Raw genomic sequence first — 114,191 nt, forward strand, 5'->3', positions numbered from 1 at the left:
GGGCGTGGCATCGCAGACCAGCCAGCCATTCGCTGCCAGCTCCTCCTCGAGCTGCCCCGGCCCCCAGCCAGCATAGCCCAGCATCGCCATCCAGTGGCCGGTCCGTCGCCCCTCGCGATGGTCTCGAGCACGTCCAGCGTGCCGGTCATCGAGAAGCCGTCATTGACCTGCAGCGTGGTCAGCCCGGACATGTAGTCGGGCGAGTGCAGCACGAAGCCGCGCCCCATCTCCACCGGGCCGCCGAAATGCACCTGGCGCGGCCCGAGCCCCGGCGAGGGGGTGATCGAGAGCTGTTCGAGCAGCGCCGCCATGCTCACATCCGCCGAGGGCTTGTTCACGATCAGCCCCATCGCCCCTTCCTCGGAATGGGCGCAGAGATAGATCACCGAATGCTCGAAGCGCGGATCCCCCATGCCAGGCATGGCGATGAGGATCTTACCGGTGAGATCGGTCGGCTCAGAGGCGCTGTCCATGAGAGGGGCTTTCCGTGCAGTGTCTGCACTCAACATGGCCCCCGCCCCCGCGCGAGGCAAGGGAGGAGGTGCAACAGATCGAAACGGACACGGTAGGCTCGACTCAATGTGACTTGGCATTTCAGTCCGGACTCGCCATGTGATTTAGCATGTTGCGCCGCCTGACCTCAGCCCTTGCCACCTGTCTGGCCCTCGCCCTGCCCACCGCCCCTGCCCTCGCGCAGGAGCCGGTTGAGGCACAGTTGCTGCCCGGTTGGCGGCTGGCCAATGGCGACCACGTGGCGGCACTGCATCTTGCGCTTGCGCCGGGCTGGAAGACCTACTGGCGCGCCCCGGGCGATGCCGGCATCCCGCCGTCCTTCGACTGGGCCGGCTCCGAGAATGCCGGGCGGATCGATGTGCTCTGGCCGACCCCGCACGTGTTCTGGCAATCCGGCATGCGCTCGGTCGGCTACAAGGACGAGCTCGTGCTGCCGCTGCGCATCACGCCGCGCGGCGACGGCCAGATCGCGCTGAAAACCGAGATGCAGCTTGGCCTGTGCAAGGACATCTGCCTGCCGCACACGCTCAAGATCGACGCCACGCTGCCTGCGGGTGGCAAGCCCGACCCCCGCATCGCCGCCGCAATGGCCTCGGCGCCCTTCTCCGAGGCCGAGGCCTCGGTCCGCGGGGTGCGCTGCACCGTCAGCCCCGCCAAGCGCGGCCTCAAGCTGCGCGCCGAGATCGACATGCCCGGTGCGGGCGGTCGCGAAGAGGCGGTGGTCGAGAGCGGTCAGCCGACGGTCTGGGCCGCCGAGCCAGAGACCCATCGCGAGGGCGGCACGCTGGTCACCGAGACCAAGCTCATGCACATGGACGGCAAGCCCTTCATGCTCGACCGCTCGCGCCTGCGCATCACCGTGCTGGGCAAGAGCCACGCGGTCGATATCCAGGGCTGCGACAGCTGAGACGCCGCGCGCCGGTCCGCGGCTGACGCCTTGCGCGCCCGGCCTCAGGCCGACCCGGAGCGCCGGCTGAGCGCGAAGGCCAGCGCGGCGATGGCCCAGATCACAAGCACCGCCGCGCCGACACCGCCCGCGAAGAGCAGGAACCCCGCCATCATCGGTGAGAGCATCTCCAGCGCCGGCAGCGCCAGTGGCCTCCAGAGCGCCCCGTTGACCGCGACATAACCCATGGTGGCGACAAGCCAGCCCAGAACACCCGCGAACGCCATCAGCATCAGGGCGCGCACCCGCGCGTGGCGGAAGCGCAGGCCGCGACGGAAGGCGGCGACATGGCGCGCGATATCGTGTTGCACGGCGATCAGAGCCGGCACCACCAGCAGCACCAGCACCATGCCGAAGCCCAGCCCGTAGCACAGCGTGATCACCGTGGGCTTGAGGAACTGCGCGTCGGCCGAGCGCTCGTAGAGCAGAGGCGCAAGGCCGAGCACGGTGGTGGCGGTGGTCAGGAACACCGGACGCAGACGGTCGGCGGCGCCATCGATGATGGCCTGAAGGATGCCGCGGTCGGGCGCGTATTCGTCGATCTGCGTCACCAGCACGATGGAGTCGTTGATGATGATGCCGGTCATGCCCAGCAGGCCGACCACCGTGAACATCGACAGAGGCACATCCCACGCGGCGTGGCCGTAGATCGTTCCGACCAGCCCGAAGGGAATGATCGACATAACCACCAGCGGTCGTGTCCAGCTGGCAAAAACCCATGACAGCACGAGGTAGATCCCCAGCAACACCAGCACCAGCCCGGTCAAGGCGTCGGAAAGGAAAGCGTCTTCCTGCTCGGAGAGCCCCGCAAGCCGCCATTCCACCTGCCGGGTGGCGGCGATCTCGGGCAGGATCTCCTGCTCGAGCGCCTGCATTACCTCGGTGGCGCGCGCCGGATCGTCCTCGGAGATATCGCCTGTGACCGAGATCACCCGCAATCCGTTCTCGCGCCGGACCGTGGAGAAACCCGTGGTGCGCGAGACGCTGACGATATCGGCCAGCGGCACGTAGGCCCCGTCGGGGGTGCGCATCTGCATCCGCTCGAGGAAATCCGCGGTCTGCTCGCCCTCAGGCAGTTCGACCCGGATCGCGGCGCTGCGCGGACCGTCGGGATAGGTCGCCGCCTCGATACCGGCCACGCGGTTTCGCAGCACCCGGCCCAGCGCGTCGATGGTGAAACCGAGCGCCTTGCCTTGCGGCGTCAGTTCGAGCACCAGCTCGTCCATGTCGTAGGACAGGTTGTCCTCGACCGCCGAGACCTCGGGGAAGCGCAGAAGCTCCTCCTGCAGGTCCAGAGAGGCCCCCTTGAGCGTGTCGGAGTCGGCGCCGAAGAACTGCACGTCGAGCGCATCGCCGCCAGGGCCCGAGCGCCAGCCGCGGAAGCTGACCACCTCGAGCAGCGGGTGTCGCTCGACCCGCTCCTGCAGCTCGCCCACGAAGGCAAAGCTGGAATAGGGGCGCAGGTCGGCGTCGATCAGCTCGATCGAGATCGCCCCGAGCTGATCCTCGTCCTTGCTTTCGGTTCCGGCAAGGCCGCGCCCGGCGCTGCCGCCGATCTCGGCGATCATGTAGTCGATCGGGTCGAGCCCGTAGCGCTCCTCGTACTCCCGTCCCAGCGCCTCGGCGCTTTGTTGCAGCAGACGCATCTGGGCCAGCGTGTCCTCGCGCGTGGCGCCGGGCGCCATGGCGTAGTTGCCGGTGACCGAGGGCTGCTCGGGCGAGTTGAAGAAGCGCCACTGCACGTCGCCTCGGATGAACAGCGCCGCCTGCGAGGCGAAGGCCAGCACCGCGAGCGCCAGCACCACGTAGCGCCCCCGGATCACCCCCGCCATGAGCGGCCGGAACAGCCGCTCGCGCACCCAGCGGAAGCCGCGGTTCACCAGCCGCGAGGGCAGGTCGTACCAGTGCTCCTTCTTGGCCGAGGCGATGGCATGGGCCATGTGGTTGGGCAGGATCAGGAAGCACTCCACCAACGAGGCGATCAGCACCATGATGACGGTGAAGGGAATGTCCTGGATCATGTCGCCGAAGCGCCCGCCAATCGCGGTCAGGCCGAAGAAGGCGATGATCGTGGTGAGCGTCGAGGAGAACACCGGCAGCGCCATGCGCTGCGCCGCGGTCTCGGCCGCCTGCACCGGGCCCAGCCCGTGCCGCGACATGTGATCGGCGTGCTCGCCCACCACGATGGCGTCGTCGACCACGATGCCCAGCGTGATGATCAGCGCGAAGAGCGAGATCATGTTGATCGTCAGGCCCGAGGCATACATCAGCGCCAGCGCTGCCAGCATGGCGGTGGGAATGCCCGCCGCCACCCAGATCGCGATGCGCGCGTTCAGGAACAGGAACAGCAGCACCACCACCAGCACCAGCCCCATGGCGCCGTTGTCGAGCAGGATGTTGAGCCGCCCGGAGATCGCCTCGGCGCGGGTGCGGATCAGGTCGACCCGCGTGCCCTCGGGCAGCGAGGCCTGGAACGCGCGCGCGACCTCTTCGACCTGGCGCTGGATCTCGATAGCATCGCCCTGCGCCGAGCGGTCGACCCGCACCGAGATCGCCGGGTTGTCGCCGACGAAATAGGTCCGCGCCCGGTCGATCCCCTCGCGCCGCACGTGCGCCACGTCGCCCACGGTGAGCTTGGTGCCATCGGCCTCCGAGCGCAGCACGATCGCCTCGATGGCCTCGGCGCTGCGTGTCTCGACCCCGGTGCGCACGCGGGCATTGGCACCGCTCACGTCACCGGCCGGGTTGGCGTTGACCTCGCCGGCAATAGCGTCCGAGATCTCCTGCATGGTCACGTCATGACCGATGAGATTCCGGGACGGCACCTCGACGATAACCTGCGGCGCGGCGACGCCGCGGATCGTGGTGCGGGTGACGCCCTCGGCAAAGAGGCGGATCACGAACTCGTCGGCAAAGCGGCCGAGTTGATCGACCGCCACCGGCCCGGTGATCACCACGTCGGTCACCCGGTCGCGCCAGCCGCCGCTGCGGATCGTCGGGTCGTCGGCATCTTCGGGCAGGTCGGTGACCGTGTCGATGGCGGTCTCGACATCGTCTACCGCCTTCATCATGTCGTAGCCCGGCTCGAACTCGAGGTCGATCCGGGCGCTGCCCTCACGCGACAGGCTGGTGGTGTCGACCACCCCCTCGACTGCCAGCAGCGTCGGCTCGAGCAACTGCACGATGCCGGAATCCACATCCTCGGCCCCGGCTCCGTCCCAGCTCACGTTCACCGTGACATCGTCGTCGATCACATCGGGAAAGAACTGCGCCCGCATGTTCGGACCGGCAAGCAGCCCGGCAGCCACGAGGATCACCAGAAGCAGGTTCGCGACGGTCGGGTGGCGGGTGAAATAACTGAGGATGCCGCTGGCCTGTCCGGGGATCTGGCGCATCGGTCAGCCTCCCATCCGGGCTTCGATGCGCTGCACCACCTGCGCCGGAACCCGGTCCTGCGACAGCTGGGCAAGGATGCGCTCCTTGTCACCGTCCGGCATGCCGTTCGCCCCCTCGACAAAGGCCATGAGGCGCGCCCGCCGATCATCGGTCAGCTCGAGCATCTCGGCCTGCGACGGCGGCGCTTCGGGTGCCGCGGCGCCGCGCAACGGCCGGACCTTGATGCCGGCGCCCAGAAGCGGCGTGCGCTGCATCACCACGTCGCGCCCCTCGAGCGCCTCGCCGCGCAGGAGCACGTCGTCCCCCTGACGCCGCACCAGCGTGACCTGCACGCTCTCGAGCCGCTCGTCTTCTCCGACCACCAGCACCGCGCCCGCCGGGTCGAGTGCCGTTGCAGGCAGCCGCGCCACCCGCTCGAGCGCCGGCTCGGTCACGTCGACAGTGACGAAATCACCGGGCTTGAACCCCGCCGCCTGATCCAGCGTGGCATAGAGCACCCGGCCGGTCTGGCCCTCGCCCACCGCCGCGCCCTCGCGCGAGAGCGTGCCCGTGGCCACGAGATTGCCGCCGTAGAGCTCCAGCCGTGCCGTCACCGGCACCCGCCGCAGCCGTCCGCTGTCGTCCAGCAGCCGCGCATATTGCAGGGTCGAGACCCGGAAGGCGACCTCGAGCGCGTCGGGGTCGATCATCACCGCGAGCTGCTCGTTGGCCGAGACCCGCCGCCCGGCCACCACCGCCACGTCGCTGAGCTGGGCCGCGAACTCGGCGCGGATCTCGGTCTCGTCGACCCGGCGTTGGGCGTCGTCCCGGGCGATCCGTGCACGGGTCAGGCTGGTTTGCGCCTGATCCACCCGCGCCTCGGCCAGCGCCAGAGACTGCCGCGCCGTGACCACCGCCTGCCGCGCCGACGAGGCTGTGAGTTCCGCCTCTTCGACCGCCGCGGCTGTGCCCACGTCGCGCGCCGCGAGATCGGTCTGGCGCTCGAAGGCGCGTTGCCGCAGCGCTGCCTGCTCCCGGGCCGCCGTCAGCGCATCCTGCTCGAGCGCCACCGCCCGGCGCGCCTCGCGCAGCTCGGCCTCGGCATCGACCACGGCGCTCTCGGTGCGCGCCAGCTCGGCTTCCATGTCGGCCGGATCGATGCGCGCCAGCACCTCGCCCGCCTCGACACGGCCGCCTTCGACGAAATCCGGGGCCAGATCGATCAGCGTGCCCTCGATGGCGCTGCGCAGCTCCAGCGTGCGGCGGCTCTGGACCTCGCCAAAGGCGGTCAGAACCGGCGTCACCGTCTCGAAGCGCGCCGGTGTGACGTTGACCGCGAACACCCGCTCGCGCGCCTCTGGCACGCGCGGTTCGTCGTTCAGCCGCGCCTCGACCGCATCACGCACCAGCGCCCCGGCATAGACCAGGAGGCCGAGCGTGAGAGAGAGCAGAAAGAGCCCGACGAGGCTCTGACGAAGGAAACGCATGCCGTAACTTCCCGTTGTGTCGGGTTCTGAAGACCCTTTCAGGATATCATATGTGTGCGGTCGCAGCCGCGCGCCACCGTATTCATACGCGCCAGATGATCACTTCCGTCGCTGATGTTCGTCGAGACGAGGAAAAATCTCGACAAAATTGCAGGGCCGATGCCGGTAATCGAGCTGGAAGGCGAGGATCTCATCCCAGGCATCCTTGCAGGCGCCGGTGCTGCCGGGCAGCGCAAAGAGATAGGTGCCGCCCGCCACGCCACCGGTGGCGCGGCTCTGCACCGCGCTGGTGCCGATCTTCTTCATCGACACGATGGTGAAGACCGTCCCGAAGGCCTCGATCTCCTTCTCATAGACATCGCGATGCGCCTCGACGGTCACGTCGCGCCCGGTGAGCCCGGTGCCGCCGGTCGACAGGATCACGTCGATCTCGCCGTCGGCGACCCAGGCGCGCAGCTGCGCGGCGATCTTGTCGCGGTCGTCGGTACAGATCGCCCGCGCCGCCAGGTCGTGCCCGGCCTCGGTCAGCCGCTGCACCAGCGTGTCGCCGGAGCGGTCCTCGGCAAGCGAGCGGCTGTCGCTGACGGTGAGCACGGCGATGCGGACGGGGATGAATTGCTTGGTTTCGTCGATACGGGACATTCCGGGCTTCCGAAGACTTCTCAGTGGCAAGGGGCGGTCACGGGCAGGCGCGGCATCTCGAAGATCTTGCCGAAGCGCCGCAGGGACGGATCCTCGGCTATATGCGCGGCAAATGCCAGCGGCGCGGCGTCGCGGGCAGCACACGAGAGCGCGAGCTTGGAGCGTTCGCGCGCCAACGCCGCCTGCATCGCGCGGCGGGCCTGCGCCTGATCCATCGCCGGAACCGTGTTGGCGGCAAAGAATGCCACCCCGCGCAGGAGCTGCCCCGCCACCCGGTCGCGCTGCCGTTCCGAGAACAGGTCCGGGCAGCTCAGCACCGCCGCCGCGGCCGTCACCAGTCGCCCGAGGGCGCAGCCTGCCGGGCCCCAGCCGCTCTGGTCGGTGGCGCGCACCCGCGCCCCGCGCCGCTCGACGATCACCGGCCCCGGCAACTCCAGATATTCCGTCCCCGGCGACGGGCGCTGCACCGCGTCAGCCTCGCGCGCGAAGAGCCGGTCGTAGTCGATGGTGAAGCCCGGCGCCTCGGCAAGGGCCGGGCCGGACGCAAGCGCCACCGCAAGACACACGGCGCAAAGCCGGCTCACGCTCCGGCCCGGAGCTTTGCCTTGAGCTCCAGCAGGTCGGCCCAGGCCTCGCGCTTCATCTGCGGCTGGCGCAGCAGGTAGGCGGGATGGAACATCGGCAGCGCCGGCAGGCCCTGCGCCTCGGCCCATTTGCCGCGCAGCCGGGTGATGCCGCGCCGGCCAAGAAGTGCATCGCAGGAGATGTTGCCCATCACCACCAGCACCTCTGGCGCGACCAGCGCGATGTGCCGGGCCAGGAACGGCGTCAGCATGGCGATCTCGTCGGGCTTGGGGTCGCGGTTCTGCGGCGGGCGCCAGGGCAGCACGTTGGTGATATAGACGTTCTCCGCCCGCGACAGGCCGATGGCCCCGAGCATGCGGTCGAGCAACTGCCCGGCCCGGCCCACGAAGGGCTTGCCCTGCAGGTCCTCGTCGCGCCCGGGCGCTTCGCCCACGATCATCACCCGCGCCTGCGCCACGCCGTCGCTGAACACGAGGTTGCGGGCACCGCGCCTGAGCTCGCAATGCTCGAACGCCGCCATCGCCTCGCGCAGATCGTCGAGCGTGGCCGCCGCCGCCGCGGCCTGCTGCGCCACGGCCACCGGGTCCGGCCCCTCGTCGATCTTCGGTGGCGGCATCGCGCCGCCCCTGGCCGGAGCCTGCGCCACGGCGGCGGCTTCCCGAGCCGCCTGCAGCTCGATCTCCGCGGCAAAGCGGTCGACCGCCGTGTCGCCGATCGCCTCGTCGGCGCCCAGCTCAAGCTGCCACTCCAGCGCCGCGCGGGCGTAATGCCAGTCCAGTCCCGAATCCATGCGGGCGATCTTAGAGCCAGCGCGCGACGACGGAAATCCCTGCCGTCTTCTCCATGTTTCAAATACTCACGATCCGGCCTCCGCCACGAGGCGCACCGCCGTCCCGCATCCCGGGCGCACGGGGTGGGTGGGCGGGAGTGTGCCCGGGATGCGGGGCTGCCACTTGTCGCGCCCCCTCACGGTTCTTATACACGCAGGCAATCTTTCACGGAGCTTCGCCATGCGTTTCGACCAGCGTCACCTTCTGGGCATCGAGCCCCTGCGCCCCGACGAAATCACCACGTTGCTCGACCTCGCCGAACAGTACGTGACCCTGTCGCGGCGGCGCGAGAAGCACTCCAACGTGCTCTCCGGCCTGACCCAGATCAACATGTTCTTCGAGAACTCCACCCGCACGCAGGCCAGCTTCGAGATCGCCGGCCAGCGCCTCGGCGCGGACGTGATGAACATGGCGATGCAGGCCAGCTCGATCAAGAAGGGCGAGACCCTGATCGACACCGCGCTGACGCTGAACGCCATGCATCCCGACCTGCTGGTGGTGCGCCACCCGCATTCCGGCGCCGTCGATCTGCTGGCCCAGAAGGTCAACTGCGCCGTGCTCAACGCCGGCGACGGCCGCCATGAGCACCCGACCCAGGCGCTGCTCGACGCGCTCACCATCCGCCGCGCCAAGGGCCGCCTGCACCGGCTCAACATCGCGATCTGCGGCGACATCGCCCATTCCCGCGTGGCGCGCTCCAACATCCTGCTGCTGCAGAAGATGGAAAACCGCGTCCGCCTCGTCGGACCCTCGACCCTGATCCCCGCCGGCATGTCCGAGTTCGGCGTCGAGATCTACGACGACATGCGCAAGGGGCTCGAGGATGTCGACGTGGTGATGATGCTGCGGCTGCAGAAGGAGCGCATGGATGGCGGCTTCATCCCCTCCGAACGCGAATACTACCACCGCTGGGGGCTCGACGCCGACAAGCTCTCCCATGCCAAGCCCGACGCCATCGTCATGCACCCGGGCCCGATGAACCGCGGCGTCGAGATCGACGGCACCATCGCCGACGACATCAACCGCTCGGTGATCCAGGAGCAGGTCGAGATGGGCGTCGCGGTGCGCATGGCGGCGATGGACCTTCTGGCGCGCAATCTCCGCGCCCGGCCCACGGAACTCTCCGCATGACGAAGATGCAGATCAACGGTTCCGAAACCGGGACCGTGCGCCTCTTCCATCTCGACCTGCCGCCAGAGGCGATCGAGCGCTACACCACGCAGGCCGGCACCGGCGAGTACCCCCTGCAATACGGGCTCGGGGCCGAGCGCCTGCGCCCTGCCTTCGTCGACGTGGTGGCGATCCGCGATCTCGGCGACATGAGCCTGTCGGCCTATCTCGCCGAGGCCTACCAGCTCGCGGGGGCCGATTTCCGCGAGATGCGCCCGCGCATCGACGCGCTGAAAGGCCACGTGGTCGTGCTGCCCAACCAGGCCTTCGACCATGTCACGCAGGATCTGACCGTGGCCAGCCCGCTGCGCTGGGTCGGCACCTTCCGCGAAGAGGCCGCCCGCGGCCGCGGCCCCACGCCCCGCAGCAAGGCCGCGCGCAGCCGCCCCGCCGGAGACACCGCCGGCACGGCACCGGCAGCGGGACGGATGCCGCGGCTCGCGATGATCGGGCTCGGCGTGCTGGCGGCGCTGGTGCTCGGCTGGCTCGCTCTGGGGCTGACATGACCGGCGGCGGCGCCCCCGCGGCCCGCTTCGCGCCCGATCGCGCCACCTATGTACAAAGCCACGTGACGCTGGCGGTGCTCGCCATGCCCGCCGCGATGATCCTGCTCTGGCTCACCGGCACGCCGCATGTCTGGACCGGCGCGCTGGCCGCGGTGGCGGCGCGGGGCTGGTACCTGATGTCCGAAGAACTGGGGCACGTCTGGGAGATGACCGGCGACGCCCTGCACGGCCCGGCGCAGCGCCACGTGGCGCTTGCCGATCTTTCCAAGGTCCGCAGGATCGGCTCGGCCGTGCAGCTCATCACCCGAACGGGCGACAAGCACCTGATCAAGTTCCAGCCCGAGCCGGCGGCGGTAGTGGCGCGGATCGAGGCCGCACGGCCCCGCGCGGAGACCGTATGACCCTTTCCCTTTCGCCGCTCTTGCACTACTCCACCCCTGCGCGGGCAGACGCCGCCAACCGCAGAGACTGACCGGGAACCGCATCGCATGACCGCAACGCTCCTCACCAATGCCCGCCTGATCGACCCGGCCGCCGATACCGTCACCGACGGCGCCGTGCTGCTGCGCGACGGCTTCATCGCCGAGATCTTCGACCAGCCCGACCCGCAGGTCGCCGATGCCGACCGCATCGACGCGGGCGGCGCCTTCCTCGCGCCGGGCATCGTCGATATCGGCGTCAAGGTCGGCGAACCGGGCGACCGGCACAAGGAAAGCTACAAGACCGCCGGGCTCGCGGCAGCGGCCGGTGGCGTCACCACGATCGTCACCCGCCCCGACACTGGCCCGGCGATCGACACCCCCGAGGTGCTCGAGTTCATCCGCGACCGCGCCGAAGACGACGCCCCGGTCAATGTGCTGCCCATGGCGGCGCTGACCAAGGGCCGGGCCGGGCGCGAGATGACCGAGCTCGGTTTCCTGCTCGATGCCGGCGCCGTGGCCTTCACCGATTGCGACCACGTGGCCACCGACACCAAGGTGCTGTCGCGCGCCCTGACCTATGCCCGCTCGCTCGGCGCATTGGTGATCTGCCACCCGCAGGAACCCGGCCTGTCGAAGGGCGGCGCCGCCACCTCCGGCAAGTTCGCCTCGCTGCGCGGCCTGCCCGCGGTCTCGTCCATGGCCGAGCGCATGGGGCTCGACCGCGACATCGCGCTCGTCGAGATGACCGGCGTGCGCTACCACGCCGACCAGATCACCACCGCCCGCGCCCTTCCGGCGCTGGAGCGCGCCAAGAGGAACGGCTTCGACGTCACCGCCGGCACCTCGATGCACCACCTGACGCTCAACGAGCTCGACGTCTCCGACTACCGCACCTTCTTCAAGGTCAAGCCGCCGTTGCGCTCCGAGGAGGACCGGCAGGCCACGGTCGAGGCGGTGCGCTCGGGGCTGATCGACATCATCGGCAGCTTCCACACGCCGCAGGACGAAGAGTCCAAGCGCCTGCCCTTCGAGGAGGCGGCGTCGGGCGCGGTCGGGCTCGAGACCATGCTGCCGGTGCTGCTTCGGCTCTACCATTCCGGCGAGCTCGAGCTGCCGACGCTGTTCCGCGCGCTGTCGCTCAACCCGGCCAAGCGGCTTGGCCTCGCCTCGGGCCGCATGGCCAAGGGCGCGCCAGCCGATCTGGTGCTGTTCGACGCCGACAAGCCCTTCGTGCTCGACCGCTTCAAGCTGCAGTCGAAGTCGAAGAATACACCGTTTGATGGCGCCCGGCTTCAGGGTAAGGTCCTCGCGACCTTCGTCGCCGGAACCGCCGTCTACCGGAGCGCCTGATGCTGCCCGACCTCACCACCGACCCGTTCCCGCTGCTGCTCTGGGCCGTCATCGGCTACCTGCTCGGCTCGATCCCGTTCGGCATGCTGCTCACCCGCGCCATGAAGCTCGGCGACCTGCGCAGCATCGGCTCGGGCAATATCGGCGCCACCAACGTGCTGCGCACCGGCAACAAGGCCGCCGCCGCGGGCACGCTGCTGCTTGATGGCGGCAAGGGTGCCGTGGCGGTGCTTCTGGCCCGCTGGCTTGCCGGAGAGGACGCGACGCAGCTCGCCGGTCTTGCCGCCTTCCTTGGCCATTGCTACCCGGTCTGGCTGCGCTTCAAGGGCGGCAAGGGGGTTGCCACATTCCTCGGCCTGATGCTGGCGCTGAGCTGGCCGGTGGGCCTGATGTGCTGCGCCACCTGGCTCGCGGCGGCGGCGCTGTCGAGCATTTCCAGCGTCGGCGCGCTGGTCGCGGCGCTGATGTCGACCGCGTGGATGGTCCTGATGCGCGAATACGAGCTGACCGCGCTGACCGTGGCGCTGACCATCGTGATCTTCTGGCGCCACCGCAGCAACATCGCCCGCCTGCGCACCGGCACCGAGCCGCGCATCGGCAAGAAGAAGACCGGCTGAATCGCACTCGCCGTTTCCGGACCTCATTGCCGGCGCAGGCTCGCTCCGGGCCGGCCATCGCGCTATGCTTGGCCCATGCTGGATTTCGACACATGCAACGCCGCAAGGCTGCGCCGCGACCCCGCCTATGACGGCGCGTTCTTCACCGCCGTGCGCACCACCGGCATCTATTGTCGCCCGGTCTGCCCGGTGCGCCCGCCGCTGACCAAGAACGTCTCCTTCTTCCCCAGCGCCGCCAGCGCCGAGCGCTCCGGCTATCGTCCCTGCCTGCGCTGCCGCCCCGAGACAGCGCCGTTCTCGCCGGCGTGGAACGGCACCCGCACCACCGTCGCCCGCGCCCTGCGGCTGATCGAGGACGGCGCCCTCGACACCGGCACCGTGACGGAGCTCGCTGCCCGGCTCGGCATCGGCCCGCGCCACCTTGCCCGGCTTTTCGCCGAGCAGGTCGGCGCCTCGCCCCTGCAGGTGGCCCAGACCCGGCGCGTGCAGCACGCCAAGCGGCTGCTGAACGACAGCGACCTGCCGATGACCGAGATCGCCTCCCGCGCGGGCTTCGGCAGCTTGCGCCGCTTCAACGCCGCGGTCTCGGCGCTCTACGGGCGCCCGCCCTCCTCGCTGCGAAAGCCCGCCCCATGAGCTTGCGCTACTGCCACCATGACAGCCCCGTCGGACCGCTGCTCCTGGCGGGCGACGGCAAGGCGCTACGTCTGCTGAGCTTCCCCTCGGGCCACAAGGCCGTTGCGCCACAGGAGGACTGGCAGCCCGATCCCACCGCGTTCGACGCGGTGCGCCACCAGCTTGACGCGTATTTTTGCGGAGATCTTCGCGCATTCAGCGTTCCGCTCGACATCCATGGTACGGAGTTTCAAAAGAAAATTTGGGCTCTGCTCACCGCCATTCCCTATGCCGAAACCCGCAGCTACGGCGAGATCGCCCGGACCCTCGGCAGCCCTGGCGCAAGCCGCGCGGTGGGCGCCGCGAATGGTGCGAACCCGCTTCCAATTATCCTTCCATGTCATCGGGTTATCGGGAAAAGCGGCGCGCTCACCGGGTTTGGTGGCGGGCTCGATACCAAGACCTGGCTGCTGCAGCACGAGGCCACCATCGCCGGTGTGGCCGGGCGGCAACTTTCGCTGTTCTGATTCGCCCCCGAGCCCCTCTCAGGCTAGAGCCGGCAGGGAACTTTCTCTACGACACGGGATTGGCTTACAAAGCAAAAGGAGCCACCCCCGATGAGCGCGATCGTCACCATTCTTCTCATGGCAGCCTGTGTCGCAGGACTGTTTGCCCTGAACGGCGTGGCGATCTGGTGGTTCGGACGGCTCCCCGTGGCCGAGAAGCCGGTCACGCCGTCGGTCGGCCTGAACAAGCAGGCCTGACCACTCCCACGCAAGCAATCAGAGGCGAGCGTTCAGAGCTTGCCCGAGAGATGCAGGTCGAGATCCTCGAGCCGATCCTGCCCCCAGAACATCGCACCGTCGTCGAGCACGTAGAACGGCGCGCCGAAAACCCCCGCATTGACCGCGTCCTCGAGATTGGCCGCATAGATCTCCGCCCCGGTCAGCATGCCGCTGAAGGTCAGCGACGGATCGAAGCCCGCCGCTGTCAGGCACTCCTGCACCACCGCATCCTCGGCGATGTCCTTGTCCTCGACCCAGACCGCGCGCAGGATCGACTGCACCAGCCCGCCAAGATCGCCGCCGCCCGCCTTCTGCGCCGCGATGATCGCATAGGAAGCCGGGGCCTGGTTGGTCGGCCAATGCGCCGGCTTGAAGTTCAGCTCCATCCCGGCCTTCTTCGCCTGCCGCGGCAGTTCCTGCGCCCTGTAGGCGAGGCGCGACGGGTGCCGGTCCTTCGGCGCGGCGCCGCCGGTGCGCGGGAACAGGGCCATGATGTCGAGCGGCTTGTAGGTCACGCTGACGCCGTGGCGCGCAACAATCTCTTCCAACCGGTTCCCGGCCAGGTAGGCATAAGGGGAAAGAACGGTAAAATAGTAATCCAGATGCGCCATGTCGTCCCTCGTTACGGAGTGCGTCTTTGCGCCACGCTACCTGCATGCTAAGCGACCGGCAACGTCACGAATCTGTCATTCTGCTGCCGGAGCCGCCTCCCATGCCCACCGTCATCGAGCCCAAGCTTATCGCGGGCAATGCCAACAAACCGCTGGCCACTGCCATCGCCCGCCGGATGTCCCTCTATCGCGGCATGTCCGTAGGGCTCGTCGATGCGCGCGTCGAGCGCTTCAACGACCAGGAGATCTTCGTCGAGGTCTACGAGAACGTCCGCGGCGAGGACATGTTCATCCTGCAGTCGACCTCCCGCCCGGCGAACGACAACCTGATGGAGCTGCTGATCATGGCCGACGCGCTGCGCCGCTCCTCGGCCGCTCGCATCACCGCCGTGATCCCCTATTTCGGCTATGCCCGCCAGGATCGCCGCACCAAGGCCCGGACCCCGATCACCGCCAAGCTGGTGGCCAACATGATCGCCGAGGCCGGCATCGAGCGGGTGCTGACCATGGATCTGCACGCCACCCAGATCCAGGGCTTCTTCGACATCCCCGTGGACAACCTCTACGCCTCGCCGGTCTTCGCGCTCGACATCATGAAGCATTTCGAGGGCGAGCTCGAGGACGTGATGGTTGTGTCGCCCGACGTCGGCGGCGTGGCCCGCGCCCGCGAGCTGGCCAAGCGCATCAACGCCCCGCTCTCGATCGTCGACAAGCGTCGCGAGAAGCCCGGCGAGATCGCCGAGATGACCGTGATCGGTGACGTCACCGGCAAGAAGTGCATCATCGTCGATGACATCTGCGACACTGCCGGTACGCTGTGCAAGGCGGCCGAGATCCTGATGAACCACGGCGCAACCGAGGTGCATGCCTACATCACCCACGGCGTGCTCTCCGGCCCCGCGGTCGAGCGCGTGACCAACTCGGTGATGAAGTCGCTGGTGATCACCGACTCGATCGCCGCCACCGACGCCGTTGCCGCCGCGCCGAACATCCGCGTGGTGCCGACCGCCCCGATGTTCGCCCAGGCGATCCTCAACATCTGGAACGGCACCTCGGTGTCCTCGCTGTTCGAGACCGACACGCTCGGCCCGATCTACGAAGGCATCCTTTGAGACCAGATCCGGAGAAGGGCGCACCCCCGCCCTTCTCTGGTTCGAAAATACCTCGGGGGTGAATTGGCCGCAGGCCAAGAGGGGGCAGCGCCCCCTTTTTCTTGCCGGGGGGCAAGACACAGTCCGGCGCTACGGCGCCTCACGACGTCGGGCGCCCTTCCTCAGTAGAGCTGCCAGTCATCCTCGCTGGTGACCTCGCCGATCGCCAGCCACGACATGCGCACCCGCGCGACCCGCGTGTCGGACCAGGTCCGGAACACCAGTTCGAACCCGGTCTCGGTGATGTTCTCCGCCAGCAGATCGGCGCGGACATTGGCGCCCTGATCCATGTCCCACAAGGACAGCGACACCTGGACCGTGGGAGGGGCCCGGAACGGTTCCGAGAAGCGGATCTCCTTGCGACGCTCGCGCGCACCGCGGCCGGTCCACATGTCGCCGCCATTGGCGAACTCGGAAAACACTTCCACATTGCCCTGATCGATGCCGATCAGGCTGGCATTCAGTCGACGCATTCTGTCCTCATTCGTCCCCGTCGGCATCATCCGCCAAGTTTCGCGGGTTGGAAAGGGCCTGAAATCAACCACAAAGCGCAGCGTTGCGCATTGGCGTCACGTTTGTTGCGCCCCGCCCAAACGCAAGAAACCCCGCCAAGGGCGGGGTTTCCGTTCTGTCTTGCGATGTGGCCTGCGTCAGAAGTTCGGCTGCTTCGGGTCGAGGCCGATGTGACCACCGACGGCAACCATGTCCTGCAGAAGCTTGGCCGCGTCGTCGACCGGGCCCGGCTCGTTCTCGGTCTCTTCGACGACCTTCTTGTAGTAGGCCTGCGCCTCACGCACGAGATCCTCATAGGTCTCCTGCGTCATGTCGGCGTAGGGAACGGCACGCTCGGCAAGCACGCTCATGGTGGTGCCGATCTCGGCGAAACCACCGGTGACCACGAATTCCTCGGTGCCCGTCTCGGTCTCGACCTTGAGGATGCCGGGGCGCAGCGTGGTGATCACCGCGGCGTGGCCGGGGCCTGCCGTCATGTCACCGTCGGTGCCCGGAATCGACACGGTCTTGGCCTGAGTCGACAGAAGGCTCCGCTCGGGGCTCACCAGATCGAATTGCATCGTATCAGCCATTAGGGCCTCCGGTTGGTAATGGGGGGCACAAAGGCCCCCCGGCAGTCATCAGGCAGCTTCCGCGGCCAGCTTCTCGGCCTTGGCCTTCACTTCCTCGATGCCGCCGACCATGTAGAAGGCTGCCTCGGGGAAGTGGTCGTACTCGCCGTTCACCACTGCCTTGAAGGAGGAGATGGTGTCCTCGAGCGGAACCTGCACACCGTCGGAGCCGGTGAAGACCTTCGCCACGTCGAACGGCTGCGACAGGAAGCGCTGGATCTTCCGGGCACGCTGAACGGTCAGCTTGTCCTCTTCCGACAGTTCGTCCATGCCGAGGATCGCGATGATGTCCTGAAGCGACTTGTAGCGCTGCAGGATGCCCTGCACTTCGCGCGCCACATCGTAATGCTCCTGGCCCACGACCTGCGGGTCGAGGATCCGGCTGTTCGAGTCGAGCGGGTCCACGGCCGGGTAGATGCCGAGCTCCGAGATCGCACGGTTGAGAACCGTGGTCGCATCGAGGTGGGCGAAGGTCGTGGCGGGCGCCGGGTCGGTGAGGTCGTCCGCGGGAACGTAGACGGCCTGGATCGAGGTGATCGAGCCGTTCTTGGTCGAGGTAATCCGCTCCTGCATCGCGCCCATGTCGGTGGCCAGCGTCGGCTGGTACCCCACGGCGGACGGGATACGGCCGAGAAGTGCGGACACCTCGGAACCGGCCTGCGTGAAGCGGAAGATGTTGTCGACGAAGAACAGAACGTCGGTGCCGGACTGGTCACGGAACTGCTCGGCCAGGGTCAGGCCGGTCAGCGCGACGCGGGCACGGGCGCCCGGCGGTTCGTTCATCTGGCCGTAGACCAGAGCCACCTGCGAGTCCGACAGGTTGTCGGGCTTGATGACGTTGGATTCGATCATCTCGTGGTAGAGGTCGTTGCCCTCACGGGTCCGCTCGCCAACACCGGCGAACACGGAGAAGCCCGAGTGCACCTTTGCGATGTTGTTGATCAGTTCCATGATGAGAACGGTCTTGCCCACGCCGGCGCCGCCGAACAGGCCGATCTTGCCGCCCTTGGAGTAGGGCGCGAGAAGGTCGATGACCTTGATGCCGGTCACGAGGATCTCGGTGTCGGTCGCCTGCTCGTCGAACTCGGGAGCGGGCTGGTGGATCGCGCGGTACTCTTCCGCCTCGACCGGGCCCTGCTCGTCGACGGGCTCGCCCACGACGTTGAGGATGCGGCCCAGGGTGGCGTTGCCCACCGGGACCGAGATCGGCTTGTCGGTGTCGACCACTTCCTGGCCCCGGACCAGACCTTCGGTCGAGTCCATCGCGATGGTGCGGACGGTGCTCTCACCGAGGTGCTGTGCAACTTCAAGAACCAGGGTCTTGCCGTCGTTGGTGGTGGTCAGCGCGTTCAGGATCTCGGGCAGGTGGTCGTCGAACTGCACGTCGACCACGGCGCCGATGACCTGGGTCACTTTGCCTTTTGCGTTTGCCATTTATCGTCTCCGGTTCTTAGAGCGCCTCGGCGCCCGAGATGATTTCGATCAGTTCGTTGGTGATGACCGCCTGACGCGAGCGGTTGTACTCGATGGTCAGCTTGTCGATCATCTCGCCCGCGTTGCGCGTGGCGTTGTCCATGGCGCTCATCCGAGCCCCCTGTTCCGAGGCGGCGTTCTCCAGCAGAGCCGAGAAGATCTGGGTAGAGACACCCCGGGGAAGGAGATCGGCAAGGATGGCTTCCTCGCCGGGCTCGTATTCATAGAGCGGGGACGCACCGGCGTCGTCACCTTCGGCCGCGTCGAACTGGGCCGGGATGATCTGCTGGGCGGTCGGGACCTGCGAAATCACGGTCTCGAACTTCGCATAGAAGATGGTCGCCACGTCGAACTCGCCCTCGTCGAAACGGTTGAGCAAGTCCTTGGCGATCGACTGCGCATCCGCATAGCCGATCTTCTTGACCTCGCTGAGGTCCACGTGACCCACGAACAGCGACCCGTGCTCACGGGAAAGCTGTTCACGGCCCTTCTTCCCGACGGTGAGGATCTTCACCGTCTTGCCCTCGGCCTTCAGCTTGGCGATCGCGGTCCGCGCCGCCTTCACGATGGAGCTGTTGAAGCCCCCGCAAAGGCCGCGCTCGGCGGTCATCACGACGAGCATATGCACGTCGTCCTTGCCGGTGCCGGACAGCAGCTTCGGCGCGGTCGGGCTGCCGCCCACCGACGCCGCCAGCGATCCGAGCACCGCATTGAAGCGCTCGGAATACGGGCGTGCCATCTCGGCCGCGTCCTGTGCCCGCCGCAGTTTCGCGGCGGCCACCATCTGCATGGCCTTGGTGATCTTCCGGGTCGACTTGACCGAGGAGATCCTGGTCTTGAGGTCCTTGAGGCTAGGCATAATCCTGTCCTTTCAGGGCGCTCAGGCGTAGGTCGCGGCGAATTCGTCGAGCGCAGCCTTCAGCTTGTCAGCGGGTTCACCCTTGATCTTCGGGTCTTCGCTCTCGATCCACTCGAGGATGTCCTTGCGCTGGCCGCGCAGGAAGGACAGCAGGGCGGATTCGAACTTGCCCACTTCACGGACCGGGACATCGTCCAGGTAGCCGTTGGTGCCGGCGAAGATGATGCACACGATCTCGGCGTTGGTGAGCGGCGAATACTGCGGCTGCTTCATCAGCTCGGTCAGACGCGCACCGCGGTTCAGCAGCTTCTGAGTCGCGGCGTCGAGGTCCGAGCCGAACTGGGCGAAGGCCGCCATTTCACGATACTGGGCCAGCGACAGCTTCACCGGGCCGGCAACCGAGGACATCGCCTTGGTCTGGGCCGAGGAGCCGACGCGCGACACCGACAGACCGGTGTTCACGGCGGGGCGGATGCCCTGGAAGAACAGCTCGGTCTCGAGGAAGATCTGGCCGTCGGTGATCGAGATCACGTTGGTCGGGATGAAGGCCGACACGTCGCCGCCCTGGGTCTCGATGATCGGCAGCGCGGTCAGCGAACCGGCACCGTGATCCTCGTTCAGCTTGGCCGAACGCTCGAGCAGGCGCGAGTGAAGGTAGAACACGTCGCCCGGGTAGGCTTCGCGGCCCGGCGGACGGCGCAGCAGCAGCGACATCTGGCGGTAGGACACGGCCTGCTTGGACAGGTCATCGTAGATGATCAGCGCGTGCTTGCCGTTGTCGCGGAAGTGCTCGGCCATCGCGGTCGCGGCGTAGGGCGCGAGGAACTGCATCGGCGCCGGGTCGGACGCGGTGGCGGCCACGACGATGGAGTAGTCGATGGCGCCGGAGGCTTCGAGGCGCTTCACCAGCTGCGCCACGGTCGAGCGCTTCTGGCCGACGGCCACGTAGACGCAGTACAGCTTCTTGCTGTCGTCGTCGCCGGCGGCGTCGTTGTAGGATTTCTGGTTCAGGATCGCGTCGAGAGCGATGGCGGTCTTGCCGGTCTGACGGTCGCCAATGATCAGCTCACGCTGGCCACGGCCGATCGGGATCATCGCGTCGACCGACTTGAGGCCGGTTGCCATCGGCTCGTGCACCGATTTACGCGGGATGATGCCCGGTGCCTTCACGTCGGCGACGCGGCGCTCCGCGGCCTCGATCGGGCCCTTGCCGTCGATCGGGTTGCCGAGCGCGTCGACCACGCGGCCAAGCAGGCCGGGGCCCGCGGGCACGTCCACGATCGAGTTGGTGCGCTTGACGACGTCACCTTCCTTGATGTCGCGGTCGGAGCCGAAGATCACGATACCGACGTTGTCGCGCTCGAGGTTCAGCGCCATCCCCATGATGCCGCCCGGGAACTCGACCATTTCGCCGGCCTTCACGGAGTCGAGGCCGTGCACGCGGGCAATACCGTCGCCGACGGAGAGCACGCGACCCACTTCGGCGACTTCGGCCTCCTGACCGAAGTTCTTGATCTGGTCCTTTAGGATCGCAGAAATCTCGGCTGCTTGGATACCCATTTATCCGACCTCTTTCATTGCATTCTGGAGGGAGTTGAGCTTGGCACGGACCGACGTGTCGATCATCTTCGAGCCCACCTTAACGACGAGACCACCGATGAGGGATTCATCAACGGTCGACTTGATCTTCACGTCCTTGCCGACGCTGCTTTTCAGTGTCTCGGCCAGCTTGCTGGCCTGCGCATCGCTGAGTGCGGTCGCCGAGGTCACCTCGGCAGTCACTTCACCCTTCTCGACAGCGATCATCTCGCGCAGCTGCGCCACCAGGTGGGGCAGCACGAACAGGCGGCGCTTTTCGGCCATCAGGCCAAGCGCGTTGTGCAGTGCCTTGTCGAGGCCCATCTTCGAAGACACGGCAAGGATGCCGTCCTTCTGTGCCTGGCGCGGATAGACCGGCGAGGAGATCATGTCGCGCAGGTCGGGGCTGTCAGCCAGCGCTTGAGCGAGGTCGTCGGTATCGCTCTCGAGCTTTCCGACGGAGTTGTTCTCTTTGGCGATGTCGAAGATCGCCGTGGCATAGCGTGCCGCGATGCCGCTGGAGATCGAAGCTGGTTCTGACACGTCCACCCTTCCGATATGAGGCCCCCGCGACACACGGGTGTCTCCCGGTGTCCGGAGGCGTTGTCCCTGCCCCGGGAGGTCCCGTGGCGTCGAAATCAGCGCGGATGTAGCAGAGCCTCCCCGCCCTCGCAACATGCTTAGGCGGCTTTGGGACGGACTGGAACCCGCCTTTTTCCAAGTACTTGCGCATTTTCGTGAGGCGAGAACACGGCAGGCTTTTGGAAACAGTGGATTTTTCATTAATCCGGTCGTGCCGGAGGGTCGCTCCTTCAAACTTCGAAGCTGCTGGAAGCGATAGCGCAAACGCGGAAAAACCGTTGCCGCGCTGCAGCGCAACCACCTGTCGCGACCGACAAAAGTCGGAGCTTCGGCGTTCCTCAGGCGGACGGTGTTATCGCAACCGGCGACACGGTCAAGACGGAGCGAGTCACGTCCCGGTGACCGATTCTTCGCCCGGGTCGGGCCACTGCCCCTCTGGCTCAGCCCAGGTCAGATCGCCTTCGGCTCCTTCTTCGGAGACGGTGTCAGCACGTCGAGCGGGTTCGGCACCCGCACCTTGTCGCCCAGCCCGGTGCGCTTCGGAGGGTAGCGCTTCGACGCCCGCACGATCAGCACCCCTCCGGCCACCAGAGCCGGAATCGCCCGGCCGATGCGCTCCCACGCCGGGCCGGTGCGCATCCAGAAGCGCCGGCTCGACGGCGGCTGGTACAGCACCGAGACATGGCTCTGCCGGATGAAGTCGTGGCGCTTGAGCTGGCTGTCGAGCTGGCTCAGAGAGTAGGGACGGCCGTAGCCGAAAGGCGTGGCATCCGAGCGCGCCCAGAGACCCGAGCGGTTGGGCACGATGAAAAGCGCCTCGCCACCCGGCCCCAGCACCCGGTAGCATTCGTCGAGCAGCTCGGACGGGCTGTCGGAGGTCTCGAGCCCGTGCATCATCACCAGCCGGTCGACATGGCCGGTCTCGAGCGGCCAGAGCGTCTCTTCGCAGAGCACGGTGACATTGAGCTGCCCCTGCGGCCAGGGCAGCACGCCCTGCGGGCCGGGCATGAGCCCGATCACCCGGCGGGCATCGGGCAGGTAGGGACGCAGCAGGGGCACGGCAAAGCCGTAGCCCACCATGGTATGGCCCTTGCCCGTGGGCCAATAGCGCTGCACCTGATCGCGCACGGCCCGTTGCGCTGCACGCCCCAGCGCGCTGCGGTAATAGAAGTCCCTCAGATTATGCACATCAAGGTGCATTGCGGCGCTCTCGTTGATCCTCCAAGTTGGGGGCCACTCTGGCAAAGCCGATAAGGAAAGACCATGGAGATCGTCACCGTTCCCTGCCTCAGCGACAATTACGCCTATCTGGTGAAGGCGCCCGATGGCGTCTGTCTGATCGACGCCCCCGAGGCGGGTCCGATCATCGAGGCGCTCGAAAGCCGCGGCTGGGAGCTCGATACGCTGCTCATCACCCATCACCACCATGACCATGTCGGCGGCGTCGCCGAACTGCGCGAGAGATACGGCTGCACCGTCGTCGGACCCAAGGCCGAGGAGGCCAAGCTCCCGCCGCTCGACACCGCGGTCGACGGGGGCGACACGCTGCAGGTCGCCGGCACCCCGGTCGAGGTGATCTTCGTGCCCGGCCACACGCTGGGCCATGTCGCCTTCCATTTCCCCGACGCACAGGCCGTGTTCACCGCCGACAGCCTGATGGCGCTTGGCTGCGGCCGTATCTTCGAGGGCACGCCCGACATGATGTGGGAGAGCCTGTCGAAACTGATTGCGCTACCGCCCGAAACCCTGGTTTGCTCGGGTCACGAGTACACAAGCGCGAACGCCCGCTTCGCCTTGACTATTGAACCCGGCAACGAGGCGCTTAAATTGAGATCTGACGCCATTGCCAAAGCCCGGACAGAGGGGCGCGCCACTGCCACCTGCAAGCTGTCCGAGGAACTGGCCACGAACCCTTTCCTGCGTCCCGCATCCCCCGAGATCCGCGATCGACTGGGCATGAATGACGCACCCGACGCGGCGGTTTTCGCCGAGGTTCGGGCCCGAAAGGACAGTTTCTGACCCGCCGCTTTTCACGCCGCATTGCAGGGATCACTTCAATTGTGAGCGCTGCGGGTCGAGAATTCTCTTGAAGCGTGGTCGGTATCGACCAAACTTTAAACTGTAGAAGGCAAAGTCGGGTCCCGAGCCCGACGCAGACAAAGAGGAGCGCCGCCGTGCCGTCTTTCTCGAATACCCTGGAACAGGCCATCCACGCAGCTCTGGCGCTCGCGAACTCGCGCAGCCATGAATTCGCGACGCTGGAACATCTCCTGCTCGCCCTGATTGACGAACCCGATGCTGCCCGCGTGATGAAGGCCTGCTCCGTGGACACCGAGGAGCTGCGGACCACCCTGGTGGAGTTCATCGACGAAGACCTCTCGAATCTCGTCACCGATATCGAGGGCTCCGAGGCGGTGCCGACCGCAGCATTCCAGCGCGTGATCCAGCGCGCCGCAATCCACGTGCAGTCCTCGGGCCGCACCGAGGTGACCGGCGCCAACGTGCTCGTGGCGATCTTCGCCGAGCGCGAGTCGAACGCGGCCTATTTCCTGCAGGAGCAGGACATGACCCGTTACGACGCGGTGAACTTCATCGCGCATGGCGTGGCCAAGAACCCCGCCTACGGCGAATCGCGCCCCGTTCAGGGCGCAACCGAGGCTGAGGAAGAGGCCAAGGCGCAAACGCAGGAGCCTGCCGGCGACAACAAGGAATCGGCACTTGGCAAGTATTGCGTCGATCTCAACGCCAAGTCCCGCAAGGGCGATGTCGATCCGCTGATCGGCCGCGAGCACGAGGTCGAGCGCGCCATCCAGGTTCTGTGCCGGCGGCGCAAGAACAACCCGCTGCTGGTCGGTGATCCCGGCGTCGGCAAGACCGCCATCGCCGAAGGCCTGGCGCGCAAGATCGTCAACGGCGATACCCCGGAGGTGCTGTCGAATACCACGATCTACTCGCTCGACATGGGCGCGCTGCTGGCCGGCACCCGCTACCGCGGCGATTTCGAAGAGCGGCTCAAGGCCGTCGTGACCGAGCTCGAGGAACATCCCGACGCGGTGCTGTTCATCGACGAGATCCACACCGTGATCGGCGCCGGCGCCACCTCGGGCGGCGCAATGGATGCCTCGAACCTCCTGAAGCCCGCGCTTCAGGGCGGCAAGCTGCGGACCATGGGCTCCACCACCTACAAGGAGTTCCGCCAGCACTTCGAGAAGGACCGCGCGCTCAGCCGCCGGTTCCAGAAGATCGACGTGAGCGAGCCCTCGGTCGACGACACGGTCAAGATCCTCAAGGGCCTCAAGCCCTATTTCGAGGAGCACCACTCGATCAAGTACACGGCCGACGCCATCAAGTCGGCGGTCGAGCTCTCGGCGCGCTACATCAATGACCGCAAGCTGCCCGACAAGGCGATCGACGTGATCGACGAGGCCGGCGCAGCACAGCACCTGGTGGCCGAATCCAAGCGTCGCAAGACCATCGGCGCCAAGGAGATCGAGGCCGTGGTGGCCAAGATCGCGCGCATCCCGCCGAAGAACGTCTCCAAGGACGATGCCGAGGTGCTCAAGGATCTCGAAAAGACCCTCAAGCGTGTCGTGTTCGGTCAGGACACCGCGATCGAGGCGCTCAGCTCGGCGATCAAGCTGGCCCGTGCCGGCCTGCGCGAACCGGAAAAGCCGATCGGCAACTACCTCTTCGCCGGCCCCACCGGCGTCGGCAAGACCGAGGTGGCCAAGCAGCTCGCCAGCACGCTGGGCGTCGAACTGTTGCGCTTCGACATGTCCGAGTACATGGAGAAACACGCGGTCTCGCGCCTGATCGGGGCACCTCCGGGTTATGTCGGCTTCGACCAGGGTGGCCAGCTCACCGACGGCGTGGACCAGCACCCGCATTGCGTGCTCCTGCTCGACGAGATCGAGAAGGCGCACCCGGATGTCTACAACATCCTGCTGCAGGTGATGGACCACGGCTCGCTGACCGACCACAACGGCCGGACGGTGGATTTCCGCAACGTGATCCTGATCATGACCTCGAACGCCGGCGCCGCCGAGCAGGCCAAGGCGGCCATCGGTTTCGGTCGCGACCGCCGCGAGGGCGAGGACACCGCCGCCATCGAGCGCACCTTCACGCCGGAGTTCCGCAACCGTCTCGACGCGGTCATCAGCTTCCAGCCGCTGCCCAAGGAGGTCATCCTGTCGGTGGTCGAGAAGTTCGTGCTGCAGCTCGAAGCCCAGCTCATGGACCGCAACGTCACCATCGAGCTCACCAAGCCGGCGGCCGAATGGCTGGCCGACAAGGGCTACGACGACCGCATGGGCGCGCGCCCGCTGGGCCGCGTGATCCAAGAGAACCTCAAGAAGCCGCTCGCCGAGGAGCTGCTCTTCGGCAAGCTCACCAAGGGCGGCGTGGTCAAGGTTGGCGTCAAGGACGACAAGCTCTCGCTGTCGATCGAGGGGCCGGACAAGCTGCGCCTGTCCTCGAAGAAGCCGCCGCTTCTCACTGCTGACTGAGCCTGAGGGCTGCACCCTCGCAAGCATACTCCGCCGCGCCCCGCGCGGCGGAGTTTTTTTCATCCCTTTCGCGCCAAGACCCGCGCCGCGGCGCTGGCCCATGGCACCCTGCCAGCGTAAGGATGACACGATCCCCCGCGCCGACCTGCCCGCCGGCCGGCGACAGGATCCCGGAGGAGCTCGTGCCGCAACGATCCAAGAAATTCCCGCCCCGACGCTCGCGCCCGGTGCAGCTTGCCGACACGATCAAGGAATGGGTCGTCGAGCACCAGCTCAAGGCTGGTGACCGCCTGCCGGGAGAGGCCGAGCTGATCGAAAGCCATGGCCGATCCAAGGGCACGGTGCGCGAGGCGATGCGCATTCTCGAGGCTCAGGGCCTGGTCGAGACCCGCACCGGCCCCGGCGGCGGCAGTTTCGTGGCCGAGGTCTCGCCCGACCGCGCGCAGTCGCTGCTGGCGAATTTCTTCTATTTCCGCGACCTGTCGATCAAGGACATCTATCAGATCCGCAAGCTGCTCGAGCCCGAAGTCGCCGCCACCCTCGCCGGCAAGCTCAGCGACGAACAGCTCGCCGCGCTCGAGGCGGTGGTGGCGGAATATTCCGCGCCTGCGGAGACCGTCGAGGAAGAGCGCGCGCAGCACGTCTCGTCGCTGCAGTTCCACGCCTTGCTCGCCTCCTATTCCGACAACGACCTGCTGGCCTTCCTGGTGCGGTTCATGGCGCGCATGCTGACCGAGCTGACCGTCTGGCGCCGGCTCTACGAGCCGCCCAATCCCACGCTCTGGGAGGCTGGGCGCCGGCACCAGCTGCAGTTGATCGAGGCGCTGCGCGCGGGGGACGCCGAGACCGCGCGCCGGGTGATGCGCGACCACATGGAAGGCGCCGAGACACAGATGCAGGCGCAGGAGGCCGAGGTGCTGCGCCGCTTCATCGCGGAGTGAGCGACGCGCGACCTCAGACGTCCGGTGCCTTTTCCGGCGCGCGGGTGCGATCCACCGCCACCGGCACCACGTCGAGCCAGTCGGCATAAGGCGCGCCGGTGGCCCGCGCGAGCAACGCCTCGAGCGCGTCGAGCGGCGCCTCGGCATAATCGATGCGCAAGGTCAGCGGCGGAGCTTCGGGGTTCAGCACCAGAAGCGCCGCCGATTGCAGTCCGCGCCTGTCGGACGCATCCGCATCCGCTGCGCGCAGCGCCGCGAGCAGCCGCTCGGCCATGCCGCCCGTCGCATCGAGATACCCCTGCCGCAGCGCCGGCAGCACCCGCTCCCCGCCCAGCATGTTGCCCGCCACCACAAGCCCCGGTTCGGCGATGTGGCTGGCATGGGGGACACTCGCATCGCCGGTGAACCCCGCACTCTGCCCCGCGAGATCGAGCGCGCTCAGCTGGCGATGCCCACGCCCCGGATCGGCGCCGGTGATCTCGGCCACCGCCTGTTCAGCGGTGAACCCATCGCGCATGGCGCGCAGCACATCCTCGCCCCAGAAGGTGGAAGGCGCGGTCCCCTGACTGGCAGAGAGACCCGAATCGAGCCCGCCGCGCAGCACCCAGCCGCCAACACAGAGGCTGCCCGTCGCCGCCGCGCCGCCATATGTGCCGGTTTCGTGGTCATGAGCGAGAAGCGAGAAGGTCATGGGAGACTCCGTCGAAATTCATCGTTGAATTTATCACGATAATTTGGCCTGCTTCAATTGATCATGATAAATTGCCGCACAGAGCCAACGGAGAGGATGAAAAAATGCACTTGCTGACCTGGACCCGCAGAGGCCTGCTGGCCACCGGCACCGCGCTTGCCCTGAGTTTCGGCCTTGGCCTGCCCGCCACCGCGCAGACCCCGCCCGGCGTGCTGATCGTCGGCCAGATCGCCGAGCCCAAGGCGCTCGACCCGGCGGCGGTGACCGCGGTGAACGATTTCCGCATCCTGATGAACGTCTATGACGGGCTGGTGCGCTACAAGTCCGGCACGCTCGAGGTCGAACCGGCGCTCGCCACCGCGTGGGAGATCAGCGAGGACGGCACGGAATACACCTTCACCCTGCGCGAGGGCGTCACCTTCCACGACGGCAGCCCGTTCAATGCCGAGGCGGTGGTGTTCAACTTCGAGCGCATGCTGAACGAGGATCACTCCTATCACGACACCGGCCCGTTCCCGCTGGCCTTCTTCTTTTCCTCGGTCTCCAGCGTCGAGGCGGTGGACGACCTGACGGTGAAATTCACCCTGTCGGAGCCCTACGCGCCGTTCCTGTCGAACCTCGCCTACCCGACCGGGCTGATCGTCTCGCCGGCAGCGGTCGAGCAGCACGGCGCCGATTTCGGCCGCAACCCCTCGGGGACCGGCGCGTTCACCTTCGCCGAGTGGCGCAGCAACGAGGCTGTGGTGGTCGAAGCCAACCCCGATTACTGGGACGGCGCACCGGAGCTGCAGGCGGTGGTCTTCCGCCCGATCACCGACGCCAACACCCGCACAGCCGAGATGCTGGCGGGCGGCATCGACATGATGGTCGAGGTGCCCCCGGTGGCGCTGTCGCAGTTCCAGGACGACGCCTTCCAGGTCTTCGAACAGGCCGGGCCGCATGTCTGGTTCCTGATCCTCAACGCCAAGGAAGGCCCCTTCGCAGACAAGCGCGTGCGGCAGGCGGCGAACTACGCCATCAACAAGGAGGCGCTGGTCAACGACGTGCTCGAGGGCACCGCCGAGGTCGCCGCGGGCCCCACCCCGCCGGCCTTTGCCTGGGCCTATAACGAGGCGCTCGAGCCCTACCCCTACGACCCGGAGAAGGCGAAAGAGCTGATCGCCGAGGCCGGCGCCGAGGGCGCGGAGCTGACCTTCTACGTGACCGAGGGCGGCTCGGGGATGCTCGACCCGGTGGCCATGGGCACCGCGATCCAGGCCGATCTCAACGCCGTGGGGCTCGACACGACGATCGAGACCTACGAGTGGAACACCTTCCTCGGGCAGGTGAACCCCGGGCTCGAGGGCAAGGCGGACATGGCCGAGATGGCCTGGATGACCAACGATCCCGACACCCTGCCCTTCCTCGCCCTGCGCACCGATGCCTGGCCCGACAAGGGCGGCTTCAACTCGGGCTACTATTCCAACCCGGAGGTCGATGAGCTGCTCGAGAAGGCCCGCGTGGCGACCGATCAGGACGAGCGCGCGGCGCTCTACAAGCAGATGCAGGAGATCGTGCAAGAGGACGCGCCCTGGGTCTTCGTGGCGAACTGGAAACAGAACGCGGTGACGAATGACCGCGTCGAGGGGTTCGAGCTGCAGCCGTCGTTCTTCCTGCTGCTGGACGATGTGAGCAAGGACTGAGCCTGTTCCGAGGGGTTTCGGACCGGGCGTTGCCCGGTCCGACCGGCGCGGGCCTGCGGCCCGCGAGACGAAGGGGCGCTGCCCCTCTGCGCTTGCGCGCATTCACCCCGGAGTATTTGGGACGTAGAGAAGATGCAGGGTCGCGCGGAGAGGATGGGCCGCGCAGGGTCAGGAAGGAGGCCGTTTGGGTCGCTATATTCTGAAACGGCTGGTCTCGGCGGTGCCGGTGCTTCTGGGCATCACGGTGATCGTCTTCGCCATCATGGCGATGATCCCCGGCGATCCGGCGACCGCGATCCTCGGCAGCTATGCCACGCCGGAGAATGTCGAAAAGCTGAACCGGGATCTCGGGCTCGATAAGCCGGCAGTGCAGCGCTATTTCATCTGGCTGTGGAACATGGTGCAGGGCGATTTCGGACGCTCGTTCTCGCTCAACCGTCCGGTGCTCGAAGAGGTGCTCGACCGGTTCGGGGCCACGCTGGTGCTGGCGGGCACGTCCTTCGTGCTGTGCTCGGTGATCGGCGTGGCGGCGGGCGTGGTCTCGGCGGCGCGGCAATACGGGCTCGCCGACAAGGCGATCACCTTCGCGGTGCTGCTGGGGATCTCGATCCCGTCCTTCTTTCTCGGCATGATGATGATCCTGATCTTCGCCGTGCAGCTGCGCTGGTTCCCGGCCTCGGGCATGTGGCCGATCTATGGCGACCGGACGCTGCCGGTGCTGGTGACGCATCTCACGATGCCGGCGCTGGCGCTCGCCGTGGTGGCCACCGGGGTGGTGGCGCGGCTGTCGCGCTCGGCCATGCTCGAGGTGCTGCGGCAGGACTACATCCGCACCGCCCGCGCCAAGGGCGTGCCCGAGCGCGGGGTGATCTGGCGCCACGCCCTGCGCGCGGCGATGGTCAGCATCCTGCCGGTGCTGGGCATCCAGGCGGGCTTCGTGCTGTCGGGCGCGGTCTATATCGAGATGGTGTTCCAGTGGCCCGGCGTCGGGCGGATGCTGGTCGACGCCATCCTCAAGCGCGACATCCTTCTGGTGCAGGGCGGCGTGGTGCTGGTGGCGGCCTGCTACGTGATGTTCAACATCGTGGTGGACGTCGCCCAGAGCCTGCTCGACCCGAGGATCAAGACATGAGCACGCTGGCCCTTCTCGCCCGCAACCGGCTGGCGCTGGCCGGGCTGATCGTCATGGGACTGGTGGTGCTGCTGGCGCTGGTCACGCCGTTGCTGCCGCTGCCCGATCCGGACGTCACCGACACCGGCAACCGCTTCCTGCCACCGTTCTCCGAGGGCGCGCTTCTGGGCACAGACCATCTTGGCCGGGACCAGCTGTCGCGGCTGCTCTGGGGCACGCGGCTGAGCCTCGCGGTGGGCTTTGCCGCCGCGACGATCGCCGCGGTTCTGGGCGCGGCGGTGGGGATCATCGCGGGCTATTACGGCGGCCGGGTCGACAACCTGATCATGCGCGGCGTCGACATGCTGATGGCGTTTCCCTACATCCTGCTGGCGCTGGCCATCGTGGCAGCCCTCGGGCCCGGCCTGCTCAACGCGCTGATCGCGGTGGCCGCCGTCAACATCCCGTTCTTCGCCCGCAACATCCGCGGCATCACCGTGGGCATCGCCAACAGGGAATTCATCGATGCCGCCCGGCTGGCCGGCATGAATGATGCGCGCATCATCCTGAGCGAGGTGCTGCCCAACGTGATCCCGGTGATCGTCATCGCCATGTCGACCACCGTGGGGTGGATGATCCTCGAGACCGCCGGGCTGTCGTTCCTTGGGCTGGGCAGCCAGCCGCCGCAGGCCGATCTCGGCTCGATGCTGGGCGAGGCGCGGGCGGCGCTGATCACCAGCCCGCACACCTCGGTGGTGCCCGGCGCGATGATCCTGATCATCGTCATGGCGATCAACCTGCTGGGCGACGGCGTGCGCGACGCGCTCGACCCGCGGCTGCGCTCGGGGGCGCTGACCCGGCCGATGGCGGCGACGCTGGTGCGGCGCGAGGACCCGGCGCCCGAGCCGCAGGGCGACGACGTTCTGAGCCTGTGCGATCTGCAGACACAGTTCCACGTGAAGCACCGCGTCTACCGCGCTGTGGGCGGGGTGAGCCTTGGCGTAAAGCCCGGCGAATGCCTCGGCATCATCGGCGAGAGCGGCTCGGGCAAGTCGGTGACGGCGCTGTCGGTGATGGGGCTAGTCGCCTCGCCGCCCGGCGTGATCACCGGCGGGGCCGTGCATTACAAGGGCGAGGATCTCGTGGGCGCGCCCTATGGCCGGCTGCGCGATCTGCGCGGGCGCGAGGTGGCCTATATCTTCCAGGATCCGCTGGCGACGCTGCACCCGCTTTACAAGGTCGGCGACCAGCTGGTCGAGGCGATCCGGGTGCACCACGCCCTCTCCGACAGCGAGGCGCGGGCACGCGCGCTCGGCCTGCTGCGCGACGTGCGCATCCCCAATGCCGAGAGCCGGCTCGACAGTTTCCCGCACGAGCTTTCCGGGGGGATGCGCCAGCGGGTGGGCATCGCCATGGCGCTGGCCAACGATCCCGAGGTGATCATCGCCGATGAGCCGACCACGGCGCTCGACGTCACGGTGCAGGCGCAGATCCTGTCGCTGCTCGACACGCTGCGGCGCGAGAAGGGGCTGGCCATCGTCTTCATCACCCACGATTTCGGCGTGGTGGCGCAGCTCTGCGACCGGGTGGCGGTGATGTATGCCGGGCGCATCGTCGAGGAAGGCCCGACCCGCGCCCTGCTCGAGGCACCGGCGCACCCCTACACGAGGCGGCTGATCGCCTGCGTGCCCGAGCTTGGCGAGGGCAAGCGTAGGCTGCACGCCATCCCCGGCCTGCCGCCGGCGGTCAATGACCTGCCGTCGGGCTGCGCCTTCGCGCCGCGCTGCGACAAGGCGCAACCGGCCTGCCGGCAGGGTGAGATCGCGCTCGACGCCTACGGCCCGCGCAGGCTGCGCTGCCTCTATCCCGAGACCGAGCTGGAGGGCACCGCATGAGCCTCGCATTGCGGCTTGAGAACCTGTCGAAGAGTTTTGCCGTGGGCAAGCGGCTGTTCGGCGCGCCCAAGGGGCATGTGCACGCGGTGCACCCGGTGACGCTGGACGTGCCCGAGGGCGAGACGCTGGGCATCGTCGGCGAGTCGGGCTGCGGCAAGTCCACGCTGGCGCGGATGCTGGTCGGTCTGCTCGCCCCCTCGGGCGGCCATATCGAGATCGAGGGGCAGCCGCTCGACAACGCTGACCCGGCGCAGTTCGGCAAGCGCATCCAGTACGTCTTTCAGGACCCGATCAGCTCACTCAACCCGCGCAAGACCATCCGGCAGATCATGGAGGCGCCGCTGAAGCGCCTGCACGGCATGGCGCGCGCGGCACGGGACAAGCGCATTTCGGAGATCTTCGCCCAGGTGAACCTGCGCGAGGAGTTCCTCGAGCGCTACCCGCACGAATTCTCCGGCGGGCAGGCCCAGCGCATCGGCATCGCGCGGGCACTGGCGGCGGAGGCCCGGATCCTGATCCTCGACGAGCCGGTCTCGGCGCTCGACGTGTCGGTGCAGGCGCAGGTGCTGAACCTGCTGGCGGATCTGAAGGCGCGGCTGGGGCTGACCTACCTGTTTATCTCGCACGATCTGGCGGTGGTCGAGGCGGTGAGCGACCGCGTGGCGGTGCTCTATTTCGGCTCGGTGGTCGAGGTCGGACGCGCCGAGGACGTGTTCTCGGCGCCCCGCCATCCCTACACCAAGCTGCTGGCCGACAGCGCGCCGGTGGTGGGCCGGGCGCTGAGCCCTCCCGAGAGCCGCGAGACCGAGCTGCCCGATCCGTTGAACCCGCCCAAGGGCTGCGCCTTCCGCGCCCGGTGCCCCAATGCGGGCCCGCGCTGCGCCGAAGAGGTGCCGCAGCTCGAAGGCGAGACAGGGCAGGTCGCCTGCTTCCACCCGTTGCGCTAGGGCTGGCTTCAAGTCGGCGTGATGGGCCCCGACTGCCCGGCAAGCACGGCCTTTGTTTTTTTCGCCGAATCCTGTATAGGGGCGTCTTCTTCAGACAGAGGATGACCGAGATGGCCGCAGATGCGCCGATCACGCAGGACGTGATGACGATCCCCCGCAAGCTGCCCGAGAGCGGCAAGCTGAACCTCGTGGGCCTCACCCGCGAGGCGCTTCGTGCTGCCCTGATCGAGATGGGCACGCCCGAAAAGCAGGCCAAGATGCGCGTCAACCAGATCTGGCAGTGGGTCTATCACTGGGGCGTGCGCGACTTTGCCGAGATGACCAATCTCGCCAAGGAATACCGCGCCAAGCTCGACGCCCATTTCGAGATCCTCCTGCCCGAGATCGTCTCGAAGAACGTCTCGGTCGATGGCACCCGCAAGTACCTTGTCCGCATCGCCGGCGGCCACGAGGTCGAGGTTGTCTACATCCCCGAGGAAGGCCGCGGCACGCTTTGCATCTCGAGCCAGGTCGGCTGCACGCTGACCTGTTCGTTCTGCCACACCGGCACCCAGAAGCTGGTCCGCAACCTGACCGCGGGCGAGATCGTCGGCCAGATCATGCTGGCCCGCGACGATCTCGACGAGTGGCCCGAGCCCGGAACCGGCACCGGCGAGGGCGGCCCCCGCCTGCTGTCGAACATCGTGCTGATGGGCATGGGCGAACCGCTCTACAATTTCGACAACGTGCGCGACGCGATGAAGATCGCCATGGACGGCGAGGGCATCGCCCTGTCGCGCCGGCGCATCACGCTGTCGACCTCGGGTGTGGTGCCCGAGATCGCTAAATGCGCCAAGGAGATCGGCTGCCTGATGGCGGTGAGCTTCCACGCCACCACCGACGAGGTGCGCAACAAGCTGGTGCCGATCAACAAGCGCTGGAACATCGAGACGCTGCTGAACGCGCTGCGCGAATACCCGCGCCTGTCGAACTCCGAGCGCATCACCTTTGAATACGTGATGCTCAAGGACGTGAACGACAGCGACGCCGATGCCCGCCGTCTGGTCAACCTGATCAAGGGCATCCCGGCCAAGATCAACCTGATCCCGTTCAACGAATGGCCCGGCGCCCCCTACCAGCGCTCGGACTGGGAGCGGATCGAGCGCTTTGCCGATATCGTCTACAAGGCCGGCTACGCCTCGCCGATCCGCACCCCGCGCGGCGAGGACATCATGGCCGCTTGCGGTCAGCTCAAATCCGCCACCGAGCGCGCCCGCAAGTCGCGCGCCCAGATCGCCGCCGAAACCGGGGCGAGCGGCGCCGCTTGACTTACCCGACATAAACGGTCAGGATTAACTCACCCAGCCAGCCCGCCTCCGGGCAGCCCGGACGCGCGACGCCACTGGCTGGGAGAGTTTCCATGCGACATGAACGGTTCGACCGGGTCGACCTGCGGCCCGCCGAGCGCTGGCTCATCGAGCTTCTGCGCCTCTGGCGCGACGATGACGAGGCCGCAGCACAGCTCTTGCTGCGCGATGCGCTCGGCTTCACCCGCGCCCGCGCCTGCCTCCGCGCCTTTGGCCAGCTGGCTGAGCTACTCACCCGGCACGGCTGGCACAGCCCGCTGATCCTGCAGCAAGGGGCCGCCAGCAGCAGCGAGGACGAGCGCGCCATCGCCCGCTTTGTGCTGACCGCCACCGAGCAGGATCGCGAACAGGCGCTTCTCGAAGCCACCATGCTGGTCACCCCGGTTCATGTGCTGACGCTGGTCAATACCGCCGAGCGCGTCGGGCTGCCGCTGCTTTGCGGTGAATGCCGGTTGCGCCAGCGCTGCGTGCTGAACTGACGCAAGCCGCTGCGCGGGCCTTGACCTTCCAGTAACTGGAAGCACTATATCCCGGTCCAGACCAGACGAAAGGAGTCTGTCATGGCCGTGGAACCCATCCGTTTCGAAGTCACCAAGCTGAATTGCGGCGGCTGTGCCGGGCGTGCGCAGAAGGCGCTCTCCGGCGTGCCCGGCGTCGAGGAGGCGAGCGTCAACCTCGCCAACCGCATGGCGACGGTCGAGGGCTCGGCGGGCGTGCAGGCGCTGCGCGAGGCGCTGTCCTCGGCCGGATACCCGGCCCGAGAGACGCAGGTGAAGCTCGCCATCGAGGGCATGAGCTGCGCCTCCTGCGTGAACCGGGTCGAGGCGGCGCTGCGCGAGGTGCCGGGCGTGCTCTCGGCCAGCGTCAACCTCGCCAGCGAGACTGCCGACGTGACCCTGCTTGCCGGCAGCGCCGACAGCGCCGATCTCGCGCGGGTCGTCTCGGAGGCGGGCTATGCCGCGCGCCCCGCCGGGGACGACAGCGCCGCTCATGAGGCGCGCAAGGCGGCGGAGCATCGGGCGCTCAAGCGCGACCTGATCGTGGCCGCGGCCCTCACCCTGCCGGTCTTCGTCATCGAGATGGGCGGCCACCTGATCCCCGGCTTCCACGCGCTGGTGATGAACAGCATCGGCATGCAGGCCTCGTGGCTGCTGCAATTCGTGCTGATCACCGCCGTGCTGGCGGTCCCCGGTCGCCGTTTCTACCGCGTCGGGCTGCCGCTGCTGGCCAAGGGCGCGCCCGACATGAATTCGCTGGTGGCGCTCGGCACGCTGGCGGCCTGGGGCTATTCCACCGTGGCGCTGTTCCTGCCGGGTCTCCTGCCCGAGGCCAGCCGCGCGGTCTATTTCGAGGCCGCCGGCGTCATCGTCACGCTGATCCTGCTGGGCCGCTTCCTCGAGGCGCGCGCCAAGGGCCGCACAGGTGCCGCAATCAAGCGACTGGTCGGTTTGCGCCCCGCCACCGCGCGGGTCGAGCGCGAGGGCCGGATCACCGAAATCGCCATCGACGAGGTGCAGCTCGGCGACGAGGTGCACGTGCGCCCCGGCGAGCGCATCGCGGTGGACGGGACCCTGATCACCGGCAGCAGCTATATCGACGAGAGCATGATCACCGGCGAACCGGTCCCGGTCGGCAAGGGCCCCGGCGACACGGTCGTGGGCGGCACGGTGAACGGCGCGAGCGCGCTGAGCTTCAAAGCCACCGCCGTGGGACGCGACACCATGCTGGCGCGGATCATCGCCATGGTCGAGGACGCGCAGGGCGCCAAGCTGCCGATCCAGGCGCTGGCCGACAAGGTGGTGATCTGGTTCGTGCCGGCGGTGATCGCCGCCGCCGCGCTGACCTTCCTCGCGTGGATGCTCTTCGGCCCCTCCCCGGCGCTGACCTACGCGCTGGTGGCCGGGGTCTCGGTGCTGATCATCGCCTGCCCCTGTGCCATGGGGCTTGCCACACCGACCTCGATCATGGTCGGCACCGGCCGCGCCGCCGAGCTTGGCGTGTTGTTCCGCAAGGGCGACGCGCTGCAGACGGTGGAGGGCAGCCGCGTGGTGGCCTTCGACAAGACCGGCACCCTGACCGAGGGCAAGCCGGCGCTGGTGCGCTCGGAGGCCGCTCCGGGGGTCGCGCCCGCCGAGGTGCTGCGACTCGCCGCGAGCGCCGAGCAAGGCTCGGAGCACCCGATTGCCCGCGCGCTGGAAACCGCCGCTCAAGGCGCGCTGAGCCAGCCCGAGGACAGCGAGGCGATTGCCGGCCACGGCCTGTCCGCCACGGTCGAGGGGCGCGCACTGCTGGTGGGGGCAAAGCGTCTGATGACGCGCGAGGGCATCGCGCTCGGACCGCTGGAAGCCACCCATGACGACATCGCCGCCGCCGGGCAGACGCCGGTTCTGGTCGCCGTGGATGGTGCCATTGCCGGGGTCTTCGCGGTGGCGGACCGGGTCAAGCCCGGCGCAAGGGCAGCGGTCGAGGCGTTGCACGCACAGGGCATCAAGGTGGCGATGATCACCGGCGACACGCGCGCCACGGCGCAGGCCATCGCGGGCGAGCTGGGCATCGACCACGTCGAGGCCGAGGTGCTGCCCGAGGGCAAGCTTGCCGCGGTCAAGGCGCTGCGCGAGCGCTTTGGCCCCGTCGCCTTTGTCGGCGACGGCATCAACGACGCCCCGGCGCTGGCCGAGGCCGAGGTCGGCATCGCCATCGGCACCGGCACCGACGTGGCGATCGAGAGCGCCGACATCGTGCTGGTCTCGGGCGAGCTTGCGGGCGTGGTCGAGGCGTTCCACGTCAGCGGCGCGGTGCTGCGCAACATCCGGCAGAACCTGTTCTGGGCCTTCGGCTACAACGTGGCGCTGATCCCGGTGGTGGCGGGCGTGCTCTATCCGGCCTTCGGATTGCTGCTGTCGCCGATGCTGGCGGCAGGCGCCATGGCGCTGTCCTCGGTCTTCGTGCTGAGCAACGCGCTGCGCCTGCGGCGTCTGGCACCGGTGATGTCCCCGGCGCGCGAGCGGACGCAGACCAAACCCATGACACTGGAGGCGGCGGAATGAACATCGGTCAGGTGGCAGAGCGGGCGGGCCTTCCCGCCAAGACGATCCGCTATTACGAGGATATCGGGCTGGTGCGGCCGCAACGCTCCGAAAACGGCTACCGCGCCTTCTCGGAGCAGGACCTGCACAAGCTCGCCTTCCTCGCCCGGGCCCGGGCTCTGGGCTTCACCATCGAGGATTGCCGCACCCTGCTGGGGCTCTACGAGGACGAGGCGCGCGAGAGCGCCGACGTCAAGGCGCTCGCCACCGAGCATCTCGACCAGATCGAGGAAAAGATCGCCCAGCTGCGTGAAATGCACGCCACGCTGGCAAAGCTGGTCGAGGCCTGCCACGGCGATCATCGGCCCGATTGCCCGATCCTGCAGGGGTTGGCGGAAGAGGGCTGACGGCGGGACGGCTCAGCCGTCGCGGCGGCCGAGCCAGATCTTGTATTGCAGCCGCGCCCCGTCGCCCTGCGCCTTGCGCAGCTTTGCGCGGAACAGGCGGAACGCGCGTTCGGGATCCCGGTGATCGTCCCAGTTCTCGCCGGGGCTGTCGGCGCCGATGATCTCCCACGCCACGTCGCGGGGCGGCTCGTGCAGCATCAGCGAAGCGGCCTCCATCATCCGCAGCCCTTCACCGTGATAAAGCCCGTAGCGCACCAGCGCCTCGGCGAGATCCACGGGCAGCCACGGGCTGCCGGCACCGGTATGGGCCGCCGCGCGCCAGTCTTCCAGATCCGCCGGGGTCGGGAGCTGGTGCGGCGCGGGGAGAGGCCCCCCGCGCCTGCGTCCTGTCGTCATACGCTGAGGCAGACGTATTTCATCTCGAGGTAATCCTCGATGCCGTGATGCGAGCCCTCGCGGCCGAGGCCGGACTGCTTCACGCCGCCGAACGGGGCCACCTCGGTCGAGATGATGCCGGTGTTGACGCCGACGATGCCGTATTCCAGCGCCTCGGCGACCTTGTACACGCGGCTCAGGTCCTTGGCGTAGAAATACGAGGCGAGCCCGAAGATGGTGTCGTTGGCCATCTCGATCACGTCGTCCTCGTTCTCGAACTTGAACAGCGGTGCCAGCGGGCCGAAGGTCTCGTCGGTGGAGAACTTCATATCGCGGGAGGCACCGGTGACGATGGTGGGCTCGATGAAGTAGCCCGGCCCCTGCAGCGTCTCGCCGCCGCCGAGGATGACCTCGGCGCCCTTCGACTTGGCGTCGGCGATGTGGTCCTGAACCTTCTCGATGGCCTTCGCGGTGATCAGCGGGCCAAGGTCGGTGCCGTCCTCGAGGCCGTCGCCGACCTTCATGTTGGCGACCGCGTCCTTGAGCTTGGCGGCGAAGGCATCATAGACGCCGGCCTGCACGTAGATGCGGTTGGCGCAGACGCAGGTCTGGCCGTTGTTGCGGAACTTGCACATGATCGCGCCCTGCACCGCCGCGTCGAGATCGGCGTCGTCGAACACGATGAACGGCGCGTTGCCGCCCAGCTCCATCGAGCATTTCATCACCTGGTCGGCGGCCTGTCCGAGCAGGATGCGGCCCACCTGGGTGGAGCCGGTGAAGGTCAGCTTGCGCACCTTGGGGTTCTCGCAGAACTCCTTGCCGACCTCGGAGGCACTGTCCGAGGGCAGCACGTTGAGCACGCCCGCCGGGATGCCTGCGCGCTCGGCCAGCACCGCCAGCGCCAGCGCCGAAAGCGGCGTCTCGGAGGCAGGGCGGGCGACGAAGGAACAGCCCGCGGCCAGCGCCGGGGCGACCTTGCGGGTGATCATCGCGTTGGGGAAGTTCCACGGCGTGATCGAGGCGGCCACGCCGATCGGCTGCTTCATCACCATGATGCGCTTGTCGCGCTGGTGGCCGGGGATGGTCTCGCCGTAGATGCGCTTGGCCTCCTCGGCGTAGAACTCGATGAAGCTGGCACCATAGGCGATCTCGCCCGCAGCCTCGGTGACCGGCTTGCCCATCTCGGCGGTGAGGATGGTGGCGAGGTCCTTCTGGTTCGCCATGATCAGGTCGAACCACTTGCGCATCACGGTCGAGCGCTCCTTGGCGGTCCATGCCGCCCAGTCCTTCTGCGCCAGATAGGCGCCGTCGATGGCACCCGCGACCTGCGCGCGGCTGAGATTGGCAACCTTGGCGATGACGTCGCCGCGGGCCGGGTTGGTGACCTCGAACTCGCCCTCGGCGCCGGTGATCCACTCACCGTTGACGTACGCCTTGGTCTGCAGGAGGCTCGGATCGTCGAGAAGCGAGGGGAGATTGGTTGCGGTCTGATCCAGCATGGTATCCTCCTTGGGGATGGTCTTACGTTGCGGCATGGCAGAGCATCTGCTTGCATGAAAGTCTAGTCTAAGCCGGGAGAAAAACCATGGACCTGAGCGACGCCTATGCCAACGGGCCATATATTGCGCAGGCCGAGGACTACCCTCCGCGCTGGAACACGGCGGCCGCTGCGTTCCGCGCCGAGATGGCCGCCGAAGACCGGCTGAAAGCGGGGCTGACCTACGGAGACGGTCCCCGCGAGGCGCTCGACCTGATCCTGCCCGAGGGCGCACCGCAGGGGCTCGTGGTCTTCGTGCATGGCGGCTACTGGATGGCCTTCGGGCGCGAGACGTGGTCGCATCTGGCGGCGGGCGCGGTGGCGCGAGGCTGGGCGGTGGCGCTGCCGTCCTACGATCTCTGCCCCAGGGTGCGGATCTCCGACATCACCCGGCAGATCGCCGCCGCCGTGACCCGCGCCGCGGGCGAGGTCGACGGGCCGATCCGGCTTGCCGGGCACTCGGCGGGCGGGCACCTCGTCGCGCGGATGCTGGCGCCGGCGATGCTGCCCGAGGAAGTGGCTGCGCGGATTGCGCACGTCATGCCGATCTCGCCGCTCTCGGACCTGCGGCCGCTGATGCAGACCGGCATGAACGAGAGGCTGCAGCTCGACGCCGACGAGGCCTGGGCCGAGAGCCCGGTCGCCATGGCGCCGCCGCAGGTGCCGGTGACGGTCTGGGTCGGCGCGGCGGAGCGGCCGGTGTTTCTCGAGCAGGCGCGCTGGCTGGGCGAGGCGTGGTCCTGCCCGGTGGTGGTGGATGACGAAAAGCATCATTTCGACGTTATCGACGGACTGGCCGAGCCCGACGCTGCGATCACCGCGCACTTGCTCGGCTAGCGCCTCGGCGGCCCCTCGCGGGGCGCGTCTCGGGCCGTATTCCCCTGCGTTTCGCAAATCCGTAACCGTCCTGTCACGCTGCCGTTACGCGGCGGGCGCATGGCGTTGCCGGACCAAGACAGGGGACCCTCCATGTATTTCCGCACGCTCTGCCTCACCTCGGTGATCGCGCTGACGGCAACCGCTGCCGCCGCCGAGATGACCTTCAACCGCATCGCCTCCTTCGCCACGCCGGACAACATGGCCGAGGGCGAGGACCGGTCGCAGGTCACCTCGGCCGAGATCATCTATGCCACCGAAGACGGCAACACGCTGGTCTATACCGACAGTCCGCTGGGCGTGATCGGCCGCATCGACATCACCGAGCCCTCGAACCCGCAGCCGCTGGGCAACGTGTCGGTCGATGGCGAGCCGACCTCGGTCTACGTGCATGGCAACACCATCTTCGCTGGCGTCAACACCTCCGAGAGCTACACCGATCCGTCGGGCAAGCTGGCGATGATAGACGCGACCTCGGGCGAGCTTCTGGGCGAATGCGATCTTGGCGGCCAGCCCGACAGCACCGCCATGGCGCAGGATGGCAGCTTCGTCACCGTGGCCATCGAGAACGAGCGTGACGAGGATCTGGGCAACGGCCGCGTGCCGCAGATGCCCGCGGGCTATGTGGCGATCCTCGACGTGGTGGATGGCATGGCCGACTGCGACAGTCTGGTGAAAGCCGACGTGACCGGCCTTGCCGAGATCGCGCCGGAAGATCCCGAACCCGAGTTCGTCGACGTGAACGGCGCCGGCGAGATCGTCGTGACGCTGCAGGAAAACAACCACATCGTGGTTCTGAACAAGTCGGGCGAGGTGCTGTCGCACTTCTCTGCCGGCGCGGTCGACCTGACCGGCATCGACGCCACCGACGAGCGCGGCGCGCTGCTCTTCACCGAAAGCCAGGAAGGCCGCGTGCGCGAGCCCGACGGCGTGCAGTGGATCGACGACGAGCATTTCGCCATCGCCAACGAGGGCGACATGGATGGCGGCTCGCGCGGGTTCACCGTGTTCCACAAGGACGGCACCGAGGTCTTCGAGAGCGGCACCGCCTTCGAGCAGGCGGTGATCCGGGCCGGCCACTACCCGGACAAGCGCTCGGACGCCAAGGGCGTGGAGCCCGAGGGCATGGAATTTGCCAGCTTCGGCGACACGCCGTATCTCTTCCTGCTGGCCGAGCGCGCCTCGATGGTCGGGGTCTACGACATGACCGACCCGGCCGCGCCGGTTCTGAAGCAGCTGCTGCCGTCGGGCATCGCCCCCGAGGGCGCCGTCGCGATCCCGCAGCGCAACCTCTTCGTCACCGCCAACGAGGAAGACCTCGTCGAGGATGGCGGCGTGCGCGCGCATGTGATGATCTACGAATATGCCGAAGGCGAGGCGCAGTACCCGACGCTGACCTCGGAGGGCGCCGACGAGCTGATCGGCTGGGGTGCGATCTCGGGCATGGTGGCCGGTGAGGACGGCATGATCCACGCCGTCAACGACAGCTTCTACGGCTACCAGCCGCGCATCTTCACCATCGACCCGTCGCAGAGCCCGGCGCGCATCGTCGCGGCGACCGACGTGACCCGGAAGGGCCGCAATGCCCAGAAGCTTGACCTCGAGGGCATCACAACCGATGGCGAGGGCGGCTTCTGGCTGGCCTCCGAGGGCCGCACCGACCGGCTCGTGCCGCATGCGCTCTACCACGTGAATGCCGAGGGCGAGATCGAGGACGAGGTCTCGCTGCCGGCCGAGCTTCTGGCGGTCGAGAAGCGTTTCGGCTTCGAGGGCGTCACCATGATCGACGGCACGCTGTGGATGGCAGTGCAGCGCGAATGGGGCGACGATCCGGCAGATCACGTCAAGCTCGTGTCCTACACCCCCGAGACCGAGGAGTGGGGCGCCGTGCTCTATCCCAAGGCGACGCCCGAGACCGGCTGGGTCGGCCTGTCCGAGATCACCGCGCATGGCGATCACGTCTATGTCGTTGAGCGTGACAACCAGATCGGCGCCAATGCCGTGACCAAGAAGGTCTACCGCATTGCCCTGTCCGAGATGCAGCCCGCCGCACTGGGCGGCGAGCTGCCGGTGGTGAGCAAGGAAGAGGTGCGCGACCTGATCCCCGACCTGAAAGGCTGGGGCGGCTACGTGGTCGACAAGGTCGAAGGCCTCGCGATCACCGATGCCGGCACCGTCTATGTCTCGACCGACAATGACGGCGTCGATGACAGCTCCGGCGAGACCTTCTTCTGGTCCTTCGAGCTCGAGTGAACGCAGCCCGATCCATCAGTAGATTTGGAAGGGGCGGGCCATCTGGTCCGCCCTTCTCCGTTTCGCAGCTGATGCCCTGCCCCGGCATACCCGCGCCTGAACGGGCGCGCATTGCCGACCTCTGCAGGCCCCGCGCGGCGCGACAGCGTGCCGGGCGTCATGCCGCGCGAGATCGAAGACCCTCACCTTGATCATCATCAACGAGCATCCTGCGCCCGGCTGCCATGATGCGGGACAATGGAGGCAGGAGGAGGACGCCCGTGCGCCTGAAATCAAAGCGCAGAGAGTTGCAGGGGCTGAACGGCGCGGTCGGACTGGCCGTCGGGCTGGGCGGCTTCGTCGGCCAGCTTTACCCGGCCTCGGTCGCCGTGTTCGGCGCGCTGGCGATCTGGATCATCGGTGCGACACTGATCAACCTGCTGACCGATCCGCCGGACAAGAAATAAGGGGCAGCGCCCTCCTGGCAGGCGCGTCCGGGGGATCTTTCAATGCGCACAGCCAGCGCATTCCGCGCTCGCCAGTAGCTCAGGACGGCCCGCAGGCGGCCCCTCTCAGGTCACCACGCGCAGCGTCAGGTTGATGCGCCCGCCCTGCGGCAGCAGCGTCGAAGAGCCGAAGCGGATGCGGTCGACGCCGTGATGGCGCAACCGCGCCTCGCCGCCCATGACCACCACCGCGCCCGAGCCCAGCCAGACCGACTCGGTCTTGCCGCCGCGCTCGGTGTTGCCCATGCGGAAGAGCCCGTCATCTCCAAGCGAGACCGACACCACCGGGCAGGCGAAATCCGCCTCGTCCTTGTCCTGATGCAGCCCCATGCGGGCGCCCTCGCCGTACCAGTTGATCAGGCAGCACTCGGGCTCTCGGGCGCAGCCCGATACGTCGCGCCAGATCGCCAGCACCTCCTCGGGGATCGGCGGCCAGTCCATGCCCTCGGGATGGCGCGGCTCGTAGCGGTAGCCGCGCCGGTCGGTGACCCAGCCGAAGCGGCCCGCCGCGGACATCCGCACCGACATCTTCTGCCCGCGCGGGGTCACCGGCTGGTAAAGCGGTGCGAAGCGCAGACAATCGCGCAAACGCTCTATCAGCGCCTCCTGCGCGGAGCGGTCAAGGTGGTCCGGGTAGATCCGGAAGCCGCGCTGTTCGATGTGATGTGCCATGGCCACTTTCTTCCGCAAAGGACGGCGCGTCGCAAAGAAAATCCCCGGATTCGCCGGATTCAGCGACTGCAGGGCGCTTGCAGCGCTGAAACCCCCTCCTTATATACCGTCCGAAGCCGCGAGGCCCCGGCCAAACGGCATCGCAATCAGCGGGGCTGGATGCCGTAATCGGGTCCGACGCCTCGTGTCATCGCCTTGAATTGGAAAGGGATCGAAGTATGGGTAAAGTTATCGGTATCGACCTCGGCACCACGAACTCCTGCGTCGCCATCATGGACGGCAGCCAGGCGCGCGTGATCGAAAACGCCGAAGGCACCCGCACCACCCCCTCCATCGTCGCATTTGCCGACGATGAACGCCTCGTCGGCCAGCCCGCAAAGCGCCAGGCCGTCACCAACCCCGAAGCCACCATCTTTGCCGTCAAGCGCCTGATCGGCCGTCGCACCACCGACGCCGAGGTGACCAAGGATCAGGGCATCGTGCCCTACAAGATCGTTGACGGCGGCAATGGCGACGCGTGGGTGGAAGCCAAGGGCGAAAAGTATTCGCCGTCGCAGATTTCCGCCTTCATCCTCGGCAAGATGAAGGAAACCGCCGAAAGCTATCTCGGCGAAGAGGTGACCCAGGCGGTCATCACCGTGCCGGCCTATTTCAACGACGCCCAGCGTCAGGCCACCAAGGACGCCGGCAAGATTGCCGGTCTCGAAGTCCTGCGCATCATCAACGAGCCGACCGCGGCCGCGCTGGCCTATGGTCTCGACAAGAAAGAGACCAAGACCATCGCCGTGTATGACCTCGGCGGCGGCACCTTCGACGTCACCATCCTCGAGATCGACGATGGCCTGTTCGAGGTGAAGTCGACCAACGGCGACACGTTCCTCGGCGGTGAAGACTTCGACATGCGGATCGTCAACTACCTGGCGGACGAGTTCAAGAAAGAGCACCAGGTCGACCTGACCAAGGACAAGATGGCCCTGCAGCGTCTCAAGGAAGCTGCTGAAAAGGCCAAGATCGAGCTCTCGAGCGCGACCCAAACCGAGATCAACCAGCCGTTCATCTCGATGGGCTCGGGCGGCCAGCCGCTGCACATGGTCATGAAGCTGACCCGCGCCAAGCTGGAAAGCCTCGTCGGCGACCTGATCAAGAACTCGATCAAGCCCTGCCAGGCGGCCCTCAAGGACGCTGGCCTGTCCAAGGACGAGATCGACGAGATCGTTCTGGTCGGCGGTCAGACCCGGATGCCGAAGGTCATCGAAGAGGTGACCAAGTTCTTCGGCAAGGAGCCGCACAAGGGCGTGAACCCGGACGAGGTTGTCGCCATGGGCGCCGCCATTCAGGCCGGTGTTCTGCAGGGGGACGTGAAGGACGTGGTCCTGCTCGACGTGACCCCGCTGTCGCTGGGCATCGAGACGCTGGGTGGCGTGTTCACCCGCCTGATCGACCGCAACACCACGATCCCGACCAAGAAGTCGCAGATCTTCTCCACCGCCGAGGACAACCAGTCGGCCGTGACGATCCGCGTCTTCCAGGGTGAGCGCGAGATGGCAGCAGACAACAAGCTGCTCGGCCAGTTCAATCTCGAGCAGATCCCGCCGGCACCGCGCGGCCTGCCGCAGATCGAGGTGACCTTCGACATCGACGCCAACGGCATCGTCTCCGTGTCCGCCAAGGACAAGGGCACGAACAAAGAGCAGAAGATCACCATCCAGGCCTCCGGTGGCCTTTCGGACGAGGACATCGAAAAGATGGTCCAGGAAGCCGAAGAGAACTCCGAGAAGGACAAGGAGCGTCGCGAGCTCGTCGAGGCCCGCAACCAGGCCGAGAGCCTCATCCACTCGACCGAGAAGTCGATGGAAGAGCACAGCGACAAGGTCGATCCGACGACCATCGAAGCGATCGAGCTGGCCGTTGCCGCGCTGAAGGAAGACCTCGAGAAGGACGACGTGAAGGCCGACAAGATCAAGGCCGGCATCCAGAACGTCACCGAGTCCGCCATGAAGCTGGGCGAGGCGATCTACAAGGCACAGGCCGACGCCGGTGATGGCGCGGAAGAGCCCCAGGCCGCCGACGACAGCAACTCGAACGCCGGTGACGACGATATCGTCGATGCCGATTTCGAGGACCTTGGCAACGACAAGCGCAGCTGAGGCCGCGCGTAGGAACAGAGCGGGGGCCGGTCCGGATGCCGGGCCGGCCCCTCTCCGTTCCGGGATACAGGAGGGCATGAATGTCCAAGCGTGACTATTACGACGTGCTCGGTGTCAGCAAAGGTGCCTCCGCGGACGAGATCAAGAAGGGCTATCGCAAGAAGGCCAAGGAACTCCACCCCGACCGGAACGCCGACAACCCCGATGCCGAGAACCTCTTCAAGGAGGCCAACGAGGCCTACGACGTCCTGAAGGACCCGGAGAAGAAGGCGGCCTATGACCGCTTCGGCCATGCGGCCTTCGAAGGTGGCATGGGCGGTGGCGGCGGTGGCCGTCCCGGCGGCGGCTTCCAGGGCCAGGGCGATTTCGCCAGCGCGTTCTCCGACGTGTTCGACGATCTCTTCGGCGACTTCATGGGCGGACGCCAGGGCGGCGGCGGGCGGCAGCGCGCCGCGCGCGGGGCCGACCTGCGCTACAACCTGCGCGTGACGCTCGAGGAGGCCTATAACGGCCTGCAGAAGACGATCAACGTGCCGAGTTCGGTGCAATGCGACGAGTGCAACGGCTCGGGTGCCGAAGGCGGTGCTGAACCGGTGACCTGTCCGACCTGTTCGGGCATGGGCAAGGTGCGGGCAACGCAGGGCTTCTTCACCGTTGAGCGCACCTGTCCGACCTGCTCGGGCCTTGGCCAGATCATCAAGAACCCCTGTTCCAAGTGCGGCGGTCAGGGCCGCGTGCAGCGCGAGCGGGCGCTTTCGGTCAACATTCCCGCCGGTGTCGAGACCGGCACCCGCATCCGGCTTGCCGGTGAGGGCGAGGCCGGGATGCGCGGCGGGCCTCCGGGCGATCTCTACATCTTCATCGACGTGCAGAAGCACGAGATCTTCGAGCGCGAAGGCAGCGAGCTGCATTGCCGCGTTCCGGTGTCGATGGCGACGGCGGCCCTGGGTGGCGACATCGAGGTTCCGACAATCGACGGCGGCCGCAGCCGGGTGAAGATTCCCTCCGGCAGCCAGTCGGGCCGGCAGATGCGCCTGCGTGGCAAGGGCATGCCCGCCCTGCGTGGCGGCTCGGCCGGGGACATGTTCATCGAGCTCGCGGTCGAGACCCCGGTGAACCTGACGTCGCGCCAGAAAGAGCTTCTGCGCGAATTCGAGGAGCTGAGCGAGGACAACAATCCGGAATCGCACAGCTTTTTCTCTTCGGTCCGCAACTTCTGGGACTCGATGAAGGGCTGATCGCCTGTCCGGTCCCGGTTGGGGCCGGCAAACGCTCCGGACGAGTCGAAGCGATCACGGACAGAGGTGCACTGCGCGTCACGTCCGACACCGAACGGAACATTCACGACAGGGCCCGGGTTCATTCCCCGGGCCCTTTCCTTATTGCGAGCCGAAACCGATGTTCGACTGGATCACAAACCTCATCGACAGCATGGGCGCGTTCGGCGTCGCGCTGCTGATGTTCCTTGAAAACGTCTTCCCTCCGATCCCCTCGGAGCTGATCATGCCGCTGGCCGGGTTCAACGCGGCACGCAACACCATGTCCCTGCCGCTGGTGATCCTCGCCGGCAGCGCCGGCTCGCTGGCCGGGGCCTATCTCTGGTACTGGATCGGGCGGCGGATCGGCTTCGAGCGGCTCTGCCACCTGTCGCAGCGCCATGGCCGGTGGCTTTCGGTGTCGCCCGACGAATTCGACCGCGCCAACGGCTGGTTCGACCGCCACGGCGGCAGCGCGGTGCTGTTCGGTCGCGTCATCCCCACCGTCCGCACCTTCATCTCGGTCCCGGCGGGCGTCAGGCGCATGTCTCGCGGCTGGTTCCTCGGCCTCAGCGCGCTCGGCACCGTGGCCTGGACATCGGTGCTCACGCTTGCTGGCTATTGGCTCGAAGGCGGCTACGAGGCGGTCAGCGCTTGGCTGAACCCCGTGTCGACCGTGGTGGTTCTGGCGCTGGTCGGCACCTACCTCTGGCGTGTGGCGACCTATGGCCGCCGGATGCGCCGCAAGGGCAGCGATTGAGCTCGTCTAAAACCCGACGCAGCCATTCCCGGCCTCACCCTTTAACCTTTCTGTAACCTAACGCCCGTCAGGCTGATGGCCATGGCAGAGAGATCGCATTTCGCCGATGGTCAGGCCTCGCTGTTCGGCGGGGACGAGGCTCCTGTACCGCGCGACGCGCCGGCACCGTCCTACCTGCGCGACCACCGGGCACGGCTTCGACAGAGGTTCCGCGAAGGTGGCGCCGATGCCCTGCCCGATTACGAGATGCTTGAACTGCTGCTGTTCCGGGCCATCCCCCGGCGCGATGTGAAGCCTCTGGCGCGCGCGCTGCTCGACACGTTCGGGGATTTCAACGCGGTTGTCTCGGCCCCGGAGCGACGATTGGCAGCCGTCGCGGGGGTCGGCGAATCGGTGATCACCGAACTGAAACTGGTGGAAGCGGCGGCGCACAGGCTCGCGCGATCGCGGGTGCTGCAACGCCCGGTGGTCAGCTCGTGGGACGCCTTGCTCAGCTATTGCCAGACCGCGATGGCTCATCGCGAAACGGAACAGTTCCGCATCCTGTTTCTCGACCGCAAGAACGTGCTGATCGCCGATGAGGCGCAGGCCCGTGGCACGGTGGATCACGTGCCGGTCTATCCGCGCGAGGTGGTGAAGCGCGCGCTCGAGCTCAACGCAAGCGCGCTGATCCTCGTCCACAACCACCCCTCTGGCGATCCCACCCCGAGCGGTGCCGATATCGAGATGACCGAGCAGATCCGCATCGCCGCCGAGGCACTCGGCATCACTCTACACGATCACCTCGTGATCGGTCGGTCCCGCGAATTGAGCTTCCGCGCCGAGGGGCTGCTCTGAGATCCCGAAGGAAAGCGCGCAACGGCTTGAGCAGAGCCTTGTCCGCCCCGGCCGGCCTCCTCGTTCAGCGCAGCCAGACCTCGACCCGCCGGTTCACCTGCCGTCCCCAGACCGTGTCGTCGCAGGCCATCGGCATCGCCTCGCCAAAGGCCTCAACCCCGAGCTCAAGCCGCCGCAAATCCGCCGCTTCGGCCGCGTTCAGCACTGCCGCGCGTACCGCCTCGGCCCGCTCATAAGCGATTTCGAGATTGGCCTCTGCCGGCCCTTGCGCGTCGGAGAAGCCGACGAAGACAAGCTCGCGCCCGTCATACTCTCCCGCCTCCAGCGCCCTCGCCAACTGCTGCACGTTTGAACGCGACTGCGCGTCGAGCCCTGTCTCGCCCGCCTCGAAGCGGAACGACGTGGTCAGCCGCCGCATCGGCGCCAGCGTCGCCACCAGACGCTGCAACCCGGTCAGCCCCTGATCGCCCTCGGCCACGATGATCGCGTTGGCGAGCCGGTCGCCCTGTTGGGCCAGCGCGATTTCCTCGGGCATCTGGTCCACGAACCCGGCGCGACGGATGACAATCTGCGCCGGTGCGCTGCGGGTATAGGCGAGGAAGTCCCGCGCCAGCGCCGGCAGGCGTCGCGCGGGAAGGTAAAGGAACATCGGCGCCGTGAGCGGGTAGTCCTCGGTCTTGATCGACGCGCGGTGTCCGCGCAATTCGAAACCGCAGCTGCCGGTGAGGCGCAGCGGCTTGGTATTTCCGATCTCGGAATAGCTCGCCATGCCGATGCCCAGAGGATCGCGGGCTACCGCCTCGGAGAGCTCGGCATTGCCGCGGTGACGTTTGATCTCGCCCCCGAGCACCAGCCCCGAGGGCCGCAGCAACCGGTCCTCGATGCCCTGCGACAGCCCCGAGGTCGCATTGCGCAAATGCAGAACCACCGGCGCATCGGGACCACCAAGGGCGCTCCAGCTCTCGGCCTGCCCCGACAGTACCTCGGCCAGCGCCGCCAGAGAAATCGCATCGACCGGGTTTGTCTGCGCCACCACCGGGATCATCGCATCAAGCGCCAGAACCCGGCTGCGATTGACTTCCGACAGGTCGCCGAGCCCGGCCTCTCGCGCCGCGCTGCGCTCCTCGGGGCGGATCTCGCGCAGCGCCATGACGATATCGGCCTCATCGTCGAGCAGGTCGTCGAACCCGCCATCGGTGCTCGTCAGGTGGAAATGGAACCGCCCGACCACGCGCCCCTCGGCCGGATCGCTGAGCGTGTAGCGGAAACGGCGGTCGCCAAGCAGTTCGCGCTCGGCGCTCAGGCCGTTGCGCAGGGCAAAGCCCTCGATCAGCGCGGGCATCAGCACCTCACCGATGGTGGCTGAGCCCGACACCCGCATCTCGGCGACGAAATCGGTGAGCGACGGGCAGCCCGGACCGTCGCAGAGCACGCCCGAGGCGTCGACGGTCAGTTCGCCATAGCGCGTTTCGATGCGGTAGAATTCCCCGTCGAAGCCGAGCAGCGTGCCGGTGAGCTCGATCCCGCCATCCCGGGAGCGCAGAGCGATGTCCTGTGCCCAGAGTGGTGCGCCGGCAATGAAAAGTGCGGCGAAGATCGCCGCACGAAGCAGTCCCATGAGGTGACCCCGATAGCCCGTCAGTTGCTGGCGATCTTCAGGTCTTCGATGAGGTTTTTCAACACCAGAAAGTCACCGACACTGTCGCAGTCCGGCATCTCGAGGCTGAGATCATGCACTTGCAGCCCGGCCTCGCCCCGCAGCTCGAGGGTCTGCGCCTCCACGGCGTTTCCGCAATTGGCATCCGTCAGTTCGGCCTCGACGCTGACGGCGACCGCGCCGGTCTTCCGGGCCGCGCCGGCGGGGAAGCTGTAGATCTCGGCCATGCGCGGGGTCAGTGTGTCGGGGTTCCCGAGGCGGGTCAGGAAGCCGCCCACCCCCTTGGCGGTGCGGCCCATGTCACCGGTGGCGGCGGCCCAGACATGACCCTCGGAGAAATAGTCGGCACCGAATTCGCGGGCGTGCAGCTGCAAGCCGCTGTCGCCGCGCCATTGCAGGGCAACGCGATCGTAGAACGGCAGCGCCGAGACCTCGGCGATGGCGGTGGCACCATCGTCATTGTCGAAGGCCGCGATGAACAGCGCCTTCTGCGCCAGCGCCGGCACGTCGATCGCCAGCTGCCCCTCGGGGCCGGTGAACTCGGTGAACATGAGGCCCTGATGGTGGATCGTGACCTGTTCGGAGGCGTAGCACGGCGCCCGCAGCGACAGCGCCACCATGGCGCCGGCGCGGGGCTCGGCGGTGAGCCGCACGGTACAGTCCGGCGCCGCGGCAAGACTGTCCGGTTGGGGCTCAGATTGCACCGCGACGACGGCGGGGGTCGCTTCCACATCCGTCTCGTCGGTGGCGGCGGCGGGTTCGAGCAGGTCAAGGCCATGGTCGAGATCGGGCGCGAGCGCCGCCTCGACCGGCAGCCGCGGCATCGCGGCGGACGAAGTATCGGTGATATCGCTGACGACGATTCCGGTTTCGGGCGCTCGGTCCGCGCTCCGGAGGTAGCCCCCGTTCTGCATCACGAAGCCGATCGCCAGCGCCGCGCCGACCGTCGCTGCCGCGAGGAGATATGTCTTGTTGAGCCGTGCCATTGCACCCTCCGCTCGTTTTCAACCCGTTCCCTTGGGGACGATCTATCGCGCTGAAAAGAGGCGCCGGTTGGGCGCAAGGAAGGAGTCAATTCGTCAGGTCCGACAGAGATTTGCCGGACCTGACAGAGATCTTGTGGTCAGGCCAGCCGGCCGTGGCAGTGCTTGAACTTCTTGCCCGAGCCGCAGGGGCATGCGTCGTTGCGCGACGGGTTGCCCCAGGTTGTCGGATCCGATTCGTCGAAGCCCTCGACCAGCGGTGCGTCGGGCGACTCGGGGGCACCGGGCTCACCGGGAGGCGGCGCCGCTGCGGCGGGCTCGTGACCGGCGGTGGCGGCCTCGGCCTGACGGCGAAGCTGGGCCTGCTGCTGGGCGAGCTGCTCCATCATCTTGCGCTGCTCGTCCTCGCTCATCGGGCGGACGCGGCTGAGCTGCTCGGTGACCTGCTCGCGCAGCGACTCGAGCATGGTCTCGAAGAGCTGGAACGCCTCGGTCTTGTACTCGTTGAGCGGATCGCGCTGCGCATAGCCGCGGAAGCCCACCACCGAGCGCAGGTGCTCGAGCGTCAGCAGGTGCTCGCGCCACTTCGTGTCGATGGTCTGAAGCAGCACCTGCTTCTCGATCTGGCGCATTGTCTCGGGTCCGAAGGCTTCGGCCTTCTCGGCCATGAATTTGTCGGACGCCTCTTCCATGCGCTCGCGGATGATGTCTGCGTCGACGCCCTCTTCCTCGCCCCATGCCATCACCGGCACGTCGATTCCGAGCTTCTCGAGCGCGGCGGCGTAGAGCCCCTGCGTGTCCCACTGGTCGGCATAGGTCTTGGGCGGGACATAGGTATCGACCAGCTCGTCGATGACCTCGTGGCGCATGTCCTCGGTAACCTCGGAGACGTCCTCGGCCTCCATGATCTCGAGACGCTGGGCAAAGATCACCTTGCGCTGGTCGTTCATCACGTCGTCGAACTTGAGCAGCTGCTTGCGGATGTCGAAGTTGCGGCCCTCGACCTTGGCCTGCGCGCGCTCGAGCGACTTGTTCACCCACGGGTGGATGATCGCCTCGCCTTCCTTCATGCCAAGCTTCGACAGCATCTTGTCGAGCCGCTCGGAGCCGAAGATGCGCATCAGGTCATCTTCGAGCGAAAGGTAGAAGGAGCTGCGGCCCGGGTCACCCTGACGGCCCGATCGGCCGCGCAGCTGGTTGTCGATGCGGCGGCTCTCGTGGCGCTCGGTGGCAAGCACGTAGAGACCGCCGGCCTGCTTCACGGCCTCTTCGTCGGCGGCGTGCGCCTCCTCGATCCGTTGCCGGATCTCCTCGGGATCGCCCTCGGGCTCCGCCTCGAGCGCTTCCATCACCTTGAAGTCGACGTTGCCACCGAGTTTGATGTCGGTGCCACGGCCGGCCATGTTGGTGGCGATGGTAATGGCGCCGAGCTTGCCGGCATCGGCAACGATCTGCGCTTCCTGCTCGTGCTGGCGCGCGTTCAGCACGTTGTGCGTCAGGCCGGCCTTGGTCAGCAGCTGCGACAGCATCTCGGATTTCTCGATCGAGGTGGTGCCGACGAGGACCGGCTGGCCCTTCTCGTGCGCCGCCTTGATCTCCTCGGCGATGGCCTCGTATTTCTCGACACCCGTGCGGTAGACCTTGTCGTCCTCGTCGATCCGGGCGATCGGGCGGTTGGTCGGAACCTCGACCACGCCGAGACCGTAGATCTCCATGAATTCCTCGGCCTCGGTCGCGGCGGTGCCGGTCATGCCCGAAAGCTTGTCGTAGAGGCGGAAGTAGTTCTGGAAGGTCACCTGGGCGAGGGTCACGTTCTCGGGCTGAATGCTGCAGCCCTCCTTCGCCTCGATGGCCTGGTGCAGCCCGTCGGACAGGCGCCGGCCAACCATCATGCGGCCGGTGAACTCATCGATCAGAACGACCTGCCCGTCGCGGACGATATAGTCCTTGTCGCGGGTATAGAGCTTGTGTGCCCGCAGACCCTGGTTGACGTGGTGCACCACGGTGGTGCTCTCCGGGTCGTAGAGCGTCTGCCCCTCGGGGAGCACGCCGCGCAGGTGAAGAATCTCTTCAAGCGCCTCGTTGCCCTCGTCGGTGAAGCTGACGTTGCGGGTTTTTTCGTCGATCGTGTAGGCGTCGTCCGAGAGCTGCGGGATCAGCCGGTCGACCGCCATATAGAGATCCGAGCGATCCTGGCTCGGCCCCGAGATGATCAGCGGCGTCCGCGCCTCGTCGATCAGGATGCTGTCGACCTCGTCGACCACGGCGAAATAGTGCCCGCGCTGCATCATCTGGTTCAGCTCGGACTTCATGTTGTCGCGCAGGTAGTCGAAGCCCAGCTCGTTGTTCGTGGCATAGGTGACGTCGGCGGCGTAGGCGCTCTTCTTCTCGTCCTCGGGCTGCTGCGGGTAGACCACGCCGGTGGTCAGGCCGAGCGCGCCGTAGACCTTGCTCATCCACTCGGCGTCACGGCGGGCGAGGTAGTCGTTCACGGTGACGATGTGCACGCCCTTGCCGGTCAGCGCATTGAGATAGGCCGGGAAGGTGGCGACCAGCGTCTTGCCCTCACCGGTCTTCATCTCCGAGATGTTGCCCTGGTGCAGGAAGATGCCGCCCATCAGCTGGGTGTCGAAGGCGCGCAGGCCAAGCGCCCGCTTGGCGCCCTCGCGGCAGTTGGCGAAAGCCTCCGGCAGCAGCGCGTCGAGCTTTTCGCCATCGGCGATGCGCTTCTTGAGCTCTTCGGTCTTGGCGATCAGGCCGGCATCATCGAGCGCCTCGAACTCGGGCTCCAGCGCGTTGATCTTTGCGACCAGCGGGCGTGTCGCCTTGATCTTGCGGTCGTTCGGCGTTCCAAACACCTTCCGCGCGATAGTTCCGATACCCAGCATACCTGCCCGTTCCTGTCTGACAAAGTCGTGTTCTCGTCGTGGCATCCGCTTGCCCGCCTCGAACACAGCCCATATGACACAGGGGAACGACCGGCCTTGCAGAGCCTTATGGGCATGTAAGGCTCGGCTCAGAAAGTGTCAACGTTGCCCTCGCGGGCAGCCCACGAAGGACCCGAAAGGACCTTATTCGATGCGCAAAACCCTCACCACGCTCTCCGCCGCCGCCCTGGCCGTCACCATGGCGATGCCGGCACAGGCTCAGGACCAGGCCGAGGAGATGGAGCTCGACACCGTCGTGGCGACCGTCAATGGCGAAGACATCACGCTTGGCCACATGCTGATGGTACGGACCACTCTTCCCGAGCAGTATCAACAGCTTGGCGACGATGTGCTCTGGGACGGCATCCTCGACCAGCTGGTCCGTCAGGCCGCCCTCGCACAGGACGAGAACGCCGTCGAGACCAAGCGCGTGACGCTGTCGATCGACAACGAGCGCCGCGCCCTGCTGGCCGGCGAAGTGGTCAAGGCGATCGCCGAGACCTCGGTCAGCGACGAGGCCGTTCAGGCCGCCTACGAGGCCGATTACACCGATGCCGAAACGGGCAAGGAGTTCAACGCGTCGCACATTCTCGTGGAAACCGAGGAAGACGCGCAGGCGCTGGTCGAGGAGCTGGAAGGCGGCGCCGATTTCGCAGAGCTGGCGCGCGAGAAATCGACCGGCCCCTCGGGCCCCAACGGTGGCGAGCTCGGCTGGTTTGCCGCCGGCATGATGGTCGAGCCGTTCCAGGAGGCGGTCGAGATGCTCGAGGTCGGCGCGGTCTCCGAGCCGGTGCAGACCCAGTTCGGCTGGCACGTGATCAAGCTCAACGAGACCCGCGCCAAGGAAGCCCCGGCGCTCGACGAGGTGCGCGGCGAGATCGAGATGTCGCTGCAGCAGCAGGCGGTCGAGAAATATATTGACGAAACTCTCGCATCGGCGGAAGTCACCCGCATGGACAAGTCCGAGGCCGACGTCTCGGCGCTTTCGAACATGCAGCTCCTGGAGGACTAATTGGCCAAGATCACGTCCGTTTCGCCCCTCGCCCCCGCCGCATTCCCGGAGCTTCCGGTGATCGACGGGGTCCGCTTCGCTTCGGTCGCCGCGGGGGTCCGATATGCCGGGCGAACCGACGTGATGCTGACCCTGCTCGATCCCGGCACCACCGTTGCCGGGGTCTTCACCCGCTCCGCGACCCGTTCCGCCAACGTGCTCGACTGCCAGTCGAAAATCGGCGGCGAGAGCGACGCGGGCGCGGCGATCATCGTCAACTCGGGCAATTCCAACGCCTTCACAGGCAAGGCCGGCGACGGCTCGGTGGCGGCGATCTGCGCCGCCGTTGCCAAGGCCACCGGCCTGCCTGAGACGCGCGTCTTCACCAGCTCCACCGGTGTGATCGGCGAGCGCCTGCCGCATGACCGCATCATCGCCAAGGTCGACGACCTGGTGGCGGCGCTCGCGCCCGGCAAGGGCGACGAGGCGGCCCGCGCCATCATGACCACCGACACCTTCCCCAAGGGCGCCTGCGCCACCGTGGCGCTGCCCGGCGGCGAGGTGAAGATCGCCGGTTTCGCCAAGGGCTCGGGGATGATCGCCCCCGACATGGCGACGATGCTGGTCTACATCTTCACCGACGCCAAGGTGTCGCGCGCCGACCTGCAGACGATGGTCTCCGAGATCAACGACCGCAGCTTCAACTGCATCACCGTCGACAGCGACACCTCGACCTCGGACACGCTGCTGATGGGGGCCACCGGCGCCTCCGGCGTCGAGGTCACCCTGGCCGACAGCGATTTCGCTCAGGCCCTTGAGGGCGTGTTCCTCGATCTCGCCCACCAGGTGGTCAAGGATGGCGAGGGCGCGACCAAGTTCGTCACCGTCAACGTCACCGGCGCGAAAACCGACGCCGACGCCCGCACCCACGCGCTGGCCATCGCCAACTCGCCGCTCGTCAAGACCGCCGTCGCCGGCGAGGATCCGAACTGGGGCCGCATCGTCATGGCTGTGGGCAAGTCCGGCGCCGCAGCCGACCGCGACAGGCTGACCATCCGCTTCGGCGACGTGCTTGTGGCCGAGAATGGCTGGGTCGCCCCTTCCTACAAGGAAGAGGACGGCGCTGCGCTGATGAAGCAGCCCGAAATCACCATCTCGGTCGATATCGGCCTCGGCGCCGGCAAGGCGACGGTCTGGACCTGTGACCTGACCCACGGCTACATCTCGATCAACGCCGATTACCGGTCCTGACCCCACCCCTTCTCTGGTTCTGAAATACCTCGGGGAGCGCGAGGGGCAGCGCCCCTCGCCGGCCTGACCCCGAGGCCGGGAGACCCCTCATGTCGAAGATCATCCTCGTCTCCGCCGTCGCGCTCATCGACACCGACGGCCGCATCCTTCTGGCGCAGCGCCCGGAGGGCAAGTCCATGGCCGGGCTCTGGGAGTTCCCTGGTGGCAAGGTCGAGCCCGGCGAGAGCCCCGAGGTCGCGCTCATCCGCGAGTTGCAGGAAGAACTCGGCATCGACACCTGGGAAAGCTGCCTTGCGCCTCTGACCTTCGCCTCGCATGCCTATGAGAGCTTCCACCTGCTGATGCCGCTCTTTGCCTGCCGAAAATGGGAGGGCACGCCGCAGTCGAAGGAAGGGCAGGCGCTGAAGTGGGTCCACGCCCGCGACCTGCGCGATTACCCGATGCCGCCCGCCGACATCCCGCTGATCCCGATCCTGCGCGACTGGCTCTGACGCGAGGCATGTCCAGAACTTTCTGCGCTGCGGCGAAAGAAAATCGCCGAAAATGACCTGGATGCTAGGTAATTAGGCGTAGTTGACAAAATTTGTTCTGGTTCCGTTAACGATTCGCCGGTATTCATAAATCTGTAATATCCGTATCGAGGAACACTGAAATGCTGCGTACCATCATCCTTGGCAGCTGCGTCTCGGTTCAGGGCATTCTCGAGAAGAGTCTCCCTGACGGTCGCATTGCCGTTCGTGTCGGAAATCAGGTCTTTACCGGGAACCCGGTGGCTGCCTGAACCGAACGACAAGTTCTGATTTCTCGTGAAAAGCCCGGAGCACCTGCTCCGGGCTTTTCCATTTTCCGTGGGCCGCCATGGGGCAATTCAACGAACGCGGGAACCCCAGTTTCACGAAAATGAAAACACCCGGAGGTTTCCCTCCGGGTGTTCCTGTTTCGACGATCCGGCAAGGATCAGAGCGAGCGCTCGATCTCCTCGCGCTCGAAGATCTCGATGACGTCCTGCGGGCGGACATCGTCGTAGTTCTCGAAAGCCATGCCGCACTCCTGGCCCGACTGGACCTCGGAGACCTCGTCCTTGAAGCGCTTCAGCGTCTTCAGCGTGCCTTCGTGGATCACCACGTTGTCGCGCAGCAGGCGGACGCCTGCGGAACGGCGGGCAACACCCTCGGTGACGAGACAGCCGGCGACCTTGCCGACGTTGGAGACCTTGAAGACCTCCTTGATCTCGGCATAGCCGATGAAGTTCTCGCGGATCTCGTTCGACAGCAGGCCGGAAGCCGCCGCCTTCACGTCGTCCACGAGGTCGTAGATCACCGAGTAGTAGCGGATCTCCACGCCCTTCTGGTTGGCGCTGTTGCGGGCCGGTGCGTTGGCACGGACGTTGAAGCCGATGACCGGGCAGCCCGACGCTTCGGCAAGGCCGATATCGGTCTCGGTGATGGCACCCACACCGTAGTGGATGACCCGCACGCGGACCTCGTCGTTGCCGACCTTCTCCAGCGCCTGGACGATGGCCTCGGCAGAGCCCTGCACGTCGGCCTTCACCACGATGGGCAGCTCGGAGACGTTCTCGTCGTCCTTGGCCTTCATCATCAGCTGCTCGAGGGTCGTCGCGGCACCGGCGGCGGCGCGCTTCTCCTTGGCGGCGTGTTCGCGGTATTCGGCGATCTCGCGGGCCTGCGCCTCGGTAGAGGTCACGTTGAGAACGTCACCGGCTTCGGGCGTGCCGTTGAGGCCAAGCACCTCGACGGGCACCGACGGGCCGGCTTCCTTCACGCGCTCACCCTTGTCGTTGATCAGCGCACGGACCTTGCCGTACTGCTCGCCCACGACGAAGATGTCGCCCTGCTTCAGGGTGCCGTTCTGCACCAGAACCGTCGCGACCGGGCCACGGCCCACGTCGAGCTGGGCTTCGATCACGGCACCTTCGGCGGCGCGGTTTGGGTTGGCGTTCAGTTCGAGAACCTCGGCTTGCAGCGCGATGGCTTCGAGCAGTTCGTCCAGACCCTGCCCGGTATGGGCCGAGACCTCGACATCCTGCACGTCACCGGACATCTGCTCCACGATCACCTCGTGTTGCAGCAGGTCGGTGCGCACCTTGGTCGGGTTCGCCTCGGGCTTGTCGACCTTGTTGATCGCGACGATCATCGGAACACCGGCGGCCTTGGCGTGGCTGATGGCTTCGACGGTCTGCGGCATCACCGCGTCGTCAGCCGCCACCACCAGCACCACGATGTCGGTCACCTGAGCACCACGCGAGCGCATCGAGGTGAACGCCGCGTGGCCGGGCGTGTCGAGGAAGGTCAGAACGTCGCCACCCTTGGTCGTCACCTGGTAGGCGCCGATGTGCTGGGTGATGCCGCCGGCTTCGCCGGAGGTGACGTTGGCTTCGCGGATCTTGTCGAGCAGCGAGGTCTTGCCGTGGTCGACGTGGCCCATGATCGTGATGACCGGCGGACGCGGCAGGAGGTCTTCCGGCTTGTCGTCCACGGTCTTGATCACGTCCTCGACGTCGGCATCGGACACGCGGGTCACGCGGTGGCCGAATTCCTCGATGATCAGTTCCGCGGTGTCGGCATCGATCGACTGGTTCTGGGTCGCCATGATGCCACTCTGCATCAGCGCCTTGACCACATCCGCGACACGCTCGGCCATACGGTTGGCCAGTTCCGCAACGGTGATCGCCTCGGGAAGCTGAACGTCGCGCACGATCTTCTCGCGCTGCTGGCTGCCACCCATCGCCTTCTGACGCGCACGCTCCTGCTTGCGCTTCATAGCGGCCATGGATTTCTGCCGGCCGCCCTCGCCGCCAAGCGCCTGGTTCAGGGTCAGCTTGCCGGACCGGCGGTTGCCGCCATCGCCACCGCGACCACGACCACCGCGGCCGCGCTCTTCGCGCTCGCGGTCGGCCTTGCGCTGCTGCGTCTGGCCTGCGGGGCCACCTGCCGGAGCACCTGCGGCCGGCTTGGCGCCGCCACGGGCCTGCTGACCGGCTGCCGCCGGATCGGCGGCCGGGGCCGCCGCTGCGGCTTCGGCCTTCTTGGCAGCTTCGGCAGCTTCGCGGGCCTTGCGCGCCTCTTCCTCGGCTTTCGCCTTGGCACGCTCTTCGGCCTCGCGCTGCTCGCGCTCTTTCTGTTCCTTCTCGGCGCGCATGCGCTCACGCTCTTCGGCGCGAGCCTTCTCCAGCGCCTCGCGCTGCGCCTGCTCCTCGGCCTCGCGGGCCTTGGCGGCCTGCAGCGCCTTCAGGCGACGTTCCATCTCCGCGTCGGAGATCCCGGCCGGGCGCTTGCCACCCGACCCGCCCGGCACGCCGCCGGAGCCCTTGGCACCACCGGCGCCGGGCTTGGGCACGACCACGCGCTTGCGCTTGGTCTCCACCACGACGTTCTTGGTCCGCCCGTGGCTGAAGCTCTGCTTCACGGATCCCGAACGGGGACCCCCGCCACGAACACCCAAAGTCTTCTTGCCGTCGTTATCGCTCATTCAGCTCTTATCCTTTCCGGCGGCCCCTGCCGCCCCCGGCAGCCCCTGCTGCCGTCGCCGCGTCGGCCCTTCCGACGCGCAGCCCCTTCAGTCGTTGGGCTTCCTCTACAACACGTTTCGTGAGTCCACCAGCGCCAAGCGCGGCGTGTATCACCTTTTCCCTTCCGAAGGCCAGCCCCAGCTCGTCCGCCGTAAGCCAGCCGATATACGATCCCCATTGCGGGGTAGACAGCTTGGTCTTGCCTCGAGCCGATCCATCCTCGGCCTGAAGCAGCACGTCGGCCTCCTCCTTGCCAAGCCAGTCCTTGACCTTCTCGTAGCCCGAAACCGCGCCCCCCGACTTGCGGGCGAGGCTCAGCAGTTCGACCACCCGACGGGCGAGCATCTGCTCGACCAGATTGGGCAAATCGTCGGGCACCGTCACCGGCGCCCGCGCGGCGCGGGCAAAAAGCCCTTTGCCTGCAGCTTTTTCGAGTGCCGCCTTGTCCGACGCCACCCAGATGCCGCGCCCGGGCAGCTTGCCTGCGAGATCGGGCACGACCTGATTGTCCGGCCCGATCACGAAGCGGATCAGTCCGCTGGCGGGCTGCGTCTCGCCGGTGGCGATGCAGCGCCGCTCCGGGCCATCGGCCCGGTCCTTATCCCGGCCGCCCCGACTCATCGGATCAGACCTCTTCCTCGGTCTCGGACTCGTCGCCTTCGCCCTCGACCTCTTCTTCGGCCTCGGCCACCAGCTCTTCGGGATCGACCCAGCCAAGCAGGACGCGCGCGGTCATGATGAGGTTCTGTGCCTCGGCGAGATCGACATCAAACTTCTCGAGCAGACCGTCATCCTTGACGCGCTCGCCATTCACCGTGGTCCAGCCTCCGGCCAGTTCCCAGTCGGCGCAGGTGGCGAAGTCTTCCAGCGTCTTCACGCCGTCTTCCGCCAGTGCCTCTACCATTTGGGGTGTCAGGCCGTCGAATTCAATAAGGCTGTCCTCGGCACCCAGTTCGCGGGCATGCGCAAGCGCCTTGCGCGCCTGCTCCTCGAGGAATTCGCGGGCGCGGGTCTGCAGCTCCTGCGCGGTGTCGTCGTCGACACCGTCGATCACCAGCAGCTCGTCGAGCTCGACATAAGCGACCTCCTCGAGGTTGGTGAAGCCTTCGGCAACCAGCAGCTGGGCGAAGAACTCATCGAGATCAAGCGTGTCCATGAACAGCTTGGTGCGCTCTTCGAATTCCTTCTGACGGCGCGCCGACTCTTCTTCCTCGGTCATGATATCGATGTCGAGACCGGTCAGCTGCGAGGCCAGACGCACGTTCTGACCGCGGCGGCCGATGGCCAGCGACAGCTGCTCGTCGGGCACCACGACCTCGATGCGCTCGGCATCTTCGTCAAGCACCACCTTCGACACTTCGGCCGGCTGCAGCGCGTTGACGAGGAAGGTCGGCATGTCCTCGTTCCACGGGATGATGTCGATCTTCTCGCCCTGAAGCTCGTTGACCACGGCCTGAACGCGGCTGCCGCGCATACCGACGCATGCGCCGACCGGATCGATGGAGCCATCATAGGAGATCACGCCGATCTTGGCGCGCGAGCCCGGGTCACGGGCCACGGCCTTGATCTCGATGATGCCGTCGTAGATTTCCGGCACTTCCATCTTGAACAGCTCGGCCATGAATTCCGGCGCGGTGCGGCTGAGGAAGATCTGCGGGCCGCGGGCCTCGCGGCGCACGTCCTTGATGTAGCAGCGGATGCGGTCACCGGGGCGATAGGCCTCGCGACCGATCTTCTCGTTGCGGCGCAGGATGCCCTCGCCACGGCCGATGTCGACGATGACGTTGCCGTATTCCTCGCGCTTGACGGTGCCGTTGATGATGGTGCCGTTGCGGTCCTTGAACTCGTCGTACTGGCGATCACGCTCGGCTTCGCGGACCTTCTGCAGGATCACCTGCTTGGCCGACTGCGCCGCGATCCGGCCCATGTCCACGGGGGGCACTTCCTCGACATACTGGTCGCCCACCTGAGGGTCGGCCATGTACTGCTTGGCCTGCTTGACGGTCATCTCCGCCTGGTAGTTCTCGAGCTCTTCGTCCTCGACGACGGTGCGCACGCGGGTGAAGGTGGCGCGACCGGTCTTGCGGTCGATCTTCACGCGGATGTCCATCTCGGAGCCGTAGCGCGACTTGGCGGCGCGCGCGAGGCTCTCTTCCATCGCCTCGATCACGAGGGCGGGGTCGATCATCTTCTCGCGGGCGACGGCCTCGGCCGTTTGCAGAAGCTCAAGCTGGTTGGCAGAGGTGATTGCCATTTTCTTCTTACTCCTCCTGAGCGGCCGCGTCGTCGGCCTGGATTTCGTCGAATTGGTCTTCGTCCACTTCCTGCGCCTTGCGGGCACGCAGCATGTCGCGGATCAGGTCGTCGGTGAGGATCAGCTTGGCGTCGCTGAGCCAGTCGAACTGCAGGCCGATGGTCTGCTCTTCGCCGCCCTCGCCCTCGATGTTGAACAGAACTTCGCTGCCCTCGATCCCGGCGAGAACGCCGCGCCAGCGCTTGCGGCCGTCGATCATCTCCTGGGTCTCGATCTTGGCCTCGTAGCCCTCGTAGGTGTCGAAGTCCTTGAGCCGGGTCAGCGGCCGGTCGATGCCGGGGCTCGAAACCTCAAGCGCGTAGGCGTCGATGATCGGGTCCTCGACGTCAAGCACCGCCGACACGGCGGTCGAGATATCGGCGCACTCGTCGACCTCGATGCCGCCCTCGGGACGTTCGGCCATGATCTGCAGCGTGGCGGTCTTGCCGCTCATCAGGCGCAGGCGCACGAGTTCGAACCCGAGGTCTTCGATGACCGGGGTGACGATCTCGGCGAGGCGCCGGTCGATGGCGGATTTGGCGATCAGGTCGGTCATGAGTCCGGGTCCGGTTGAGCACAAAAAAACGGGCGCGCGGCCCGTCGATCTTTCCCGGTGGAACCTCGGGAGAGACCCGACGTGCCGCTGTTGAAAGGGCATATACGCTCCACGATTCGATTCCGCAAGAGGCAGCGGCGTTCGGTGCGGAAACAACCCCGCATGCCCGGCCCCTGCGGCAGCACCGTCCACCGCCGCGAGACGCCCTGCCCCGACGGCCCGCCCGGTGCGTCCCGGCACCGCCGGAACGCATGACGCTCGCAGGCCGCGGCGGCCTCAGCTCTTGGTGTTGCGCCGCCGCGTGACCTTGCGCTTGACCTTGGAGTCCTTGCGCTTTGCCTTGGCCTCCTTTCGGCGCGGCGGTCCGCTGGGGCGGCCACGGCCGCCGGGGCCACGCGCCCGGCCACGCCCGGGCCGGCCCGAGCCACGGCCCTGCGGCATCTCGGCATCCTCGAGCTCGAGCAGGTCCAGCGCAATGCCGCCGGTGACCGGTGCGGCCTCGACAAGCTTCACCCGCACCCGCTGCCCGAGCGTAATGATGGTACCGGTGTCCGCGCCCATAAGCGTTCCGGCCTCACGGTCGAAATGGAAATACTCGTTGCCGATATTGCGCATCGGGACCAGCCCGTCGGCGCCGGTCTCGTCGAGCTTCACGAAGATGCCGAACTTGGCGATGCCGCTGATCCTGCCACCGAACTCGGCCCCGATCCGATCCGAGAGGAAGGCCGCGAGGTAGCGATCATTGGTGTCGCGCTCGGCCATCATCGAGCGCCGCTCGGTGTCCGAGATGTGCTGCGCGGTGGTCTCGAGCGTCTCGATCTCGTGCTCGCTCAGCCCGTCATCGCCCCAGCCATGCGCCTTGATCAGGCCGCGATGCACGATGAGGTCGGAATAGCGCCGGATCGGCGAGGTGAAATGCGCGTAGTTCTGCAGCGCGAGGCCGAAATGTCCGAAGTTCTTCGGGCTGTAATAGGCCTGCGTCATGCTGCGCAGCGTGGCGATGTTGATCAGCTCCGCCTCTCCTGCCGGCGGCGTCGTGCAGCAGCTTGTTGAGATGCGCGGTCTTCAGAACCTGCCCTTCGCCAGCGTCAGCCCCGCCGCGTCGGCGGTCTCGCGCAGGCTCTCGAGCTTGTCCGCCGGCGGCTCCTCGTGGACCCGGAACAGCAGCGGCGTGCGCTTGGCGATCAGGGTCTCGGCGGCGCAGACATTGGCGAGGATCATGAACTCCTCGATCAGCTTGTGCGCGTCGAGCCGCTCGACGAAGTTCACCGAGGTCACCTTGCCCTCGTCGCTCAGCACCACCTTGCGCTCTGGCAGGTCGAGATCCAGCGGTTCGCGCCGGGCGCGGGCGTCGCGCAGCGCGGCGTAGGCGGCATAGAGCGGCTGGATCACCGGCTCGAGCAACGGGCCGGTCTTGTCATTGGGCTCGCCGTCGAATGCCGCCTGCACCTCCTGGTAGTTCAGCGAGGCGGGCGAGCGCATCAGGCCCCGCACGAACTTGTGCGATTTCTTGTTGCCCTCCGCATCGATCACCATGCGCACCGCGAGGCAGGCGCGCGGCACGCCCTCGTGCAGCGAGCACAGATCGCCCGAAAGCCGGTCGGGCAGCATCGGCACCACCCGGTCGGGGAAATAGCTCGAATTGCCGCGCTTCCTGGCCTCGCGATCCAGCTCCGAGCCGGGGCGCACGTAATGCGCCACGTCGGCGATGGCGACCCAGATCACGTGACCGCCTTGGTTCTTGGGATCCTCGTCAGGCTCGGCGAAACAGGCATCGTCGTGGTCGCGCGCGTCCGACGGGTCGATGGTGACCAGCGGCAGCTCGCGCAGATCGGTGCGGCCCTTGAGCCCGGCGGGCTTCATTGCGTCGGCCTCGGCCAGCACCTTCTCGGGGAAGTCGTCGGGGATGCCGTGCTGGTGGATCGCGATGAGCGACACTGCCCTGGGCGCAGTGGGATCGCCGAGGCGCATCACGATGCGCGCCCGCGGCAGGCCCATGCGGGTGGCGCGGGGGCCGGCCTGCTCGGCCTCGACCAGTTCACCGTCCTGCGCGCCGTGCGTGGCGTCGGGCGCCACCGTCCACTCCTTGTCCGAGCCCTTGTCGATCGGCAGGATGCGGCCGCCCTCGGCGCCCTTGCGGAAGATCCCCACGACCTTGAGCGGGCTGGCCCCGATGCGGCGGATCAGCCGGGCCTCGTAATTGTGATCGGCCTCGTGCACCACCTGCAGCCGCGCAAGGATGCGGTCGCCGTCGCCAAGCGCCGGATCGGTGGCGCGGGGCACGAACAGAACCGTCGGCTCGACCCCTTCGCCATGCCATTCCAGCGGCTGCGCGAACTGGTCGCCGTTTTCGTCGGCGGCTTTCATCTGCAGCACCGTGACGGGCGGCAGGCGGTCCGGGTCGCGATAGGTCTTCTTGCGCTTTTCCAGATGCCCCTCGTGCTCCAGCTCCTTGAGCAGGCGCTTGAGGTCGATCCGCGCCGCGCCCTTGATGCCGAAAGCCTTGGCAATGTCGCGCTTCGAGGTGAGGGTCGGGTTCGCGGCAATCCAGTCGAGGATATCCGGTTTGGTCGGCAGTTTGCTCATGGCCCTGAGCTAGCACGGCGCACCGCCCCCGTCATGGCGATTCTGGCGTTTCGTGGCGCAAGGACGGGGGCCGCGAGGAATTTCCCGCCTAGACGCCCGGCGGGTTGCCGGTGTCGTGATCGCCCGGCACGTTCAGAGGCACCGCGTGGCAGATCTCGCGCAGCGCGCCCTTCAGCCCTTCCTCGAGCGTCGGGTGGTAGAACGGCATGTCGAGCAGGTCGCCGGCGGTGATCTTCTGGCCGATGGCCAGCACCAGCAGGTGGCCCATGTGATCTGCGCCCGGACAGAACAGATCCGCCCCGATCAGGCGCCCGTCGGGCGCGGCAGCGTAGAGCCGGGCAAGGCCCGTGTTTTCGGCATCCACCTTGGCGCGGCCCTGATCGGTGTAGTCGGCGCTACCGATCTTGGCGCTGTCATCGGGGCTGTCACCCAGCATCACCAGCGGCGGCTCGGTGAAGGTGATGGCGAAGTTCACCTTGCGGTCCGAGCGCACCAGCGCCGGATAGGCCACGGCGTTGCGCCCCGCGATCGCCCCCTCGTCCGAGGCCTCATGCAGCACCGGGCGGCCGGCATTCGAGTCCCCGGCCATGAAGATCGGCGCGTCGCCGCACTGCATGGTCTCGGGATCGATCTCGGGCATGCCCTTGTCGTCCAGCGCGAGACCGGTGGTCTCGAGCCCGAGGCCCTGAACGTTGGGCGGACGCCCCGTCGACACGAGCACCTTGTCGAAGGTCTCGCTCTGGCCCTCCCAGTCGATGCGCACGCGGCCATCCTGCTCGGACGGCTGCGGGTCGGTACCGAGATGCAGGTCCATCTCCTGCGCCATGGCCTCTTGCAGCGCGGCGTGGACCTTGGCGCAGCGCACCTGCGCCAGCGTCTCCTGCTGGTCGAACAGCGCCACCCGCACGCCGAGCCGTGCCATCGCCTGCGCCAGCTCGAGCCCGATGACCCCGCCACCGATCACCGCGAGGCTATCGGGCAGGTCGTCGAGCTCGAACACCGTCTCGTTGGTCAGCGCCAGATCGCCAAGATCGGTAAAGGGCCCCGGCACCATCGGGCTCGAGCCGGTAGCGATGATCACCGCATTCGCCGCGACCGTGCGCCCGTCATCGAGTGTGAGCGTGGTGGCGGAGGTGAAGCGCGCCCGCGCCTGCACCCGGATTTCCTCGGGGAGGTCCATGATGCTGTCGCGGGTGGCCTGCGCAAAGCGGTCGCGGTGCTCGCGCACCCGGCGCAGCACGGCGGGGCCGTCGATCCTGACCTCGCCGGTCTCGACACCAAAGACCCCCGACTGCCGCGCGCCATGGGCGCTGCGGGCGGCGGCGATCAGCAGCTTGGAGGGCATGCAGCCCACCGTGGCGCAGGTGGTGCCGGCGAAGCTCGGATCGATCAGCAGCGTCTTGGCGCCGTGCTTGCGGGCGTTGCGCTCTGCCGCAAGACCGGCAGTCCCGGCCCCGATGATTGCTACGTCGCATGTGAGATCCGCCATCGCTTTCCCTTCCCCCGGCCCCGCCGGTCAATCGCTACAGACGATCAACCGGCGGTGTCCGGCAGAGGTTCCCGGCGCGCGGCGGCGTGACGCGGATCAGCCGGCGAAATAGTCGCGCAGGATGCGAGTGTAGATCTCCTTCAGCCGCGCGATCTGGTCCACAGGCACGTTCTCGTCGACCTGGTGCATGGTCTTGCCGACCAGCCCGAACTCGACCACCGGGCAGTGATCCTTGACGAAACGCGCATCCGAGGTGCCGCCCGAGGTCGAGAGCTCCGGCGTGCGCCCGGTCTCGGCCTCGACCGCCGCAGCGACCAGATCCGAGAGCGGCCCCGGCGGGGTCAGGAAGCTCTCGCCGGAGATCTTGATCTTGACCTCGGTGGTGGTGCCGAACGCGGCGTCGACCTTCGCGGCCTCCTCGCGCAGCCAGTCCGACAGCGCCGCGCCGGTATGGATGTCATTGAAGCGGATGTTGACCGTGCCGCGGCTCTGCGCCGGGATCACGTTGGTCGCCGGGTTGCCGGTGTCGATGGTCACCACCGCCAGCGTCGAGGCGTCGAAATGATCGGTGCCGGTGTCGAGCTCGTGCGAGGCCAGCCGGTCCATCAGCCGCGCCATCGCCGGCATCGGGTTCAGCGCCCGGTGCGGATAGGCGGCGTGGCCCTGCGTGCCGGTCACCGTGAACCACGCCGAGAGCGAACCGCGGCGGCCGATCTTCATCATGTCGCCCATCTCGGACGGGCAGGTCGGCTCGCCCACGAGGCAGACCGACATGCGCTCGTCCTGCTCGGCCATCCAGTCGAGCAGCGCCACGGTGCCATCGGTCGCGTCGCCCTCCTCGTCACCGGTGATCGCCAGAACGATGGCGCCGTCCGGGGGCGTATCGGTGACGAAATCCATCGCGGCGGCGGCAAAGGCCGCGACGCCGGATTTCATGTCGGTCGCGCCTCGGCCGAACATCACGCCGTCGCGGATTTCAGCTCCGAAGGGATCGCAGCTCCAGGCCGCGGCATCGCCCACCGGGACCACATCGGTATGGCCGTTGAAGCCGAAGCTGCGCGCATGCCCTTTCTCGCCCCAGCGGGCATAGAGGTTCGAGGTGCCGTTTCGGTCCACCCGGGTGCAGGCAAACCCCGCCTCCTCGAGCAGCCCCTGCAGCAGCACCAGCGCCCCGCCCTCGTCGGGCGTGACCGAGGGGCAACGGATGAGATCGGCGGTGAGGGCGACGGGATCGGTCGTCATGGCACGGTTCCTTGCTGTGTCTGCGCTTTGGCTACCGCGATGGACGCGCGAGGGCAAACCCTGCCTCGGGACGGGTCGGGACGGCCGCGCAGCTATGTCACAGGACAATCGAACTGGCCTGTCAGGGCGGCTCGTGCTAGGACTCGATGCATAAAAAAGGGGAAAATGCCTGCAGCGCGGCGGCGCTTGGGATCTTGCGGAACCCTCTGTCAAACGACGCCACACGGAAGATCCGGGCAGGCGCACAAGGACAGCGCGCGAGGGCCGCAAGAGGAACAATGCGGGCGTGCCACAAAGGAACAGTGCGCGCGTGCCGCGCGACGGGCAATGTGACAGGCATGGGTACGGCAGGGGTTTCTTCACGTCATCGCCGCGCGGGGCAATGCGCCGCATGAGCTGGATCGCCATTTCGGGCGAGGGCCGCCGCTGGACCGATGACCGCGTCTTCGAGGCCGCGCTGCGCCCGCGCGATGCGCTGTTGGCCAAGGGCTCGCTGCTGATCGAGACCCGGCTTTCGGCCGATGGCCGGCCGCAGACCCTGCTGGCCTTCGAACGTCATCACCCGTGGCCCGGGGGGCTCTCGCTTCAGGCGCTGCCCAATGGCAGCATCGTGCTGGTGATGAGCCAAGGCGACGACGCCTTCCACACGCTGCTGCAATATCCCGACGATGCCCGCACCGACATCCTGCGCGTGACTTTCAGCTGGGATTCGACCGCGCGCTGGGGCCAGCTGGCGCTGGAGCGACCCGAAAGCGACCGCACCGCCCTGCGCGAGACCCCGCCCCCGCCGCCGCTTCTGCTCGAGGACCTGTTCAGCATGGTGCGCCGGCCTCAGCTCTGCCGGACTGACCCCGACCTGATCTTCTTCGCCGTGTCCGACGAGGTCGAGCCCGTGGGGCCGATGCCCTCGCTCACCGGCCGGGTGCCGGTCGAGACGCTCGATGGGCCCCGGCCGGTGGCTGAGTTGCAGAGCGGCGACACTGTCCGGACCCGCTGTGGCGAGCTCGCCCCGGTGTTGCAGCGGCTGAGCCGGGTGGTGCCGGCGCTTGGCTCCTTCACGCCGGTGCGGCTGCGCGCGCCCTATTTTGGCCTGAGCCGCGATCTCGTCGTGTCACCGCACCAGCGGCTGGTGATCGGCGGCTCGGAGGTGGAATACCTGTTCGGGCGCGAGGCGGTTCTGGTGCCGGCGCTGAGCCTTGTGAACGGCTTTGCGGCGGTGCGCGAGGAGGGCGCGATGACGCTGCGCTACCATCAACTCCTGCTGCCGGCGCATGATGCGGTGATGGCCGGCGGTGCGGCGCTCGAGAGCCTCTATATCGGGCGTCTGCGGCGCTCGCGGACGCATCTTGGGGCCTCTCTGCTGGCCGATTGCCCGACCGGGCTTCTGCCCGAGCAACATCGCAAGGGCTACCAGGTGCTGCACCCGTTCGAGGCGATCACGCTGGCCCAGGCGCGGGTGGCCTGATCGGCGCGGGCAGAAGATTTTTCGTCCGAAAAATCTTGGGCGACCTCAAGCCTTGTCGAAGAACGGGGTGACCTGCGCGACGATGACGGAATTCTCCTCGAGCGCGCGCGCCATGAGTTCCTGCTCGTCAGCCTCGATCTCGTGGCCCTGCGCCCGGCGCTCTTCCTCGGTGCCGTAGCCGGTCACATCGAGCGGCGACAGATCGGCCTGCTTGAGGATCGCAACGGTCTCGCGCACCGCCTCGGCCTCGTCGACTCCGCTGGCATAGCACATCAGCGCAGCCCCGGTGGACTTGTCGGGCAGGCCGTCGCCGGCCTTGCGGCCGACCTCGACCAAAAGGGTGTAGACCTGCTGTCTCGATGGTTTCTTGCTGGCCATGCCTGACGTCTCCCGCGTTTCGGGCGGGATGCGGCAGGCATGGCCGCGAGTCAAGCCCCGCTCGGGCCGAGACTCAGGGCGCGAAGAGCTCGACCGCCACGGCGCAGCAGTAGATCAGGATGAGAAGCACCGACTCGATGCCGATACGCGCCGGACCTTCGCGCTGACGCAGGATCAGGCCGCCGAGCAGGATGGCGGTCATCAGCATGCCCGTGGCAAGCCAGTAGAGATCGGTCTCGCCCACCGCCTGAAAGATCGAGCCGTCGCGATAGGCCACGTCCGAGAACACCAGAAAGAGCGTGTCGAACGTGTTGCCCCCGATGATCCCACCAACCGCCAGCTGCAGCGCACCACGACGCACGGCGACAAGGGTCGTGACCAGTTCGGGCAGCGAGGTGATGATCGCGGTGATCAGAGCGCCGACCAGACTGGAGGACAGCTCGTAGCGGGTGATGAACGTTCCGGCCACCTGGCTGATGACCCAGCCCGACAGGCCCATGATGGCGACCAGCCCGACGAAGATCAGTGCCGGCCGCAGCACCGGGGCGTTGGGATCGTTTTCCTCGTCCGGCTCGTCCTTGCGGGTGTCCGAAGTCTCGACCGGGCGCCACATCGGGCGCTCGCCGACGATCGAGGACAGCCGCACGCCCCAGAGATAGCCGAGGAACATCACCAGCGAGACCGGCGAGACACCGAAATAGGCGATATCCGGACCGGCCATGGCGGCGATCGGCATCGACAGCAGGATCAACAGCATGACCGCCTGGAACAGGTTCGCCGGCTCTGCGGCGGCATGTTCGAGGTTCACGCGCTTGTAGAACAGGTCCGCCAGCCCGAGGAACAGCGTCTGCGCCGCGATGCCGCCGACGGCGTTCGACACCGCGAAGCTGGCGTCGCCGCCATAGGCCGCCGTGACCGACACCACCACGCCCGACAGCGAGGTGGCGCCGCCGAGCAGGATGCCGCCGGCCATCGCTTCGCCAAGCTTGGTCCGGTCGGCAATCAGGTCTGCAAGGGTCGTGGCGCGGATGGACGCGGCCACGACAATGGCTCCTGCGAGGGCGAAAATCCCCAGCAGGAGCGGGAGCGAGAGATCCTGCATCAAGAGGTCAGCTTCGGACTTTGCGCACGACCCAGATCAGCGCGCTGGCGCCGATGATGCCGACAATGAGCTGCGGCACCCAGGTGTTGGCCGCGTAGATGCCGAGCAGCGACAGCACGAAGTTGAGCACCACCGCGCCGACGATGCCGAGGATGACGTTCATCAGAATGCCGGTATCGGCCTTCATGATCATGCTGGCGATCCAGCCGGCCAGCCCGCCGACGATGATGGATGCAATCAGGCCGAGACCCATGAGATATACCCCTGTCAGTTCCAGTTAACAGAAAGGGAACATGCGGCGCGCCGGAAGGTTCCGCAGCGGGAGCCTCGGATCGGATTTGCGTCGCCCGGACCGCTGAAATGCAACGCGGCGGCCCCGAAGGACCGCCGCGCGGAAGGCTTGGCGATGTCGTGCCGCGATCAGTCGCGCAGCAGCTCGTTGATGCCGGTCTTGGAGCGGGTCTTCTCGTCGACGCGCTTGACGATCACCGCGCAGTAGAGGTTCACGCCGTTCTTCGACGGCATGGTGCCAGCGACGACCACCGAGTAGGGCGGCACTTCGCCGTAGAACACTTCGCCGGTCTCGCGGTCGACGATCTTGGTCGACTGGCCGAGGAAGACGCCCATGCCGAGCACCGAGCCCTCGCGCACGATCACGCCCTCGACCACCTCGGAGCGGGCGCCGATGAAGCAGTTGTCCTCGATGATGGTCGGGCCGGCCTGCATGGGCTCGAGCACGCCACCGATGCCGACGCCGCCCGACAGGTGCACGCCCTTGCCGATCTGCGCGCAGGAGCCGACGGTGGCCCAGGTGTCGACCATGGTGCCCTCGTCGACATAGGCGCCGAGGTTCACGAAGGACGGCATCAGCACCACGCCCGGCGCGATATAGGCCGACTTGCGCACCACGCAGTTCGGCACCGCACGGAAGCCCGCGGCCTTCCATTCGCTGTCGCCCCAGCCCTTGAACTTGCTGTCGACCTTGTCCCACCAGCCGCTGCCCTGCGGGCCGCCGTCCTGCATCTCCATGTCCTTGATGCGGAAGCCGAGCAGAACCGCCTTCTTGGCCCACTGGTTGACGTGCCAGTTGCCGTCATCCAGCTTTTCCGCGACGCGCAGCGTGCCGCTGTCAAGCGCGTGGAGCGTGGCCTCGATGGCCTCGCGGGTTTCACCCCCGGTCGACGGGGTGATGGTGTCGCGCGCCTCCCAGGCGGCTTCGATGGCGGCTTCGAGCTGTGCGTTGGACATCTGTGTCTCCTCGTGCGATCCGGTTTCCAGCCCTATAACGGGCGACCCGCCTTACGGCAACGCATCCCGAGGTCGCCCTTCGCAGGAAAGGATGAGACGCATGGCCAAGGCAATCCACAGCATGATCCGGGTGCTCGACGAAGCGCGTTCGCTGGCCTTCTACGAGACCGCCTTCGGGCTCACCGTGGCGGACCGGCTCGACTTCCCCGAGTTCACGCTGGTCTATCTCTCGAACGCCGAGACCGGGTTCGAACTCGAACTCACGGTGAACAAGGACCGCACCGAGCCCTACGACCTGGGCGACGGCTACGGCCACCTCGCGGTGTCGGTCGATGATCTCGAGGCCGAGCACGCCCGCTTCACCGCCGAAGGCCTCAACCCGCGCAAGCTGGTGGAGTTCGCCCCGACGGGCGAGGTGGTGGCGAAGTTCTTCTTCGTAGCCGATCCCGACGGCTACCAGATCGAAGTGCTGGCCCGCGAGGGCCGCTTCGCCTGAGGCCGCCCACGCCTCAGTCGGCAAAACAAGACCCTGCGATATCGCTCGCAGGGTCCCCTTGTCCGAAGGCATCCCTGGGCGCCGCGAACCCGCCGACCGCGAGGTGACAGGTGCGGGCGGCGACCAGCGTCAGAGATGGCCCCGGAACGCGCTCAGTACCTTCTCGTAGACGTCGCGCTTGAACGGCACGATCTGGCCCACGACCTCGTCCGCCGCCAGCCAGCGCCAGGTCGAGAACTCGGGATGCTCGGTGGCGATGTTCACCTGATCGTCACTGCCGTGGAAGCGCAGCAGGAACCACTTCTGCTCCTGCCCGCGATAGCGCCCCTTCCAGATCCGCGGCACGATGTCATGCGGCAGGTCGTAGGGCAGCCACTCCTCGGTCTCGGCCTCGACGCTCACCAGCTCCGGGGCCACGCCGGTCTCTTCCCAAAGCTCGCGCAGGGCCGCGTCGCGCGGGGCCTCGCCCTTGTCGACACCGCCCTGCGGCATCTGCCAGGCCGGCACCTCGCTGTCGATGCGCTGGCCGACAAAGACCTCGTTGTCGGCATTCACGAGCATCACGCCGACGCAGGGGCGGTAGGGAAGCTTGGCGATGTCTTCGGGGGTCATGTGGCGGCCTTGTGCTGAAAGAAGAAGGGCGGGGAATTCCCCGCCCTTTCCCCTATCACTCGAGGTTCTCGGTTTCGAGCACCGTCAGACCCTTGAGGATGTCGATCGCGTAGGCGAGCTGGTAATCCTCTTCGCGCAGCGCGGCGGCCTGCTCGGCCTGCTCGCGTTCCTGCTCGATCTGGCGGATTTCCTCTTCGCTGAGGCTGTCATTGTCGAGACGGCCACGCAGGTCGGCCTCGGAGCGGCTGAACGGGTTCGCCGCCTCCTCCTCGCCGTCATCCGGGCGCGGGCGCGGCTGTTCCACGACGATGTCGGGCGACACACCAAGCGCCTGGATCGAGCGGCCCGACGGCGTGTAGTAGCGCGCGGTGGTCAGGCGCATGGCGCCGTCGCCGCGCACCGGCATCACGGTCTGGACCGAGCCCTTGCCGAAGCTCTTGGTGCCCACCACGACCGCGCGGCGGTGATCCTGCAGCGCGCCGGCAACGATTTCCGAGGCCGAGGCAGAGCCGCCGTTGATCAGCACGACCATCGGCTTGCCGCTGGCCAGATCGCCCTCGCTGGCGTTGTAGCGGTCGCCATCCTGCGGGTCGCGGCCCCGGGTCGAGACGATTTCGCCCTTGTTGAGGAACGCGTCCGAAACCTTGATCGCCTGGGTCAGCAGGCCGCCGGGGTTGTTGCGCAGGTCGAGCACCACACCGTTCACCTCATCAAGGCCGCCGGCCTCTTCGATGCGCTCGGCAAGCCCTTCCGACAGGTTCGGGAAGGTCTGGTCATTGAAGGTGGTGACGCGCAGCACCACGGTGTCGCCCTCGAGACGGGTACGCACGGCGGTGAGCGTGATGGTGTCGCGGGTGATGGTCACGTCGAAGGGCTCTTCCTCGCCCTCGCGCGCAACGGTGATCACGATGTCGGACCCAACCGGGCCGCGCATCAGGTCGACCGCCTCGTCCAGCGTCATGCCCAGCACGCTCTCGCCATCGACATGGGTGATGAAGTCGCCGGCCTCGATGCCGGCCTCGAAGGCGGGCGTGTCGTCGATCGGCGACACCACCTTCACAAAGCCGTCTTCCTGCGTCACCTCGATGCCGAGACCGCCGAACTCGCCGCGGGTCTGCACCCGCATGTCCTCGGCGTCGTCCGGGGGAAGGTAGCTCGAATGCGGGTCGAGCGAGGTCAGCATCCCGTTGATCGCGGCCTCGATCAGGTCGCCCTCGTCGACCTCTTCGACATATTGCGCGCGGATGCGCTCGAAGATGTCGCCGAACAGGTCGAGCTGTTCGTAGACACTGCCGGACTTCTCGCTCTCCTGCGCCAGGAGCGGCCCGACAAACTGCGTTGTCGCGACGACGCCGGCGACCGTGCCACCGAGCGCGGCCATCAGAAACTTGTTCATGCCCATATCATCCCTTGTCGCTTGCGAACCACGTGAGCGGGTCCACGGGCCTGTCGCCCTGTCTGACCTCTATATAGAGCGTTTCCGTGCGTCCAGCGCCACCCCCTTCAACAGATGGTGACGGGTCGCGTCCCGCAGCGCGGCCGCCCATCAGCCCCACCGGGCTGCCTGCGGGCAGCACTTCGCCGGTCTGGCCATAGAGCACGTCGAGCCCGGCAAACACGAAAAGCAGGTCGGGCTGGAGCTCGAGAATCGTCACCAGACCGTAATCGAGCAGCGGTCCGCTATAGCGCACGGTGGCCGCGGTGGGCGTGGTCACGAGCGCCTCGGGCAGGGTCGCGACCACGATTCCGGGGCGGGTGACGCCGGCGGCATCGGCCTCTCCGGCGCGCCGCAGGATCTCACCCTGCACCGGCATCCCGAGCGCGCCCTTGCGGTCGTCGATCGGCGGCAGCTGGGTGCGGGTCTCGTCCTCGGTGATCTGCGAGAGCCCGCTGGCAAAGCCCTGCAGCGTCTCGGTCGAGGAGATCAGGATCGCGGTGCGGATCGGGTCCTCGGTGAAGCGCTTGGGCAGGTCGGTGCGGTCGGCCACCGCCTGGCTGAGCTCGGTGCGGGCCTCCTGCACGCCGGTGAGCCCCTGCTGGAGCGTCTGGGCGGCGCTCTGCTGCAACGTTCGCAGCGCGGTGACCTCCTCGAGATCCGAGCGCAGCGCTTCGGCCTGCGCGTTCAGCCCCGGCGTCACCGCCGCCAGCATCATGCCCGCGCGCGCAGCGCCCACCGGGCCGTCGGGATGCAGCATGGCGCCCGGTGCGGCGCGCCCGCCCATGCTCGACAAGACACCCAGAAGCTGGGCGATCTCGGCCTCCTGCCCCTGCAGGCGGCGGCTCAGCTCGGTCTCGCGGATGGCCGCCTCACGCAGCCCGTCGCGCATCGCGGCAAGGCCCGCCTCGTAGGCCTTCACCGTGGTGGTCAGCGCCCGCACGCGGTCGCGCGCGCTCTCAGCCCGGTCGAGCTGCTCCGAAGCCTCTTCGAGCGCCCCGGCGGCCTGGCGCGCGGCAGCGCCCGGATCCTGCGCCAGGACCGGGGCGGCGAGCAGCGACAGGATCAGCGTCAGCCGCAGCATCAGTCGATGAGACTCGTCCCGGTCATCTCTTCCGGCCGGTCGAGTCCCATCAGCTGCAGCAGCGTCGGCGCCACGTCGGCGAGCCGGCCGTCATGCACAGTGGCGCCCTCGGGGCCGCCGAACAGGATCACCGGCACGAGATTGGTGGTGTGGGCGGTGTGCGGACCGTCGGTGGCCTCGTCCCACATGGTCTCGCAATTGCCGTGATCGGCGATCACCACCATCGCGCCGCCGGCCTTCTCGAGCGCCGAGACGACCTTGCCGAGCCCGTCATCGACCGCCTCGCAGGCCTTGATCGCGGCCTCGAGATCGCCGGTATGGCCGACCATGTCCGGGTTGGCGAAATTGGTCACGATCAGGTCGTAGCCGGCCTCGATGGCCTCGACGAACTTCTCGGCCACCTCGGGCTCGGACATCTCGGGCTGCATGTCGTAGGTCGCCACCTTGGGCGATTTGGGCATGAAGCGGTCCTCGCCCTCCTCCGGGGTCTCCTTACCGCCGTTGAGGAAGAAGGTCACGTGCGGGTATTTCTCGGTCTCGGCGAGGCGGAACTGCCGCCGCCCGTGCTTGGCCACCCATTCGCCGAGCGTATTGACGATCTCGCGCTTGGGATAGGCGGTGGTCATGTAGGCGTTGTGATCGTCGGAATACTCGACCATGCCGAGCAGCGCCGAGAGCTCGGGCTTGTCGCGCTCGAACCCGTCGAAGTCCGGCGCGCCGACCGCCTTGAGGATCTCGCGGGCACGGTCGGCGCGGAAGTTCATGCAGAAAAAGCCGTCGCCCGCGTCCAGCCCCGCGTAGCCGTCGATCACCGTGGCCGGGATGAACTCGTCGGTCTTGCCGTTGGCGTAGCTCTGGCTGACGGCGGTCACCGGGTCGGGCGCGGTCTCGCCCTTGGCGAGGATCATCGCGTCATAGGCCTGCTGGATCCGCTCCCAGCGGTTGTCGCGGTCCATGGCGTAGTAGCGGCCGATGACGGTGCCGATGGAGGCGCCTTCGGGCAGGCTGTCGCCGAGGTCCTTCACGAAGGCCTCGCCGGATTTCGGCGCCACGTCGCGGCCATCGGTGATGGCGTGGATGATGACGTTGCAGCCAAGGTCGGTGAGCATCTTCACGCCGGCCTTGATGTGTTCGATATGGCCATGCACGCCGCCATCCGAGACCACGCCCATCACATGCGCGGTGCCGCCAGCGTCGAGAACCTTGGCGGCGAAGGACTTGATCGCCTCGTTGTCGAAGAACGAGCCGTCCTCGATGGCAAGGTCGATCTGGCCCAGATCCATCGCCACGACCCGGCCCGCGCCGATATTGGTGTGGCCGACTTCCGAGTTGCCCATCTGCCCCGACGGCAGCCCCACATCCGGTCCGAAGGTCACCAGCGTGGCGTGCGGGCAGGAGGCGTAGAGCCTGTCCATGGTCGGGGTCTTGGCGAGCTTCGGCGCGTTGAACGCCTCCTCCTCGCGCAGGCCCCAGCCGTCGAGAATGGTCAGGACAACGGGTTTCGGCGTGGTCATGTGGGAGGCCCTCCTGATGCGGTCAGGGCAGGCTTAGCAGGGTTGACGAGGGATGTGGAGAGGACGCAGCGCCGCGCGGTCGGGATGGTCTTTCGGGCAATAGCGTTTTGCCGAGCTCAGGTCGGAAGTACGGGCCGCGCAAGCGGCGGGACGCGCCTTCCGGATGTGCGCCTGTAGCGCTCTCGCCTATGGCCAAGGTCCGATCAACAGAGCAAGCCGCGCAAGCGCCGGACCGTGGTTTGGCGCTCGTCCCGTCGAACCCCTCGATTTATCCCGGCCAAGTCCGAAGGACCTCGACACGCCGCGCTGATGTCACCAAAGCGCCAGACCGCGGTGACGGTCCGGCGTTTGCGCAGCGCCCTTCGGGCTTGATTCCGCGCCGGGGCATTGTCCAGACGCGAACAAGGCGGGCCGTCTCCGCCCCGCCTGGATCCTATTTCTCGTGAATGCCCTTGAAAGGCGCCTTGCTCGAGGTCTTCTGATCCATGAAGCGCCCCGTCTTGCTGGCGCGCTTCCCTCAGCTTGCGTTCAGAGCCTCACCCCTGCAGCGACTTCACCACGATCTCCCCCTCCTCGCGGGCCTTCATCGCCATCACCGCGGCGTGGGCGCCGGCGGCAGTCGTGAAGTAGGGGATCTTGTCGTAGAGCGCGACCGAGCGGATCTCGCGGCTGTCCTCGACCGCGGCGGTGCCCTCGGTGGTGTTCAGCACCAGCTGGATGCCGCCGTCCTTCATCAGGTCGACCACGTTCGGACGGCCCTCGTAGACCTTCTTGACCCGCTCGCAGGCGATGCCCGCCGCCTCGAGGAAGGTCGCCGTGCCGCCGGTGGCGATCAAGGTGAAGCCCATCTCGACCAGCACGCGGGCCGCCTCGAGCATCTGGTCGGTCTTGTCCGCGTCCTTGATCGACACGAACACCGCGCCCTCGGTCGGCAGGTCGGTGCCGGCGCCCATCTGCGCCTTGAGGAAGGCGCGCGGGAAGGAGCGGTCCCAGCCCATGACCTCGCCGGTCGAGCGCATCTCGGGCCCGAGGATGGTGTCGACGCCGGGGAAGCGGGCGAAGGGCAGCACGGCCTCCTTGACCGAGAACCACGGCATGTTCGGGTCGGCCAGGGTCATCTGGTCGGCGATCGGCACGTCGCTGTCATAGTCGGTATCGGCGGCGTAGCCCTCGCGCATCGGGAAGGCCGAGAGCTTCTCGCCCGCCATGATGCGCGCGGCGATTGAGGCGATGGCCGAGTCGGTCGCCTTGGCGACGAAGGGCACGGTGCGCGAGGCACGCGGGTTGACCTCGATGAGGTAGATCTCGTCATCCTTGACGGCGAACTGCACGTTCATCAGGCCGACCACGTTCAGCGCCTTGGCCAGCGCCTCGGTCTGCACCTTGACCCGGGCGATCACGTCATCCGAGAGCGAGTAGGGCGGCAGCGAGCAGGCACTGTCGCCCGAGTGCACGCCGGCCTCCTCGATGTGCTGCATGATACCCGCCACGTGCACCGCCTCGCCGTCGCAGAGCGCATCCACGTCGAGCTCGACGGCACCGTCGAGATAGCTGTCGAGCAGCACCGGGCTGTCGCCCGAGACCACCACGGCCTCCTTGATGTAGCGCTCGAGATGGGCCATGTCGCGGACGATCTCCATCGCCCGGCCGCCCAGCACGTAGGACGGACGGATCACCAGCGGGAAGCCGATGCTGTCGGCGATGGCCAGCGCCTGAGCGTCGGTCGAGGCGATGCCATTCTTCGGCTGCTTGAGCTCGAGCTCGTTCACCAGCGCCTGGAAGCGCTCGCGGTCCTCGGCGAGGTCGATGGCGTCGGGCGTGGTGCCGAGGATGGGGATGCCCTCGGCCTCGAGCGCGTTGGCAAGCTTCAGCGGCGTCTGGCCGCCGAACTGCACGATGACGCCGTGCAGGGTGCCGTTGGACTGCTCGACCCGCAGGATCTCCATCACGTGCTCGAAGGTGAGCGGCTCGAAATACAACCGGTCCGAGGTGTCGTAGTCGGTCGACACGGTCTCGGGGTTGCAGTTGATCATGATGGTCTCGTAGCCCGCGGCGGTGAGCGCGAAGCAGGCGTGACAGCAGCAGTAGTCGAACTCGATGCCCTGGCCGATCCGGTTCGGACCACCGCCGAGGATGACGACCTTCTTCTTGTCAGAGGGCCGCGCCTCGCATTCCACCTCGCCCATCATCGGCTCTTCGTAGGTGGAGTACATGTAGGGCGTCTGGGCCTCGAACTCGGCGGCGCAGGTGTCGATGCGCTTGAACACGGCCGTCACGCCAAGCCCGGTGCGGCGGCTGCGCACGTCCTTCTCGGAGAAGCCCGTGAGCTTGGCGAGCCGGGCATCGGTGAAGCCCATCATCTTGAGCTGGCGCATCCCCTCTTCGGTCTGCGGCAGACCGTTGGCGCGCACCTCCTCCTCGGCCTCGACGATCTCGCGGATGCGGTCGAGGAACCAAGGGTCGAACATGGTGACGCCGTGGATCTCGTCATTCGAAAGCCCGTGGCGCATGGCCTGCGCGATGGTGCGGAGCCGGTCCGGGGTCTGCTGGCTGATCGCCTTGATGACGGCGGATTTCTCCGGCGCGCCCTCGATCTCGATCTCGTCAAAGCCGGTGAGGCCGGATTCCATCGACGCCAGCGCCTTCTGCATCGATTCGTGGATCGTGCGGCCGATCGACATCGCCTCGCCCACCGACTTCATCGCGGTGGTGAGGTAGGGCTCGGCCCCCGCGAACTTCTCGAAGGCGAATTTCGGGATCTTGGTGACGACGTAGTCGATGGTCGGCTCGAAGCTCGCCGGCGTCACCTTGGTGATGTCGTTGTCGAGCTCGTCCAGCGTGTAGCCCACGGCAAGCTTGGCGGCGATCTTCGCGATCGGGAAGCCGGTGGCCTTGGAGGCCAGCGCCGAAGAGCGCGACACGCGCGGGTTCATCTCGATCACCACCATGCGGCCGTTTTCCGGGTTCACCGCCCATTGCACGTTGGAGCCGCCGGTCTCGACGCCGATCTCGCGCAGCACGGCGATCGAGCCGTTGCGCATGATCTGGTATTCCTTGTCAGTCAGGGTCAGCGCAGGGGCCACGGTGATCGAGTCGCCGGTGTGCACACCCATCGGGTCGACGTTCTCGATGGCGCAGACGATGATGGCGTTGTCCGCCTTGTCGCGGACCACCTCCATCTCGAATTCCTTCCAGCCGAGCAGCGACTCATCGACGAGGATCTGGTTCACCGGCGAGGCATCCATGCCCGAGCGGCAATAGTGGATATAGTCCTCGCGGTTGTAGGCCACGCCGCCACCGGTGCCGCCGAGCGTAAAGGCGGGTCGGATGATCGCCGGCAGGCCGACGGTTTCAAGCGCCTCAAGCGCCTGCGCGACGCCTGCGTCGAGATCGGCCTTGCCGTCCGGCTTGGTGGGGGCCGTGACAATGGTGGCGGCCGGGTTCTCGAGGCCGATGCGGTCCATCGCCTCGCGGAACAGCGCGCGGTCCTCGGCCATCTCGATGGCCTCGCGCTTGGCGCCGATCATCTCCACGCCGAACTTCTCGAGCACGCCCATTTCCTCGAGCTTTAGCGAGGTGTTGAGGCCGGTCTGCCCGCCCATCGTCGGCAGCAGCGCGTCGGGGCGCTCCTTCTCGATGATCTTGGCGACGACCTCGGGGGTGATCGGCTCGATATAGGTGGCGTCGGCGAGCTCGGGGTCGGTCATGATCGTGGCCGGGTTCGAGTTCACCAGAATGACCCGGTAACCTTCTTCGCGCAGGGCCTTGCAGGCCTGTGCGCCGGAATAGTCGAACTCGCAGGCCTGGCCGATGATGATGGGCCCTGCGCCGATGATCATGATGGATTTGATATCGGTTCTTTTGGGCATGTCTCGACCTCTGACTTGGGGCGTGTTCCGGGCGTTTTCTGCAGGCATGCGACGACGTGCGGAGGAGTCGCAGCTGCCCGCAAATTGTCGTGCGTTATAGACATCGGAAGGCGCGCTGCAACCCCATACCGTTCGCGCTGACACGCCTTCGGGCGAAGAATTTTCGGACGAAAATTCTCCGTGCCTGACGTGGGGGCCGTCGCGGTCCGCGCTACTGGGCGGCCTGCATCATCCGGTCATCGCCTTGACCGCGAGAAAGGTAGTCACGGGTCACCGGCACCGCGTCCTGCCTGTGGGCGAGCTGGAGGTGGAAGACGCCCTGATACATCTCCTCGAAAGTCGCTTCACAAGCAACGAGATAGAAGCGCCACATGCGCACGAAGGTCTCGTCGTACATCTCGCGTACCTTGGGCAGTGCCGCCTCGAACCGCGCCCGCCAGTGGTGCAGGGTCGGGCCGTAATGGCCGCGCAGCACCTCGACATCGGTGGCCCAGAGTCCGGTCTTCTCGACCGAGGCCGAAACCTCCGAGAGCGAAGGGACATAGCCGCCGGGGAAGATGTACTTGTCGAGCCACATCGACGTGGGCTGCGGTTCAGATAGGTGGCCGATGGTGTGAATCAGGGCGATTCCATCCTCGGCGAGCAGCTCGTCGACCTTCGCGAAATAGGAATCGAGATGCGGGAAGCCGACATGCTCGAGCATGCCCACGCTGACGATCCGGTCGAAGGTTTCACCAACCTTTCGATAATCAAGCAGCCGGAACTCCACCTTGTCCGAGAGCCCTGCCTCCTCGGCCCGGGCCTGCGCCGTGGCGAGCTGGTTCTCCGACAGCGTCACCCCCACAACCCGTGCGCCGTAATCACGCGCCAGCGTCAGCGCCATGCCGCCCCAGCCGCAGCCGATATCCAGCACCCTCATCCCCGGCGTGATCCGCAGCTTGCGCGCGATCAGATCCTTCTTCGCCGCCTGCGCCGCCTCGAGCGTCATGTCCGGGCGGGCGAAATAAGCGCAACTGTACTGCATGTCCTCGTCGAGGAAGAGGCGGTAGAGATCGTCGGAGATATCGTAGTGATGCTGCACGTTCTTCTGCGACCGCAGCGGATTGTTGCGCTGCTCGATGCCGCGGGTCCAGCCGCGCAGCGCCTGCACCGTATCGAACCACCTGGGCATCGCGCCCGATTGCTGGTTGCGGATCAGCAAAGCCATGAACGGGTAGAGCTGCTCCGGCGACACGTCGATGCGGCCATCCATGTAGCCTTCACCCAGCGCCAGCACCGGGCGCTGGCCAAGCTCGCGCACGATGCTCTCCTCGGTGAGCCGCACCTTGGCCTCGAGATCGCCGCCCGGCCCGTAGGCGGTGATGCGTCCATCGGGCCATGTGACGCCCAGACGGCCCGTCACAACGAGTTTTGCCAACATCTTGTCGAGGACGGTTCTCCACATACCGGACCCCCTTTTTTGCAATGAATTCAGCCAAGCCTCACGCGGGGAAACGCACCGCGGGCATTAACCAAGGTTAACGCCTGCCGCCTTTTCGGCAAGATACCGGCCCCATTCGCTTGACTTCCGGCCCTTCGCGCGGTGTATCGGCGCCTAACTTTCCAGCAGCTTCCAAAGGGCTCCCGATATGCACGCCTACCGCACGCACACCTGCGCCGCGCTGACCAAGGAGAACGTCGGCGAGACCGTCCGTCTGTCGGGCTGGGTCCACCGCATCCGCGATCACGGCGGTATCCTGTTCATCGACCTGCGCGACCATTACGGCATGACGCAGGTGCTCTGCGATCCCGACAGCCCGGTCTTTGCCGAGGTCGAGAAGGTGCGCGCAGAGTGGTGCATCCGCATCGATGGCGTGGTCAAGGCCCGCGACGCCGAGCTGGTGAACCCGAAGCTCCCGACCGGCGAGATCGAGGTCTTCGTGCGCGACATCGAGGTGCTCGGCACCGCGAAGGAACTGCCCCTGATGGTCTTCGGCGAGCAGGAATATCCCGAGGAAACCCGCCTGCGCTATCGCTACCTCGACCTGCGCCGCGAAGAGATGCAGCGCGCCATGACGCTGCGCTCGGACGTGGTCTCGTCGATGCGCCGCCGCATGTGGGACAAGGGCTTCCGCGAGTACCAGACCCCGATCATCACCGCCTCCTCGCCCGAGGGCGCGCGCGACTTCCTGGTGCCAAGCCGTCTGCACCCGGGCAAATTCTACGCGCTGCCGCAGGCGCCGCAGCTGTTCAAGCAGCTGATCATGGTGTCGGGCTTCGACAAATACTTCCAGATCGCACCCTGCTTCCGCGACGAGGACCCGCGCGCCGACCGCTCGCCCACCGACTTCTACCAGCTCGACATGGAGATGAGCTTCGTCTCCCAGCAGGACGTGTTCGACACGATCTCGCCGGTGATCGCGGGCATCTTTGAAGAGTTCGGCGAAGGCGCCAAGGTCGACGACCCGGCGAGCTGGCCGCAGATCCCCTATCACGAGGCGGCGCTGAAATACGGCACCGACAAGCCGGACCTGCGCAACCCGATCGAGATGCAGGACGTCTCCGAGCATTTCCGCGGCTCGGGCTTCGCGATCTTCGCCAAGCTGCTCGAGCAGGACGGCACCGAGATCCGCGCCATCCCCGCCCCCACCGGCGGCTCGCGCAAGTTCTGCGACCGGATGAACGCCTTCGCCCAGAAAGAGGGTCTGCCCGGCATGGGCTACATCTTCTGGCGCGATCAGGGCAACGGCCTCGAGGCCGCCGGTCCGCTGGCCAAGAACATCGGCCCGGAGCGCACCGAGGCGATCCGCCAGCAGCTCGGCCTCGACGTGGGCGACGCGGCGTTCTTCCTCGGCGGCAAGCCCTCGGGCTTCCAGCGCGTGGCCGGCAAGGCGCGCGATGTGATCGGCGAAGAGCTGAACCTCACCGACAAGAACCGCTTCGCCTTCGCCTGGATCGTCGACTTCCCGATCTACGAGAAGGACGAGGAGACCGGCGCGATCGATTTCGAGCACAACCCGTTCTCGATGCCGCAGGGCGGTGCCGAGGCGCTGGACGGCGATCCGCTGGCGGTCAAGGGCTTCCAGTACGACCTCGCCTGCAACGGCTACGAGCTGGTCTCGGGCGCGATCCGGAACCACAAGCCCGAGGTCATGCTGAAAGCCTTCGAGATTGCCGGCTACGGCGAGGACGAGGTCAAGAAGCGCTTCGCCGGCCTCTACACCGCGTTCCAGTACGGCGCCCCGCCGCACGGTGGCTGCGCGGCCGGCATCGACCGCATCGTGATGCTGCTGGCCGGCACCTCGAACATCCGCGAGGTCATCATGTTCCCGATGAACCAGCGCGCCGAGGACCTGATGATGCAGGCCCCCTCCGAGCCGAGCTCGGATCAGCTCATGGAGCTGTCGCTGCGGGTCATCCCGCAGGAGTGAGGCCGCACGTTCGGCACTGACGAAAGGGCGCCTGCCGGCGCCCTTTTTCGTGCCCGGCGCTGCCCCCGTCCAGCCTCTCGCGCAATTCTGCTTGCCAAACCCGCCGCCCCGCAGCATCTTCGCCTCCGGGCAGGCGATGGCGTCGCCGGTGCCGCCGAGGCACGCCCGCATCATCATCCGTCCTGCACGCCGGGACCTTGCTTTGCCACCGCGGCAGGGTCGGGTCCGACCCTCCGCGACTTCAAAGGAGGGCCTCACATGGACCGCCCCGCATTCTACCGTTTCCATCAGGGCGACCGCGTCCTGCCATTCGCATCCGAAGAGTATGACGCGCGCCTCAAGGGGCTGCGCGCCAGCATGGAGGCCGCAGGCCTGACCGCCTGCGTCTTCACCTCGATGCACAACATCGCCTATTACTCGGGCTTCCTCTATTGCAGCTTTGGCCGCCCTTACGCGCTGGTGGTCACCGAAACCGACAGTGTCACGGTCAGCGCCGGCATCGACGCAGCACAGCCCTGGCGGCGCAGCCATGGCGACAACATCACCTATACCGACTGGGCCCGGAACAACTACTGGCGCGCGATCCGCTCGGTGACCGGCGAGGGCGCCGCCATCGGCTTCGAGGGCGATCACCTGACACTGGTGCAGCGCGACCTGCTGGACGCGTTCCTCAAGCCCTCGGAGACGCTGGATATCGCGCCTGCCACGATGCGCCAGCGGATGCACAAGTCCGCCGCCGAGATCGCCCTGATCCGGCAGGGCGCGCAGGTGGCCGATGTCGGCGGCTACGCCATCCGCGACGCGATTCGCGAAGGCGCGCGCGAGATCGACATCGCCATGGCCGGGCGCGACGCGATGGAGCTGGAGATCGCCAGGCGCTTCCCCGACGCCGAGTACCGCGACACCTGGGTCTGGTTCCAGTCGGGCATCAACACCGACGGCGCCCACAACCCGGTCACCGCGCGGGCGCTCAGGCGCGGCGATATCCTCTCGCTCAACACCTTCCCGATGATCTCGGGCTACTACACCGCTCTGGAACGCACGCTGTTCGTGGGCGAAGTCGACGATGCCTCGCGCGAGATCTGGGAGGCCAACGTTGCGGCGCATGAATACGGCATGTCGCTCCTGAGGCCCGGGGCGAGCTGCGCCAAGGTCACGCAGGCGATCAACGCCTTCTTTGCCGAGCGCGACCTTCTGCAGTACCGCACCTTCGGCTATGGCCACTCCTTCGGCGTGCTGTCGCATTACTATGGTCGCGAGGCGGGGCTGGAGCTGCGCGAGGATATCGACACGGTGCTCGAGCCGGGCATGGTGATCTCGATGGAGCCGATGCTGACCCTTCCCGAAGGCCAACCCGGCGCCGGCGGCTACCGCGAGCACGACATCCTCGTGATCACCGAGGACGGCAACGACAACATCACCGGCTATCCCTACGGGCCGGCGTTCAACGTGGTCGGCTGAAGCAGGATCGGGGGCGCTGCCCCCGTCCGCGCGCGGCGCGGACTCCCCCGGGATATTTTCAGCCAGAAGAGGCCCGGGGGAGAGCGCCCCTGGCTTCTCTTCGTCAAAAATACTCCCGCCGGAGGCAGGCCGACTGCTGCGGCCGGGCGCGGTCCCGCGATATCGCGATGGCTCGGGCCAACCCGGCGGGAGCAGAGACGCCCGGGCACGGCGGCGCGGGCCGGCTGGTCAGCCGCCGAAATTGGCCATGGCGTCGAAATCCATCGCCTCGAGCAGCATCTTGCGGGTGCCGGCCTCAGGGCCCTCGACCTGCAGAAGGATCCGGTTGGCGATCAGGCCCATGGTCTGGCTGTCCTGAAGGGCGAATTTCTGGCGCCCGATGCGCTCGGTCTTCAGGCCCATGGCGCCAGCATTCATGATCATCGCGGACATGCTCGCGACCATCGGATTGTCGGCGAACATCTGCACCGTGTAGTTTTCTCCTTCCGGCGAGCCGTACTCGGCCTCGGCCGCCACGCCGCCCCCCATCATCGCCATCGCCGCGTTGGCCTCGGTATCGACCTCGCGTGTCCAGCCCTCGGGGGCCTCGGGCAGGAAGGCGCCCAGCGCGTCGGTCTTCATCTCCAGAAGCTTCGAGCGGGCGTAGTCGAGCTCTTCCAGCGCGTATTGCACATCGCCCTCCTGGTAGGCGTCGAGTGCCGATTGCAGCGTGTCGGCGATCTCGTCGGCGGAGGCCGGGGCAGCGAGCAGCGCGAGGCTCGCAGGAAGCGCGAAAAGAAAGGTGCGGGTCATGATATCTTGGCCTGAAATGGAATTGCTAACGGCGCAAAGGTGCCCCGCCAGCGGCCCGTCTGGCAAGGTGCGGATTTCCCGATCGGGGCCAGGCCGGCACAGCGACGGTTGATTTTCACGGCCCCGGCAGGTCAGGTGAGGCAGGCCGCGCGAGGCCCGCCGGAGGATCCTGCCATGCTGGCACTGTTGCGATTGTTGGGAATCGGCTTCGTCGTGCTGACGGTGATCTATGCCGCCCTGTCGCTCTGGTCGCGCCGGGTGCGGCGTCGCAAGCTCGAGGCCGAGTGGGATGAGGCGCAAGGCCCGGGCGGGCGCGCGGCCTTCGTCGAGGCCGGGCTCGCGGAGTACGATCAATCCCTGCGGCGCAAACTGATCCTGGGGGTGTATGTCGTTCCGCTTTGCCTTATTGGGCTGATCGTCTATCTGACCAATTTCCACTAGGAGGTCGTCATGCGCTACGTGAAATGGTCCATCATCGTTCTGTTCTGGGCGCTGGTCGCGGCCTTCCTGCACTACACCCTGCCGCAGCACGACATCGCGCGGATCAGCGACACCTACGAGAAGCGCATCGATCCGGGCGAGAACAGCCTGTTCTGGTCGAACGCCGCCACCGGTGAGACCCTCAACGTCACTGGCCGCGATGTGTTCTTCATCCAGACCCGGCTGAACGATGACGACGTGATGGTCTACCGCAACGAGGATACCGGCTGGGGCTGGCCGCCCTATTTCAAGTTCGACACAGCGAACCTGCAGGCCGAGGCCGCCGATTTGCGCTCCACCGCCGCCGCGCCGCAATGGGTGGTGATCCGGCATTACGGCTGGCGCAACGAGTTCCTCTCGGTCTACCCGAACGTGGTGAGCCTGCGCCCGGTGGACGGGCCCGACGTGCGCATCATCCCGTGGCTCAACATCATCCTCCTGACCCTGCTCGTCGCGGTGGTCTGGGCGCTCTACGTGCGCTGGCGGCGCTTCCGCCAGGCGCGCATCGACCCGGTGCTCGACGACATGGGCGACAATCTCGACGAGGCCGGCGGCCGCCTCAAGGGCTTCTTCCGCCGCAAGGGCTGAGGCTCAGCGCTTGCCGTAGTAGAGGCCGACCACGTGCTCGGCCTCTGCAAAGAACAGCCAGCGCGCGGTGAGTACCCCCGCAAGGTGACACGCAAGCGCCAACAGGCCGAAGAGATGCGGCATCGGCAGTTGCAGCAACAGCACCGGCAACAGCACCATCATAACCAGCGCGATGGAGCGCAGCTTTAGCGCGTGGCGGCGGGCCACCACGTAGACCATCTCGTCGAGCAGGTAGTTGCTGCCCGTGTGCGGCGGAAAGAGCGCCCGTGGCACGCCCTGCTCGCCGAGGCCTGTGGCGCTGGCAAGCGTGGTGCCCGAGCGCGCAAAGCGGCGGTCGCCATCATACCAGACCCAGAACTGCAATGCCCCGGTCAGCAGCAGCAGGCCGCTGGCAATCTCTACCCGGCCCGAGAGCAGCGCACCCCCGCTCAGCGACAGCGCGATGAACAAGATCGGGGTCGACCAGTGGTACCAGCGAGGCACCGTGCGGAGCTGGGCATAGATCATCGCCGTTGCCGCGACCGTGGCCAGTGACAACGCCGCGCTCAGCCAGCCGAGCGGCAACAGCGCGATCCCGAAGAGCAGGCCCAGCGCATGGAGCCCGGAGACGCCCAGCGCCAGCGCCGCGAGCCAGGCCTCGCGCGAGAGCCAGCTGGTGCGCCACTGGCGGAACGCCTTGAGCGCCCGGTCGCGCCGACCGAGATGGAAGCTCGAGGCGGCGAGGCCCGACAGCGCCAGAGCATAGGCGATGGCGTAGAAGGCGAAGGCCACCCAGCCCGTGGGCGGCGTCGGATCGACGCCAAGCCAGATCAAGAGCCCGAAGCCAAGCCCCGAGAGCGTGGTGAACAGGATGATCGACGGAGCCGGGTGCATCAGAGCTTCCCCAGCGTGCGGTCGAGCCAGCCGAGAAAGCCCTGCGGCTCCTCGGCCACCGGCTCGAGGAAGGGCGCCAGGACGTCGGTGTCCTCGCCCCAGCCATCGCGCGGGCGTGGGGGCAGGTACTTGTTGACCGGTTTCGTCCCCTGCTCGGGCATCAGATCAATGCCGCCGCGCGCCGCGACCAGTTGCGATACATCGCTCTCCGGGTCGGCAAGGTCGCCGAAATGTCGCGCCTCGGCCGGGCAGGTGCGCACGCAGGCGGGCACGCGGTCCTTCTCGGGCAGGGCCTCGTTGTAGATGCGGTCGACGCAGAGGGTGCATTTCTTCATCACCCCGGCGGCGAGATCGAGCTCCCGCGCGCCATAGGGGCAGGCCCAGGCGCAGAGGCCGCAGCCGATGCAGGCCTCTTCCTCGACCAGAACGATGCCGTCCTCGACCCGCTTGTAGCTGGCGCCCGTGGGGCAGACCGTGACGCAGGGCGCATCGTCGCAATGCAGGCAGGACTTGGGAAAATGCACGTGCTGGGCCGGACCGCTCTCGGGCAACACCTCGTAGCTGTGCACGCGGTTGAGGAAGGTGCCCTGCGGCGCCGCGCCCTGCGGGTCCTGATCCGACAGCGGCGCGCCATAGCCCTGATCGTTCCAGCCCTTGCAGGCGACAACACAGGCGTGACAGCCGACGCAGGTGTCGAGGTCGATCACCAGCCCGAGCCTGCGCTCGGTTCTTTCGGGCAACGCGGTCATGCCACGTCTCCCGCGCGGGAGGTCAGCTCATCCAGGAGGGGGTGTCGATGGCGTAGACATGGGTCATGCCGCCTCCGACCCCGGCGCAATAGACCAGCGGCATGCCGGCGCTCTGAGCCGCCAGCGCGCCAAGGCGCCAGGCTTCGTCCTCGTTGGCCAGAAGCGACGGCTCGGTCAGCAGATCCCACCCCTCGCGCGCACCCGCCAGCCGCATCCGGTGCGCCACTGAAAGCAGCTCCGCCGGGGTGTTCCACGCGGGCGGGAAGGCCCAGCTCCAGAGCCAGCTGTGGCTTTCGGCCCGCCACGAGGCGAGCAGTGCATAGCGCGCGTACCAGCTGCGCCCCGAGGCAGTCGTGAGCTTGAAGAGCTGGCGGTCGGGAAACACCTGCCACGTACCGCCCGGGGCCGAGAGCCCGGTGTGCTCGAAAAGATCGGGAAGACGGTCGCGGCAGAAATCCTCGGCCCGCTGAAGCTGCGCCGCAAGCGCCGGGGCCAGGGAGAGCTCGCGCGCCTGTTCGCGAAATGGACAGTAGGACCAGATCCCCTCGCCGGTATAGGCGCCGGTCCGATGCCCGGTGGGGTGTGTATCCTGTTCGTTCATCTGCTCTGCCCTGCCGTCTTTGCACGGGGAAGTTGCATGGAAATTGCGGCGGAAGTTTGGCCTTAATTTCGAAACAATGCGCAAATGAGAGGGCACAGGCAGGCGAATACATCAACAATCTCCCGTATGGCGGCGGATCGGAGAGTGCATTGGGCCGAAAGCCGGCTGGCTTTCCTCTGGTGCGGCCGACTTTTCCAGTTTCACCCTCAGGTCGAACCACGCCGCCTGCCCGGTCACCGGGTCGGAATTGGCCCACCGCATCCCATCGCCGCGCTCGGGCAGCAATTCGTGGATCAGGTGGTTGAGCAGGAAGCCCCTGGTGGCCTCGGGCGCATCTGGATCGAGCGCCCACGTCCCCTTGCGCTTGCCGATGGCGTTCCACGTCCAGACCGTGCTGGGGTTGAGCGCTGCCATGTGCGCCGCCGGCACGGTGATGCCGCCATGGCTCGAGGTGACGCGTACCCAGTCGCCATCCTGCAGCCCGAGCTTCTGCCACCAGTAGGTCGGCAGGTAGAGCGGGTTCTGGCCGTGGATCTGGCGCAGCCACGCGTTCTGGCTGCCCCAGGAATGGTACATCGCCATCGGGCGCTGGGTCAGCGCATGGACGGGGAACTCGGCCGGGTCCTCGACTGCATCCGAGAGCGGCGCGTACCAGATCGGCAGAGGGTCGAGCGTGGCGCGGATGCGCCCGCGCAAGTGCTCGGGCGGCTGCTGAGGCCCGTGCCCCTCTGCGGCCAGCTGGAAACGCCGCAGCGGCTCGCACCAGAGCTGGATCAGGTAGGGCTGCGGTGTCTCCGCGAGGCCGAATTCCACCGCCCAGTCTTGGTAGGCACGGTTCCAAGGCTTGTAATAGGCGGCCTCCGGCGGGACATGCGCGGTGAAGAAGCCACCATTGGCGATGTAGCTCTCGAGCTGCGCCGCGTTCGGCTCTCCACGCCCGTGGGTCAGCCCGGTCGGCCCCATGCGCCATCCGGCCAGCGGCCCGATGCCGGGCTTGCGCTCGTGGTTGGTGATGTAGTCGGCGTAATCGGCATAGCGGGCCGAGCCATCCGCCTCGGTCATCCCCGGAAGGCCCAGCCGGGCGCCAAGGTCGAGCAGCACCGACTGGAAGGGCCGCACGTCGCGGTCGGGCGTCAGCACCGGCCAGCGGATCGCGTCCGCCGCCGCGTCGGGCTCCGAGATCGGCCTATCAAGCAGCGAGATGCAGTCGTGGCGCTCGAGATAGGTGGTGTCGGGCAGGATCAGGTCGGCATAGGCCGCCATCTCCGAGCTGTAGGCGTCGGAGTAGATGATGCGCGGGATGATGTAGTCGCCGTCCTCGTCCTGCGCGGTGAGCATCTCCATGGTGCCGCGCGTGTTCATCGCCGAGTTCCACGCCATGTTGGCCATGTAGAGAAATAGCGTGTCGATGCGGTAGGGATCGCCCGCAGCGGCGTTCGAGATCACCATGTGCATGAGCCCGTGCGGCGAGAGCGGGTTCTCCCAGGTGAAGGCCTTGTCGATCCGCGCCGCGCTGCCGTCATCCTGCAGCGCCAGATCCTCCGGCCCCTGCGGGTAGCCCAGATGCGGGCCCTCCAGCGGCTGGCCGGGGGTGGCGCGGAACTGCGGGCGCGGGTGCGCCTCTGCGGGCTTGGGATAGGGCGGCTTGAAGCGGAAGCTGCCGGGGGTCTCGACGGCGCCCAGCAGGCTTTGCAGCAGGTGCAGCGCGCGGGCGGTCTGGAAGCCGTTGGCATGGGCGGAGATGCCGCGCATGGCATGCACCGCCACGGGGCGGCCCGGCATGGTCTGGTGTTCGACGCCGCGGAAATCGGTCCACGGCCGGTCAAGCGCCACCGGATCGTCAAAGGCGGCACGCGCCAGCTCCGCCGCCACACGCCGGATCTGCGCGGCAGAAACGCCGCAGCGCTCCGCCACTTTCTCGGGCGCGTAGGCGGGATCGAGATAGCGCTCGGCCAACTCGTGCATCACCGAGCGATGGGTGACCCCGGCGCGGCGCAGACGCCCGCGCAGGTCTGGCTCTACCCCCTCTCCATCCCACGGCGCGGGCTTGCCGGTGCGCCGGTCGAGAACAAGCGGGCGCCCCTCGGTGTCACGCAGGAAGAGGCCATGCGTCTCGGATCGTGGGTCGCTGTCGAGCAGCACCGGCGCGTTGGTGAAGCGGGCGAGGAAGTCGAGGTCGATCTGGCCGGCGCGCAACAGCTCGTGCACCAGCGACAGGATGAACAGGCCGTCGGTGCCCGGGGTGATGCCGACCCATTCATCGGCGATCGCGTTGTAGCCCGAGCGGATCGGGTTCACGCCGACGATCTTCGCCCCGCGCGCCTTGAGCTTGGCCAGCCCGAGCTTGATCGGGTTGCTGTCGTGATCCTCGGCCACCCCGAAGAGCAGCAGCAGCTTGGCGTGCTCCCAGTCGGGCGCGCCAAACTCCCAGAACGATCCACCCAGCGTGTAGATCCCCGCCGCCGCCATGTTGACCGAGCAGAATCCGCCATGCGCGGCAAAATTCGGCGTGCCGAACTGCTGCGCCCACCAGCCGGTGAAGCTCTGCGACTGATCGCGCCCGGTGAAGAAGGCAAGCTTTTCCGGCGCGGTTTCGCGCAAGGGCTTCAGCCAAGACACCGCGGTTTCCAACGCCTCTTCCCAGCTGATCTCTTCGAAGTCCCCCGAGCCGCGTGGCCCGACCCGGCGCAGCGGCGCACGCAGGCGGGCCGGTGACATCACCTGCCTGATCCCGGCGGCGCCCTTGGCGCAGAGCACGCCGCGATTGATCGGGTGGTCGCGGTTGCCTTCGATGTAGGTGAGCCGCCCCTCTTTGAGGTGCACGTTGATACCGCAACGGCAGGCGCACATGTAGCAGGTGGTCTGGCGCACCTCGTCCGAGATCTGCGGGCTCAGGTCGATGGTCGGCTGGTCGCTCATCCGCTGGCTGCTCTCCTTGCAGGAAAGCTAGGCCAGCGCTCGCACCCTGACCAGTGGCATTGCGGACACGGGCTGCGGCGTCGATGCCACAGTCGGCGCCGGGCTCAGCCGCTGCGCCCACCTTGCGCCGTGCGGCGATCGGGTCCACCTGCCCCTGCGCGCGCCGCATCGACCGCCGCGCCTTGCGTTGCAGAGCTGCGCTCGCTGCCCGCTCCCTGCCCGCGCAGCCGCGCGACGCCTGCGCGCAGATGCTCTGCCACGGTCTGGCCCCACGCGTCCCAGTTGAGATGGTCCTCGAATTCCTGCCGCGCACTCCGCGCCAGCGCATCGTACTCCTCCGGCGCCTCGAGATAGCGCTCGATCAGCGCCGCGAACTCTGGCGGTCCGCTCTTTGGCGGCAGCGCGTGACCGTTGACACCGTCGCGCACCGGCACGCCGCCGACGTTCAGGCAGAGCGATGGGAGTTTGTAGGCCGACGCCTCGCAGAAGGCGAACCCGTAGCTTTCGTAGGACGGCTGGACAAGGAAATGCGCCTCGGCAAAGACCTGCTCGAACACCGACATCTCGTCGGGCTTGGCCTTGTCGAGCTGCGGATACACCGTGACCCATTCGTTGCGATGGAAGTCCGGCGGTTCGCAGCCGATCACCGTCAGGCGCGCATCGACGCCGCGCTCGCGCAGGAGCTTCATCGTATCGAAGGCGATCGGCCCGCCCTTGGCGAACCAGTCCCGCCCGATCAGCAGCAGCCGCAGCGGCAAGCCGCGCCCCAAGGTCGACGGGCGGACCGACGGCACGGTCTTGATCCCGGCGCCCCACGGCACCATGAGCGATCGTTCCGGATCGAGCCCGTAGCGGTCGTCGGCAGCGGTCTTGAGCCATTGCGAGGGCCAGAACATCAAATCGGTGCTGCGAAACACCTCGGCCTCGCAGCGCTCGACCCAGCTGTCGAGCGCCCGACCGCCCAGATACCTGGACTCGAACTGTGCCCCGATCTCGGACTTCCGGTAGATCGTCTGAGTCGCATCCGAGGAAAACGCGGTGACCACCGGATAGGGCGGTCTTACCCGATGCAGCGCGTGAAACGCGTAGGTGCCGAAAAGCACATCATAGCGCCCACGCGACAGCTCTGACCGGACCTTGCGGGCGATCACCGGGGCCAGCGCCAGATGCAGCCGCCAGCGCAGCCGCATCTGCATCGGGTAGGACAGGCGCGCGATCCCGCGCCGCACCGGCTCGGCCAATCCCCAGCTGCTGGAGAGGATCGTCACCTCGCCGGCATGGCCCTGCAGCGCATGGTACATGTGGGCGTTGCCGCCCGAATACATGAACCTGTCGAGCGGGGAAAAGTCGCAGAGATAGGCGATCTTCAAACGCTGCTCACTCACCACTGACCTCCCGGGTCTCTCTCATACCACCTTGGCAGATGCCGGTGCAATCTGGCCGAAAGGTGTCGCGTCATGGACCATTGCGTAGCATCTGACCGGCTGTGCCATATCTGCCAGCCCGCTGCCTCGGCGGCATCCCGGAGGGCGACAAGCGCCGGCCCCGCTGCTATGGTCGCCCTGCAATCCGGGGCATGTGGGGGTCACGGAGCGCCGCGTAACGATCTGCGAAGCACGAGTATGCCGAACCCTCTCGCCTACCTCATGCTGGCCCTCTGGCCGGTGGTGACGATCGCCCTGTTCCGACGCCTGCCGGCGGATCGGGCGCTGATCCTGTCGCTGATGCTCGGCTACCTGTTCCTGCCCGAACCGCCCGCCGCCTTCGACCTGCCGCTGATGCCGCCGATGTCGAAGCACACCATCCCCGCGCTCGCTGCCTTCATGATCTGTCTGGTCAAGTTCGGTCCGCAGGGCCTGCTGATCCCGCAATCCCGACTGGCGCGCGTGCTGCTTGGCGTGTTCATCTTCATCCCGATCCTGACCACCCTGACCAATACCGAGCCGGTATTTTACGGCCAGGTCGGCCTGCCCGGCCTCGGCATCAAGGACGCCATCGCCCTGATGCTGCAACAGGCCATGCTGGTGATGCCCTTCCTGATGGCGCGCCAGTACCTCGCCGACGGCGGCTCGCAACGCTATTTCCTCGTCGCGCTGATGGTCTGCGGGCTGATCTACTCGCTGCCCATGCTGGTGGAACTGCGGCTGTCGCCGCAGCTCAACAACTGGATCTACGGCTATTACCAGCACTCCTTCGCCCAGTCGGTCCGCGGCGGCGGCTACCGCCCGGTGGTGTTCCTCTATCACGGGCTCTGGGTCTCGTTCTTCATCATGACCGCCGCCATCGCGGCCTTCGCCCTGTGGCGGCAGGACAGCCGGCTGAACACCCTCAGAACCCTGCTTTGCGCGCTCTACCTGCTGCTCGTGCTGGTGGCGTCGAAATCGCTGGGCGCGCTGCTTCTCGCCTCCGCCGCCCTGCCCTGCCTGCTGTTCCTGAGCCGGCAGATGCAGATCCGCATCGCCCTGCTGCTCGGCCTTCTGGCCATCGCCTACCCGGTCATGAAAGGCGCCAACATCATCCCCGAGGACCGCATCCTCGCCGCCGCCGCCAGCTTCGACGAAGACCGTGCGCGCTCGCTCGAGTTCCGCTTCGGGCAGGAGCGGATCCTGCTCGACCGGGCGACCGAGAAACCGGTGTCCGGCTGGGGCAGCTGGGGGCGCAACCACATCCTCGATCCGGTCTCGGGCGTCATCCTCACTGTCGCCGACGGGCGCTGGGTCATCATCATCGGGGTCTATGGCTGGATCGGTTTCCTTGCCGAGTTCGGACTGCTGGTACTGCCGATCTTCCTGCTCTGGCGCGAAAGCCGCAACGGCGGCGCCGACCATATCTCGCCCTTCATCGCGCCGCTGTCGCTGATGCTGGCCGTCAACGTCGCGGACCTGATCCCCAACGCCACCCTGACACCCCTGACATGGCTGCTTGCCGGGGCGCTGACCGGCTATGCCGAGCGCATGAAGTCCATGCGGCGTCTGGCGCGAACGACCTCGAGGCGCGAGCTCGAATGGCAATCCATCATGTGAGGCCCACGCATGGCTGAGACTTCCCAACCCCGCGTCCTCGCCATCGCCGAGGCGGCCAACCCCGAATGGGTCAGCGTGCCGCTGGTCGGCTGGTCGCTGGCCTCGGCCCTGCGCGCGGTGGCCGACGTGCATATCGTCACCCAGATCCGCAACCGCGAAGCCTTTCTACGCGCGGGTCTGACCGAGGGCACCGATTTCACCGCCATCGACTCCGAGGCCTTCGCGCGCCCGATGTGGCAGCTCGCCGAAAGGCTCCGCATGGGCGAGGGCAAGGGTTGGACCATGGTGCAGGCGATCAACGCCCTCAGCTATCCGCATTTCGAGCGGCTGGTCTGGAAGCGCTTCGGCGCCGAGATCCGTGCCGGCAGCTGGGATATCGTGCACCGCATCACGCCGCTGTCGCCAACGATTTCCTCCACTCTGGCGAAGCGCTGCGCGCGCGCCGGTGTGCCCTTCGTGCTCGGCCCTCTGAACGGTGGCGTCACGTGGCCCAAGGGCTTCGAGGCCGAGCGACGGCGCGAGAAGGAATGGCTGAGCTACCTGCGCTCGGCCTACAAGCTGATGCCGGGCCGCGGCGCGACACTCGACCACGCCGCCGCCATCCTCGTGGGCTCGCGGCACACCGAGGGCGAGATTCCGTCGAAGCACCGTGCCAAGACCCTCTACCTCCCGGAAAACGGTATCGATCCGGCGCGATTCAATCGCACAGCCACGCCCGCGCCCGAGGGGCTGCGCGCCTGCTTCGTCGGACGGCTGGTCCCCTACAAGGGGCCGGACATGCTGCTCGAGGCCGCCGCGCCGCTGCTGCGCGACGGCCGGATGCGGCTCGAGATCATCGGCGACGGCCCGATGATGCCCGATCTCGTGACGCAGGCCGAAGCGCTCGGCGCCGGCGGCGCGGTCACCTTCCACGGCTGGAAGCCGCACGAGGAGGTGCAGGACATCATAGCCGGCTGCCACCTGCTCTCCTTCCCCTCGATCCGCGAATTCGGCGGCGGCGTGGTGCTCGAGGCGATGGCGCTGGGTGTGGTGCCGCTGATCGTCGATTATGCCGGCCCCGGAGAGCTCGTGGTGCCGGGCACCGGACTCAAGGTGGCCTGCGGCACCCGCGCCGAGATCATCGCGGGCTTCGCGACCGAACTGGCGCGGCTGGCAGACGACCCCTCCGGCCTGCCGGCGATGGCCACGGCGGCACAGGCGCGCGTCGCCAGCCACTTCACGTGGGCGCGCAAGGCCGCGCAGGTGGCGGAGGTTTATGACTGGGTGTGCAGCGGGCGGCCAGCCCCCGCGCCGAAGGTTTTCTAGGGCCGGACGGCGTTGACCAAAGCGCAACCTTTGCGCCCTAGCGTCCGTCCCGGTGCGGCCGCGCCTTCATTTCGCCCCAGTTGCCCTTGATAGGCAGCCAAGGGCGCGACCCACACGTGTCGTCGTGCCAGTGTTCCCGGAGAACCCGGATTTCGAGTGATGAAACAGTCCGCACCCATGCAAGACGCATCGGACCGTGAAGACCGAAGCCCCGGATCGCTGCCCTATCGCAGCGATATCGACGGTCTGCGCGCCATCGCCGTGCTGGCCGTGGTGCTCTATCACTTCGGCGTTCCGGGTCTCGAGGGCGGCTTCGTCGGGGTCGACATCTTCTTCGTGATCTCCGGCTTCCTGATCGGCGGCATCCTCTGGCGTGAATATGATGCCACCGGGCGCATCTGGCTGCGCCACTTCTACATCCGCCGCTGCCGCCGCCTCGCCCCGGCCTTCTTCACCATGGTGCTGGTTACCGCCGTCCTGAGCTGGGCACTGCTGCTGCCGTTCGAGTTCCGCGAGCTGGGCAAGCAGCTCATTGCCGCGACGATCTATCTCTCGAACGTGCTGTTCTTCGGTCAGGCCGGCTATTTCGACACCGCCTCGGACGAAAAGGCCCTGCTGCACACCTGGTCGCTCGCGGTCGAAGAGCAGTTCTACATCTTTCTGCCGCTGCTCATACTGCTGCTGTCGCGCAACCGCCGCGCCCTGCTGGCGGCGCTGGTGGGCTGCTGGATCGCCTCGTTCCTTGCCTGCGTCTGGCTCACCCCGCCCTACCAGACCGCCACCTTCTACCTCTTCCCATTCCGCGCGTGGGAGCTGCTGAGCGGTGTGCTTCTGGCGATCTGGGGCTGCGAGAGCGGGCGGCGCTGGCGCGGCCACACGGTGCTGAGCCTGGCCGGGCTGATGCTGGTCGCGTGCTCGATCCTGCTGATCCCCGCCGGGCCGCTGTTCCCCGGTCTGCTGGCGCTGCTTCCCGTGCTCGGGACGCTGCTCCTGCTTGCCAATGGCCGCGGGCAGAACCCGGTCAACCGGATACTTTCGACGCGCGAGGCGGTGTTCTTCGGCAAGATCTCCTACTCGCTCTACCTCTGGCACTGGCCGGTGCTGGTGCTGTCGCTCTACCTCCGTGGCGCATATGCCGGGCTGTGGGAGGCGGTACTGTGGATGACGCTGTCGGTGGGGCTGGCGTGGCTGTCATGGCGCTATGTCGAGACACCGGTGCGCCGCGCGCGGGTGCCGGGCTTCGTGATCCTCGGCGGCACCGCGACGGCCTCGGCCGCCACGCTGGCGCTTGGCGCGTGGCTCTATGTCAATGACGGGCTGCCGAACCGCTTCGGCCCCGAGACGCGCATCCATATCGCGGCCTCGGGCGACTTCCTGCAGGACTGGAGCCGATGCCGCACCCCCTCCGAAGGTCCTCTGATGGGGCTGGAGGTCTGCCCCATCGGCCCCGAGGGCGATCCGGAGGTGCTGGTCTGGGGCGACGGCCACGTGCGTGCGGTCAAGGAGGGGCTCGACCTCGCCGCGCACGAGGCCGGCCGCCCCGGCCTGATCATCTGGCGCGCCGGCTGCCCGCCGCTCTTCGGCATTCGCAAGGTCGAGAGCGCGGCGACGCTGGCGCAGGACACCGCCTGCACCAATGCCAACCTGCAGATCGGCCAGAGCTTCCAGCGCCTGCCGAGCCTCGAAACCGTGCTGCTGATCGGCCGCTGGAGCTACTATGCCAACGGCACCGGCATCGGGCGCGACGCCGGGAACACCATCGCCGTGCACCCGCTCGAAGCGCCCACCCGGCTCGACGCCCGGCAATCCGACATCGTCGCCGCGGCGGCCCGGGCCACCGTCGCCCGGCTGCTCGACCCGTTCGACGAGGTGGTGGTGCTGCGCCAGCCGCCCGAGATCGCGCAATACGACAGCCGCCTCGCCGCGCGCGAGGCAGCGCACGAGGGCTGGCCGCTGGCGCGCGAGGCGGTCACGCAGACCAGCATTCCGCGCACCGCCCTTGCCCAGCGCATCGCCCCTGCCGAGGCACCATGGCGCGCCATGGCCGAGGACGGCGCGATCCGCTGGATCGACCCCTGGCCGCGGCTCTGCGACGAGGGTGCCTGCCAAGCGCTGAACGGCGACACGGGCTATTACTTCGACAACAACCACCTCACCAACTCCGCCGCGCTGGCGTTACGGGACCTCTTCGCGCCGGTCTTTTCCGGCGACCGCGGCACCGGCTCGTGAGCGCGCTGGAGGGCAATTGGGACGTCATCGGCACCGGCATCGGTGGCGGGACGGTGGGGCGGGCGCTTGCCGAGGCCGGATAGAAGGTGCTATTCCTCGAGCAGTGCGTGCCGTTAACCGGGCCGAGCGCAACGGGCAAGCTGAAGGATCTGCTTCTGCTGCGGCGGCGCTGGCCGCGCCGCCTGGTCTGAGGCGCTTCAGTGCTGCGGCGTGCGGAAGCGCTGCAGCATCGCCGCGAACACCTGTCCCGGCAGGATCGCCAGACACTTCACGTAGCGCGGCAGCAATCGTTTCGGGCTGCTCAGCGCGCGCCACAGCCATTCCACCGCGAAACGCCGCGCCCATTCCGGTGCCCGCGTCTGGGTGCCGGCAAGGAAATCGACCCCCGCACCGATCGAAGCGAAGCCCATATGCGGCAGCTTGCGGCGTCCGGCGGCGGCGAAGATTTCCTGCTTGGGGGCGCCCAGCGCGATGAAGCACAGCCCCGCGCCCGAGGCGCCGATCTGCTCGAAGATCGCGTCGGCCTGCGCGCCGGTCGGGTCAAAGCCCATCGGAGGCGCGACGGTGGCCACCACCTCGAGATCGCGCACTTCGCGTTCGAGATAGCTCTTGGCGGCAGCAAGCGCCGGCTGCGTGCTGCCCACCAGCGCCACGCTCACGCCCTGCTTGGCGGCGATTCGCGCGATCGGAAACAGCGCGTCCGAGCCCGGGATCAGCTCGACCGGGCGCTTGGCCAGCCACGACATCCAGACGATCGGGTTGCCGTCGGCGGTGACGAAATCCTGCGCCGCGTAGGCGCGCCGGAACTGCGGTGATTGGCGCAGTTTCACAAGATGGTCGAGATTGATCGTGGCAAGGGCGAAGCCCTGACGTTGGGCAAGACGCTCGGTCACGCGGGCCTGCAACACGGCCCAGGTCGGGACATTGACCGAAACCCTCTCGCCGGACACCTTGAAATCCATAAATCGTCGCATCCAATACACACCCTGCCCTCTGTCATACCGCATAACTGTGGCTGGCGGAGGCCCATATTGTGGCGAATTCCCGTGAACCGTGTCTCGCGGGTCGCACGCGGCAAGGTTTTCTCGCAGCGGTGCGCTTTGCCGGCATATCCACGGGACCTGCCGAATTATCGTCAAAATTGTCTGTTCAACGGAAACAACCGGCCTGTTCAGGAGTCGTGAGTAGCATTTTGATGTCCGTTCTTTCCCCTCCCCGCCCCTGCGGGGCCATCCTCGACGCGCCCGACCGTGGGCGTGCCCCATGACCCGACGGATCTCGATCCTCGGCTGCGGGTTCGTGGCCGACCTCTACCTGCGCTCGCTGCAGGCAATGGAGGGCATCGAGGTCGTCGGCGTCTATGACCGCGATGCCACCCGGCTGGATCACTTCTGCGCCCATTGGGGCCTTCCGAAGAAGACCTCGCTGACCGCGTTTCTTGCCGATGCGCCAGAGGGCGGGGTGATCCTGAACCTCACCAACCCTTCGGCCCACTACGAGCTGAACCGCGCCTGTCTCGAGGCTGGGCATCACGTGTATTCGGAAAAACCGCTGGCGACGGATCTCGACGAGGCCAAGGCGCTCTGTGCGCTGGCCACCGAGCGCGGCCTGCTGCTGGCCTCGGCGCCTTGCTCGGTGCTGGGCGAGACGGCGCAGACCCTCGGCTACGCGCTGCGCAAGGGCATCGCCGGCACCCCTCGTGCGATCTATGCCGAGCTCGACGACGGCTTCGTGCCGCAAGCCGCCTATCGCAAGTGGCTCTCCGAGACCGGCGCGCCCTGGCCCTACGAGGACGAGTTCCGCACCGGCTGCACGCTCGAGCACGCGGGCTACTACCTGAGCTGGCTGATCTCGTGGTTCGGCTCGGTGCGCACGGTGGTCGCGGCCAGCGCCGAGACCATCCCCGACAAGACCGGCACCGGCCCGATGGCGCCCGACCTGAGCATTGCCACGCTGTTCTTCGAGACCGGCCCGGTGACGCGGCTGACCTGCTCGATCGTCGCGCCGCATGATCACTCGATCAGGATCATCGGTGACAGCGGCGTGCTGCGCTGCGACGCCGCGTGGGACAACAGCGCCAAGGTGACCTATGCCAAGCGCATGAACCTGCGCCGGAAACTGGTCGAGAGCCCCTTCCCACGCCGGGTGAAACTGGGGCGGCCGACCCACCCCAAGGTCAAGCGCTGGGGGGCCGCGGCGATGAACTTCATGCTGGGTCCGGCCGAGATGCTCGAAGCGCTTGAACAGGACCGCCCCTGCCGCCTGTCGACAGCGTTCGCCCTGCACATGACCGAGGTCACGCTGGCGATGCAGAACGCCGGCGAGACGAGCGGCGCCCAGCGCATGACCACGCGCTGCGATCCGATGGAGCCGATGCCATGGGCGAGGTGAAGGGCGAGGCGCGCCGCATCCTGATCACCGGCGCCGGCGGCTTCATCGGGCGCGCCACCGTGGCCGAGGCCCGCGCGCGCGGGCTCGACGTGGTGGCGCTGGTGCGCAAGAGCGTCGCCCCCGAATGGACCGACGATGACGGCGTGACCGTGGTGGAAGCGGATCTGTCTGAGCCGTCATCGCTGCTGCCCCTGCGCCGCGCGCTCAGGGGCTGCGACGCGGTGATCCACGCGGCAGCACATCTGGGCGGCGACGACGCGGCGATCGAGGCCGACACTCTGGCGGCCACCCGCCACCTGCTCGCAGCATTGCCCAAGGAGATCCGGCTGGTGCTCGTCAGCTCCATCGCGGTCTACGACATGAGCAAGCTCGCCCCGGGCGACGCGGTGACCGAGCGCAGCCCGCTCAACCGCCCGGGCCACGCACAGGACAGCTATGCCGAGTCGAAGCTGGCGCAGGAGGTGCTTTGTCAGGGCGCGCTGCAGCCGCTCTGGCTGATGCGGCCGGGCGCGGTCTGGGGACCGGGCCGGACGTGGCACGCGCTCAACGGCTTCTGGGCCGGGCCGCTGCAGGTCACGCTGGCCTCCGACGGCACGCTGCCGCTGGTTCACGTGAAACACGTGGCGCGCGCGCTGGTCTCGGCCGCCCTCACCGATCCGCAGGGCATGACCGCGCTCAACGTGATCGACGACGATCTGCCAACGCGGGCGCGGTTCGTCACCGCCCACCGCCAGGCGGCGGGCTGGCCCAGGGCCGCCATCGACGTGCCGTGGACGCTGTGGCTGACCCTCACGCGAACGCTGAAACGCTTCGAACGCCACCTGCCCGGCCTGCTGCGCGAGCCGGTACTGCGCGCCCGCATCATGCCGCTGCGCTGGCCCAACACCGCGCTTCGTGCGAGCCTTGGCGGCCATGACGACGCCGCCTTCGAGGCCCTGTTGCAGCACACGCTGGAGAGCGAGACATGAGCCTGCCCAAGCTCGCCTACCTGACCGGGGAATATCCCCGCGCCTCGGACACCTTCATCCAGCGCGAGGTGGCGGCGCTGCGCGATCTCGGCCACGAGGTGCTGACCTGCTCGATCCGCACCACCGGCGCCGAGCATCTGGTCGGCCCCGAACAGCGCGCAGAGCACGCGAGCACCTTCAAGGTCATCGGCGCGGCGAAGAACCCGCTGCGCCTGCTCAAGGCGCATCTCGGCTGCGCCCTGCGCCCCGGGCGCTACTTCGGCGCTCTGCGGCTGGCGTGGCGGACCGCGCCCAAGGGCTTCAAGGGTCGGCTCTACAACCTGATCTACTTCCTCGAGGCGGCGGTGCTGGCCGACCGCCTCAAGCGCGAAGGCGTCGCGCATCTGCACAACCACATCGCCAAGGCGTCCTGCACCGTGGCGATGCTGGCCAGCGAGCTCTCCGGCATCCCATACAGTTTCACCATCCACGGCCCCGACATCTTCTTCGAGCCGCATCACTGGCGCATCGACGAAAAGACCGCGCGGGCGCGCTTTGTCGCCTGCATCTCGGAATACTGCCGCTCGCAACTCATGTGCTTTGCCGACGCCGCGCATTGGGACAAGCTGCATATCGTGCATTGCGGCATCGACCCGGTACGCTATGACACCGCGCCGCATACCGGACAGACGCTGCTCTTCGTGGGCCGGCTGGCGGGCGTGAAGGGCGTGCCGATCCTGCTCGACGCGGTGGCCACGCTGAAGGCGCGCCACCCGCAACTGCGGCTTGCGCTGATCGGCGACGGCCCCGAGCGCGCGGCGCTGGAAGAACGGGCCAAGCCGCTGGGCGAGACGGTGGTGTTTCTCGGCTACCAAGGCCAGTCCGAGGTGGCCGAGGCGCTGGCGCAAAGCGATGTCTTCGTGCTGCCGAGCTTTGCCGAGGGCGTGCCGGTGGTGCTGATGGAGGCGATGGCGGCGGGCGTGCCGGTGGTCGCCACGCAGATCGCCGGCATCCCCGAGCTGGTGACGCAATGGGAGAACGGCGTGCTGGTGCCCCCGGGCGATGCGCCCGCGCTGGCGCAGGCCATCGAGCAGCTCCTTGCCAGCCCGGACCAGCGCCGCGTGATGGGCTCGGTGGGTCGCGCCACCGTCGAGTCCGAGTTCAACATCCATATCGAGGCCGCGCGGCTGTCGCATCTCTTCACCGCCTATGCCGAGGGCGACAGCCCGGCCAAGCGCGAGGTGCTGGAATGACCCCGGAGATGCCCCCGGTCGACGTGGTGCTGATCGGGCGCAACGAGGGCGCGCGGCTGGTGGCGGCGCTGGCCTCTGTGACCGGGCAGGCGCGGCAGGTGGTCTATGTCGACAGCGGCTCCACCGATGACAGCGTGGCCGCGGCGCGCAAGGCGGGCGCCACGGTGGTCGCGCTGGACCCCGCCACGCCCTTTACCGCCGCCCGCGCCCGCAATGCCGGGTTCGAGGCGCTCGGGGATCCACAATTCGTGCAGTTCATCGATGGCGACTGCACGCTGGTCGCAGGCTATCTTGACCGTGCCCGCGCTTTTCTCAGGTCCAATCCCCGGCTTGGCATGGTCACCGGCTGGCGCGCCGAGATCCACCGCGACGCCTCGCTCTACAACCAGCTCGCCGATTTCGAATGGCGCCGCCCGGCGGGCGAGATTCTTGCCTGTGGCGGCGACATGCTGGTCCGGGCCGAGGCCTTCCGCGCCGTGGGCGGCTTCGACCCGACCGTGATCGCCGCCGAGGATGACGAGTTCTGCACCCGGCTGCGCAAGGCCGGCTGGCGGCTCGAGCGCATCCCCGAAGAGATGACCCGCCACGACGCCGACACCCATCGCTTCGGCCAGTGGTGGACCCGCGCCGTGCGCACCGGCCACGGCTTTGCGCAGGTGGGTCACCTGCATCCCGAGTATTTCCGACGCGAGCGTCAGCGGGCACTGGTCTACGGGTTGGCGCTACCGCTCTTCATCCTGCTGGGCGCGCTGATCTGGTGGGGCTTTCCGGTGGCCGGGCTCTGCGTCTACGCGCTGAACTACCATCGCACCGCGCGCGGCCTGATCCGGGAGGGGCTGCCAAGGGGCGAGGCCTACCGGCACAGCGTCCTGCTGACGCTGTCGAAGATTCCGAACGTGATCGGCATGGCGACCTATCACTGGCGCCGCCGCCGCAACGCGCAGATGCGCATCATCGAGTACAAGTGAGGCACGTTTCCATGTCCGAACCTCTCCGCGTCGGCCTGATCGGGGCCGGCTATATCGCAACCTGGCACGCCGATGCGCTTGCCGCCACGCCCTCCGCCACCGTCGCGGCGGTCTGCGATTTGTCCGAGCCCGCCGCCCGCGGCATGGCCGAGGCCTATGGCGCCCAGCCCTTCACCAGCGTCGAGGCGCTGATCGAGAGCGGGCTCTGCGAGGCGGTGCACATCCTCACCCCGCCACAGCTTCACAAGCCGCTGGCGATCCAGTGCCTCGAGGCCGGGCTGCACGTGCTGGTCGAGAAGCCGGTGGCGGAAAGCGCCGAAGACACGCGCGAGATCCTTGCCGCCGCCCAGGCCGCAGACAAGCGCTTCCATGCCGGGCACAACTTCCTCGGCCTGCCTTCCTACGTGCGACTCAAGGAGATGATGCTGCATGGCGATCTGGGCCGAGTCTCGTCCTGCGAGATCAGCTATGCGCTACCACTGTCGCCGCTGCGCTCGGGCCCGTTCAACCTGTGGCTTCTGCGCGAGCCGAAAAACCTACTGCTCGAGGTCGGTCCGCACCTGATGGCCTTCGCCGTCGATCTCTTCGGCACGCCCGAGATCACCTTTGCCGAGGCCAGCAAGCCGGTCGACCTGCCCGGCAATGATCCGCGCCCGCAGGCCTTCCGCATCCTCGCCCGCGCCGGCGAGGTCGAGATCACCCTCACCGTCTCGCTGGTCGAGACGCAGGACGACCGCTCGGTGACGCTGCGCGGCTCCTCGGGGCGGGCGCGGCTCGACTTCGCCTCCGACGTGCTGATCCTCGAGCGCGAAAACAGTTCCGACCTGATCGTAAACCCGCTGCGCAAGCAGCTCGACCTCGGCTGGCAGCACCTGCGCGAGGGCAGCGTCAACGCCTGGCGGCAGGCGGTCTCGCTGAACCAGAAAGGTCCCTACGCGCTGAGCTTCCGCGGCATGGACGCGGCGCTTTACCAGGACATGAGCAAGGCGCAGGACGCCCGGTTCAGCGGCGAAAGCGCGGTCACGGTGATGCAGGCGCTCGACGACGCGCTGGCGCTGCTGCCACCCGAGACGCTGGCGGTGAAGGCCCCGGCGGTGCAGACCCGCCAGCCGAAACCCACGGCCATGGTGATCGGCGGCACCGGCTTCATCGGGCGCGCGCTGACCCGGCGGCTGGTGGCCGACGGCCATGACGTGCGGGTGCTCTCCCGCGGTCGCTCCGGCCCCTTCCCCGACCTGCCCGATCAGGTCGAGACGGTGGGCGTCTCGCTGCACGATCTCGACGGGCTCACGGAGGCGATGCAGGGCATCGACGTGGTCTTCAACCTCGCCAAGTCGATGGACAAGACGTGGTCCGAGGCGCTGATCAACGACGTGGGCGTCGCCACGCGCATCGGCATGGCCTGCGAAAAGGCCGGCGTAAAGCGTCTGGTCTACACCGGCACCATCGCGAGCTACGACATGTCGGATGGCAGCCAGACCATCACCGAGGACACGACCTTCCCCGACGACATGACCGACCGCAATCTCTATGCCCGCTCCAAGGCCGAGTGCGAGCGCCAGCTGATGAAGCTGCATCGCGAGCGCGGCCTGCCGCTGACCATCGCGCGGCCCGGCATCGTGGTGGGCCATGGCGGCCCGCTGCAGCATTGGGGCATCGGGCGCTGGCACGGTGCCGGCGCGGTGCGGATCTGGGGGCCGGGCGACAACATCCTGCCCTTCGTGCTGATTGACGACGTGGCCGACGGGCTGGTGCGGATGGCGGCGCGGCCCTCGGCGGTGGGGGAGAGCTTCAACCTGATCGGCGAGCCGATGCTCTCGGCGCGCGGCTATTTCGCGGCCATCCACGAGGCACTTGGCGCCCGCATCCGGGTGAGCAGCGGCAACCTCACCGCCTTCTACCTGTCGAACGCGGTGAAGTACGGGCTGAAGAAATACGCCCTGCGCAAGCACGGCGTGGTGCGCCCGTCGCTGGCTGACTGGAAGAGCAGGGCGCATTTCTCCCCCTTCGCCAACGACAAGCCGAAGGCGATGCTCGACTGGGTGCCCGAGACCGACCGCGCCGCCTTTGTCCGCAAGGCGATCACCGAGGCCAACCTGATCGGGTTCTAGGCTTCGGATCTGCGCTTCGCGCCTGTCGCCGGCGGCGGAACATGCATGTCACGGCGGATCTAGCGGAAGGCCGGCCCGTGCGCCCAGATGGTCATCGAGCGGCGCTCGCCGGCCTCGACCGGGGTCACCCGGTGCAACAGGTATGAGGGAAACAGCGTGGCGCTGCCCCGCGCGCGCTCGGCCTCGACGGTGTGCGCCGATGGCATCACCTCGAGCGCGCCGCCGCGATAGGCCCCGGGCTCGGAGAGCTGCACCACCATCGTCAGCTTGCGGCGCGCGGCAAGCCGGCCGTCGCCGACATCGGAATGCCAGCTGAAATGGCCCTGCCGCTCGGCCCCGTAACGCGCCACCTGCGCGCTCTCGTCGAAGGCATCAAGGTCGAAGCCATAGACCGCGCGGTTGGCCTGCCGCACCAGCTCGATGATCTTTTCCATCACCCACTCGGCGCCGGCGACGTCGTCGAGCCAGACCAGATCGGCGCGGCGCAGGTTGTGATCCTGATTGCGGCCCACGAGCCGTGCATCAGCGCTGTGCGCAGTGCGGGACAGGTCGATGATGCGGTCGCAGTCGATCTCGGAAAAGGCGGCGGGAATCCGGTGAACGGTGAGCATGGGCGGGGCCTTTGGCTGAACAAGCGCCTGCTCTAGCGCGCCGCCAGCCGCGATCTGCGCCATTCGCGACAGGACGGGCGAAATGCGACCTTTTCCTTCGTCCGCCGCAAGGCCATACCCACGGGCATGAGCAGATCCGACCTCGCCGCCTTCGAAGAGATGGCCCAGCGCGCCATCGAGAGTTTTCCCGAACCGTTCCGCAGGAGCGCGGCGGAGGTGCTCGTGGAGGTTGTCGACTGGCCGCCCGAAGACGTGCTGACCGAGATGGAGATCGACAACCCTCTCGAGCTGACGGGGCTTTACGAGGGCATCCCGCTGACCGAGCGCTCGGTGAGCGATCCCTCGCCCTGGCCGGACCGCGTCTGGCTGTTCCGCGAACCGATTCTCGCGGAATGGCGCGACCGCGGCGATATCGCGCTCGAGGATCTGGTGGTCCATGTCACCGTGCACGAGTTCGCGCATCACTTCGGCTGGTCCGACGACGATATCGCCACGATCGACCGGTGGTGGGAGTGAGCATTGGCCCGGGCAAAGCCCGGCAAAGGCTCTGGGGGAGCGTTTGAGGTGCGAGCGGGCGGAGCCCAGCGCCCGCGTCCCAGCGCGGGCGCGCCGTGCGCAGGGTCGGGTCGCGAAGCGATCCCGACCGCGGCACCCGGTGGCCACCGCGCGCCCATCCTTTAACCCTCGTGAAACTTTACCCTTGGTGTAACCCGCGCCCGGACCGCCACCTCAGCTCGGATCGCGCCAGCGGTTGACGATGGGATAGCGCCGGTCGAGCCAGAACGCCCGCTTAGACAGGCGCGCGCCGGGGGCCGACTGGAAGCGCTTGTATTCCGAGATGTAGAGCAGGTGCTCGACCTTCTTGGCATCGGCGCGGTCATAGCCCGCCGCGACGCAATCGGCGATCGAGCCGTCATCGTCGACAAGGATCTGCAGAATGCCGTCGAGCACCGGGTAGTCGGGCAGCGAGTCGCTGTCCTTCTGGTCGTCGCGCAGCTCGGCCGAGGGTGGCTTGGTGATGATGCGCTCGGGGATCGGCGCCGCCTCGGGGCCCATCATCCACGGCCGCGCATTGGCATTGCGCCAGCGGCAGATATCGAAGACGCGGGTCTTGTAGAGATCCTTGATCGGGTTGTAGCCGCCCGACATGTCACCGTAGATCGTGGCATAGCCCACCGCCACCTCGGACTTGTTGCCGGTGGTCAGCAGCATCTCTCCGAACTTGTTCGACATCGCCATCAGCAGCAACCCGCGCAGGCGCGACTGGATATTCTCCTCGGTGAGGTCGGCATCGCGGCCCTCGAAGAGCGGCGCAAGCGTCTCGGTGATGGCGTCGCGGCCCGGGGTAATCGGCACGAAATCGTAATGGCAGCCGAGGTTTTCTGCGCAGGCCTTGGCATCCTCGAGCGAATGCTCCGAGGTGTATTCCGACGGCAGCATCACGCAGCGCACGTTTTCGGCCCCCAGCGCATCCACAGCGATGGTCGCCACCAGCGCCGAGTCGACGCCGCCCGACATGCCCAAGAGCACCTTGCCGAAGCCGGTCTTGCGGCAATAGTCGCGCAGGGCCAGCACCATGGCGTGGTAATCCTGCTCCATTGCGTCGGGATGGGTGGTGAAATCGCCCTCGAGCGCACGCCAGCCATCCTCGGTGCGCTCGAGATCGACGTGCGCGATGGCCTCCTCGAAGACCGGAAGCTGCAGCGCCACCGCACCGTGCGGGTTCAGCACGAAGGAGCCGCCGTCGAAGATCTGGTCGTCCTGCCCGCCCACCATGTTGAGGTAGATCAGCGGCAGGCCGGTCTCGACCACGCGGGCGATCATCTTGTTGAGCCGGGTCTCGTACTTGTTGCGGAAATAGGGCGAGCCGTTGGGGACCAGCAGGAACTCGGCCCCGGTCTCGGCCAGCGTCTCGGCCACGTCCTCGTACCACGCGTCTTCGCAGATCGGCGAGCCGATGCGGGTGTTGCCCACCGCGTAGGGGCCGCCAATCGGGCCGCTGTCGAAGATCCGCAGCTCATCGAACACGTTGTAGTTCGGCAGGTGATGCTTGAAGACCTGCGTCACCATCTTGCCGCCGCGGCAGATGATGTAGGCGTTGTAGAGCTCGGTGCCCTCGACCCATGGGCACCCGATGCCGAGGCTCGGACCGTCGGCGCAGTCTTCCGCCAGCGCCTTGACCGCCGCCATGCAGTCGAGCGTGAAGGCGTGCTTCATCGGCAGGTCCTGCGCGTTGTAGCCGGCGATGAACATCTCGGGCAGCGCCACCATGTCGGCCCCGGCGGCCTTGGCCTGCTCCCAGGCGTCCTTCGCCTGCGCGGCGTTGCCGGCGAGGTCCCCCATGGTGGGGTTCAGCTGCGCGATGGTCAGGCGGAAGCGATCGGCCATGTGCCCTGTTCCTTTCAGTCACATCCTCGTGCCGACATAGCAGAACCACGCCGGAGGAAAAGCGGGCCGGGCAAAAGAGATTGTCACGTTGCAGGGGCTTGGATACGGTTCGGGCAGATCAAGGGGGCCATCCGGCAGGGTACGACACATGACACGCGCAGGCAGAAGACTCGCTGCCGTCGCCGCCATTCTGGCGTTCGCCGGAACCGCGCTGGCGCAGGACAGCGACGAGATCATCACCAAGCAGTTCGACGATGGCGGGGTCTACGAGGGCACCTTCCGCGACGGGCTGCGCCACGGCTCCGGCACCTACCGCCTGCCTAACGGATTCGAGTATTCCGGCGCTTGGGTCGAGGGCGAGATCACCGGCGAGGGCACCGCGCGCTATCCAAGCGGCGCGGTCTACGAGGGCCAGTTCGCCAAGGGCAAGCCCGAGGGCGTGGGCCGCATCGTGCTGGGTGACGGCAGCGTCTACGAGGGCTCGTGGCTCGACGGCAAGATCACCGGCAAGGGCGTGATCCGCTACGCCAACGGTGCCCGCTACGAAGGCTCGTTCCGCAATGCGCTGCACCACGGGCGCGGCGTGATGACCACGCCGGACGGCTATCGCTACGAGGGCGACTGGGTGAACGGAATCGAGGAAGGCAACGCCTCGATCACCTATCCCGACGGCTCGGTCTACGAGGGCCGCGTGGCCAACGGCAAGCGGTCCGGCCAGGGCACGCTGACGATGGCGGACGGGCTGGTCTACGAGGGCATGTGGCGCGACGGCCAGCAGGACGGTCAGGGCAAGCTCAGCCTGCCCAATGGCGATGTCTACGAGGGCGAGCTGGTCGATGGCCGCCGCGAGGGGCAGGGCAAGGAGACCTATGCCAACGGCGACGTGTACGAGGGCGAATTCAACAACGACCAGCGGCAGGGCTATGGCAGCTTCACCGGGGCCGACGGCTACCGGCTCGAGGGCAACTGGGTGGCGGGCCAGATCGAGGGGGACGGCCGCGTGACCTATCCCGACGGCTCGGTCTACGAAGGCGAGATCCGTGGCGACCTCGCCAACGGGCGCGGCAAGACCACCTATCCGGACGGCTCGACCTACGAGGGCGACTGGGTCGATGGCGTGATCGAGGGCAGCGGCCGGGCCACCTATCCCAACGGCGTGGTCTACGAGGGTGAGTTCAGCAACGCGCGCTACAACGGAACGGGCAAGATCACCTATCCTGACGGCTACACCTACGAGGGCGAATGGCAGGACAACCAGCGCCACGGCGAGGGCACGGCCACCTACGCCGACGGCGCGGTCTATACCGGCGATTTCCGCGAGGACCAGCGCCACGGGCAAGGCACCATCGTGATGCCCGACGGCTTCCGCTACGAGGGCCAGTGGATGAACGGCAGTTTCGAGGGCGAAGGCATTGCCACCTATGCCAACGGGGACGTCTACGAGGGCATGTTCAGGGACGGCAAGCGGCAGGGCGAAGGCGTTCTGCGCTATGCCACCGGCGAACAGGCCGAGGGCAACTGGATCAACGGCGTCCTGACCACGGCGACCCCGGTTCAGACCGATGCGCCGGACGAGACGGACGAGACCGAGGCCCCAGCGCCGAGCGACAACTGATCCCGAAGCGACGCCGGCCTAGCCACGGCAGCGTGGCACCCCCATGCGGATGAGATCCGCCCCGCTGAGCGTGACATAGCCGTGAGTGACAAAACGCGCCCGGCTCAGGAACCAATGGCGCAGCTCGGGCGGGTAATGTGCCGCCATGCGACGCGACCAGTAGTCGAACCGATCATAGCGGATCGGTTCGTAGAGATAGGTTGGACCGTGAAAGCCGAACGACGTTCCGGACCGCACGCAGACATTCCCAGCACCGAGATAGAGCGTGCAAGACGAGAGGCAGTAGTCGCCCCGGATCTCGACCCGCACCCCGCTGGCACGCAGCTGACGCACCTCGGCCAGCCGAGGTCGCAGCCGCCCGCCGCCGTCATCGCCCACCACCCGCACGGGCCCGGCATAGGCGCCGTGTTGCGGCGCGGCCTGCCCCGGCATCGCCGCGAGCAGGCCCGCAAGGAGCGTGAGAACGGATAGCATCGGGCCGAAGAGACCGGTCATGGCGGAGAATCCTTTGCGAGGGCGTCGCCAGAGATCTCCCGGATTCGGTTTAAGAACCGGTTGAGAGACGATTTTGCCGCGCTCCGGGACGGAAACCCCGACCACAGCCGCGCGCACATTGACGATCGCCGCGCAACGCGCACAAGCTGTCGGCATGAGCGAGACACTGACCGACACCGATCCCGCGGCGCCTCCGCAACGGGAAAAGCTCAGCCTGCATGACTGGCTGCACGCGCTCTGGGGCACGTGGCAGCGCATGGACGAGCGCAATCTCGGTCTGATCTCGGCCGGGGTGGCGTTCTACGCCTTCCTGTCGCTGTTTCCCGCCATCTCTGCGGTGATCGCGATCTGGGGCTACTGGGCCGATCCGGTGGCGATCTCCGAGCAGATGGAGCTGCTGCGCGAGATGATGCCCGAACAGGCCTATGTGCTGCTCGAGACCCAGATCACCCAGCTTATCTCGGCCAATCGCTCGACCCTGCAATGGGCCTCGATCATCTCGATCGTCGTGGCCCTCTGGTCATCGCGCGCCTCGATCGCCGCGCTGATCCGTGGGCTGAACGCGGTCAGCGAAGCGCCGCACCGCGAGAACGCCATCCGCCGCATCGCGGTGGCCTTCCTGCTCACGGTGCTGCTGGTCTTCACCGCGCTGGTCGCCTTTGCCGCCGTGGTGATCCTTCCGGCAGCGATCGCCTTCATCGGCCTGCCGATGCATGTGGAGATCGCCGTGAGCCTGGTCAAATGGCTGATCCTGCTGGCGGTGGTGTTCTTCGCCATCGCCCTGCTCTACCGCTACGGCCCCAACCGCCGCAGCCGACGCATGCGCTGGTTCACCCCCGGCGCGCTTCTGGCGCTGCTCTCCTGGGCGGCGGGATCGGTGGCGCTGACGATCTACATGCGCAACGTGGACCGCCTCAACGAGGTCTATGGCTCGCTCGGTGCGGTGGTGGCGCTGCTGCTGTGGTTCTATGTCAGCGCGCTGGTCACGTTGCTTGGCGCCCAGCTGAACGGCGAACTCGACAAGCGCCGCAAGAAAAACGCTGAAATTTCCTAGTCCTCGCGGAACAACCCCAGAGGGCCGGCGTTCTGTTCTCAAGGACGCCTGTTTCGTCCTGTCCCTTCGCGGGCCGTGTCCCTGTCCCGACTATCCCAAGCGGCCCGCACCTGTCCCCGCCCCGCTCTCCCCCCGGAGAGCGGGGTTTTTCTTTTCCCAATGCCCGGACACGAAAAAACCCGACGGGCAATGGCCCGACGGGTGAACCGTGGTCGCCGGTGAGGCCGTTTCAGGCCTGTCCGAAGATCGGC

Annotated in this window: 97 protein-coding genes and 2 pseudogenes (1 of these 99 only partly in view); 49 read left to right on the plus strand and 50 right to left on the minus strand. The window is 67.3% G+C overall.

Annotated features, from left to right (window positions below; translation table 11 throughout):
- A pseudogene (locus tag R2601_RS25790) lies at positions 1–473 on the minus strand (YqgE/AlgH family protein); the annotation flags it as partial.
- A 149-nt stretch (positions 474–622) separates the two neighbouring features.
- Here R2601_RS25790 and R2601_RS06125 point away from each other — a divergent pair.
- On the plus strand, positions 623–1,420 hold the full coding sequence (locus R2601_RS06125) for a protein-disulfide reductase DsbD domain-containing protein (RefSeq protein ID WP_040544406.1): 798 nt from the start codon (positions 623–625) through the stop codon (positions 1,418–1,420).
- Positions 1,421–1,464: 44 nt separating this feature from the next.
- On the opposite strand, the gene R2601_RS06130 is transcribed toward R2601_RS06125, so the two are convergent.
- The 5 genes from R2601_RS06130 to R2601_RS06150 form a co-directional block, all read right to left on the minus strand.
- The gene (locus R2601_RS06130; RefSeq protein ID WP_007795167.1) at positions 1,465–4,854 is read right to left on the minus strand and encodes an efflux RND transporter permease subunit; all 3,390 of its coding nucleotides are present in this window, start codon (positions 4,852–4,854) and stop codon (positions 1,465–1,467) included.
- Positions 4,855–4,857: 3 nt separating this feature from the next.
- Entirely contained in the window at positions 4,858–6,321 is a 1,464-nt protein-coding gene (locus R2601_RS06135; protein ID WP_007795171.1) for an efflux RND transporter periplasmic adaptor subunit, read from the minus strand.
- Between the two features lie 99 nt (positions 6,322–6,420).
- On the minus strand, positions 6,421–6,963 hold the full coding sequence (gene moaB / locus R2601_RS06140) for a molybdenum cofactor biosynthesis protein B (RefSeq protein WP_007795174.1): 543 nt from the start codon (positions 6,961–6,963) through the stop codon (positions 6,421–6,423).
- Between the two features lie 20 nt (positions 6,964–6,983).
- Positions 6,984–7,547, minus strand: a complete 564-nt coding sequence (locus R2601_RS06145) for a hypothetical protein (protein ID WP_110739995.1) — start codon at positions 7,545–7,547, stop codon at positions 6,984–6,986.
- Positions 7,544–8,338 carry a uracil-DNA glycosylase gene (locus tag R2601_RS06150; RefSeq protein WP_007795179.1) on the minus strand — a complete coding sequence of 265 codons (795 nt, stop codon included), beginning with the start codon at positions 8,336–8,338 and terminating at the stop codon, positions 7,544–7,546. The genes R2601_RS06145 and R2601_RS06150 overlap by 4 nt, the downstream gene beginning before the upstream one ends.
- A gap of 220 nt (positions 8,339–8,558) precedes the next feature.
- On the opposite strand from R2601_RS06150, the gene R2601_RS06155 reads away from it, so the two are divergent.
- From R2601_RS06155 to R2601_RS26940, 8 genes are all read left to right on the plus strand, one after another.
- On the plus strand, positions 8,559–9,509 hold the full coding sequence (locus R2601_RS06155; protein WP_007795182.1) for an aspartate carbamoyltransferase catalytic subunit: 951 nt from the start codon (positions 8,559–8,561) through the stop codon (positions 9,507–9,509).
- Entirely contained in the window at positions 9,506–10,054 is a 549-nt protein-coding gene (locus tag R2601_RS06160) for a hypothetical protein (protein ID WP_007795185.1), read from the plus strand. Before R2601_RS06155 ends, R2601_RS06160 begins: the two co-directional genes overlap by 4 nt.
- Positions 10,051–10,455, plus strand: coding sequence for a hypothetical protein (locus R2601_RS06165; protein WP_007795190.1), 405 nt, complete (start codon positions 10,051–10,053; stop codon positions 10,453–10,455). The genes R2601_RS06160 and R2601_RS06165 overlap by 4 nt, the downstream gene beginning before the upstream one ends.
- An 87-nt stretch (positions 10,456–10,542) precedes the next feature.
- Positions 10,543–11,826: a dihydroorotase gene (gene pyrC, locus R2601_RS06170; protein ID WP_007795193.1), complete on the plus strand. Its 1,284-nt coding sequence runs from the start codon at positions 10,543–10,545 to the stop codon at positions 11,824–11,826.
- Positions 11,826–12,443, plus strand: coding sequence for a glycerol-3-phosphate 1-O-acyltransferase PlsY (gene plsY, locus R2601_RS06175; RefSeq protein ID WP_007795196.1), 618 nt, complete (start codon positions 11,826–11,828; stop codon positions 12,441–12,443). The genes pyrC and plsY overlap by 1 nt, the downstream gene beginning before the upstream one ends.
- A gap of 75 nt (positions 12,444–12,518) precedes the next feature.
- Positions 12,519–13,079 (plus strand): bifunctional transcriptional activator/DNA repair enzyme AdaA, encoded by a 561-nt coding sequence (locus R2601_RS06180; protein ID WP_007795199.1) that lies wholly within the window; start codon positions 12,519–12,521, stop codon positions 13,077–13,079.
- A complete protein-coding gene (locus R2601_RS06185) occupies positions 13,076–13,585 on the plus strand; it encodes a methylated-DNA--[protein]-cysteine S-methyltransferase (protein ID WP_007795202.1) in 510 nt (169 codons plus the stop codon). Before R2601_RS06180 ends, R2601_RS06185 begins: the two co-directional genes overlap by 4 nt.
- A 90-nt stretch (positions 13,586–13,675) precedes the next feature.
- Positions 13,676–13,822, plus strand: a complete 147-nt coding sequence (locus R2601_RS26940) for a hypothetical protein (RefSeq protein ID WP_007795203.1) — start codon at positions 13,676–13,678, stop codon at positions 13,820–13,822.
- A 32-nt stretch (positions 13,823–13,854) separates the two neighbouring features.
- On the opposite strand, the gene R2601_RS06190 is transcribed toward R2601_RS26940, so the two are convergent.
- Positions 13,855–14,454: a 2-hydroxychromene-2-carboxylate isomerase gene (locus R2601_RS06190; protein WP_007795206.1), complete on the minus strand. Its 600-nt coding sequence runs from the start codon at positions 14,452–14,454 to the stop codon at positions 13,855–13,857.
- A 101-nt stretch (positions 14,455–14,555) separates the two neighbouring features.
- Between R2601_RS06190 and R2601_RS06195 the strand changes: the two genes are divergently transcribed.
- Positions 14,556–15,566 (plus strand): ribose-phosphate pyrophosphokinase, encoded by a 1,011-nt coding sequence (locus R2601_RS06195; protein WP_007795209.1) that lies wholly within the window; start codon positions 14,556–14,558, stop codon positions 15,564–15,566.
- A gap of 161 nt (positions 15,567–15,727) precedes the next feature.
- Here the strand turns inward: R2601_RS06195 and R2601_RS06200 are convergent, their stop codons facing one another.
- The 7 genes from R2601_RS06200 to R2601_RS06230 form a co-directional block, all read right to left on the minus strand.
- Entirely contained in the window at positions 15,728–16,078 is a 351-nt protein-coding gene (locus R2601_RS06200) for an H-type lectin domain-containing protein (protein ID WP_007795212.1), read from the minus strand.
- Positions 16,079–16,255: 177 nt separating this feature from the next.
- Positions 16,256–16,690: a F0F1 ATP synthase subunit epsilon gene (locus R2601_RS06205; RefSeq protein WP_007795214.1), complete on the minus strand. Its 435-nt coding sequence runs from the start codon at positions 16,688–16,690 to the stop codon at positions 16,256–16,258.
- A 48-nt stretch (positions 16,691–16,738) separates the two neighbouring features.
- Positions 16,739–18,163, minus strand: coding sequence for a F0F1 ATP synthase subunit beta (gene atpD, locus R2601_RS06210; protein ID WP_007795218.1), 1,425 nt, complete (start codon positions 18,161–18,163; stop codon positions 16,739–16,741).
- 16 nt (positions 18,164–18,179) lie between these two features.
- Positions 18,180–19,061 carry a F0F1 ATP synthase subunit gamma gene (locus R2601_RS06215; RefSeq protein ID WP_007795221.1) on the minus strand — a complete coding sequence of 294 codons (882 nt, stop codon included), beginning with the start codon at positions 19,059–19,061 and terminating at the stop codon, positions 18,180–18,182.
- A gap of 21 nt (positions 19,062–19,082) precedes the next feature.
- Positions 19,083–20,621 (minus strand): F0F1 ATP synthase subunit alpha, encoded by a 1,539-nt coding sequence (gene atpA, locus R2601_RS06220; RefSeq protein ID WP_007795223.1) that lies wholly within the window; start codon positions 20,619–20,621, stop codon positions 19,083–19,085.
- The gene (locus R2601_RS06225; protein WP_110739996.1) at positions 20,622–21,188 is read right to left on the minus strand and encodes a F0F1 ATP synthase subunit delta; all 567 of its coding nucleotides are present in this window, start codon (positions 21,186–21,188) and stop codon (positions 20,622–20,624) included.
- 483 nt (positions 21,189–21,671) lie between these two features.
- The gene (locus R2601_RS06230; RefSeq protein ID WP_007795228.1) at positions 21,672–22,421 is read right to left on the minus strand and encodes a methyltransferase domain-containing protein; all 750 of its coding nucleotides are present in this window, start codon (positions 22,419–22,421) and stop codon (positions 21,672–21,674) included.
- 63 nt (positions 22,422–22,484) lie between these two features.
- Here R2601_RS06230 and gloB point away from each other — a divergent pair, with 63 nt between their 5' ends.
- The 3 genes from gloB (at position 22,485) to R2601_RS06245 (ending at position 26,667) form a co-directional block, all read left to right on the plus strand.
- Complete coding sequence (gene gloB, locus R2601_RS06235; RefSeq protein WP_007795231.1) at positions 22,485–23,240, plus strand: hydroxyacylglutathione hydrolase; 756 nt, start codon at positions 22,485–22,487, stop codon at positions 23,238–23,240.
- Positions 23,241–23,395: 155 nt separating this feature from the next.
- Positions 23,396–25,726 carry an ATP-dependent Clp protease ATP-binding subunit ClpA gene (gene clpA, locus R2601_RS06240; RefSeq protein ID WP_007795234.1) on the plus strand — a complete coding sequence of 777 codons (2,331 nt, stop codon included), beginning with the start codon at positions 23,396–23,398 and terminating at the stop codon, positions 25,724–25,726.
- Between the two features lie 227 nt (positions 25,727–25,953).
- Positions 25,954–26,667 (plus strand): FadR/GntR family transcriptional regulator, encoded by a 714-nt coding sequence (locus R2601_RS06245; RefSeq protein ID WP_007795237.1) that lies wholly within the window; start codon positions 25,954–25,956, stop codon positions 26,665–26,667.
- 13 nt (positions 26,668–26,680) lie between these two features.
- Here the strand turns inward: R2601_RS06245 and R2601_RS06250 are convergent, their stop codons facing one another.
- The gene (locus R2601_RS06250) at positions 26,681–27,358 is read right to left on the minus strand and encodes a DUF1028 domain-containing protein (protein WP_007795242.1); all 678 of its coding nucleotides are present in this window, start codon (positions 27,356–27,358) and stop codon (positions 26,681–26,683) included.
- 104 nt (positions 27,359–27,462) lie between these two features.
- On the opposite strand from R2601_RS06250, the gene R2601_RS06255 reads away from it, so the two are divergent.
- The 8 genes from R2601_RS06255 to cueR all read left to right on the plus strand — a co-directional run bounded on the left by R2601_RS06255 (position 27,463) and on the right by cueR (position 37,772).
- On the plus strand, positions 27,463–29,040 hold the full coding sequence (locus R2601_RS06255; RefSeq protein ID WP_007795244.1) for an ABC transporter substrate-binding protein: 1,578 nt from the start codon (positions 27,463–27,465) through the stop codon (positions 29,038–29,040).
- Positions 29,041–29,224: 184 nt separating this feature from the next.
- Complete coding sequence (locus tag R2601_RS06260) at positions 29,225–30,172, plus strand: ABC transporter permease (RefSeq protein ID WP_007795248.1); 948 nt, start codon at positions 29,225–29,227, stop codon at positions 30,170–30,172.
- The gene (locus tag R2601_RS06265) at positions 30,169–32,046 is read left to right on the plus strand and encodes a dipeptide/oligopeptide/nickel ABC transporter permease/ATP-binding protein (protein ID WP_007795250.1); all 1,878 of its coding nucleotides are present in this window, start codon (positions 30,169–30,171) and stop codon (positions 32,044–32,046) included. The genes R2601_RS06260 and R2601_RS06265 overlap by 4 nt, the downstream gene beginning before the upstream one ends.
- On the plus strand, positions 32,043–32,993 hold the full coding sequence (locus R2601_RS06270) for an ABC transporter ATP-binding protein (RefSeq protein ID WP_007795253.1): 951 nt from the start codon (positions 32,043–32,045) through the stop codon (positions 32,991–32,993). The genes R2601_RS06265 and R2601_RS06270 overlap by 4 nt, the downstream gene beginning before the upstream one ends.
- 110 nt (positions 32,994–33,103) lie before the next feature.
- Entirely contained in the window at positions 33,104–34,300 is a 1,197-nt protein-coding gene (rlmN, locus tag R2601_RS06275; protein WP_007795259.1) for a dual-specificity RNA methyltransferase RlmN, read from the plus strand.
- Between the two features lie 92 nt (positions 34,301–34,392).
- Positions 34,393–34,818: a hypothetical protein gene (locus R2601_RS06280; protein ID WP_007795262.1), complete on the plus strand. Its 426-nt coding sequence runs from the start codon at positions 34,393–34,395 to the stop codon at positions 34,816–34,818.
- Between the two features lie 81 nt (positions 34,819–34,899).
- The gene (locus tag R2601_RS06285; RefSeq protein WP_007795266.1) at positions 34,900–37,386 is read left to right on the plus strand and encodes a heavy metal translocating P-type ATPase; all 2,487 of its coding nucleotides are present in this window, start codon (positions 34,900–34,902) and stop codon (positions 37,384–37,386) included.
- Complete coding sequence (cueR, locus tag R2601_RS06290; RefSeq protein ID WP_007795269.1) at positions 37,383–37,772, plus strand: Cu(I)-responsive transcriptional regulator; 390 nt, start codon at positions 37,383–37,385, stop codon at positions 37,770–37,772. Before R2601_RS06285 ends, cueR begins: the two co-directional genes overlap by 4 nt.
- Positions 37,773–37,784: 12 nt before the next feature.
- Here the strand turns inward: cueR and R2601_RS06295 are convergent, their stop codons facing one another.
- Together R2601_RS06295 and R2601_RS06300 are read right to left on the minus strand one after the other, a co-directional pair.
- Entirely contained in the window at positions 37,785–38,168 is a 384-nt protein-coding gene (locus tag R2601_RS06295) for a hypothetical protein (protein ID WP_007795272.1), read from the minus strand.
- On the minus strand, positions 38,165–39,646 hold the full coding sequence (locus R2601_RS06300) for an NAD-dependent succinate-semialdehyde dehydrogenase (protein WP_007795275.1): 1,482 nt from the start codon (positions 39,644–39,646) through the stop codon (positions 38,165–38,167). The genes R2601_RS06295 and R2601_RS06300 overlap by 4 nt, the downstream gene beginning before the upstream one ends.
- An 86-nt stretch (positions 39,647–39,732) precedes the next feature.
- Here R2601_RS06300 and R2601_RS06305 point away from each other — a divergent pair, with 86 nt between their 5' ends.
- The 3 genes from R2601_RS06305 (at position 39,733) to R2601_RS26630 (ending at position 43,259) form a co-directional block, all read left to right on the plus strand.
- Positions 39,733–40,521 carry a hormone-sensitive lipase gene (locus R2601_RS06305; protein ID WP_007795279.1) on the plus strand — a complete coding sequence of 263 codons (789 nt, stop codon included), beginning with the start codon at positions 39,733–39,735 and terminating at the stop codon, positions 40,519–40,521.
- 132 nt (positions 40,522–40,653) lie between these two features.
- Positions 40,654–42,813 carry an esterase-like activity of phytase family protein gene (locus tag R2601_RS06310; protein WP_007795283.1) on the plus strand — a complete coding sequence of 720 codons (2,160 nt, stop codon included), beginning with the start codon at positions 40,654–40,656 and terminating at the stop codon, positions 42,811–42,813.
- Positions 42,814–43,073: 260 nt separating this feature from the next.
- Positions 43,074–43,259, plus strand: coding sequence for a hypothetical protein (locus R2601_RS26630; RefSeq protein ID WP_144266897.1), 186 nt, complete (start codon positions 43,074–43,076; stop codon positions 43,257–43,259).
- A 105-nt stretch (positions 43,260–43,364) separates the two neighbouring features.
- Here the strand turns inward: R2601_RS26630 and R2601_RS06320 are convergent, their stop codons facing one another.
- Entirely contained in the window at positions 43,365–43,970 is a 606-nt protein-coding gene (locus R2601_RS06320) for an alpha-ketoglutarate-dependent dioxygenase AlkB family protein (protein WP_007795287.1), read from the minus strand.
- A 218-nt stretch (positions 43,971–44,188) separates the two neighbouring features.
- Here R2601_RS06320 and dnaK point away from each other — a divergent pair, with 218 nt between their 5' ends.
- The 4 genes from dnaK to radC all read left to right on the plus strand — a co-directional run bounded on the left by dnaK (position 44,189) and on the right by radC (position 48,970).
- Positions 44,189–46,117 carry a molecular chaperone DnaK gene (gene dnaK / locus R2601_RS06325; RefSeq protein WP_007795295.1) on the plus strand — a complete coding sequence of 643 codons (1,929 nt, stop codon included), beginning with the start codon at positions 44,189–44,191 and terminating at the stop codon, positions 46,115–46,117.
- An 80-nt stretch (positions 46,118–46,197) separates the two neighbouring features.
- Positions 46,198–47,355 (plus strand): molecular chaperone DnaJ, encoded by a 1,158-nt coding sequence (gene dnaJ, locus R2601_RS06330; protein ID WP_007795298.1) that lies wholly within the window; start codon positions 46,198–46,200, stop codon positions 47,353–47,355.
- Positions 47,356–47,515: 160 nt separating this feature from the next.
- Positions 47,516–48,133 carry a DedA family protein gene (locus R2601_RS06335; protein ID WP_007795301.1) on the plus strand — a complete coding sequence of 206 codons (618 nt, stop codon included), beginning with the start codon at positions 47,516–47,518 and terminating at the stop codon, positions 48,131–48,133.
- A gap of 81 nt (positions 48,134–48,214) precedes the next feature.
- On the plus strand, positions 48,215–48,970 hold the full coding sequence (radC, locus tag R2601_RS06340) for a RadC family protein (RefSeq protein ID WP_040544414.1): 756 nt from the start codon (positions 48,215–48,217) through the stop codon (positions 48,968–48,970).
- 64 nt (positions 48,971–49,034) lie between these two features.
- On the opposite strand, the gene R2601_RS06345 is transcribed toward radC, so the two are convergent.
- From R2601_RS06345 to secA, 3 genes are all read right to left on the minus strand, one after another.
- Positions 49,035–50,588 (minus strand): substrate-binding domain-containing protein, encoded by a 1,554-nt coding sequence (locus R2601_RS06345; RefSeq protein WP_007795307.1) that lies wholly within the window; start codon positions 50,586–50,588, stop codon positions 49,035–49,037.
- A 20-nt stretch (positions 50,589–50,608) separates the two neighbouring features.
- Positions 50,609–51,613, minus strand: coding sequence for a hypothetical protein (locus R2601_RS06350; protein ID WP_007795309.1), 1,005 nt, complete (start codon positions 51,611–51,613; stop codon positions 50,609–50,611).
- Positions 51,614–51,750: 137 nt separating this feature from the next.
- Positions 51,751–54,498, minus strand: coding sequence for a preprotein translocase subunit SecA (gene secA / locus R2601_RS06355; RefSeq protein ID WP_007795312.1), 2,748 nt, complete (start codon positions 54,496–54,498; stop codon positions 51,751–51,753).
- Positions 54,499–54,688: 190 nt separating this feature from the next.
- Between secA and R2601_RS06360 the strand changes: the two genes are divergently transcribed.
- From R2601_RS06360 to R2601_RS27540, 4 genes are all read left to right on the plus strand, one after another.
- Entirely contained in the window at positions 54,689–55,549 is an 861-nt protein-coding gene (locus R2601_RS06360; protein ID WP_007795315.1) for a peptidylprolyl isomerase, read from the plus strand.
- Positions 55,550–56,779 (plus strand): bifunctional glutamate N-acetyltransferase/amino-acid acetyltransferase ArgJ, encoded by a 1,230-nt coding sequence (gene argJ / locus R2601_RS06365; RefSeq protein ID WP_007795317.1) that lies wholly within the window; start codon positions 55,550–55,552, stop codon positions 56,777–56,779.
- Positions 56,780–56,868: 89 nt separating this feature from the next.
- Positions 56,869–57,270: an 8-oxo-dGTP diphosphatase MutT gene (gene mutT / locus R2601_RS06370; RefSeq protein ID WP_007795320.1), complete on the plus strand. Its 402-nt coding sequence runs from the start codon at positions 56,869–56,871 to the stop codon at positions 57,268–57,270.
- Positions 57,271–57,431: 161 nt separating this feature from the next.
- Positions 57,432–57,560 carry a hypothetical protein gene (locus R2601_RS27540; RefSeq protein WP_007795323.1) on the plus strand — a complete coding sequence of 43 codons (129 nt, stop codon included), beginning with the start codon at positions 57,432–57,434 and terminating at the stop codon, positions 57,558–57,560.
- A gap of 176 nt (positions 57,561–57,736) precedes the next feature.
- On the opposite strand, the gene infB is transcribed toward R2601_RS27540, so the two are convergent.
- The 8 genes and pseudogenes from infB to dapE all read right to left on the minus strand — a co-directional run bounded on the left by infB (position 57,737) and on the right by dapE (position 68,474).
- On the minus strand, positions 57,737–60,268 hold the full coding sequence (gene infB, locus R2601_RS06380; RefSeq protein WP_040544417.1) for a translation initiation factor IF-2: 2,532 nt from the start codon (positions 60,266–60,268) through the stop codon (positions 57,737–57,739).
- 7 nt (positions 60,269–60,275) lie between these two features.
- Positions 60,276–60,929: an RNA-binding protein gene (locus R2601_RS06385; RefSeq protein WP_007795328.1), complete on the minus strand. Its 654-nt coding sequence runs from the start codon at positions 60,927–60,929 to the stop codon at positions 60,276–60,278.
- A 4-nt stretch (positions 60,930–60,933) separates the two neighbouring features.
- Positions 60,934–62,562 (minus strand): transcription termination factor NusA, encoded by a 1,629-nt coding sequence (gene nusA / locus R2601_RS06390; protein WP_007795331.1) that lies wholly within the window; start codon positions 62,560–62,562, stop codon positions 60,934–60,936.
- Between the two features lie 7 nt (positions 62,563–62,569).
- Positions 62,570–63,157 carry a ribosome maturation factor RimP gene (gene rimP / locus R2601_RS06395; RefSeq protein WP_007795333.1) on the minus strand — a complete coding sequence of 196 codons (588 nt, stop codon included), beginning with the start codon at positions 63,155–63,157 and terminating at the stop codon, positions 62,570–62,572.
- Positions 63,158–63,433: 276 nt separating this feature from the next.
- On the minus strand, positions 63,434–63,922 hold the full coding sequence (locus R2601_RS27265; protein ID WP_311135724.1) for a S1 RNA-binding domain-containing protein: 489 nt from the start codon (positions 63,920–63,922) through the stop codon (positions 63,434–63,436).
- Positions 63,923–64,030: 108 nt separating this feature from the next.
- Positions 64,031–65,743: pseudogene (locus tag R2601_RS27270) on the minus strand (ribonuclease R family protein); the annotation flags it as partial.
- 88 nt (positions 65,744–65,831) lie between these two features.
- A complete protein-coding gene (locus R2601_RS06405) occupies positions 65,832–67,232 on the minus strand; it encodes a dihydrolipoyl dehydrogenase (protein ID WP_007795340.1) in 1,401 nt (466 codons plus the stop codon).
- Between the two features lie 96 nt (positions 67,233–67,328).
- The gene (gene dapE, locus R2601_RS06410; RefSeq protein WP_007795343.1) at positions 67,329–68,474 is read right to left on the minus strand and encodes a succinyl-diaminopimelate desuccinylase; all 1,146 of its coding nucleotides are present in this window, start codon (positions 68,472–68,474) and stop codon (positions 67,329–67,331) included.
- A 391-nt stretch (positions 68,475–68,865) separates the two neighbouring features.
- On the opposite strand from dapE, the gene R2601_RS06415 reads away from it, so the two are divergent.
- A complete protein-coding gene (locus R2601_RS06415; RefSeq protein WP_040545184.1) occupies positions 68,866–69,939 on the plus strand; it encodes a Hint domain-containing protein in 1,074 nt (357 codons plus the stop codon).
- A gap of 45 nt (positions 69,940–69,984) precedes the next feature.
- On the opposite strand, the gene R2601_RS06420 is transcribed toward R2601_RS06415, so the two are convergent.
- The 4 genes from R2601_RS06420 to dapD all read right to left on the minus strand — a co-directional run bounded on the left by R2601_RS06420 (position 69,985) and on the right by dapD (position 72,667).
- Positions 69,985–70,317 carry a DUF8846 family protein gene (locus R2601_RS06420; RefSeq protein WP_007795348.1) on the minus strand — a complete coding sequence of 111 codons (333 nt, stop codon included), beginning with the start codon at positions 70,315–70,317 and terminating at the stop codon, positions 69,985–69,987.
- 73 nt (positions 70,318–70,390) lie between these two features.
- Complete coding sequence (locus R2601_RS06425) at positions 70,391–71,422, minus strand: sodium:calcium antiporter (RefSeq protein WP_040544423.1); 1,032 nt, start codon at positions 71,420–71,422, stop codon at positions 70,391–70,393.
- Between the two features lie 4 nt (positions 71,423–71,426).
- Complete coding sequence (locus tag R2601_RS06430; protein ID WP_007795355.1) at positions 71,427–71,672, minus strand: GlsB/YeaQ/YmgE family stress response membrane protein; 246 nt, start codon at positions 71,670–71,672, stop codon at positions 71,427–71,429.
- Between the two features lie 167 nt (positions 71,673–71,839).
- Positions 71,840–72,667: a 2,3,4,5-tetrahydropyridine-2,6-dicarboxylate N-succinyltransferase gene (gene dapD / locus R2601_RS06435; protein WP_007795358.1), complete on the minus strand. Its 828-nt coding sequence runs from the start codon at positions 72,665–72,667 to the stop codon at positions 71,840–71,842.
- A gap of 100 nt (positions 72,668–72,767) precedes the next feature.
- Here dapD and R2601_RS06440 point away from each other — a divergent pair, with 100 nt between their 5' ends.
- The gene (locus R2601_RS06440) at positions 72,768–73,163 is read left to right on the plus strand and encodes a VOC family protein (protein ID WP_007795360.1); all 396 of its coding nucleotides are present in this window, start codon (positions 72,768–72,770) and stop codon (positions 73,161–73,163) included.
- A 129-nt stretch (positions 73,164–73,292) separates the two neighbouring features.
- On the opposite strand, the gene R2601_RS06445 is transcribed toward R2601_RS06440, so the two are convergent.
- The 6 genes from R2601_RS06445 to R2601_RS06470 all read right to left on the minus strand — a co-directional run bounded on the left by R2601_RS06445 (position 73,293) and on the right by R2601_RS06470 (position 83,121).
- Entirely contained in the window at positions 73,293–73,775 is a 483-nt protein-coding gene (locus R2601_RS06445) for an RNA pyrophosphohydrolase (RefSeq protein WP_007795363.1), read from the minus strand.
- A gap of 55 nt (positions 73,776–73,830) precedes the next feature.
- Positions 73,831–75,171, minus strand: coding sequence for a S41 family peptidase (locus tag R2601_RS06450; protein ID WP_040545186.1), 1,341 nt, complete (start codon positions 75,169–75,171; stop codon positions 73,831–73,833).
- A 7-nt stretch (positions 75,172–75,178) separates the two neighbouring features.
- Entirely contained in the window at positions 75,179–76,294 is a 1,116-nt protein-coding gene (locus R2601_RS06455) for a murein hydrolase activator EnvC family protein (RefSeq protein WP_007795372.1), read from the minus strand.
- Positions 76,294–77,808, minus strand: coding sequence for a 2,3-bisphosphoglycerate-independent phosphoglycerate mutase (gpmI, locus tag R2601_RS06460; RefSeq protein ID WP_007795374.1), 1,515 nt, complete (start codon positions 77,806–77,808; stop codon positions 76,294–76,296). Before gpmI ends, R2601_RS06455 begins: the two co-directional genes overlap by 1 nt.
- A gap of 536 nt (positions 77,809–78,344) precedes the next feature.
- Positions 78,345–81,677 carry a carbamoyl-phosphate synthase large subunit gene (gene carB, locus R2601_RS06465; protein ID WP_007795380.1) on the minus strand — a complete coding sequence of 1,111 codons (3,333 nt, stop codon included), beginning with the start codon at positions 81,675–81,677 and terminating at the stop codon, positions 78,345–78,347.
- Positions 81,678–81,888: 211 nt separating this feature from the next.
- Positions 81,889–83,121 (minus strand): SAM-dependent methyltransferase, encoded by a 1,233-nt coding sequence (locus R2601_RS06470; protein WP_007795383.1) that lies wholly within the window; start codon positions 83,119–83,121, stop codon positions 81,889–81,891.
- Between the two features lie 184 nt (positions 83,122–83,305).
- Between R2601_RS06470 and aspS the strand changes: the two genes are divergently transcribed.
- Both aspS and R2601_RS06480 read left to right on the plus strand, forming a co-directional pair.
- A complete protein-coding gene (gene aspS / locus R2601_RS06475) occupies positions 83,306–85,087 on the plus strand; it encodes an aspartate--tRNA ligase (RefSeq protein WP_007795386.1) in 1,782 nt (593 codons plus the stop codon).
- A gap of 258 nt (positions 85,088–85,345) precedes the next feature.
- Positions 85,346–86,548 (plus strand): aminopeptidase P family protein, encoded by a 1,203-nt coding sequence (locus R2601_RS06480; RefSeq protein WP_007795388.1) that lies wholly within the window; start codon positions 85,346–85,348, stop codon positions 86,546–86,548.
- 228 nt (positions 86,549–86,776) lie between these two features.
- Here R2601_RS06480 and R2601_RS06485 read toward each other — a convergent pair whose 3' ends face one another.
- Complete coding sequence (locus R2601_RS06485; RefSeq protein ID WP_007795390.1) at positions 86,777–87,340, minus strand: hypothetical protein; 564 nt, start codon at positions 87,338–87,340, stop codon at positions 86,777–86,779.
- A gap of 174 nt (positions 87,341–87,514) precedes the next feature.
- On the opposite strand from R2601_RS06485, the gene R2601_RS06490 reads away from it, so the two are divergent.
- Together R2601_RS06490 and R2601_RS06495 are read left to right on the plus strand one after the other, a co-directional pair.
- Positions 87,515–87,781 (plus strand): hypothetical protein, encoded by a 267-nt coding sequence (locus R2601_RS06490; RefSeq protein ID WP_007795393.1) that lies wholly within the window; start codon positions 87,515–87,517, stop codon positions 87,779–87,781.
- Positions 87,782–87,790: 9 nt separating this feature from the next.
- Positions 87,791–88,408 carry a DUF1523 family protein gene (locus tag R2601_RS06495; RefSeq protein WP_007795396.1) on the plus strand — a complete coding sequence of 206 codons (618 nt, stop codon included), beginning with the start codon at positions 87,791–87,793 and terminating at the stop codon, positions 88,406–88,408.
- Positions 88,409–88,411: 3 nt separating this feature from the next.
- Here the strand turns inward: R2601_RS06495 and R2601_RS06500 are convergent, their stop codons facing one another.
- The 5 genes from R2601_RS06500 to R2601_RS06520 all read right to left on the minus strand — a co-directional run bounded on the left by R2601_RS06500 (position 88,412) and on the right by R2601_RS06520 (position 94,935).
- A complete protein-coding gene (locus R2601_RS06500) occupies positions 88,412–89,281 on the minus strand; it encodes a dimethyl sulfoxide reductase anchor subunit family protein (RefSeq protein WP_007795399.1) in 870 nt (289 codons plus the stop codon).
- On the minus strand, positions 89,281–90,030 hold the full coding sequence (locus R2601_RS06505; protein ID WP_007795402.1) for a 4Fe-4S dicluster domain-containing protein: 750 nt from the start codon (positions 90,028–90,030) through the stop codon (positions 89,281–89,283). The genes R2601_RS06500 and R2601_RS06505 overlap by 1 nt, the downstream gene beginning before the upstream one ends.
- 22 nt (positions 90,031–90,052) lie before the next feature.
- Positions 90,053–90,631, minus strand: a complete 579-nt coding sequence (locus tag R2601_RS06510; RefSeq protein WP_007795405.1) for a DUF6882 domain-containing protein — start codon at positions 90,629–90,631, stop codon at positions 90,053–90,055.
- A 111-nt stretch (positions 90,632–90,742) separates the two neighbouring features.
- The gene (locus tag R2601_RS06515) at positions 90,743–93,550 is read right to left on the minus strand and encodes a molybdopterin oxidoreductase family protein (protein WP_007795407.1); all 2,808 of its coding nucleotides are present in this window, start codon (positions 93,548–93,550) and stop codon (positions 90,743–90,745) included.
- Positions 93,551–93,654: 104 nt separating this feature from the next.
- The gene (locus R2601_RS06520; protein WP_110740043.1) at positions 93,655–94,935 is read right to left on the minus strand and encodes a glycosyltransferase family 4 protein; all 1,281 of its coding nucleotides are present in this window, start codon (positions 94,933–94,935) and stop codon (positions 93,655–93,657) included.
- Positions 94,936–95,172: 237 nt separating this feature from the next.
- Here R2601_RS06520 and R2601_RS06525 point away from each other — a divergent pair, with 237 nt between their 5' ends.
- From R2601_RS06525 to R2601_RS06535, 3 genes are all read left to right on the plus strand, one after another.
- Positions 95,173–96,573 carry a hypothetical protein gene (locus R2601_RS06525; RefSeq protein ID WP_007795412.1) on the plus strand — a complete coding sequence of 467 codons (1,401 nt, stop codon included), beginning with the start codon at positions 95,173–95,175 and terminating at the stop codon, positions 96,571–96,573.
- Positions 96,574–96,582: 9 nt separating this feature from the next.
- Positions 96,583–97,878 carry a glycosyltransferase family 4 protein gene (locus R2601_RS06530; RefSeq protein ID WP_007795414.1) on the plus strand — a complete coding sequence of 432 codons (1,296 nt, stop codon included), beginning with the start codon at positions 96,583–96,585 and terminating at the stop codon, positions 97,876–97,878.
- Positions 97,879–98,055: 177 nt separating this feature from the next.
- Positions 98,056–100,107, plus strand: coding sequence for an acyltransferase family protein (locus R2601_RS06535; protein WP_007795416.1), 2,052 nt, complete (start codon positions 98,056–98,058; stop codon positions 100,105–100,107).
- Between the two features lie 197 nt (positions 100,108–100,304).
- On the opposite strand, the gene R2601_RS06540 is transcribed toward R2601_RS06535, so the two are convergent.
- Positions 100,305–101,069 carry a WecB/TagA/CpsF family glycosyltransferase gene (locus R2601_RS06540; protein WP_007795420.1) on the minus strand — a complete coding sequence of 255 codons (765 nt, stop codon included), beginning with the start codon at positions 101,067–101,069 and terminating at the stop codon, positions 100,305–100,307.
- 301 nt (positions 101,070–101,370) lie between these two features.
- Between R2601_RS06540 and R2601_RS06545 the strand changes: the two genes are divergently transcribed.
- The 5 genes from R2601_RS06545 to R2601_RS06565 are packed head-to-tail and all read left to right on the plus strand — an operon-like array spanning position 101,371 to position 107,777.
- Positions 101,371–102,498, plus strand: coding sequence for a Gfo/Idh/MocA family protein (locus R2601_RS06545; protein ID WP_007795423.1), 1,128 nt, complete (start codon positions 101,371–101,373; stop codon positions 102,496–102,498).
- Entirely contained in the window at positions 102,486–103,466 is a 981-nt protein-coding gene (locus R2601_RS06550; RefSeq protein WP_007795426.1) for an NAD-dependent epimerase/dehydratase family protein, read from the plus strand. The genes R2601_RS06545 and R2601_RS06550 overlap by 13 nt, the downstream gene beginning before the upstream one ends.
- The gene (locus tag R2601_RS06555; RefSeq protein ID WP_007795429.1) at positions 103,463–104,698 is read left to right on the plus strand and encodes a glycosyltransferase family 4 protein; all 1,236 of its coding nucleotides are present in this window, start codon (positions 103,463–103,465) and stop codon (positions 104,696–104,698) included. The genes R2601_RS06550 and R2601_RS06555 overlap by 4 nt, the downstream gene beginning before the upstream one ends.
- A gap of 8 nt (positions 104,699–104,706) precedes the next feature.
- Complete coding sequence (locus tag R2601_RS06560) at positions 104,707–105,666, plus strand: glycosyltransferase family 2 protein (protein WP_007795434.1); 960 nt, start codon at positions 104,707–104,709, stop codon at positions 105,664–105,666.
- An 11-nt stretch (positions 105,667–105,677) separates the two neighbouring features.
- Complete coding sequence (locus R2601_RS06565) at positions 105,678–107,777, plus strand: NAD-dependent epimerase/dehydratase family protein (RefSeq protein ID WP_007795438.1); 2,100 nt, start codon at positions 105,678–105,680, stop codon at positions 107,775–107,777.
- A gap of 59 nt (positions 107,778–107,836) precedes the next feature.
- On the opposite strand, the gene R2601_RS06570 is transcribed toward R2601_RS06565, so the two are convergent.
- Complete coding sequence (locus tag R2601_RS06570; protein ID WP_040545188.1) at positions 107,837–108,388, minus strand: 2OG-Fe(II) oxygenase; 552 nt, start codon at positions 108,386–108,388, stop codon at positions 107,837–107,839.
- Positions 108,389–108,514: 126 nt separating this feature from the next.
- Between R2601_RS06570 and R2601_RS06575 the strand changes: the two genes are divergently transcribed.
- Positions 108,515–108,904, plus strand: a complete 390-nt coding sequence (locus R2601_RS06575; RefSeq protein WP_007795443.1) for a metallopeptidase family protein — start codon at positions 108,515–108,517, stop codon at positions 108,902–108,904.
- Between the two features lie 213 nt (positions 108,905–109,117).
- On the opposite strand, the gene R2601_RS06580 is transcribed toward R2601_RS06575, so the two are convergent.
- A complete protein-coding gene (locus R2601_RS06580; protein WP_007795445.1) occupies positions 109,118–110,776 on the minus strand; it encodes an NAD+ synthase in 1,659 nt (552 codons plus the stop codon).
- Between the two features lie 148 nt (positions 110,777–110,924).
- Here R2601_RS06580 and R2601_RS06585 point away from each other — a divergent pair, with 148 nt between their 5' ends.
- The gene (locus tag R2601_RS06585; protein WP_007795448.1) at positions 110,925–112,391 is read left to right on the plus strand and encodes an MORN repeat-containing protein; all 1,467 of its coding nucleotides are present in this window, start codon (positions 110,925–110,927) and stop codon (positions 112,389–112,391) included.
- Positions 112,392–112,409: 18 nt separating this feature from the next.
- On the opposite strand, the gene R2601_RS06590 is transcribed toward R2601_RS06585, so the two are convergent.
- Entirely contained in the window at positions 112,410–112,886 is a 477-nt protein-coding gene (locus R2601_RS06590) for a hypothetical protein (protein WP_007795452.1), read from the minus strand.
- A gap of 154 nt (positions 112,887–113,040) precedes the next feature.
- On the opposite strand from R2601_RS06590, the gene R2601_RS06595 reads away from it, so the two are divergent.
- Positions 113,041–113,940 (plus strand): YihY/virulence factor BrkB family protein, encoded by a 900-nt coding sequence (locus R2601_RS06595; protein WP_007795454.1) that lies wholly within the window; start codon positions 113,041–113,043, stop codon positions 113,938–113,940.
- A 229-nt stretch (positions 113,941–114,169) separates the two neighbouring features.
- On the opposite strand, the gene R2601_RS06600 is transcribed toward R2601_RS06595, so the two are convergent.
- A protein-coding gene (locus R2601_RS06600; RefSeq protein WP_007795456.1) for an AI-2E family transporter crosses the window boundary here: on the minus strand, positions 114,170–114,191 show its end. 1,031 nt of this gene lie beyond the right edge of the window; only the last 22 of its 1,053 coding nucleotides appear in the window; its start codon lies off the right edge, out of view; its stop codon occupies positions 114,170–114,172.

It is taken from the genome of Salipiger bermudensis HTCC2601 (genome assembly GCF_000153725.1).
GTDB lineage: Bacteria > Pseudomonadota > Alphaproteobacteria > Rhodobacterales > Rhodobacteraceae > Salipiger > Salipiger bermudensis.

What these genes read in the sequence shown, in the direction of transcription:
- R2601_RS06125 (WP_040544406.1), top strand. Translation starts at nt 623, where the DNA reads ATGTTGCGCCGCCTGACCTCAGCCCTTGCCACCTGTCTGGCCCTCGCC.
- R2601_RS06130 (WP_007795167.1), bottom strand. Translation starts at nt 4,854, where the DNA reads ATGCGCCAGATCCCCGGACAGGCCAGCGGCATCCTCAGTTATTTCACC.
- R2601_RS06135 (WP_007795171.1), bottom strand. Translation starts at nt 6,321, where the DNA reads ATGCGTTTCCTTCGTCAGAGCCTCGTCGGGCTCTTTCTGCTCTCTCTC.
- moaB (WP_007795174.1), bottom strand. Translation starts at nt 6,963, where the DNA reads ATGTCCCGTATCGACGAAACCAAGCAATTCATCCCCGTCCGCATCGCC.
- R2601_RS06150 (WP_007795179.1), bottom strand. Translation starts at nt 8,338, where the DNA reads ATGGATTCGGGACTGGACTGGCATTACGCCCGCGCGGCGCTGGAGTGG.
- R2601_RS06155 (WP_007795182.1), top strand. Translation starts at nt 8,559, where the DNA reads ATGCGTTTCGACCAGCGTCACCTTCTGGGCATCGAGCCCCTGCGCCCC.
- R2601_RS06160 (WP_007795185.1), top strand. Translation starts at nt 9,506, where the DNA reads ATGACGAAGATGCAGATCAACGGTTCCGAAACCGGGACCGTGCGCCTC.
- R2601_RS06165 (WP_007795190.1), top strand. Translation starts at nt 10,051, where the DNA reads ATGACCGGCGGCGGCGCCCCCGCGGCCCGCTTCGCGCCCGATCGCGCC.
- pyrC (WP_007795193.1), top strand. Translation starts at nt 10,543, where the DNA reads ATGACCGCAACGCTCCTCACCAATGCCCGCCTGATCGACCCGGCCGCC.
- plsY (WP_007795196.1), top strand. Translation starts at nt 11,826, where the DNA reads ATGCTGCCCGACCTCACCACCGACCCGTTCCCGCTGCTGCTCTGGGCC.
- R2601_RS06180 (WP_007795199.1), top strand. Translation starts at nt 12,519, where the DNA reads ATGCTGGATTTCGACACATGCAACGCCGCAAGGCTGCGCCGCGACCCC.
- R2601_RS06185 (WP_007795202.1), top strand. Translation starts at nt 13,076, where the DNA reads ATGAGCTTGCGCTACTGCCACCATGACAGCCCCGTCGGACCGCTGCTC.
- R2601_RS26940 (WP_007795203.1), top strand. Translation starts at nt 13,676, where the DNA reads ATGAGCGCGATCGTCACCATTCTTCTCATGGCAGCCTGTGTCGCAGGA.
- R2601_RS06190 (WP_007795206.1), bottom strand. Translation starts at nt 14,454, where the DNA reads ATGGCGCATCTGGATTACTATTTTACCGTTCTTTCCCCTTATGCCTAC.
- R2601_RS06195 (WP_007795209.1), top strand. Translation starts at nt 14,556, where the DNA reads ATGCCCACCGTCATCGAGCCCAAGCTTATCGCGGGCAATGCCAACAAA.
- R2601_RS06200 (WP_007795212.1), bottom strand. Translation starts at nt 16,078, where the DNA reads ATGCGTCGACTGAATGCCAGCCTGATCGGCATCGATCAGGGCAATGTG.
- R2601_RS06205 (WP_007795214.1), bottom strand. Translation starts at nt 16,690, where the DNA reads ATGGCTGATACGATGCAATTCGATCTGGTGAGCCCCGAGCGGAGCCTT.
- atpD (WP_007795218.1), bottom strand. Translation starts at nt 18,163, where the DNA reads ATGGCAAACGCAAAAGGCAAAGTGACCCAGGTCATCGGCGCCGTGGTC.
- R2601_RS06215 (WP_007795221.1), bottom strand. Translation starts at nt 19,061, where the DNA reads ATGCCTAGCCTCAAGGACCTCAAGACCAGGATCTCCTCGGTCAAGTCG.
- atpA (WP_007795223.1), bottom strand. Translation starts at nt 20,621, where the DNA reads ATGGGTATCCAAGCAGCCGAGATTTCTGCGATCCTAAAGGACCAGATC.
- R2601_RS06230 (WP_007795228.1), bottom strand. Translation starts at nt 22,421, where the DNA reads ATGCACCTTGATGTGCATAATCTGAGGGACTTCTATTACCGCAGCGCG.
- gloB (WP_007795231.1), top strand. Translation starts at nt 22,485, where the DNA reads ATGGAGATCGTCACCGTTCCCTGCCTCAGCGACAATTACGCCTATCTG.
- R2601_RS06250 (WP_007795242.1), bottom strand. Translation starts at nt 27,358, where the DNA reads ATGACCTTCTCGCTTCTCGCTCATGACCACGAAACCGGCACATATGGC.
- R2601_RS06255 (WP_007795244.1), top strand. Translation starts at nt 27,463, where the DNA reads ATGCACTTGCTGACCTGGACCCGCAGAGGCCTGCTGGCCACCGGCACC.
- R2601_RS06265 (WP_007795250.1), top strand. Translation starts at nt 30,169, where the DNA reads ATGAGCACGCTGGCCCTTCTCGCCCGCAACCGGCTGGCGCTGGCCGGG.
- R2601_RS06270 (WP_007795253.1), top strand. Translation starts at nt 32,043, where the DNA reads ATGAGCCTCGCATTGCGGCTTGAGAACCTGTCGAAGAGTTTTGCCGTG.
- rlmN (WP_007795259.1), top strand. Translation starts at nt 33,104, where the DNA reads ATGGCCGCAGATGCGCCGATCACGCAGGACGTGATGACGATCCCCCGC.
- R2601_RS06280 (WP_007795262.1), top strand. Translation starts at nt 34,393, where the DNA reads ATGCGACATGAACGGTTCGACCGGGTCGACCTGCGGCCCGCCGAGCGC.
- R2601_RS06285 (WP_007795266.1), top strand. Translation starts at nt 34,900, where the DNA reads ATGGCCGTGGAACCCATCCGTTTCGAAGTCACCAAGCTGAATTGCGGC.
- cueR (WP_007795269.1), top strand. Translation starts at nt 37,383, where the DNA reads ATGAACATCGGTCAGGTGGCAGAGCGGGCGGGCCTTCCCGCCAAGACG.
- R2601_RS06295 (WP_007795272.1), bottom strand. Translation starts at nt 38,168, where the DNA reads ATGACGACAGGACGCAGGCGCGGGGGGCCTCTCCCCGCGCCGCACCAG.
- R2601_RS06300 (WP_007795275.1), bottom strand. Translation starts at nt 39,646, where the DNA reads ATGCTGGATCAGACCGCAACCAATCTCCCCTCGCTTCTCGACGATCCG.
- R2601_RS06305 (WP_007795279.1), top strand. Translation starts at nt 39,733, where the DNA reads ATGGACCTGAGCGACGCCTATGCCAACGGGCCATATATTGCGCAGGCC.
- R2601_RS06310 (WP_007795283.1), top strand. Translation starts at nt 40,654, where the DNA reads ATGTATTTCCGCACGCTCTGCCTCACCTCGGTGATCGCGCTGACGGCA.
- R2601_RS06320 (WP_007795287.1), bottom strand. Translation starts at nt 43,970, where the DNA reads ATGGCACATCACATCGAACAGCGCGGCTTCCGGATCTACCCGGACCAC.
- dnaK (WP_007795295.1), top strand. Translation starts at nt 44,189, where the DNA reads ATGGGTAAAGTTATCGGTATCGACCTCGGCACCACGAACTCCTGCGTC.
- dnaJ (WP_007795298.1), top strand. Translation starts at nt 46,198, where the DNA reads ATGTCCAAGCGTGACTATTACGACGTGCTCGGTGTCAGCAAAGGTGCC.
- R2601_RS06335 (WP_007795301.1), top strand. Translation starts at nt 47,516, where the DNA reads ATGTTCGACTGGATCACAAACCTCATCGACAGCATGGGCGCGTTCGGC.
- radC (WP_040544414.1), top strand. Translation starts at nt 48,215, where the DNA reads ATGGCAGAGAGATCGCATTTCGCCGATGGTCAGGCCTCGCTGTTCGGC.
- R2601_RS06345 (WP_007795307.1), bottom strand. Translation starts at nt 50,588, where the DNA reads ATGGGACTGCTTCGTGCGGCGATCTTCGCCGCACTTTTCATTGCCGGC.
- R2601_RS06350 (WP_007795309.1), bottom strand. Translation starts at nt 51,613, where the DNA reads ATGGCACGGCTCAACAAGACATATCTCCTCGCGGCAGCGACGGTCGGC.
- secA (WP_007795312.1), bottom strand. Translation starts at nt 54,498, where the DNA reads ATGCTGGGTATCGGAACTATCGCGCGGAAGGTGTTTGGAACGCCGAAC.
- R2601_RS06360 (WP_007795315.1), top strand. Translation starts at nt 54,689, where the DNA reads ATGCGCAAAACCCTCACCACGCTCTCCGCCGCCGCCCTGGCCGTCACC.
- mutT (WP_007795320.1), top strand. Translation starts at nt 56,869, where the DNA reads ATGTCGAAGATCATCCTCGTCTCCGCCGTCGCGCTCATCGACACCGAC.
- R2601_RS27540 (WP_007795323.1), top strand. Translation starts at nt 57,432, where the DNA reads ATGCTGCGTACCATCATCCTTGGCAGCTGCGTCTCGGTTCAGGGCATT.
- infB (WP_040544417.1), bottom strand. Translation starts at nt 60,268, where the DNA reads ATGAGCGATAACGACGGCAAGAAGACTTTGGGTGTTCGTGGCGGGGGT.
- R2601_RS06385 (WP_007795328.1), bottom strand. Translation starts at nt 60,929, where the DNA reads ATGAGTCGGGGCGGCCGGGATAAGGACCGGGCCGATGGCCCGGAGCGG.
- nusA (WP_007795331.1), bottom strand. Translation starts at nt 62,562, where the DNA reads ATGGCAATCACCTCTGCCAACCAGCTTGAGCTTCTGCAAACGGCCGAG.
- rimP (WP_007795333.1), bottom strand. Translation starts at nt 63,157, where the DNA reads ATGACCGACCTGATCGCCAAATCCGCCATCGACCGGCGCCTCGCCGAG.
- R2601_RS27265 (WP_311135724.1), bottom strand. Translation starts at nt 63,922, where the DNA reads ATGATGGCCGAGCGCGACACCAATGATCGCTACCTCGCGGCCTTCCTC.
- R2601_RS06405 (WP_007795340.1), bottom strand. Translation starts at nt 67,232, where the DNA reads ATGGCGGATCTCACATGCGACGTAGCAATCATCGGGGCCGGGACTGCC.
- dapE (WP_007795343.1), bottom strand. Translation starts at nt 68,474, where the DNA reads ATGACGACCGATCCCGTCGCCCTCACCGCCGATCTCATCCGTTGCCCC.
- R2601_RS06415 (WP_040545184.1), top strand. Translation starts at nt 68,866, where the DNA reads ATGAGCTGGATCGCCATTTCGGGCGAGGGCCGCCGCTGGACCGATGAC.
- R2601_RS06420 (WP_007795348.1), bottom strand. Translation starts at nt 70,317, where the DNA reads ATGGCCAGCAAGAAACCATCGAGACAGCAGGTCTACACCCTTTTGGTC.
- R2601_RS06430 (WP_007795355.1), bottom strand. Translation starts at nt 71,672, where the DNA reads ATGGGTCTCGGCCTGATTGCATCCATCATCGTCGGCGGGCTGGCCGGC.
- dapD (WP_007795358.1), bottom strand. Translation starts at nt 72,667, where the DNA reads ATGTCCAACGCACAGCTCGAAGCCGCCATCGAAGCCGCCTGGGAGGCG.
- R2601_RS06440 (WP_007795360.1), top strand. Translation starts at nt 72,768, where the DNA reads ATGGCCAAGGCAATCCACAGCATGATCCGGGTGCTCGACGAAGCGCGT.
- R2601_RS06445 (WP_007795363.1), bottom strand. Translation starts at nt 73,775, where the DNA reads ATGACCCCCGAAGACATCGCCAAGCTTCCCTACCGCCCCTGCGTCGGC.
- R2601_RS06450 (WP_040545186.1), bottom strand. Translation starts at nt 75,171, where the DNA reads ATGAACAAGTTTCTGATGGCCGCGCTCGGTGGCACGGTCGCCGGCGTC.
- R2601_RS06455 (WP_007795372.1), bottom strand. Translation starts at nt 76,294, where the DNA reads ATGCTGCGGCTGACGCTGATCCTGTCGCTGCTCGCCGCCCCGGTCCTG.
- gpmI (WP_007795374.1), bottom strand. Translation starts at nt 77,808, where the DNA reads ATGACCACGCCGAAACCCGTTGTCCTGACCATTCTCGACGGCTGGGGC.
- carB (WP_007795380.1), bottom strand. Translation starts at nt 81,677, where the DNA reads ATGCCCAAAAGAACCGATATCAAATCCATCATGATCATCGGCGCAGGG.
- R2601_RS06470 (WP_007795383.1), bottom strand. Translation starts at nt 83,121, where the DNA reads ATGTGGAGAACCGTCCTCGACAAGATGTTGGCAAAACTCGTTGTGACG.
- aspS (WP_007795386.1), top strand. Translation starts at nt 83,306, where the DNA reads ATGCACGCCTACCGCACGCACACCTGCGCCGCGCTGACCAAGGAGAAC.
- R2601_RS06480 (WP_007795388.1), top strand. Translation starts at nt 85,346, where the DNA reads ATGGACCGCCCCGCATTCTACCGTTTCCATCAGGGCGACCGCGTCCTG.
- R2601_RS06485 (WP_007795390.1), bottom strand. Translation starts at nt 87,340, where the DNA reads ATGACCCGCACCTTTCTTTTCGCGCTTCCTGCGAGCCTCGCGCTGCTC.
- R2601_RS06490 (WP_007795393.1), top strand. Translation starts at nt 87,515, where the DNA reads ATGCTGGCACTGTTGCGATTGTTGGGAATCGGCTTCGTCGTGCTGACG.
- R2601_RS06495 (WP_007795396.1), top strand. Translation starts at nt 87,791, where the DNA reads ATGCGCTACGTGAAATGGTCCATCATCGTTCTGTTCTGGGCGCTGGTC.
- R2601_RS06500 (WP_007795399.1), bottom strand. Translation starts at nt 89,281, where the DNA reads ATGCACCCGGCTCCGTCGATCATCCTGTTCACCACGCTCTCGGGGCTT.
- R2601_RS06505 (WP_007795402.1), bottom strand. Translation starts at nt 90,030, where the DNA reads ATGACCGCGTTGCCCGAAAGAACCGAGCGCAGGCTCGGGCTGGTGATC.
- R2601_RS06510 (WP_007795405.1), bottom strand. Translation starts at nt 90,631, where the DNA reads ATGAACGAACAGGATACACACCCCACCGGGCATCGGACCGGCGCCTAT.
- R2601_RS06515 (WP_007795407.1), bottom strand. Translation starts at nt 93,550, where the DNA reads ATGAGCGACCAGCCGACCATCGACCTGAGCCCGCAGATCTCGGACGAG.
- R2601_RS06525 (WP_007795412.1), top strand. Translation starts at nt 95,173, where the DNA reads ATGCCGAACCCTCTCGCCTACCTCATGCTGGCCCTCTGGCCGGTGGTG.
- R2601_RS06530 (WP_007795414.1), top strand. Translation starts at nt 96,583, where the DNA reads ATGGCTGAGACTTCCCAACCCCGCGTCCTCGCCATCGCCGAGGCGGCC.
- R2601_RS06535 (WP_007795416.1), top strand. Translation starts at nt 98,056, where the DNA reads ATGCAAGACGCATCGGACCGTGAAGACCGAAGCCCCGGATCGCTGCCC.
- R2601_RS06540 (WP_007795420.1), bottom strand. Translation starts at nt 101,069, where the DNA reads ATGGATTTCAAGGTGTCCGGCGAGAGGGTTTCGGTCAATGTCCCGACC.
- R2601_RS06545 (WP_007795423.1), top strand. Translation starts at nt 101,371, where the DNA reads ATGACCCGACGGATCTCGATCCTCGGCTGCGGGTTCGTGGCCGACCTC.
- R2601_RS06550 (WP_007795426.1), top strand. Translation starts at nt 102,486, where the DNA reads ATGGGCGAGGTGAAGGGCGAGGCGCGCCGCATCCTGATCACCGGCGCC.
- R2601_RS06555 (WP_007795429.1), top strand. Translation starts at nt 103,463, where the DNA reads ATGAGCCTGCCCAAGCTCGCCTACCTGACCGGGGAATATCCCCGCGCC.
- R2601_RS06560 (WP_007795434.1), top strand. Translation starts at nt 104,707, where the DNA reads ATGCCCCCGGTCGACGTGGTGCTGATCGGGCGCAACGAGGGCGCGCGG.
- R2601_RS06565 (WP_007795438.1), top strand. Translation starts at nt 105,678, where the DNA reads ATGTCCGAACCTCTCCGCGTCGGCCTGATCGGGGCCGGCTATATCGCA.
- R2601_RS06570 (WP_040545188.1), bottom strand. Translation starts at nt 108,388, where the DNA reads ATGCTCACCGTTCACCGGATTCCCGCCGCCTTTTCCGAGATCGACTGC.
- R2601_RS06575 (WP_007795443.1), top strand. Translation starts at nt 108,515, where the DNA reads ATGAGCAGATCCGACCTCGCCGCCTTCGAAGAGATGGCCCAGCGCGCC.
- R2601_RS06580 (WP_007795445.1), bottom strand. Translation starts at nt 110,776, where the DNA reads ATGGCCGATCGCTTCCGCCTGACCATCGCGCAGCTGAACCCCACCATG.
- R2601_RS06585 (WP_007795448.1), top strand. Translation starts at nt 110,925, where the DNA reads ATGACACGCGCAGGCAGAAGACTCGCTGCCGTCGCCGCCATTCTGGCG.
- R2601_RS06590 (WP_007795452.1), bottom strand. Translation starts at nt 112,886, where the DNA reads ATGACCGGTCTCTTCGGCCCGATGCTATCCGTTCTCACGCTCCTTGCG.
- R2601_RS06595 (WP_007795454.1), top strand. Translation starts at nt 113,041, where the DNA reads ATGAGCGAGACACTGACCGACACCGATCCCGCGGCGCCTCCGCAACGG.